The sequence below is a fragment of the Streptomyces sp. NPDC031265 genome (assembly GCF_055570295.1).
In genome coordinates this window covers 538,343-636,020 of record NZ_JBVIHM010000001.1, presented here as the reverse complement: position 1 = coordinate 636,020, position 97,678 = coordinate 538,343, and the positions used below count along the sequence as shown (strand labels likewise).

The window sequence follows — 97,678 nt, the reverse complement described above, 5'->3', positions numbered from 1 at the left end:
GGGTGTTCGTCCCCCCCCTCTTCCCCCTTCTCTCTCGCCCTCCCCTCCCCTTTGTCCCCCCCCCCCCCCCCCCCCCCCCCCCCCCCCCCACACGTGTATGTGCCCCCGCTCGGGGCCCCTTGATCCTTTCGTGGCCGGATTGGATAGGGTTTTCGAGAACCAGTCCCCCCACAACGGGCTCCTCGGGCCCGGGATTTGGAGTACCACCCATGCGTCGTACTGTGACCGCTGTTCTGTCCGCCGCGCTGCTCGCCGGCGGCCTGGCCGTGACCGTCGCGCCCGCCGCGCAGGCCGGTGTCATCATCTGCAAGCCGGCCGAGCTGCGCCAGCAGGCCGCCCAGCTCGACCGGAAGGCCGCCGAGCTCAAGGCGCTGGGCGAGCGCACCGCCGCCGCCAAGGCGCACCAGCAGGCCGAGGCGCTGCGCAAGAAGGCCAAGATGTGCGAGGACGCGGACAACAACGCGTAGTTGGCAGGACGGGTACGGGGGTCGGGCGCACGCGCCCGGCCCCCGTTCTCATGCCCGCCCCAGCGCCCCGTCCACCAGCTCCGCCCACTGCGCCACCACCCGGCGCCTGCGCGCCCCGTCGTCCGTCAGGAGGTTGGCGAGGCCGAGGCCACGGGCCATGTCGAGGAGGCCCTGGACCGTTTCGCGTACGCCGGGCACCGACTCGTCAGCGCCGAGCAGGGCCACCGCGATGCGGTGCGACTCCCGGCCCACCCTGGCTTCCAGCTCCCGTACCCGTGCGTGCAGTTGGGGCTCGTTGGCGGCGGCCACCCACAGGTGCAGGGCGGCCCGGAACAGCGGGCCCGTGTAGAGGTCGACGAGGCTGGCGACCACGGTGTGGCGGTCGGTGGGGCCCAGCGCCCTCAGGGCCGTGGAGCGTTCCTCGGCCACGTATTCGACGGCCGCCGTGAACAGGTCCTCCCGGGTGGGGAAGTGGTGCTGGGCCGCGCCCCGCGAGACGCCGGCCCGCTCGGCGACGACGGAGACGGTGGAGCCCGCCCAGCCGTGTTCCGCCAGACAGGCCACCGCGGCCTCCAGGAGGCGCTGCCGGGTGACCCGACTGCGGTCCTGTTTCGGAGAGTTGGGGCCCTTCGCGGAGGCAGTCGCCGGCGTCACCACACCCATGGGGGCTCCCGTCGTTCCAGGAACGCCGTCACGCCCTCCTTCGCCTCGGCGGAGGCGAACAGGGCCGCCGAACGCGCGCTCAGGTCTTGTGTCCAGCGGTCGAAGGTCTCCACCACGGTAGCCGTGACCAGTGCCTTCGATGCGGCCAGGCCCTGCGGGGAGGCCCGGCGCAGCCCGTCGAGGACCGGGGCGAGGGCCGCGTCCACGTCGTCGGCCGCCTCGGTGAGCAGTCCGGCCCGTACCGCCTCGGCCGCCCCGAACCGTTCCCCGGTGAGGTAGTAGCGCCCGGCGGCGCGCGGGTCCATGCGGGGCAGCAGGGGCATGGAGATCACGGCGGGGGCGAGCCCGAGCAGGGATTCGGTGAAGGCGTACGTGGAGTCCGGTCCGGCCACCGCGATGTCGCAGGCGCCGAGCAGCCCGAGCCCGCCGGCCCTGACGTGCCCGGTGACCCGTGCCACGACCGGCTTGGGCAGCTCGACAACGCCTCGCATCAGGGTCACGAAGGCGGCCGGGTCCGGGGGTGACCTGAGGTCGGCGCCCGCACAGAACGTGGACCCGGTGTGGGTGAGGAGGACGGCCCGTACGCCCGGGTCGTCGGCGCAGTCGGCAAGGGCCGCGCCGAGCTCGCCGACGAGGGCGGCCGACAGGGCGTTGCGGTTGGCGGGCGAGTCCAGTGCCAGTGTGGTGATGCCCCGGTCCTGCGACCGGTGTACGACGGTCATGCGGTGCCCTTCTCGCTCTCCCGGACGTCCCGGCGTTCCCTGAGTTCGCGGCGGAGGATCTTTCCGGTCGCCGCGCGCGGCACCGTGCCGATGAACTCCACACGGCGGATCTTCTTGTACGGGGCGACGCGCCCGGCGACGTACTCCATGACGTCCTCGGTGGTGAGCTCCTGGCTGCCCGGCGCCCGTACGACGTAGGCGCACGGCAGCTCGGTGCCGTCCTCGTCGTACACACCGACCACCGCCGCGTCCGCGATGGCGTCGTGGGTGAGCAGCAGCGCTTCCAGTTCGGCGGGGGCCACCTGGAAGCCCTTGTACTTGATGAGTTCCTTGACCCGGTCGACGACGAAGAGCCAGCCGTCGGCGTCGGCGTGGCCGATGTCGCCGGTGTGCACCCAGCCGTCGGCGTCGATCATCTCGGCGGTGGCCTCGGGGCGGCCGAGGTAGCCCTTCATGACCTGCGGGCCCCGGATGGCGATCTCGCCGGTCTCGCCGGGGGCGACGTCGCGGCCCGGCTCGTCGAGGGAGAGGAGGCGCATCTCGGTGCCGGGCAGGAGTTTGCCGACGGTGCCGGGCGGCGGGTTCGCGGCCGCCAGGGGGACGGCGTGGGTGCCGGGCGAGAGTTCGGTCATCCCGTACGCCTGGCGCACCGGCGGGAGTCCGAGCCGGGCCGAGCAGGCCGCCGCGAGCTGGGCGTCCAGTGGGGCGGCGGCGCTGACGATGTACTCCAGGGAGGAGAGGTCGTACCGGGCGACCGCCGGGTGCTTGGCGAGGGCGAGCACGATCGGCGGGGCCACGTACAGGCCGGTGATGCGGTGGCGCTCGATGGTGGCGAGGAACTGGTCGAGCTCGAAGCGCGGCAGCACCACGACGGTGGCGCCGTGCCGCAGCGGCGCGTTGAGCAGCGCGGTGAGGCCGTAGATGTGGAAGAAGGGCAGGACGGCGAGGATGCGGTCGCCGGGTTTCATGGGGACGAGCGGGTGGAGCTGGGCGAGGTTGGTGGCGATCGAGCGGTGGGTGAGCATCACGCCCTTGGGTACGCCGGTGGTGCCCGAGGAGTACGGGAGCGCGGCGATGTCCACGCCGGGGTCGATCTCCACGGTGGGTTCGGGGGCGTCGGAGGTGAACATGTCGAGGACCGAGCGGTGGCCGTCCGCGCGGTCGCAGACGAATATCTCCGCGATGCAGCCGCTGAGTTCGGCCGCGCGGCGGGCCGTCTCCAGAAGTGGCGCGATCGTGACGATCCAGCGCGCCGAGGAGTCGGCGATCTGTTTGGCGAACTCCTCGGCCGTGGCCAGCGGATGGACGGTGGTCACCGAGGCCCCGGCGCGCGTCGCCCCGTAGAACACGGCGGGGAAGAGGACCGAGTTGGGGCTGTGCAGGGCGAGGACGTCGCCCTTGCGCAGTCCGGCCTCGGCGAGCGCGGCGGCGACCCGGCGGTGCTGCACGTCGAGCAGGGCGTACGAGACGGAGGTGGCGCCCGTCGGGTCCGTGCCGTCCATGAGGGCGGTGGCGGCGCCGTACCGGGGCGCCGCGTGCCCGAGGACCGCCTGGTGGATGGGTTCGTCGACGACCGGGACGGCCGCGTACTCGCTGTGGAAGACCATGGGGGCACGTCCTAGTACGGCTAGTACGACTTGGGAAGCCCCAGCGTCTGATGCGAGACATAGTTGAGGATCATCTCGCGGCTGACCGGCGCTATCCGGGCCACGCGCGCCGCCGTGATCAGCGCCGCGAGCCCGTACTCGCGGGTGAGGCCGTTGCCGCCGAGGGTGTGCACGGCCTGGTCTACGGCCTTGACGCAGGCTTCGGCCGCCGCGTACTTGGCCATGTTGGCGGCCTCGCCCGCGCCCGTGTCGTCGCCCGCGTCGTAGAGCGCGGCCGCCTTCTGCATCATCAGCCGGGCCAGCTCCAGCTCGATGTGGGCCTGGGCGAGCGGGTGGGCGATGGCCTGGTGGGCGCCGATGGGCTGCTTCCACACCTGGCGTTCGCGCGCGTACGTGAGCGCCCGCGCCAGCGCGTAGCGGCCCATGCCGATCGCGAAGGCGGCTGTCATGATCCGTTCGGGGTTGAGTCCTGCGAAGAGCTGGAGCAGCCCGGCGTCCTCTCCCCCACTGCCGAAAGCGTGGGAGGGGCCCCCACCGACGAGCGACTCGGGGGGCAGCCGCACCTCGTCGAGGGTCAGCTCGAACTGCTTCTCCTGGGCCTGGAGTTCCATGTCGATCCGGGAGCGCTGGAAGCCGGGGGTGTCGCGGGGGACGATGAACAGGCAGGGCTTGAGGCTGCCTGTCCGGGCGTCTTCGGTGCGGCCGACGATGAGGGTGGCGTCCGCGATGTCGACGCCGGAGATGAAGGCCTTGCGGCCGCTGACGATCCAGCCGCCGGTCTCCTCGTCGCGGCGGGCGGTGGTGGTGATGCGGTGCGAGTTGGAGCCCGCGTCGGGCTCGGTGATGCCGAACGCCATGGTCCGCGAGCCGTCCGCGAGCCCCGGCAGCCAGGTGCGCTTCTGCTCCTCGGTGCCGAAGCGGGCGATGACCGTGCCGCAGATCGCGGGCGAGACCACCATCATGAGCAGCGGACAGCCGGCCGCCCCCAACTCCTCCAGGACGATGGACAGTTCGGCCATCCCGCCGCCCCCGCCGCCGTACTCCTCCGGCAGGTTCACGCCGAGGTAGCCGAGCTTGGCGGCGTCGGCCCACAGCACCTCGCGGTCGTGGCCCCGGCCGTGCCGCTGCCCCAGGGCCGCCACGGCGGCCCGCAGGTCCTTGAGTTCCTGGCTCTCGATGGCGCTGCTACGTGCTCCGGTCATGACGGCTGGTCCTCCTGTGCTTCGGGTGCGTCCTGGACGACGGCGAGCAGGGCGCCGACCTCGACCTGGCGGCCGGGGGCGGCGTGGAGCGCGGTGAGCGTGCCGGCGGCGGGGGCGGTGATGGGGTGGGTCATCTTCATCGCCTCCAGCCAGATCAGTGGCTGTCCCGCGACGACCCGGGCCCCTTCGGCGAGCCCGTCCGCGACCCGGACGACCACGCCCGGCATGGGGGCGAGCAGCGATCCGGGGGCGACGAGTTCGCTGGGGTCGGTGAAGCGCGGGTGTGCGGTGAGGGCGTACGAGCCGGAGGCGGTGTCGACGTACACCTGGTCGCCGTACCGCGCGACCAGGAAGTCCCGGGAGACTCCGTCCACTTCGAGGCGTATGCGGCCGGGTTCGGCGGTTTCCAGGCGTACGTCCGGGAAGCCGTCGGCGGTGAGGCCGTGGCGGGTGAGGTGGTAGCGGATCTCGTGGTCCCCGTACCGCTTGGTCTGCGGCTGGGACGGCAGGTTGCGCCAGCCTCCGCCGAAGCGGGAGGCGCGGCCCGCCGCGTCCGCCAGGGCGGCGGCGAGGGCCGCGTGCGCCTCCCCCGCGCGCGGCTCGGTCAGGGCGGCCAGGTGCCGGTCGTAGAAGCCGGTGTCGAGGCGGCCGGTGGTGAAGTCCGGGTGGCGCAGGGAGCGTACGAGCAGGTCGCGGTTGGTCTTCGGCCCGTGGATACGGGCGAGTTCGAGCGCGCGGGCGAGGGTGCGGACGGCGGCGGCACGGGTGGGGGCGTGGACAACGGCCTTGGCGAGCATGGCGTCGTAGTGGACGCCGATGGCGTCGCCTTCGGCGTAGCCCCGGTCGAGGCGGACGCCGGGGACTTCGAGCCGGTGCAGGACGCCGGTCTGCGGGGTCCAGCCGCCCGCCGGGTCCTCGGCGTACAGCCGCGCCTCGACGGCGTGCCCGTTCGGCTCGGGTGGCTCGGCGGGCAGGGTGGCGCCCTCGGCGACCTGGAGTTGCAGCGCGACCAGGTCGATGCCGAACACGGCCTCGGTGACGGGGTGTTCGACCTGGAGGCGGGTGTTCATCTCCAGGAAGTACGCCCGTCCGGAGGGGTCGACCAGGAACTCGACCGTTCCCGCGCCCCGGTAGGAGACGGCACGGGCGGCGGCCACGGCGGCGGTGCGGAGCTTGGTGCGCAGGGCGTCGGGCAGGCCGGGCGCCGGTGCCTCCTCGATGACCTTCTGGTGGCGGCGCTGGAGCGAGCAGTCACGGGTGCCGAGCGCCCACACCGTGCCGTGCGCGTCCGCCATGATCTGCACCTCGACGTGGCGCCCGCGCTCCACGTACGGCTCGGCGAACACCTCACCGTCCCCGAACGCGGACCGCGCCTCGGCGGACGCGGCCTGCAACTCGCCTTCCAGATCGCCGAGTTCCCGTACGACGCGCATTCCCCGGCCTCCCCCGCCCGCCGCCGCCTTCAGGAGCAGCGGCAGATCGGCCCCGGTGGCCTTCGCCGGGTCGACGGGGGCGAGCAGCGGCACCCCGGCCGCCGCCATCAGCTGTTTGGCCCGGGTCTTGGAGGCCATCGCCTCGATGGCGGCGGGCGGCGGGCCGATCCAGGTCAGCCCGGCGTCGACGACCGCCTGCGCGAAGCCGGCGCTCTCGGAGAGGAACCCGTACCCCGGGTGCACCGCGTCCGCGCCCGCCGCGAGCGCCGCCTTCACGACGAGGTCGCCGCGCAGATACGTCTCGGCGGGCGTGGCCCCCGGCAGCCGCACGGCCGCGTCGGCCTCGCGTACGTGCGGCAGCGACGCGTCCGGGTCGGAGTACACGGCGACCGTGGAAATGCCCAGGTCACGGCAGGTGCGGAAGACCCGGCAGGCTATCTCGCCCCGGTTGGCGACAAGAACGGACTGGATCATCAGCGCCTCACATCCTGAAGATGCCGAAGCCGCCGCGCGCGCCTTCGACCGGGGCCGTGTGGACGGCGGACAGACAGATGCCGAGGACCGTGCGGGTGTCGCGGGGGTCGATGACCCCGTCGTCGTACAGGCGCCCGGACAGGAACGTCGGCAGGGACTCGGCCTCGATCTGCTGCTCGACCATGGCGCGCAGCCCGGCGTCCGCCTCATCGTCGTACGGCTGCCCCTTGGCGAGCGCGGAGGCGCGGGCGACGATGGAGAGGACCCCGGCGAGCTGCTGCGGCCCCATCACGGCGGACTTGGCGCCGGGCCAGGCGAAGAGGAACCGGGGGTCGTAGGCGCGCCCGCACATCCCGTAGTGCCCGGCGCCGTACGAGGCGCCCATGAGGACCGACAGATGCGGCACCTTCGAATTGCTGACCGCGTTGATCATCATCGCGCCGTGCTTGATGATGCCGCCCTGCTCGTACTCCTTGCCGACCATGTAACCGGTGGTGTTGTGGAGGAAGAGGAGCGGGATGTCGCGCTGGTTGGCGAGCTGGATGAACTGGGCGGCCTTCTGCGACTCCGCACTGAACAGCACGCCCTGGGCGTTGGCGAGGATGCCGACCGGGTAGCCGTGCAGCCGCGCCCAGCCGGTGACCAGGCTCGGCCCGTAGAGCGGCTTGAACTCGTCGAAGTCGGAGCCGTCGACGATCCGGGCGATCACCTCGCGCGGGTCGAAGGGCGTCTTGAGGTCCCCCGGCACGATCCCGAGCAGCTCGTCCTCGTCGTACTCGGGCCCCTCGTACGGGACGGACGGATCCGGTTGCGCCTTGCGGTGGTTGAGGCGGGCGACGATGCGCCGGGCCTGTCGCAGGGCGTCCTGCTCGTCCACGGCGTAGTGGTCGGCGAGGCCGGAGGTGCGGGCGTGCATCTCGGCACCGCCGAGCGACTCGTCGTCGCTCTCCTCGCCGGTGGCCATCTTCACCAGCGGCGGCCCGCCGAGGAAGACCTTCGACCGCTCCTTGATCATGACGGTGTGGTCGGACATCCCCGGCACATACGCGCCGCCTGCGGTCGAGTTGCCGAACACCACCGCGATGGTGGGGATCCCGGCGGCGGAGAGCCGGGTGATGTCGCGGAACAGGGCCCCGCCCGGGATGAAGATCTCCTTCTGGGAGGGCAGATCGGCGCCGCCGGACTCGACGAGGCTGATGCAGGGCAGCCGGTTGGCGTACGCGATCTCGTTGGCCCGCAGCGCCTTCTTCAGCGTCCACGGATTGGAGGCTCCGCCGCGTACGGTCGGGTCGTTGGCGGTGATCAGGCACTCGACGCCCTCGACGACGCCGATCCCGGTGACCATCGAGGCGCCGACCGGATAGTCGCTCCCCCAGGCGGCGAGCGGCGACAGCTCCAGGAACGGGGTGTCCGGGTCGACGAGCAGCTCGATGCGCTCGCGGGCGAGCAACTTGCCGCGCTTGCGGTGGCGTTCGGTGTACTTGGGGCCGCCTCCCGCGAGCGCCTTGGCGTGCTCGGCGTCGAGCTCGGCCAGCTTGGCGAGCATGGCGTCGCGGTGGGCGGAGTACTCGGTCCCGCCGGTGTCGAGGGCGGTGGGCAACACGGTCACGACAGGGCCTCCGGGATCACGGCGCACACTGCGGGCACACACTCCGGCTTCACAGCAGAACCTCCGGGATGTCCAGGTGGCGCGAGCGCAGCCATTCGCCGAGCGCCTTGGCCTGGGGGTCGAAGCGGGCCTGCGAGGCGACGCCCTCGCCGAGGAGGCCGTGGACGGTGAAGTTGAGGGCGCGGAGGGTGGGGAGCTGATGCCGCACGACTCTCAGCTGCCGGCTTTCCGGTATCAGCTCCTGGAACCGGTCGACCGTCAGCGCGTGGACGATCCACCGCCAGGCGTCGTCGGACGTCACCCACACCCCGACGTTCGCGTCCCCGCCCTTGTCCCCGCTGCGGGCCCCCGCGACGAGCCCGAGGGGCGCGCGCCGGGTGGACCCGCCGGGCAGCGGCGAGGGCGGCGCCGGTTCCACGACGTCCTCAAGGACCCGGGTGCGTACGGGATGGGGCATCGTCTCCCGTGCGCCATCGGGCAGCACGGCGACATGCGCGACCTCGCCCGCATCGACGTATTCCGCCTCGAACACCCCATAGGGCACGCCCTTTCCGGGCGGGGCCGTCACATGGAACCCCGGGTAGCTGCCGAGGGCCAGCTCGATCGCGGCGCCGCTGACGGTACGGCCGACGGCGTCCGGGTCGGGGTCGCGGACGACGAGGCGGAGGAGGGCGCTGGAGGTCTCCTCGGTCGGGGCGTCGGGACGATCGGTACGGGAGAGCTCCCAACGCACCTCTGCGGGCCGGGACTCGGCCCTTTGAAAGGCGTCCTCGATCTGCTCTCCGACGATCTCGGCCTTGGCCTCGATATCGAGCCCGGTGAGGACGAAGACGACCTCGTTGCGCCAGCCGCCGATGCGGCACAGGCCGGCCTTGAGGGTGGGCGGCGGCTCCTCGCCGCGTACACCCGTGATCCGCACCCGGTCGGGCCCGTCCGCCGCCAGCCGTACGGTGTCGAGCCGGGCGGTGACGTCGGGCCCGGCGTACCGGGCGCCCCCGGTCTCGTACAGGAGCTGCGCGGTGACGGTGCCGGGGTCGACGGCGCCGCCGGTTCCGGGGTGCTTGGTGATGACGCTGGTGCCGTCGGAGTGGATCTCGGCGAGGGGGAAGCCGGGGCGGCGGATGTCGTGGTCCCGGAAGAAGGCGTAGTTGCCACCGGTGGCCTGCGTCCCGCACTCCAGGACGTGCCCGGCGACGACGGCTCCGGCGAGGGCGTCGTACTCCTCGGGCCCCCACCCGTGCCACCAGGCGGCCGGGCCGGTGACGAGGGCGGCGTCCGTCACCCGCCCGGTGACGACGACATCGGCCCCGGCGGCGAGGCAGGCGGTGATGCCGGTGCCGCCGAGGTAGGCATGAGCGGTGAGGCCGCCGGGGCGCGGGGGAAGGGAGTCGCCTTCGACGTGGGCGACGCGGGTGGGGAGGCCGAGCCGGGTGACCAACTCCCTTATTTGCTCGGCAAGTCCAGCCGGGTTCAACCCGCCCGCGTTGGCGACGATCCGCACCCCGCGTTCGTGGGCGAGCCCGAGGCACTCCTCCAGCTGCCGCAGGAACGTCTTGGCGTAGCCGAGGCGGGCGTCCTTGAGCCGGTCGCGGCCGAGGATGAGCATGGTGAGCTCGGCGAGGTAGTCCCCGGTGAGCACGTCGAGCGGCCCGCCGGTGAGCATCTCGCGCATGGCGTCGAAGCGGTCGCCGTAGAACCCGGAGGCGTTGCCGATGCGCAGGGGCCGGGGGCTGGGGTCGGGCATCAGGCCCCCTTGGGTGCGCGCCCGGGACCGGCGGGGCCCGCGAAGGCCTGGGCGATGTCGAGCCAGCGGTCGGCGTCGGGGCCCTCGGCGCGTACGGCCGTGTCGGAGCGGTGGATGCGCTGGGTGACGAGGAGGCAGAAGTCGAGGGCGGGCCCGGTGACGCGCTGGGCGGCGTCGGGCGGCCCGTACGTCCAGAGACCGCTCGGGCCGGTCAGCTCGACCCGGAACTCCTCGGCGGGCGCCGGCAGCCCCCGTACGGCGAAGGCGAAGTCCCGGGCCCGCACCCCGATCCGCGCGACGTGGCGCAGCCGGTCGGTGGGCTCGCGGGTGCGGCCGAGCGCGTCCCATACGTCCTGGCCGTGCGCCCAGGTCTCCATCAGGCGTCCGGTCGCCATGGAGGCGGTGGACATGGGCGGCCCGTACCAGGGGAAGCGGGCCCCGGCGGGCGCCGCCTCCAGGGCCTCGCGCAGCCGCTCCCGCCCGTGCCGCCAGCGGCCGAGGAGCTCGTCGGGGGCGAGCCGGGCGCCGGCCTCGGCGCCCTCGTCGACGAAGGTGCCGGGCGAGGCGACGGCTTTCTCGACCTCCACCGCGAACGCGTCCGCGTCGGTGACGGCGAGCAGCGCGGCCCCGTCGGTCCAGGCCAGATGCGCGATCTGATGGGCGACGGTCCACCCCGGGGCGGCGGTCGCTCGCCGCCAGTCGCTTGCACCCAACGCACCGACGAGCCGGTCGAGTTCCTCCCCCTCGGCGCGCAGATCGTCGAGCACGGCGGTCTGATCGGACACGGGGCGCTTCCCTTCGGCTGGGGATACGGCGGTGTGCCCCGGAGCATGGCAGCGGCCCGTAAAACAAGCAAGCGTGCTTGCATTATTTTTTTGCCAGGGGCGCGCGCTGTAAGTCGGGTGCTGGAGTGCGCCCTTGACGGTGCGGGGCGGGCGGCGGGGCGGTCGGAGGCCGCCGTGTACCGCGCGGCCGCCTGGGCCCGACAGGCCCCCGGGACGGCGGCCCGGCGTGACCCACATCGCCCCGCCCGTAGGAAACTGCGCCCCCTGGGCTACCGCCGCACCTGCGACCGCACCGCCCCCATGCTCGCCCCGATGACCAGCGCGATCGCCAGCGCGTCCGTGGCGGACAGGGCCTGGTGGAGGACCAGGAAGCCCGCCGTCGCCGCGATGGCCGGTTCCAGGCTCATCAGGATCGCGAACGTGGGGGCGGGGAGGCGGCGCAGGGCGATGAGTTCGAGGGTGTACGGGAGGACCGAGGACAGGATCGCGACCGCCGCGCCCAGGCCGATCGTCGACGGGACCAGTAGCTTCGAGCCCGATTGGAACGCGCCCAGCGGGAGCGAGAGGACCGCTGCTACCGCCATCGCCAGTGCCAGTCCGTCCGCCTGCGGGAAGCGGCGGCCCGTACGGGCGCTGAACAGGATGTACACCGCCCAGCACGCCCCCGCCCCCACCGCGTACGCCGCCCCGGCGATGTCCAGCGACCCGAACCCGTCGCCCCCGCCGCTGCCGAGCAGCGCCACGCCCGCGAGCGCCAGTCCGGCCCAGACGAAGTTGACCAGGCGGCGGGAGGCCAGGACCGAGAGGGCGAGCGGGCCGAGTACCTCCAGGGTGACCGCCGTACCCAGCGGGATGCGGTCGACCGCCTGGTAGAAGAGGCCGTTCATGCCCGCCATCGCGACGCCGAAGGCGAGCACCGTGCCCCAGTCGGCGCGCTTGTAGCCGCGCACCTTCGGGCGGCACAGGATCAGGAGCACCAGTGCGGCCGCCAGCAGGCGGAGCGTCACCACGCCCGCCGCCCCCGCCCTCGGCATCAGCATGACCGCGACGGCCGAGCCGAACTGGACCGATATGCCGCCCGCCACCACCAGCGCGACCGGCGCCAGCGCCACCCCGCGGCCCCCGCCGCCGAGCCCGCCCGCCGCCTCCGGGGTCGCGACGGTGGCCGCCGCGGTGGCGGTCGTCGGCTCTGCGGCGGCGTGCGGAGTGGTCACCGGGGGTCCCCTTGCTTGCTGATCTGGCTGAGCTGACTGCGCCGACTGAGCTGGCTGAGCTGGCTGAGCGCCACGCTGGTTAGTTCACTTCACTGGACTTAGTGTCTAAAATACTGCACTACGCGGCCCCACCCCGTCCAGGGATTTCTCTTAGGTAGCGGAATGGGGCGTTCCATTCATTCCCTCCAATGTAAGCGGCGCCCCGCCCTGCTGCCCGCTACCCCTCACCAGGGCGCCCGGGGAGCCCGTCCGCCAGCACCTGCGCCAGATGCCTCGCCCGTCGCCCCGCCAGCTGCTCCAGTTGCGTACGGCACGAGAAGCCGTCCGCCAGCACCTCCGTGCCGGGCTCCGCCGCCCGTACCGCCGGCAGCAGCTCGTCCTCCGCGCACGCCACCGACACCTCCCAGTGACCCCGCTCGAAGCCGAAGTTCCCGGCCAGACCGCAGCAGCCGCCGCTCAGCGCGCCCGTCAGCCCGGCCCGCTCCCGCAGCCGGCGCTCGGCCGCGTCCCCGAGCACCGCGTGCTGGTGGCAGTGCGTCTGCCCGACGACGGCCCGCCCCACGTACGGCGGGGTCCAGTGCGGCGCGCACTCCTCCAGCGCCTGCGCGAACGTACGCACCGAAGCCGCGAGCCGCGCCGCCCTCGGGTCGTCGGGCAGCAGCTCCGGCAGATCCGTTCGCAGCGCCGCCGCGCAGCTCGGCTCCAGGACGACGACCGGCAGACCACGGTCGAGCAGCGGCTCCATCTCGTCCAGCGTGCGGCGCAGGACCGCGCGGGCGCGGGTGAGCTGGCCGGTCGAGACGTAGGTGAGGCCGCAGCAGACCCTGCCCCGGGGCGCCACCACCCCGACCCCGGCCGCCTCCAGGACCCGCACCGCCGCGCGCCCGACCTCCGGCGAGAGGTGGTCGGTGAAGGTGTCCGGCCACAGCACGGCCGACACGGGAAGACCTTCCTCCCGGCGCCCCCGCAGCCACCTCCGCAACGTCTCCCCCGCCAGCACCGGCAGCTTCCGCTCCGGGGCGATCCCCGCCAGCCGCTTCGCGAGCGCCGCCAGCGGCCGTACCCGGGCCAGCGCGTTCAGCCCCCGCGCCCACGGCGCCGCCAGCCGCAGCCAGCGGGGCAGCCGGCCCATCGCGTAGTGGGACGCGGGCCGCAGCCGCCCCCGGTAGTGGTGGTGCAGGAACTCCGCCTTGTACGTGGCCATGTCCACGCCGACCGGGCAGTCGCTGCGGCAGCCTTTGCAGGACAGGCAGAGGTCGAGCGCGTCGCGCACCTCCGGCGAGCGCCAGCCGCCGGTGACGACCTCGCCCGCCAGCATCTCGTGCAGCAGCCGCGCCCGGCCCCGCGTCGAGTGCGCCTCCTCACCGGTGGCCCGGAAGGACGGGCACATCACGCCGCCGCCCGAACCCGCGTCCCTTGTACGGCACTTGGCCACCCCCACACATCGCCGCACCGCCGCCGAGAAGTCCCCGCCGTCCTGCGGATAGCCGAACTCCACCTCCACCGGCCGCCTCGGCAGCACCTCGAACCGCAGGTTCTCGTCCAGCCGGGCGGGGCGGGCCAAAATCCCCGGATTCAGCAGCCCCGCCGGGTCCCACACGTCCTTGAACTGCCCGAACAGCCCGACCAGTTCGTCCCCGTACATCTTCGGAAGCAGCTCGGCCCGCGCCTGCCCGTCGCCGTGCTCGCCGGAGAGCGAGCCCCCGTATGCGGCCACCAGATCCGCCAGCTCCTCGGAGAAGCGGCGAAAGCGCGCCACGCCCGCCGCGCTCAGCAGGTCGAAGTCGATCCGGACGTGGACACAGCCGTCGCCGAAGTGCCCGTACGGGGTGCCGCGCAGGCCGTGCTCCCTCAACAGGGCCCGGAACTCCCGCAGATACGGGCCGAGCCGCGCGGGCGGCACCGCGCAGTCCTCCCACCCGGGCCACGCCTCCGCGCCTCCCCCAAGGACTCCGTCCAGGGGGGACCCCCAGATCCGCGTCGCCGTCCCGGCCGCGTCCTCGCGTACGCGCCACAGCGCCCGCTGCCCGGCCGGGTCGGTGACCACGGCCGCGTCCAGCGGGGCGGCCACCCGCACCAGCTCGCGGGCCCGGGACAGCGCCTCGGCCGGGGTCGCGCCGCCCGTCTCGACGAAGAGCCAGGCGCCGCCGCGCGGCAGCCCGGCACGGCCGCGCACCAGGTCGGCGGCCATGCCCTCGACGGTGAGCGGCCCGTACGGCAGCAGGGCGGGCGCCGCCTCGGCCGCCGCGCTCTCGTCCGGGTACCCGAGCACGGCGAGCGCCCGTGCCCCGGGCGTCTCCACCAGCCGTACGACCGCCTCGGTGAGCACGCCGAGCGTGCCCTCGCTGCCACAGAACGCGCGCGCCAGATCCGTCCCGCGCTCGGGCAGCAGCGCGTCCATGGCGTACCCGGAGATCCGGCGCGGCAGGTCCTGCGGGTAGCCGGTGCGCAGCGCGGCGAGGTTGCGTTCGACGAAGCCGCGCAGGCCCGCCGGGGCGCCGGTCCAGCCCTGGCCGAGGCGGAGCAGTTCGCCGCTCCCGCTCACGGCGGTCAGCGCCCGTACGTTGTCGGCGGTCGTCCCCCAGGCCACCGAGTGCGCCCCGCACGCGTTGTTGCCGATCATCCCGCCGAGCGTGCACCGGCTGTGCGTCGACGGATCGGGTCCGAACGTCAGCCCGTACGGCCGGACCGCCTCCCGCAGCACATCGAGGACGAGGCCCGGCTGGACCACCGCCGTACGCGCCTCCACGTCCACCGAAAGCAGGGCCCGCAGGTGCCGGGTGAAGTCCAGGACGACCCCGGTCCCGGTGGCCTGGCCCGCGACCGAGGTCCCGCCGCCGCGCGGCACCACCGGCACCCCGTGCTCCCGGCAGACGGCGAGCGCCGCCGCCACGTCCTCGGCGTCCCGGGGCGCGACCACCCCGTACGGCACCCGCCGGTAGTTGGACGCGTCCATCGTCACCAGCGCCCGCGCGCCCGCCGAGAAGTCGACCTCCCCGCGCACCACCTCACGCAGTTCCCGCTCCAACGCGCCGGAAGCCGCCGCCGTACGCCCCACGCCGCCCGCATCACCCGTGTCGCCCATGGGAAACAGCCTGCCCGCCGCAGGCCGAACCACGGCAGGCCCCGCCTCCGGCGCGTCTCGCGGGGTGGACCCCGGCCGCGCGCGCCCCGGCGTGCCGATACCCTGCGCTCGTGGCTGAGATCCAGATTCCCGCTGACATGAAGCCCGCCGACGGCCGTTTCGGCGCGGGCCCCTCCAAGGTGCGTACGGAGGCGCTGGACGCCCTGGCCGCCACCGGCACCTCGCTCCTCGGCACCTCCCACCGCCAGGCCCCGGTCAAGAACCTGGTCGGCGAGGTCCGCCAGGGCGTACGGGACCTGTTCTCGCTGCCCGAGGGGTACGAGGTGATCCTGGGCAACGGCGGCTCGACCGCGTTCTGGGACGTCGCGACGCACGGGCTGATCGAGAACAAGTCGCAGCACCTGAACTTCGGCGAGTTCTCGTCCAAGTTCGCCAAGGCCGCGAAGCTCGCGCCGTGGCTGGCCGAGCCCAGCGTGATCGCCTCCGAGCCCGGCACGCACCCGGAGCCGGCCGCCGAGGCGGGCGTCGACGTCTACGCCTTCACCCACAACGAGACCTCCACCGGTGTCGCGGCCCCCGTCAAGCGGGTCGCGGGCGCCGACGAGGGCGCGCTCGTCCTGGTCGACGCGACCTCGGGCGCGGGCGGCCTGCCGGTCGACATCACCGAGAGCGACGTCTACTACTTCGCCCCGCAGAAGTCCTTCGCCTCCGACGGCGGGCTGTGGATCGCGGCGTTCTCCCCGGCCGCCCTGGAGCGCGCGGCGCGCATCCACGCGTCCGGCCGCCACATCCCGGAGTTCTTCAGCCTGCCGACCGCGATCGACAACTCGCTGAAGAACCAGACGTACAACACCCCGGCGCTCGCCACGCTCTTCCTCCTGAACGAGCAGCTGAAGTGGATCAACGGCCAGGGCGGCCTCGCCTGGTCGACGGCCCGTACGAAGGACTCGTCGACCCGGCTGTACGGCTGGGCCGAGGACTCCAAGCACGCGGCCCCGTTCGTCACCGACCCGGCGAAGCGCTCGCAGGTCATCGGCACGATCGACTTCGCGGACGACATCGACGCGGCCGCGGTCGCCAAGGTGCTGCGCGCCAACGGGATCGTCGACACCGAGCCGTACCGCAAGCTCGGCCGCAACCAGCTGCGCGTCGCGATGTTCCCGGCGATCGACCCGGCGGACGTCGAGGCCCTGACGGCCTGCATCGACTACGTGATCGAGCAGCTCTGATCAAGCAGCTCTGACGGAAAGGGGCGGCCCTCGCCGGGCCGCCCCTTCCTCCGCTCACCCCCGCCGGAACTTCCGCTTCAGCCCCACCCAGGCCGCGCCCGCGCCCACGATCACGATCACCCCGTACACGAGGTTCCGGTTGTCGCCGCCCGAGCCGGAGCCGCCGCTGCTCGCGCCGCCGCCCGACGGCGAACTCCCCTTGTCCGAAGGGGACTTCCCGGCGGACCCGACCGGCACCCGCACCACATCGCTCTGCGCCCCCTCGGTCCCGAAGAGCAGCGCCTTCCCGTCCGGCGTGTACGTGACGGACTCCGCCTGGCGCATCAGCGGCGCGTCCACCCCGTGCCGCGCGCCGAGCTTCCCGTTCTTCCAGTCGTACTCGGCCGCCCAGAAGTACCCGCGCAGCGCCAACTTCGTGCCGTCCGGGGAGAAGGCGCCGTCGGTGACCCAGGGCACGTCGCCGACCCGCCGGAACACGTTCGTCCCGCCCGTGGAGAGCCGCTCCGGGCCCTCGTACAGCCCGCCGCCGCCCTCCTTCTTCGACGCGATGTAGAGGCGGCCGGTCCTGGGGTGGACCATCATCGCCTCGGCGTTGCGCGGCCCGTCGGCGTACTTCACCACGTACTGCGTCGCCTTGACCGTCGCGTCCTTCAGCCGGGCGGGCTCGGGGAACTTGTAGATCCAGACGTTCTTCCAGGTGCCGCCGAGATTGTCGCCGATGTCCCCGACGTACACGTTCCCGTCCGCGCCGACCGAGATCGCCTCGACGTCGCGCGGCTTCCCGACGCCGGTCAGGGTGATGGTGGCGACGGTCTGGCCGGTCTTCGAGTCGACGGCGTAGACGTACGGCCCGTCGTCGCTGTCGTTGTGCGTCCAGTAGATCCCCGGGTGGGCCCGGCTGGCGGCGAGGCCGCTGGACTCCTTGATCCGGGGATCCTTGATCGTGAAGTCGCCGTCGCCGCCGTCGGCGGCGGCCGGTCCGGCGGCCCCCAGCAAGACGAGCCCGGCGGCCGTGGCGGCGGACAGAAGCGAACGCATCGGGAAACGCATGGGACCAAGTGTCCATCGTCACGTGGCAGCCCGTCGAAGCCGTCCAGGCGATCCGCCATCGTGACTCCTCCACCCCGTGCAGGGGGTGGCTTCTCGTTATGCCGGTTGGGCTTTGCGACGGACCAGCCCGGCCCGTGGAACGTTCAGGGCGCCCGCTGTCACGGGGCGCTGCAACTCCTCGTCGAGCCGACCGGCCGACGTATGGCCGGGAAGTGGGTCGGCTTCGGCAAGGACTTCGACGTGAACACCGGGCCTGGGAGCTGCGGTTGATGGACCGGTCCGTCGGCAAGACCACCATGGAGCAGTACAGCCGCCCACCCGAGTGACCATGACGACAAACAGGGACCAGATCATGTGATCCGGCCCCTGTGCTCTGCTGATACGGCTTCGACTACTCTCCCCAGTCAAGACCCAGCTCGTTGGCCAGGTCTCGGAGGGCTTCAGTGGAGAGCTTGGGTGCTCGGGCCGCCTGCTCGGATGCCCACTCCTCGATGACCTTGTCCATTGGTTCCCACCCTCGTGGTCCGACCTGCTGGGATGCAGATGTTCTTCATGTTTGTTGGCGACTCCATGACCATCGGACGCGCCGGCGACATCACCTGGCGCTACCGCATGTGGCAGCACCTCAGCACGTCCTTCGACGGCCCCTTCGAGATCGTGGGCCCGCGCACCGAGCTGTACGACACGGAGGCGGGGGCGCCGCGGTCGTACGAGTACGGGGCACCGGACTTCCCCGCCGAGGCCCGCCGCCACCTCTCGGGCTGGGGCGAGGGCTGGCTGCACATGGCCCCGCTGATCGGGGACGCGGCGGCGGAGGCGGCCGCAGATGTCCTCCTGGTCTCCCTGGGCCTGATAGACCTCGGCTTCTACACGGACAGCGACCAGACGGCGGCCAACGTCCGCGCCTTCGTGACACAGGCCCGCACGGCGAACCCGGCCGTCCGCATGGTCCTGCTCCCGGTCATCCCGAACATCCGGGCCGAGTCGGACGCCCCCTTCGCGGCCGAGGTGACCCGCTTCAACGAACTCCTGGCGAAGGCGGTGGCGGACCTGGACCAGCCGGCGTCCCCGCTGCTCCTGGCCTCGCACCCCCCGACGTACGACATCCACAAGGACACGTACGACGGCACCCACCCCTCGGCATCGGGCGAACACAAACTGGCGGCGGCGTTCGCTGACGCGATGCATCAGGGGTGGGGGCTGGGAGGGGCGTACGCGCGCTGACGCGGACCGTCAGTGCGACGCCCCCGTCAGGCGGTTGGCGAACGTCGACACCGTGTACGTGCCGATGCCCAGGACGACCTCCAGTGCGTTCTGGCGTGTGTGGCCGTGGGACAGGAACGCGTTCAGGGCGTCGTCGGGGACCGCGCCCGCCGTCGCGTACACCGCGAGGGTGAACTCGCGTACCGCGTCGAGGCGTTCGTCCGTCAGCGGCCTGCCCTCGCGCAGCTCTGCTATCAACTCCTCCGGCGCGCCGAGCCCGCGCAGCTTGGCCGTGTGCATGTTCACGCACAGGTCGCACGCGTTGCGGGTGGCGACCGTCATGATCACCACCTCGCGGGCGACCGGCTCCAGGGTCGTCCGCTCGAAGAGGGCGCTCATCTCGAGGAAGCCCTCCAGTGTGTGCGGCGAGGCGGCGAGGCGGGCCACGGCCGGGGTGAGGCGCCCCAGGCTCTTGATCGTTCCCTCCATCGCGCGGCGCGACTCGGCCGGTGCGGACTCCAGGGTGTGCTCGACGAATGTCACGGCGTTCCTGCTCCCCGTAAGATGGACAACGTGGTTGACGATAAGAAGGTAAACCAGGTTGTCGGTTCGCGCAATGGGGAAAGCGAGGAGGTGTCCACCCCCGGCTACGAGCTCCCCCTGCTCCTCCTCGGCGGCTTCCGTTCCCTCATCGACCGCCTCCACGCCGAGCTGGCCCGCCAGGGCCACCCGGACCTGCGGCCCGCCCACGGCTTCGCGCTCCAGGCCATCGGACCCGGCGGGGCGACCGCGAGCGAGATCGGGCGGCGGCTCGGCGTCTCCAAGCAGGCGGCCGGCAAGACCGTCGACCGCCTGGAGGCCCTGGGCTACGCCGAACGCGCCGACGACCCCGCCGACGCCCGCCGCAAGGTCGTCCGCATCACCCCGCGCGGCCTCGACGCGCTGACCCGGTCGGCGGCCGTGTTCGACGAACTGCGCGCCGACTGGGTCCGTACGCTGGGCGCCGCTCCCGTACGCGACATGGAGGCGGCCCTGCGCACGGTCGTCCCGCCGGAGGCGTTCCGCCTCGACGCGTCGAGCTGGTTCGCCGGGTCCTAGCCGCGTTCGCCGCCGCCGGCGTCCCGGCCTGCCTGATCGTCGACCCGTACACCGGCAAGTGGCACCTGCACACCCTGCCGAAGGACGACGAATACCACTGCACGCTTTCGCTCGGTTTCGGCGACGCCGTCGATCTCACCCAGACCCCTGTGGGACTCACCCTCACGACCGACGAGTTCCCCCGCGACTGAGCGCCGTTGAACGGCGCTTGCTTGGAGCGCACTTGAAGCGGTTCGCTGGTGCCTCATGGAGTACACGCAGCTCGGACGCACCGGTCTCAAGGTCAGCCGCCTCGTCCTCGGCACCATGAACTTCGGCCCCCAGACGGATGAGGCCGACAGCCACGCGCTCATGGACGCCGCGCACGACGCGGGCATCAACTTCTTCGACACCGCCAACATCTACGGCATAGCCGAACACAAGGGACTCACCGAGGAGATCGTCGGGTCCTGGTTCGCACAGGGCGGCGGGCGCCGCGACAAGACGGTCCTGGCGACCAAGGGCTACGGGAACATGACCCAGGACGGCACCCCCTGGAACGTCACCTCCTGGCCCAACCACGACCGGCTCTCCGCGCTCAACATCCGGCGGTCGGTCGAGGCCAGCCTGAAGCGGCTCGGCACTGACTACATCGACATCTACCAGTTCCACCACGTCGACCGTCAGACCCCCTTCGAGGAGATCTGGCAGGCCATGGACGTCCTGGTGCGGGAGGGGAAGGTGCTGTACGTCGGCACGTCGAACTTCCCCGGCTACAAGATCGCCCAGGGCAATGAAGTCGCCGCACGGACCGGCCGGTTGGGGCTTGTCAGCGAGCAGTGCCTCTACAACCTCGCCGAGCGCCGCGCCGAGATGGAGGTCATCCCCGCCGCGCAGGAGTACGGCGTCGGGATCATCCCCTGGTCCCCGCTCCACCAGGGCCTGCTCGGCGGTGCCCTGCGCAAGGAGCGCGAAGGCGACGGGGCGCGTACCAAGGGCGGCCGGTCCGCCGCCGGGCTCGCGGATCCGGCGGTGCGGGCGCAGGTGCAGGCGTACGAGGACCTGCTCGCCAAGCACGAACTGGAGCCCGGGGAAGCGGCGTTGGCGTGGCTGCTCACCCGGCCCGGCGTGACCGGTCCGATCGTCGGTCCGCGCACGGCCGAGCAGCTCGAATCGGTTCTGCGGGCGGTGGAGCTGGAGCTGAGCGAGGAGGTGCTGGCCGGGCTCGACGAGATCTTCCCGGGACCGGGCCCGTCGCCCGAGGCGTTCGCCTGGTAGGAGTGGCGTGGCGCGTGGTGCTTGCCTGGAGCGCACTTCAAGGCGTTCGCTGGTGCCTCATGGAGTACACGCAGCTCGGACGCACCGGTCTCAAGGTCAGCCGCCTCGTCCTCGGCACCATGAACTTCGGCCCCCAGGCGGACGAGGCCGACAGCCACGCGCTCATGGACGCCGCGCAGGACGCGGGCGTCAACTTCTTCGACACCGCCAATGTCTACGGCCAGAGTGCGGGGAAGGGCCGTACCGAGGAGATCATCGGCAACTGGTTCGCGCGGGGCGGCGGGCGCCGCGACAAGACGGTCCTGGCCACGAAGGTGTACGGGAACATGTCCGCCGACGGCGCCCCCGCCTGGCCGAACCACGACAAGCTGTCGGCGCTCAACATCCGACGGGCGGTCGAGGGCAGCCTCAAGCGGCTCGGCACTGACTACGTCGACATCTACCAGTTCCACCACGTCGACCGTCAGACCCCCTTCGAGGAGATCTGGCAGGCCATGGACGTCCTCGTACAGCAGGGCAAGGTGCTGTACGTCGGCACGTCGAACTTCCCCGGCTACAAGATCGCCCAGGGCAATGAAGTCGCCGCACGGACCGGCCGGTTGGGGCTTGTCAGCGAGCAGTGCCTCTACAACCTCGCCGAGCGCCGCGCCGAGATGGAGGTCATCCCCGCCGCGCGGGAGTACGGGGTGGGGATCATCCCCTGGTCCCCGCTCTACGGAGGCCTGCTGGGCGGTGCCCTGCGCAAGGAGCGCGAAGGCGGGGGCTCGCGCTCTACCGGCGGCCGGGCGGCGGATTCGCTGAGGGACCCGGCGGTACGGGCGCGGGTCCAGGCGTACGAGGACCTACTGGCCAAGCACGGCCTGGAGCCGGGCGAGGTGGGGCTGGCGTGGCTGCTCACCCGGCCGGGCGTGACGGGGCCGATCGTCGGCCCGCGCACGGCGGACCAGCTCGCCTCGGCCCTGCGGGCGGTCGAGCTGAAGCTGGACGAGGAGCTGCTGACGTCCCTGGACGAGATCTTCCCGGGGCCGGGGCCGTCACCGGAGGCGTTCGCCTGGTAGGCGGGACGTGGGCTGCCCGGGGCTTTCACCCCTGGCAGCCCCATGGGCGAGGGCGCCTCAGCCCCGCGCCGCCGCCACCACCACGACGACGAACATCAACACGAGCACGCCGGCCATGATCCGGTTCCTGGTCTTCGGGTTCACGCGTACGAGCGTAACGAACCCCCGTCCGGCCCCGTTCGGCCGCCCCGGCGCGCCAGCCGCACACGGGTGATGACTGAGTGTTACGGTCCGGAAGGTGGATCACACACGGCGCCGACGACACCGCCTCGTTCCGGCCACCCTCCTCGCGGTGGGCCTGCTGCTCGCGGGGTGCTCTTCGGGCGGCGGCGACGAACCGCCGGGCCGGGAGAGTGACACCACGCAGCCCGAGGACAGCACCGAGCAGCCGCCCGCGGAGCCGACGGAGGAACCCCCGGGAGACTCGACCGGCGGCAGGACGCACGACGGGGGTGGGGGCGGCGGGTTCGACACCGCCGGGCGGGTCTCCCCCAACTTCCAGGGGCAGTGGCCGGGCGGCGTGGTGACTCTGACGAACATCTCCGACGAGCCCTACACCGGCACCGCGACCTTCTCGGACTGCACTCCCGGCCCGGGCCGCTGGAGCACCGCATCGCCCGCCCAGTCCGTCTCGCTGCCTCCCGGCGAGGCCGTCCCGCTCGACTTCTCGTTCCCCACCCCGGACCCGGCCCCCGCTCCCATCGCCGAGCACATCCTGTGCGTCAGCCTGTCGGGCGGTGACAAACCGCTGAGTGGGGCCATTGCCGACCCTGCCTTCGTCTCGCCCGAGCAGTCCGAACCGTCCGAGCCCCCCTCCGAGACCCCCTCACCCTCCGAAAGTCCCACGGACGAGTCCTGACGCCGGGAGAGGCAGGCAACAGATGGAGGAGCAGGATTCCGCCCACCCCCAGTGGGGCGCCTGGCTCAAGACGATCGCCGGATTCGTCGCGCCCACCACCCTCCTCACCGGCCTTCTCCTCTTCTTCGGCTTCGCCTACACCGACTCGTTCTACGAGTACTTCGCCATCGACCCCGCCACCCTCGGCTTCTCCACGCAGGACTATCTGCTGCGCAGCGCGCGGCCCCTCTACATGCCGCTGGGCGCGACGCTCGCCGTCGGGCTCGTCGGCGCCCTCGGGTACTCCTGGATCTCCACCGTGGACACCTCGCGGACGGACGCCCTGCGCAACCTGGGCCGGGGCTCGCTCGTGCTCATCGTGTGCGGGACCATGCTGTTCGTCCTCGGGATGCTCGGCGGATTCCAGGTCTGGCCCGCCGGACCGCTCGACACCCCGCTGCTCCTCGGCGGGGGGCTGGTACTGGTGGTGTACGGGCGGGTGCTCCACCTCAAGTCCACCGGCCACCCGTTCCCCGGGGAGATGAAAGCGCTCTTCATCATCGCCGCGCTGATCTCGCTGTGCTGCTTCTGGGCTGTACAGGCCTATGCCCAGAGCAGCGGCCAGCACGACGCCCGGAACCTGGCCCGCCACCTGTGGCTCAGGCCCGCCGTCGTCGTCGACACCCCCGAGCGGCTCTACTTCGGGTCCGCACCCGTACGCGAGACCGCCCTGCCACCGGCCGGGTCCGCGCAGAAGTACAAGTACCGCTACCGCGACCTGCGGCTGCTCGCCCAGTCCGAGAACCGGATGTTCCTCATCCCCGACGGCTGGACCCCCACCCGCGGCGCCGTGATGCTCGTCCCCGCCGACGGCACCGTCCGCATCGCCTTCCGCCCCGGCTGAGCCGGGCGTCACACCCCCAACCCCCACCGCCCCACCACCTCGTACCGAGGCGTCTCCCCCGGCACCCCGGCGACGGGCAGCCGGCTGCGCACCAGCACCACTTCCCCCACCTCCCACACCGCCCCCTCGAACCCCGCCAGGGACTCCACGTGCGGGTGCAGGTCCACGCCCGCCCGGCTGCGGGCGAGCGTGAGGTGGGGGTGGTAGCGGCGGTGCTCGTCCATCGGCACGCCCGCGCGGCGGGCAGCCGCGTCCGAGCGCTCGGCCAGCAGCCGCAGCGCGTCGATCGCGCCCGCGACGCCCGCCCACAGCACCCTGTCGCCGAACCGGCCGCCCCCGTGCAGCCGCAGCTCGAAGGGCGGGGTGCGGTGGGCGGCGCGGGCCAGGCGCTCGTGGAGCTCCGGCAGCAGCCTCTCCTCCACCTCCCCGAGGAAGGCGAGCGTGAGGTGCCAGTCGTCGCGGCCCGCCCAGCGCAGCCGGTCCGCGCCGGGCAGGGCGTGCAACTCGTCCACCGCCGAACCGAGTTCGGCCAGCCGAGCAGGCGGGGGCAGCACAGCCACGAAGAGTCTCATGGGGTCAGTTTCGCCCCATGAGACTCTTCGTGGCCGGACCCGTCACGCCATCGTGGCCAGTTGCCGCCTCGGTACGAACTCCAGGTGCCGGCGGCCGCGCCGCAGGTCGACCTTGAGCTTCAGGTTGGCCGCCCGCGCCAGCATCAGGCCGACGCCGACCGCCGCGAACGCGCAGATCAGACCGCCCAGGGCGAGGCTGACCCGTACGCCGTACTCGTCCGTGAGCCAGCCGAAGAGCGGGCCGCCCAGCGGGGTGCCGCCGGTGAAGACCATCATGAACAGGCTCATCACCCGGCCGCGCATCTCCGGGTCGGTGGCCATCTGGACGGAGGCGTTGGCGGTGACGTTCACCGTGAGGCCGAGGACGCCGATGGGGATCAGGAGTCCGATGAAGAGCGCCATGCCGGGCGCCATCGCCGCCGCGACCTCCAGGACCGCGAACAGGCCCGCCGCCCCCGCGAGGAGGCGCAGCCGGGTGGTGCCACGGCGGGCCGCGAGCAGTGCGCCGACCAGGGAGCCGATCGCCATCAGGCTGTTGAACAGGCCGTACATCCCGGAGCCGCCGTGGAAGATGTCGCGGGAGAAGGCGCTCAGCCAGATCGGGAAGTTGAAGCCGAAGGTGCCGACGAATCCGACCAGGACGATCGGCCAGATCAGCTCCGGGCGCTTGGAGACGTAGTCCAGGCCCTCGCGGAGCTGGCCCTTGCCGCGCGGGGCGAGCTTCGTGGGCCGCAGGTCGGCCGTACGCATCAGAGCAAGGCCCGCCAGCGGCGCCAGGAAGGAGAGGCCGTTGGCGAGGAACGCCCAGCCGGGGCCGACCGCCGCCATCACGCCGCCCGCGACCGCCGGGCCGACGAGGCGCGCCGACTGGAAGTTGGCCGAGTTGAGGCTGACCGCGTTGCGGACCTGGCCGGGGCCGACCATCTCGGAGACGAAGGACTGCCGGGTCGGGTTGTCGACCACCGTGACCAGGCCGGTGAAGAACGCGGTCAGATAGACGTGCCAGACCTGGACCTGCCCGGTGAGGGTCATGGCCGCCAGGAACAGACCGCCGAGGCCCATCGCGCTCTGGGTGACGAAGAGGATGCTCCGCTTGGCGAAGCGGTCGGCGATGACGCCGCCGTACAGCCCGAAGAGCAGCATCGGCAGGAACTGCATGGCGGTGGTGATGCCCACCGCCACCGAGGAGCCGGTGATCTGGAGGACCAGCCAGTCCTGGGTGATCCGCGCCATCCACGTACCGATGTTGGAGACGATGGCACCGGAGAAGAACAGCCGGTAGTTGCGGATCGCGAGGGAGGAGAACGTCCCTCGTCCGCTGCCGGGGGCAGCGGGGTCGTGGGTGGATTTCGGTGCGGGGGCGGAGTCTGCTCCGGATCCCGTACTCAAAAGGTTCGCCTCCTATCGTGCGCGGTCAGTTCACAGGTGTGCGAGCTTCTCCAGTACGGGTGCGGCGGCGCGCAGCTTCGCCCACTCGTCCTCGTCCAGGCCTTCCGCGAGGGAAGCCAGCCAGACGTTGCGCCTGCGGCGGCTCTCTTCGAGCATCGCCTCGGCCTCTTCGGTCTGGCTGACCACCTTCTGGCGGCGGTCGTCGGGGTGCGGCTCCAGCCTGACCAGGCCCTTCGCCTCCAGCAGCGCGACGATGCGGGTCATCGACGGCGGCTGGACGTGCTCCTTGCGGGCCAGCTCACCGGGGGTGGCCGAGCCGCAGCGGAAGAGGGTGCCGAGCACCGACATCTCGGTGGGGCTCAGCGACTCGTCGACGCGCTGGTGCTTCAGGCGCCGGCTCAGGCGCATGACCGCCGAGCGGAGGGAGTTCACGGCGGCGACGTCCGCGTCGCTGTCGTGGGGCAGGTCAGACATGTTCGTTAGAATAACTCATTACTCTGGCTAAATACCAGCCCAGGTACCACCGGCGCACCGTAACGGCCGCCACACACCACTACACACATCACCCGAAAGAGTGAGAGCTATCGGAAAAGTGACGCACCGGGGCGGGGCCTGCGGCGACCCTCGTCCCATGGGGACCAGCGTGCTCAGCCTGCGGATAGACGGTGAGCTGCTCGAACGGCTCCGGCAGCATGCCGCCAAACGAGGAATGAGCGTCCAGGACTATGTGGTCCGGACGCTCATTCGCGACGACTTCGACGAGCGGCTTCAGGCCGCTGCCGCCGAGACGGAGAAGTTCTACGGGGCGGCCTAGGGCCTGTCCGGCTACGTGAGGCCCAGCGCCGGCATCAGGTAGTAGAAGCCGAACACCGCCGACACGATGTACATCGCCACCGGCACCTCACGGCCGCGCCCGGCCACCAGGCGCAGCACCGTGAAGGTGAGGAAGCCCATGCCGATGCCGTTGGTGATGGAGTACGTGAACGGCATCATCAGCATCGTCACGAACGCCGGGATCGCGATCGTCCAGTCGTCCCAGTCGATCTGCCGGATCGAGCCGGACAGGATCAGGAAGCCCACCGCGAGCAGCGCCGGGGTGGCCGCCTGGGACGGGACCATGGTGGCGATCGGGGTCAGGAACAGCGCGACCGTGAACAGGCCGCCGGTGACCACGTTCGCGAAGCCGGTGCGCGCGCCCTCGCCGACGCCCGCCGTGGACTCCACGAAGCAGGTGGTGGCCGAGGAGGACGACGCGCCGCCCGCCGCGACCGCGATGCCGTCCACGAACAGCACCCGGTTGATGCCGGGCATGTTGCCCTCGGCGTCGGTCAGCTCGGCCTCGTCGCTGATGCCCATGATCGTGCCCATGGCGTCGAAGAAGCACGACAGCAGCACGGTGAAGACGAACAGGACGCCGGTCAGGACGCCGACCTTGTCGAAGCCGCCGAACAGGCTGACCTTGCCGAGAAGCCCGAAGTCGGGGCTGGCGACCGGGTTGCCGGGCCACTTCGGGGTGGTCAGACCCCAGGACGGGACGGTCGCCACCGCGTTGATGATCATCGCGAGACCGGTCATCACGACGATCGAGATGAGGATCGCGCCGGACACCTTGCGTACGAGCAGCGCCAGCGTCAGCAGTACGCCGAGGACGAAGACCAGGACCGGCCAGCCGAGCAGATGGCCGTTGCCGCCGAGCTGGAGCGGGACGGTGGTGTGGGCGGCGTCCGGGATGCGGGAGACGAAGCCCGAGTCGACCAGGCCGATCAGCATGATGAACAGGCCGATGCCGATCGCGATGCCCTTGCGCAGACCCAGCGGCACCGCGTTCATCACGCGCTCGCGCAGCCCGGTGGCGACCAGGAGCATCACGACGAAGCCCGCGAGGACGACCATGCCCATCGCGTCCGGCCAGCTCATCCGGGGCGCCAGCTGGAGGGCGACCACGGTGTTCACACCGAGCCCGGCCGCCAGCGCGATCGGCACGTTGCCGATGACGCCCATCAGGAGCGTGGTGAAGGCGGCGGTCAGCACGGTGGCGGTGACCAGCTGGCCGCCGTCGAGCTGGTGCCCGTACATGTCCTTCGCGCTGCCCAGGATGATCGGGTTGAGCACGATGATGTAGGCCATCGCGAAGAAGGTGGCGAAGCCGCCGCGGATCTCCCGGCCGAGGGTGGAGTCCCGCTCGGAGATCTTGAAGTAGCGGTCCAGTGCGTTGACCGGCGGCTTCGGGGCTGACGGCGTGGCGTCGACCTTGGCGGTGGCCGAGGGGGACATGCGGAACCTCAGTCGTGAGACGGGGCGGGGGGCAAGGAGATGCGAAAAGCGGCCTCGACCCGAACTTCTTTGGACGTTTCAACGAACAAAACGAGTCAGCCGTAAGCCGTTTCAGTATGAATACATAAGCCAAAGATCGCTATCTCCGCGCGTAGACACAAGGGGCGCCTGGGCGCCGAGAGGGTCGACGGGCCGCCGGACCCCTCCCCCTACACTGATCGCATGGCGAAGTGGACACCCAAGCACGAGGCGCCGGAGCCCCTGGAAGGGCCCGTCGTCGCCACCATCACCGGCGGCACGATCCTCTGGTTCGTCCTCTTCCTCGTCCAGCTGCCGTTCTACGGCTGGTTCGACGACCACGGGCACCTGTGGTGGGTGTGGACCTGCCTGGCCGGCGGCGGTCTCGGCCTGATCGGCATCTGGTACGTACGAGGGCGCGAGGCGGCCCTCAAGCGGCACGCGGCGGAGCAGACGGAAGCCGGGAGCCGCCAGGAGAAGCGGTAGAGCCGGTAGGAGTCGCTCCCTCCCCGCATACCGCCACAGGACCATTCGTCTCCTCCCTTGGTCTGATGTTCGAGGTTCCCGGCAGGTGAACCGGGAATTCCCCCCGTACCGTCGAAAACATGACGCAGCGCGCCAATATCGACGCCGGGGCGGAACTCGACCCCGTCCACCCCGTGCCGCCGCCCGTGGCGTCCGGCCGGGCCACCGGTCTGACCACCGCCGAAGTCGCCGAACGCGTCGCCCGGGGCGAGGTCAACGACGTACCGGTCCGCAGCAGCCGCTCCACCGCCGAGATCGTCCGCGCCAACGTCTTCACCCGCTTCAACGCGATCATCGGCGTCCTCTGGCTGATCATGCTCTTCGTGGCGCCGCTCCAGGACAGCCTCTTCGGCTTCGTGATCATCGCCAACACGGGCATCGGCATCATCCAGGAGCTGCGCGCCAAGAAGACCCTGGACGGGCTCGCGGTCATCGGCGAGGCCAAGCCGACGGTCCGGCGCGACGGGGTCGCCGCCGAGATCTCCACCTCCGAGATCGTCCTCGGCGACCTGGTCGAACTCGGCCCCGGCGACAAGGTGGTGGTCGACGGCGAGGTGGTGGAGACCGACGGCCTCGAAGTCGACGAGTCGCTGCTCACCGGCGAGGCCGACCCCCTGCTGAAGAAGCCCGGCGACCGGATGATGTCCGGGTCGTTCGTGGTCGCGGGCGGCGGCGCGTTCACCGCGACCAAGGTCGGGCGAGAGGCGTACGCGGCGCAGCTCGCGGAGGAGGCCAGCCGCTTCACGCTGGTCCACTCCGAACTGCGCTCGGGCATCTCGATGATCCTCAAGTACGTGACGTGGCTGATGATCCCGACCTCCATAGGCCTCGTGATCAGCCAGCTCGTGGTCAAGGACGACCACTTCAAGCAGTCCGTGGCGTACACCGTGGGCGGCATCGTCCCGATGATCCCCGAGGGGCTTGTCCTGCTGACCTCGGTGGCCTTCGCGATCGGGGTGATCCGGCTCGGCCGCAAACAGTGCCTGGTGCAGGAGCTCCCGGCGATCGAGGGCCTCGCGCGCGTGGACGTGGTGTGCCTCGACAAGACGGGCACGCTCACCGAGGGCGGCATGGACGTCACGGAACTGCGGCCGCTGGGAGGCGCGGAGGAGGCGTACATACGCAAGGTCCTCGGCGCGCTGGGTGAGTCCGACCCGCGCCCGAACGCGTCCCTGCAGGCGATCATCGACGCGTATCCGGACAGCGAGGAGTGGCGGTGCAGGGAGTCGCTGCCGTTCTCCTCGGCGCGCAAGTACAGCGGCGCGGCGTTCAGCGAGGGCGACGGGGAGAACTCGACGTGGCTGCTGGGTGCGCCGGACGTACTGCTGCCGCCGGGCGACCCGTCGCTGGCGGAGATCGACGGGCTGAACGAGCAGGGTCTACGGGTCCTGCTGCTTGCCCGGGCCCGCCGCGAGCTGGACGACCCGCAGGTCGCGGCGGACGCGCGCGCGACGGCGCTGGTGGTCCTGGAACAGCGGCTGCGCCCCGACGCGGGGGAAACCCTGCGCTACTTCGAGGAGCAGAGCGTCCACGCGAAGGTCATCTCCGGTGACAACGCGGTGTCGGTGGGCGCGGTGGCGGGGAAGCTGGGCCTGCCGGGCGCGGAGAACACGGTGGACGCACGGCAGTTGCCGACGGACCGGGCGGAGATGGCGGGGGTCCTGGACTCACACGCGGTGTTCGGGCGCGTAACCCCCCAGCAGAAGCGGGACATGGTGGCGGCGCTCCAGTCGCGCGGGCACACGGTGGCGATGACGGGGGACGGCGTCAACGACGTACTGGCCCTGAAAGACGCGGACATCGGCGTCTCGATGGGGTCGGGCTCGGAGGCGACGCGGGCGGTGGCCCAGATCGTGCTGCTCAACAACAGCTTCGCCACGCTGCCGTCTGTGGTGGCGGAGGGGCGCCGGGTGATCGGCAACATCACGCGGGTGGCGACGCTGTTCCTGGTCAAGACGGTGTACTCGGTGCTGCTGGCTCTGCTCGTGGTGTGCACCCAGGTGGAATACCTGTTCCTGCCGCGCCACTTGACGCTGCTGTCCACGCTGACGATCGGTATCCCGGCGTTCTTCCTCGCCCTGGCGCCGAATACGGAACGGGCTCAGCCGCACTTCGTGCGGAGGGTGATGCGGTACGCCATCCCCGGCGGGGTGATCGCGGCGGTGACGACGTTCGCGACGTACTTGCTGGCGCGGCACTACTACGTCGGGGACGGCGCGCGGGAGGCGGAGACCAGCGCGGCGACCCTCACGTTGTTCCTGGTCTCGATGTGGGTCCTGGCGATCATCGCCCGCCCGTACACGTGGTGGCGGATCTGCCTGGTGCTGTCGATGGGCGCGGCGTTCCTCCTGGTCCTGGCGGTCCCGGGGCTCCAGTCGTTCTTCGCGCTGAAGCTGGTCGGGACGACGTTGCCGTGGGCTGCGGTGGGGATCGCGGGGTTGGGGGCGGTGGGTTTGGAGTTCGCGTGGAGGTGGGTGGACCGGAGGGTCGCGGCGTAGCCGTTTCGGGGGACGCTTTCGACTGCGGGCCGGCGCGTGGCCGGCCGCGCCCCTTTTTGGCCCGGGGTTCGTCTGCGGGTTCGGTGAGGGCTGAGCGCGCCCCTTCAGGCCCGGCGTTCGTCTGCGGGTTCGGTGGAGGCTGGGCGCGCAGTTCCCCGCGCCCCTTCAGGCAGAACGGGGATCGGGCACATTTCAGCCCCTCCGGCGTTTGCGGAGCGGGGGGCAGGGAGCGAAGCTCCCGCCCTTCAGGGGCGCGGGGAACTGCGCGACCAGCCACAGACGACCCGCAGACGAACGGGTCCGGGGCGGAGCCCAGTCGCAGGGTGCAGGGGCCGCAGGCCCCGCCCAGGGGTGCAGGGGCCGCAGGCCCCGCCAGGGGTGCACGGGGCGGAGCCCCCGCCCAGGGGTCCGGGGGCGCAGCCCCTGGGAAACCCACCTCAACCCCCACCCACCCCCGGAGGGTTTAGGTGAAGGGGCGGGGTGGGGCCCAGGACCTAGTCGAACCAGCGCGCCCGCGCCAGTTCCGGCGTCCGGGACGGGTCCTCCAACAGCGCGGCCACCTCGAAGCGGCGCGGCCACTGGCCCGCCGCCCAGGCGAGGGCCGCCGCGACACCCTCCAGCGTCGCCGCGTGCACCGCCCCGTCAGGGGCCTGGCGCCAGTCCAGTTCGACCCCGCCCGCCAACAGCTCCTCGTGCTCGACGTACGTCGACGGCGTAGCAGAGCCCAGCAGGGTCCTGACCGCCTCCGGGACCTCGTGTTCGGTCCCGACCGACGTCACCTCCGCCGTCACCCACTCACCGAGACGCCGCACCTGGAGCAGCTCCGCGAGGTCGGCCGCACGCGAGGGGGCGACCGGGAGCAGCGGCACCCCGGACGTCAGCGGCAACAGGTCCGGCGTGTCCGCCACCACCGCGTCGCCCGCGTCCACCACCCGTACCTCCCCGTCCACGACCGCCCGCAGCTCGTCGGGGAGCGTCACCTGATCGGGGTCGAGGTCGGCCAGCGCCGTGTAGAGGGCGTGGAGTTGGGCGTCCGAGACCGGGCGGTCGGGGTCCGCGAGGCGGGCGAGGAGCTCGGCCGCGCCGCCGGGCTCGTCGAGGAGCGCCGCCACCGACGTACGTACGCCGAGGGCCCGCAGCACCTGCTCGTCTTCGAAGCCGGTCGCGTCGGCCGGCTCGTACAGACCGGCCAGCAGCGGATCGGACCCGGCCGCGCGCAGACCCGCCGGGCGGCGGCCGCCGAGGACGGGGTGGCCGCGCAGCCACCACGCCGTGTACGGGCGGACCGTCTCCGTCGTGCCGTCCGGCAGCAGGATCCGTACGGGCTGGGTCAGCGCGTCCCGCAGCGGCGGCCGGGCGAGCATCGCCAGCGCCTGCGGCCAGGCTTCGTCGTCGACGAGGTCCAGGTCCCGTACCGCCACGATCTCCGTCGCCACCGGCGGCACCGGCGTGTGCGGCAGCCGGTCGAGGACGTCCTCGCACCACACGTCGACCGCGTCGAGCAGCCCGGCGTCGTCGGGCTCGGCGAAGTCGCCGTCGCGGGGTTCCAGTTCGTCCGGGTCGAGGACGATGTCGGTGGCCCGGACCAGGGCGAAGGTCGCCAGCACACCGCAGGCGGCCAGCGGCTGCTCGCCCCAGCGGCCCGCGAGCTCCGCGTCGACCTCGGCGAGCTCGCCGGGGCGGATGACGGAGGCGAAGGGGCTGCCGGGCAGGACGAGTTCACCGGCGGGGGCGAGTTCGCCGTCCTCGTCGGTCAGGGCGAGCGCGCCGAGCCACGGCTCGTCGCCGGGCTCCAGGGCGGCGTCGCGTACCAACGCCAGTACGGTCTCGGCGAGTTCCTCGGCGTCGAGCGCGTCCTCGTCCCAGATCTCCGCGCCGTCGAGGGAGGCGGCGACGGCGGCCCGTACCTGGGGGGTCGTCAGGACGGCCCGGGGCGTGGCGGGCAGGGCGCCGAGCTTCTCCAGGAGGGGGTGCGTGGCGTCCGCGTGCGCGACCTTGAGACCCAGCCGGCCGAGGTCGGTGGGGGTGTGGGCCAGGGGCAGCAGGATCTGCCGGGGCCCGATGGCCGTACGCCCGTCCGCGAGCGGCACCGGCAGACCGGAGAGCCGGTCGGGGTCGACGCCGGCGAGGGTGTCGTAGAGCCGGTACCACCACTCGGGCGCGCGCTCGGCGCCGCCGATGCGCTCGATGGCGTCGCCGAGCGGCAGCCGCCCGACGCCGAGCGCACGCAGCTCGGCGCGGCGCTCAAGACCGGCGGGCAGCAGCGTGGGCAGCACCTCCGCGAGCACCTTCACGGTGTCGGCGCCCGCCCCCTCCACGACCTCGGCCTCGAACGGCCGCAGCGCGGGCAGCTCTTCGGACGGCACGGCCGGGGCGAGGAACGCGACCCGGGGCAGCCGCTCCAGGATCGCGGCGCGCAGCGCCCCGTCCAGCTCGCCCCGCCCGAGCGGGCCGGGCACGAGGTCGACGGTGCCGGTCGACACGGGCTGCCAGTCACCGAGCAGCCGGGCGTACGCGTCGGCGGCGCGCTCCACCAGGAAGTCCGTCAGCGGCCCCGGGGCGGGGTGGCGCCGGGCGGTGTCCAGCGGCAGCGACGCGATGAGCAGTGCGGGCACGCCGAGGGGTTCGTCGGTGGGGGTGGGAGCGTGGACGACGGGGGCGGTACGGGGCCGCTGAGGAGCACCGTCCAGGTCCACCGGCACGGCCCAGGTGACCGACCAGTGCGGCCGCAACCGCTCCTCGACGGGCCGGTCGGCGAGGAGTTCGGCGCCGAGGGCCCCACTGTCGCTGACGACCCGCCAGCGGTTGAGCCCCTCCCGGGTGTCATCGATGTGGACGTACCCGTCCTGCTCGGAGCGGCGCAACACGCGCGAGCCGTCCGGGGTTTCGACGATGACCTCGACGAGGCCGGGGAGGGTGAGGAGCAGTGCGTCGTCGACGGCGGCGAGAAGCCGCAGTACGAGATCCTCGGCGGGCTCGTCCCGCAGGGGCAGGACAACGACGGTGTCGTACCCGTCGGGTGCCGACCCCTCGGCGGGCAGGGGGAGCCTCAGCAGGGGTACGTGGCCGTCGCGGCGGCGCAGTTCGTCCCCGAGGCCGGGGCTGAAGCGGGCGGCCTCGGCGGCCAGATCCCGCGCCTCGGCCAGCGACCAGCGGACGCCGCCGGTGCGGCCGACGACGGCGGGTTCGTCGCTGACGGCGAGGACGGCGGCGAACCCGACGCCGAACCGTCCGACGGCGGTGCCGGCGTCGCGCCGCTTGGCGGAGGCGCGGAGGGTGGAGAGCGACTCCACACCCGTGGCGTCGAGGGGCGTGCCCGTGTTGGCGGCAGCGAGGACGGGCTGTTCGCCGGGGGCGCCGGGGTGGAGGGTCAGCCTGAGCCGCCCGGGCACGCCTGCGCGTGCGGCGGCATCAGCGGCATTCTGGGCCAGCTCCACGACGAGCCGGTCCCGGTACCCGCCAAGGGCGAGGTCCTCCTCGGCGTTGGCGTCCTCGCGGAAGCGCGCTGGGGCGGCGGCCCAGGTGTCGATGACCCCGCGCCGGAGTCGCCCCGTCCCGAAGGGGTCGGCCCCTTCGACCGCCGTCGCCTTCACGATCACGCCGTACCCCGCTTCTGCGAAAGTTGAACCTTGGGGGCCGAAGGTACCGCGTCCCGCCCAACGGGGCTGCGCCCCTGTCTCGGCCCGGGCATTGTCTGCAGGCCGGTGGGGGCTGGTCGCGCAGTTCCCCGCGCCCCTTATGGCACCTCCAGCCCCTCCGGCGTGCAAGGAGCGGGGCCCGGGCAACTTCAGCCCCTGGGGGTCCCCCCTGGACGAAGTCCTTGGGGGAGTTTGAGGAGCGAGGTCCGGGGCGGAGCCCCGAAAGCGGGGTGCAGGGGCCGCAGGCCCCGCCCGGGGGTCCGGGGGCGCGGCCCCCGGGAGACCCGCCCTCACCCCCCACCCACCCCCGGAGGCCACGCGGCGGAGCCGCACATGTCACAGCGGGAACGGGCGGGGCGGGGGCCCAAGCCCCCGCATCACGAGTGGCCCAGGTCCTCCGCCCCCGCATCCCCCGCCACCTCGACCGACCCGCTGTCGGCAGAAGGGCGCAGGGAGAGGGCGTCGGAGCCCAGGGTGTCGAGGACCGGGGGGGACGGGCGGGGGGGCTTCGGCATGACCGCCGCCTCCGAGTGGCCCCCGCAGCCGTAAGCCAGCGACACGACATGCCCGTCCGCCGGACCGAATTCGTTCGCGCAGATACCGAAGGCCTGGCGGAGCGATCCCTCAAGCGGGACCAGGAAGGCGCAGGTGACGCAGGACGCCGGGGCCGCCTGCGCCATCGGGGTCTTCGCGCCGAACGACTCGTCCCAGCGGTCCGCCGCCGCGTACAGGCCGTAGCGGGACAGCACGCGGGCCCGGCGCATGCCGAGCTCCTCGGCCAGCGCCGCGACCGAGCCGCGCGAGGTGCCCGGCGGCCGGGCCACCAGCTCCGCGTCCTCCGCCTCGACCCGCTCGGCCATCTCCTCGGAGACGGCGGAGTTGGGCGGCGGGGCGTCCTCGCCGCTGTAGCCGGGCTCCAGGCGCAGGTCGTCAGCCTCGGTGGGGAGGAGGTCGCCCGGGCCCATGTCACCCGGGCGCAGGCGCTCGCTCCACGGCACCCATTCGGGCGCCATCAGCGCGTCCGGCCCGGGCAGCAGGACCGTCTCGTCGAGGGTGATCTGCTTCGCGCGGGAGGCCCGCGCGACGGTCACCGCCCAGCGCCAGCCCCGGTACCCCGGATCCTTGCACTCGAAGAAGTGCGTGACGACCCGGTCGCCCTCGGCTACCGCCGATACGTGCTCTCCGACCACGCCGGGGTGCGCGGCCTCCTCGGCAGCCTCCCGGGCGAGGTCGACCGCTTCGGCGCACAGGCGGTCGGGGGTACGGCTTCGCGTCGTCGCAGCACTCACAGGTCTCGCTTCTCTCCTACGCCGTCTCACGGGTGCGCCGAGGACCGCGTACGTACGAGTCGCGAACGGAGCGGACCAAAGGGCCGCGTCGACGTCCGCGCCCGGGCCGTGAACTGTCAGGGGCGCGCCTTCTGCTATCCATTCTGCGGGATCGCGGAGAGGCGCGCGGCCATGAGCAGCCGCGGGCGGCGCGCCTGTCACGCTACCCCCTTCGTGGCCCGTGGCCCACCTGCCGGTCCGAATCCCCGTCGGTACGTCATGGTCGGGCGGGGTTGGGGCACTATGACTGGGTGGCTACCGTAAGGTCCACCGACAAGGCCAGTCCCCTCCGCAGGGCGGGGCGGACGGTCGGCCGAGCGCTGCACAGGCCCATCACGGGCCCCGCCCGTTCCATCAGAAGGGCGACGCACGCGCACGGCGCCGGTGAGTCGGGCCTGGGCAAGCTCATCGAGCTGCACGCGGTGAACGGCGCGGGTGACGTGATGATCACCGTGGCCCTGGCGTCCACCGTCTTCTTCTCCGTCCCGACCGATCAGGCCCGCGGCCGGGTCGCGCTGTACCTGGCGATCACGATGGCCCCGTTCACCCTCCTGGCCCCCGTGATCGGCCCGCTGCTCGACCGGATGCCGCACGGCCGGCGCGCCGCGATGGCGGGCGCGATGCTCGCGCGGGCGCTGCTGGCGCTCACCATGTCGGGCGCGGTGGCCACCGGCGGCCTGGAGCTGTATCCGGCGGCGCTCGGCGTCCTGGTGGCGTCGAAGGCGTACGGAGTGGTGCGCAGCGCGGTCGTGCCCCGGCTGCTGCCACCACGGTTCTCGCTGGTCAAAGCCAATTCGCGAGTCACACTCGCGGGGCTGCTCGCGACGGCCGCGGCGGCCCCGATCGGCGCGGGGCTGCAGCACGTCGGGCCCCAGTGGCCGCTTTATGGGGCGTTCTGTGTCTTCGTGGCGGGCACCTTCCTGGCGTTCACGCTGGACCACAAGGTGGACTCCGCCAAGGGGGAGCGCAAGGCGCAGCTGGTCGACCACGGCGGGCGCAAACCGGGACTGCGCACGGTCGGCTCGTCCGTGCAGAACGGGCTGATCGCCAACGCGGCCCTGCGCTCCCTCTCCGGTTTCCTGATCTTCTTCCTTGCGTTCCTGCTGCGCGAGCACCCGCTGGCCGGGCAGAGCGCCGCCGTCTCGCTCGGCGTGGTCGGCGTCTCGGCGGGCGTCGGCAACGCGCTGGGCACGGCGGCGGGCTCGATGCTGCGCTCCCGGGGCCCGGAGATCATCATCGTGATGGCGCTGATGACCGCGCTCGGCGCGTCGGTGTGCGCGGCGGTGTTCTTCAGCGGGGTACTGATGGCGGTGCTCGGCGCGACCGCCGGGTTCACCCAGGCGCTGGCGAAGCTGTCCCTGGACGCGATGCTCCAGCGCGATGTGCCCGAGGAGGTGCGGACCTCCGCGTTCGCGCGCTCGGAGACCGTGCTCCAGATGTCGTGGGTGCTCGGCGGTGCCATAGGGATCGTCCTGCCGCTGAACGGAGTGGTCGGGATGTCGGTCGCGGCGGGGCTGCTCGGGGTCGGCGCGGCCACGTCCGTACGAGGGCTGCTGAGCTCCGCGCGGCGCGGCACGCCACACCCGCGCGTGGCGTGATCTCGGCGGACCGATAGCCTTCGGCTCATGACCGTTGCGTTCACCTCTGGTAAGGCCCGTCGGGCCGGCATCGCCCTGGGCGCTGTCTCCGCCGGACTCCTCGTCCTCTCCGCCTGCGACAAGCCGACGCCCCTCGCGACCGTGACCGTCGGGACGACTTCGGTGAACGCCGAGGCCTCCTGCCGCGACGACGGCAAGGTGCTGACCGACGAAGAGGTCACGACCTGCCTCAGCGCCGTGAAGACGTCGAAGACCATCGACTACTCGCCGGGCTCGACCCTGCGGCTCGGCGTGGACCCGGACGTCGTGGAGCACGGTGACAAGTGGGTCGCCGTCCTCGACGGCAACCCGATCACCGAGCCGTCCAACAAGACGTACCGCTCGTTCCCGAACGCGGACGTCTTCGCGACGGGCGGGCAGGGCGCCGTGCCCAAGACCAAGAAGATCAACATCATTCAGGTCAACGACAAGAACAAGCCCAAGTCGGTGTGGAGCTTCACGCTCAAGCGCGACGACAGCTGAGACGACGGCTGACATGCGCGTCCTCGTCGTGACCGCCGTCCCCGTCGAACGGGACGCGGTCACGAGGGCGTGCCCGGCCGGCTTCGACGTCCTCGTCGGCGGGGTCGGCCCCGCCGCGGTGGCGGCCGCCACCGCGGCCGCGCTCGCCCTCCCCCAAGCTCTCAAGGAGCAGGGGGGACCCCCGTCCCCTTACGACCTCGTCGTCTCCGCCGGGATCGGGGGCGGGTTCCAGCCCGTCGCGCCCGTCGGCGGGCTCGTGGTCGCCTCCCGGATCGTCGCCGCCGACCTCGGCGCCGACACGCCCGACGGCTATCTGGATGTCGAGGCGCTCGGGTTCGGGCGCTCAGCGCACCTGCCGCCGCAGCGGCTCGGCCGGGCGATCGCCGATGCCACCGGGGCCGCGTACGGTCCCGTCCTCACCGTCTCCACCGTCACCGGCACCGCCGCCCGCGCCGCCGAGCTCACCGCCCGCCACCCCGGCGCCGCCGCCGAGGCGATGGAGGGGTTCGGGGTCGCGGAGGCGGCGGCGCAGCAGGGTGTGCCCGTCGTGGAGATCCGGGCGGTCTCCAACGCCGTGGGGCCGCGCGACCGTTCCGCCTGGCGGATCGGGGACGCGCTCGGCGCACTCAGCGACGCTTTCGGGAAGCTCCCGCCCGTACTGGAGAGTTGGAACGGTCATGACTGAGCCGCTGCGCATCGCCTTCTCGCCCTGCCCCAACGACACGTTCGTCTTCGACGCCTGGGCGCACGGCCTCGTCCCCGGCGCGCCGGACATCGACGTCACCTTCGCGGACATCGACATCACCAACGGCATCGCCGAACGAGGTCCGGGCGAGAACGACTTCGACGTGCTGAAGGTGTCGTACGCCGTACTGCCATGGGTCCTTGAGGACTACGCCCTGCTGCCCTGCGGCGGCGCGCTGGGGCGCGGCTGCGGCCCGTTGGTCCTCACCCGCGAGCCGGGCGTGGACCTCACCGGCAAGACGGTCGCCGTGCCGAGCGAGCGCTCGACGGCGTATCTGCTCTTCCGGCTGTGGGCCGCCGATGTGGTGCCCGGCGGGGTCGGCAAGGTCGTCGTGATGCCGTTCCACGAGATCATGCCCGCCGTGCGCGACGGCAAGGTCGACGCCGGACTGGTCATCCACGAGGCCCGGTTCACCTATCAGGAGTACGGGCTGCACTCGCTGGCCGACATGGGCGAGCACTGGGAGTCCACGACCGGGCTGCCCATCCCGCTGGGCGCGATCATCGCCCGCCGGTCGCTGGGCGGCGCGAAGCTGCGCGAGCTGGCCGACGTCATCCGTACGTCCGTCCGCATGGCCTGGGACGATCCGGAGGCCTCCCGGCCGTACGTACGGGAGCATGCCCAGGAGATGGACCCGGCGGTGGCCGACCAGCACATCGGGCTCTACGTCAACGAGTTCACGCACGATCTGGGCGAGGACGGCTACGCGGCGGTGCGCGGGCTGCTGACGCGGGCCGCGGCCGAGGGTCTGGTGCCTCCGCTCGACCGCGACGCGCTCAGCTTCGTCTGACTGCTCAGACGTCGAGCTGGTCGGCCACCGCCCGCAGCAGTCCGGCGATCTTCTTGCCCGCCGCCTTGTCGGGGTAGCGGCCGCGCTCCAGCATCGGCGTGATGTTCTCAAGCAGCGTGGTCAGGTCCTGGACGATGGAGGCCAGTTCGTCGGGCTTGCGGCGCTGGGCCGCCGCGACCGAGGGCGCCGGGTCGAGGACCGTCACCGAGAGAGCCTGGTCACCGCGCTGGCCCGCCACGACGCCGAATTCCACGCGCTGGCCGGGCTTGAGTGTCTCCACTCCGGAGGGGAGCACTGACGAGTGCACGAAGACGTCGCCGCCGTCGTCGCGGGAGAGAAAGCCGAAGCCCTTCTCGCTGTTGAACCATTTGACCTTGCCGGTAGGCACGTCTGTCCTCGTCCTCGTACTCGTCGTCGGGTGCGCGGGTCGCCGCGGAAAACGGCTCTGGATAGCACTGCAGCGGGTCGCCTTCGGACCCGCCGACACAAGGCTAATGGTCCAGAGGCTGCTGACAAGACGTCCCGGCAGGTCCTTACGGGCAGGGAACTACCCTGACCGAGTGAGTAACGAAACCCAAGCGAATTCGGCCAGGAACGAGTCGAACACCGGGGACCGGCTGGTTCGCGCCGGTGTCATCGTCTTCTTCGTCGGCGCGCTCGCCACGCTGGTCACGGTGGCGCCGCTGTTCCTGCACACGACACCGTTCCCGCCCATCGCGTACGCGGTGTGCATGCTGATGGGCGTCGGCTTCCTGATGGCCGGGGCGGGCGTGGTGACGTCGGTGTCGGCACAGCGCCGCGCGGAGCGCCCGACGGGCTAGGGCCTGTCGTCACATTCCCGTCGTCCCCCGCAGGGCGGCCCCGCGGCGTCTTTTGACGACAGGCCCGAGAGGCCGCCCACGTACGTCTTCCACCACGGGCGGAACCGCGTGAGGTCGGCGAGGAGTACGTCCGCGCCGGCCTCGCGCAGCTCGTCCGCGCCGATGGGGCCGGTCGGCACGGCCACCGAGAGCGCGCCGGCGGTGTGCGCGCCGCGTACGTCGCCGGTGTGGTCGCCGACGTACACCGAGGCGCCGTGCGCGCGCAGCGCCTCCGCCTTGGCCTCGGCCCACAGCCCGCCGATCAGCTCGTCGGGCTCCAGCCCGAGGTGGGTGAGGTGCAGGGCCGCCTGCGGCCGGTTCTTGGCGGTCACGACGATGGCGCGCCCGCCGAGCTCCTGGACGGCGCGGATCGCGTCGGCGGCGCCGGGGAGGGCGGGGGAGGGCTCGATGGCGTACGTGGCGTACAGCTCGCGGTAGCGCCCGACCATCTCCGGTATGCGCTCCTCGGGGAACCAGTGGCTCAGCTCCCACTCCAGCGGCGGGCCCAGCCGGCTGACGGCGGCGTCGGCGTCGATGTGGGTGCGGGTGTCCGCGGACAGGCGGAGGTAGCAGGCGTGGATGCCGGGGCGGGAGTCGATGAGGGTCATGTCGAGGTCGAACCCGACGGTGGGGGTCTGCGAAGCCATGCCCCCCATTGTGGGGTCCGCCCCCGCCCCGCCCCTTCCCGCTGTGGCATCTACGGCTCCGCCGCGTGGCCTCCGGGGGTGGGCGGGGGCTGAGGCTCCTTTCCCGGGGGCTGCGCCCCCGGCCCCCCGTTCGTGTGCGGGTCCGGTGGGGGCTGGTCGCGCAGTTCCCCGCGCCCCTTCTTCGCCCGGTGCTTGTCTGCGGGTTGTCTGTGGCTGATCGCGCAGTTCCCCGCGCCCCTGAAGGCACCTCCAGCCCCTGGGGGTCCCCCCTGGACGAAGTCCTTGGGGGAGTTTGAGGAGCGGGGTCCGGGGCGGAGCCCCGAAGCGGGGGCGGGGGCGCAGCCCCGGCGGGGGTAACGGGGGGAAAGCCCCCGTGAGCGGGTGCAGGGGCAGCAGGACCCGCAAGGGGGTGCAGGGGCGCAGACCCGAAAGCGGGGTGCAGGGGCGCAGACCCGCTGGGGGTCTGGGGGCGCAGACCCCAGGGGAACCCACCCACCTCACCTCCCCCCACCGCGCAGGGGCGCAGACCCGAAAGCGGGGTGCAGGGGCGCAGCCCCGCTGGGGGTCTGGGGGCGCGGCCCCCAGGGGAACCCACCCACCTCACCTCCCCCCACCCCCGGAGGGTTACGGGAAGGGGCGGGGTGGGGAAAAATCAGCGGTGCCGCTGCGAGCGCCACGTCAGGAACGCCGCCGACGACAGCGCAGCCGCCCGCACCACCCACGGCCACACCCCCGCCACCGCATCCCCCATCGCCCCCTCGGCGATCGGCGTGCCCCAGCGCTCGTTCTGGCGGCCCCACAGCCACACCAGGCCGCCGACCACCGCCAGGGACGGGAGACCCAGTACCGCCCACTTCGTCTCCGCGGGGGTCAGGCGGCGCGACACGTACGCCAGGAGCCAGCCCCCGCCCAGGGCGAGCCAGTTGCCCAGGACCGCGCCCGTCACCAGGAGCCCGGCCGCCAGCAGCAGAAGAGGGTTCGTCAGGGAGCGGCGGGGGGACTTCGCGGTCCCGCCCGGGAGCAGGGCCCGCCAGTTCAGGCCCTGGGGGGCCGCGGCGGGCTCCTCCTCCAGGGTCTCCTCGGGCTCCGAGACCTCCGCCTCCGACGCCGACGCCGACTCCGGCGGCCGCAGTATCTCCGGGATCTCCACCCCACCCACGAACCCCGCCACCGGCTCCCCCTGCATCCCGCCCATCCCGCCCAGCGGGCCCGGTTCGATCCGCCACCAGTCCGGTTCGCCGTCCGACGGGCCGAGTTCGTCCATTCCCGCCAGGTGGGGCGGGGACGCGGCCGTCTGCGGCGAAGGCGAGGGTGAAGGCGGGGGCGGCGACGACGCGCGCGGGCGGGGGAACGGGGCGCGGCGGCCCCGGCCGCCGTCCCGTTGCCCCGGCACGCCCCGCCCCGCCGTCTCCACGTCCGGCGGCGCCGCGTACGCACCGCCCGTCGTGACCGACTCCACCACCTCGTCCGGCGTACCGAGCCGCCCCAGGATGCGGCGCACCGCGGCCGGGGAGTCGCCGGCGAACTTCCCCCGCCTGCGGTCGATCTCGTCACGCAGCGTGGACACCAGCCGCATCCGTGCTGCCGAGGGCAGCTGCCGCTGCTGGGCCAGGTCGCCGACCCGGCTCAGATAGTCGTAGACAAGCTGGTCGCTCTCGATCCCCACACCGTTCCCCTCCGTGCCCCGCCGGGGCCCGCCGCCGCCTCCCTGCCCTGACGGTAGCGCGCAGCGGCTACCGTGGGGCGGATGGGGACCGGCGAGCGCGACCAGGAGGCGCACGTGTCCGAAGCAACGGCCGGAGCGGGCGGAGAAGCAGGCGGAGAGGGCGACAGCGCCGACAGCGGCGCTCGCGCGCCCTCCCCCCGCACCCTCGCCGAAGCCCTCCGCTCCCGTCCCGACGCCTCCCTCGCCGCGCTGCTGCGCGCCCGGCCCGATCTGCTCACTCCCGTACCGAACGATCTGACCCAGCTGGCCACCCGGGCCGGGACGCGGGCTTCTGTCGTACGGGCGCTGGAGCGGCTGGACCGGTTCGCGCTGCAGACCGCGCAGGCCCTGGCCGTGGCGCCGGACCCGGCGCCGTATCCCGTGCTGCTCGCGCTGCTGGCGGGGGACGAAGGGGACTCCGCCGTCGAGAGCGCGCTGCCGGGGGCCCTCGCGGGGCTGCGGGAGCAGGCGCTCGTGTGGGGGTCCGACGAGCAGTTGCGGCTGGTGCGCACCGCCCGCGAGCTGCTCGCGCCCTCCCCCGCGCACCCCTCCCCCACCGGCCTCGGCCCGACCGTCGCCGAGGCCACGGCCGGGATGTCGCCGGGGCGGGTGCAGGAGATCCTGCGGACGGCGGGGCTGTCCGCCACCCACGATCCGGTCTCCGCCTTCGCCGCGCTGACCTCGCTCTTCACCGACCGGGTACGGATGTCGGCGCTCCTGGACACCGCCCCGCCGGAGGCGCTCGCGGTGCTCGACCGGCTGGTGTGGGGGCCGCCGTACGGGGAGGTGTCGGCGGATCCCGCGCCGCCGGTGCGCTGGCTGCGCGACCACGGGCTGCTGCTGCCCACGTCGGCGCGCACGGTCGTCCTGCCGCGCGAGGTCGCCCTGCATCTACGCGCCGGGCGCGCACACCGGGCGCCCGAGCCGGTGGCGCCCGCCGTCGCGCCGGCCCGGGAGTACCGGCCGCAGGTGGTGGACTCCGCGGCGGCGGGCCAGGCCCTGACCGCGCTGACCATGGTCGAGGACCTGCTGGCGGAGTGGAACGAGGGCGGGCCCGCCGTGCTGCGTGCGGGCGGTCTGAGCGTGCGCGACCTGAAGCGGACGGCGGCGGCCCTCGACACCACCGAGCAGGTGGCCGCCTTCTGGCTCGAACTCGCCTATGCGGCCGGACTGTTGGCGTCGGACGGGGAAGCAGACGAGCGGTACGCGCCGACGCCCGCGTACGACGGCTGGCTGGACCTGCCGCCCGCCGAGCGCTGGTCGCGGCTCGCCGTCGCCTGGCTCACGGCGACCCGTACACCGGGCCTGGTCGGCGGTCAGGACGCCCGGGCCCGCACCCTGGCGGCCCTCGGCCCCGATCTGGACCGCTCCCCGGCCCCCGAGGTCCGCCACCGCGTCCTCGCCCTGCTCGCGCGGCTGCCCGAAGGCACCGCGCCCGACCCGGAGACGTTGCTCGCCCGGCTGCGCTGGGAGCACCCGACCCGCACCGGCCCCGACGACCTGCGGCCCCGCCTCGCCCAATGGACGCTGACGGAAGCCGAGTTGCTGGGCGTGACCGGCCGGGGCGCGCTGGCCGCGCACGGGCGGGCGCTGCTCGCCCCAGGCGGCGAGACCACGGCGGGCCCCCGGCCGGGCGGCGCCACCACGACCCCGCTCCTCGGCCTCGCGGCGGCCGCCGCGCTCGCGCCGCACCTGCCCGAGCCCGTCGACCACGTGCTGCTCCAGGCCGACCTCACCGCCGTCGCACCCGGCCCGCTGCGGCGCCCGCTCGCCGCGACGCTGAACGTACTGGCGGACATCGAGTCGAAGGGCGGCGCGACGGTGTACCGGTTCACGCCCGCCTCGGTGCGCCGCGCGCTGGACGCCGGGCAGGCGGCCTCCGACCTGCACGCGTTCCTGGCCGCGCACAGCGCCACGCCCGTGCCGCAGCCGCTGAGCTACCTCATCGACGACGTGGCCCGCCGCCACGGGCACCTCAGGGTCGGCGCCGCCTCGGCGTATGTGCGCTGCGACGACGACGCGCTCCTGGACGAGATCGTCGCGGACAAGCGGTCGGCCGGGCTGCGGCTGCGCCGGCTCGCCCCGACCGTCCTGGCCGCACAGGCCGACCCCGCCGCCCTGCTCGAAGGCCTGCGCGCGATGGGCTACGCCCCGGCCGCCGAGTCCGCCGAGGGCGATGTGGTGATCCACCGCGCCGACACCCGCCGCACCCCGCCCCGTACCGCTCCCGCCCCCGTGCCGGAGGGCCCGCCGCTGCCCGACGAGACGCTGCTCGGCGCGGCGGTCCGGGCGATCCGCGCGGGCGACGAGGCCTCCACGGTCGTCCGCAAGGAGCAGCCGCACGCCGTCCCCGCCGAGCCGGGCGGGCTGCCGCGCACCACCGCGGCCGAGACCCTGGCCACCGTCCAGGCCGCCGTGCTGACCGGCTCGGCGCTGTGGATCGGCTACGTCAACGCGGACGGCGCGGCCAGCCAGCGGGTGATCGCGCCGGTGCGGGTGGAGGGCGGCTTCGTGACGGCGTACGACCACACGGCCGACGAGGTCCGCACCTACCCCCTGCACCGGATCACGGGCGTCGCGGAGCTGGCGGACGACCCGGCCTGAGTTCGGACCACCCCCCATTCCGCCCGGCTGAGGCACACTGGAGGTTTCGCCGCCTCCACGTACGTACGGAATGAGGGTGCACCGCGTGAACGGGCCACTGATCGTCCAGTCGGACAAGACCCTGCTCCTGGAAGTCGACCACGAGCAGGCCGGCGCCTGCCGCCGGGCCATCGCGCCGTTCGCGGAGCTGGAGCGGGCGCCGGAGCACATCCACACCTACCGGCTGACCCCGCTCGGGCTGTGGAACGCGCGCGCGGCCGGGCATGACGCCGAGCAGGTCGTGGACGCGCTCGTCGAGTTCTCCCGCTACCCCGTCCCGCACGCCCTGCTCGTCGACGTCGCGGAGACGATGGCGCGCTACGGACGGCTGACGCTGAGCAAGCACCCCGTCCACGGGCTGGTGCTGACCACCACCGACCGGCCGGTGCTCGAAGAGATCCTGCGGTCGAAGAAGGTCGCTCCGCTGGTGGGGGCCCGGATCGACGCGGACTCCGTCGCCGTGCACCCCTCCGAGCGCGGCCAGATCAAGCAGACCCTGCTGAAGCTCGGCTGGCCCGCCGAGGACCTCGCGGGGTACGTGGACGGCGAGGCGCACCCCATCGAGCTCGCGGAGGACGGCTGGGCGCTGCGGCCGTACCAGCAGCAGGCCGTCGAGGGGTTCTGGCACGGCGGCTCCGGCGTGGTCGTGCTGCCCTGCGGCGCGGGGAAGACGCTGGTCGGGGCGGGCGCGATGGCGCAGGCCAAGGCGACCACGCTCATCCTCGTCACCAACACCGTCTCGGCCCGGCAGTGGAAGCACGAGCTGGTGAAGCGCACCTCGCTGACCGAGGAGGAGATCGGCGAGTACAGCGGGACGAGGAAGGAGATCCGTCCCGTCACCATCGCCACGTATCAGGTGCTCACGACGCGGCGTAAGGGCGTCTATCCGCACCTGGAGCTCTTCGACTCCCGCGACTGGGGGCTGATCGTCTACGACGAGGTGCATCTGCTGCCCGCGCCCGTCTTCAAGTTCACCGCCGATCTCCAGGCGCGGCGCCGCCTCGGGCTCACCGCCACCCTCGTACGCGAGGACGGGCGCGAGTCGGACGTCTTCTCGCTCATCGGGCCGAAGCGGTTCGACGCGCCGTGGAAGGAGATCGAGGCGCAGGGCTACATCGCGCCCGCCGACTGCGTGGAGGTGCGGGTCAATCTGACCGACTCCGAGCGGCTCGCGTACGCGACGGCCGAGGCCGAGGAGAAGTACCGGTTCTGCGCGACCACCGCCACCAAGCGGAAGGTCACCGAGGCGCTGGTGCGGAAGTTCGCGGGCCAGCAGATCCTCGTCATCGGGCAGTACATCGACCAGCTCGACGAGCTGGGCGAGCATCTGAACGCCCCGGTGATCAAGGGCGAGACGCCCAACGCCCAGCGCGAGAAGCTCTTCGAGTCCTTCCGCCAGGGCGAGATCTCCGTGCTCGTCGTCTCCAAGGTCGCGAACTTCTCGATCGACCTGCCGGAGGCGACGGTCGCCATCCAGGTGTCCGGCACCTTCGGATCGCGGCAGGAGGAGGCGCAGAGGCTCGGGCGCGTGCTGCGCCCGAAGGCCGACGGCCACCAGGCGCACTTCTACTCGGTGGTCGCCCGCGACACCCTCGACCAGGACTTCGCGGCGCACCGCCAGCGCTTCCTGGCCGAGCAGGGTTACGCGTACCGCATCGTCGACGCGGATGACTTGCTCACGGGGGACCTGGGCTGAGTCCGCGCGCGGGCGGCCGCGCACCCCAGCACCGCGAGCCCGAGGAGCGCGTACGGCGACGCCAACGGCTGCTGCCACCAGGGGAGACGGAGGTCCAGGTCCCCCTGGTGCGGCACCAGCCACAGCGTGCGGGCGGTGAAGACGGCCGCGACGGCGACGGCGGTACGGACGCGGCCCTCGGCCGCAAGCACCGCGAGCAGGGGCACGCACCACACCCAGTGGTGCGACCAGCTGATGGGAGAGACGAGCAGCGCGGTGAGGGCGGTGACCAGGACGCCCCAGCGGTCGTCCGAGCGGCGGGCCGTCCACAGGCCCGCCGCCGCCACGGCGGCCGCCACCGCCACCCACCCCGCGCCCGGCGCGGACGTGTGAAGGAGCCGGGCCACCAGGCCCTGCAACGACTGGTTGTCGACGATCCACGCCTTGCCGACCCGGTCGGTCTCGAAGAGCCGCCGGGTCCAGAAGTCCGCGCTGGCGCGGGGCAGGACGAGCGCGCCGAGCAGTACGGTCCCGGCGAACGCGGCGGCGCCGGTCCCGGCCTCGCGCCGCCGCCCCTTGAGCAGCGCGTACAGCAGGAAGAGCGCGGGAGTGAGCTTGATGCCCGCCGCGACGCCGAGGGCGAAGCCCTTTCCGAGGGAACCGGGGGGCCTGGTGAGGTCCCACAGGATCAGGCAGGTCAGCGCGAGGTTGATCTGGCCGAACAGCAGCGTCTGGAGCACCGGTTCAAGCCAGAGCCCGGCGGCGGTGGCGGCGAGCAGGGCGGCGGGGCAGGGCGCGATCCGGGCGAAACGGCAGGACAGCCGCACCAGGAGGGCGAGCAGCAGCGCGTTGCCGACGGCGAAGGCGGCCTTGAGCACCGGCACAGGGAGCCAGGTGGTCGGCACGAAGAGGACCGCGGCGAACGGGGGGTACGTGGCGGGCAGGTGCCAGCGGGTGACGGTGAAGCCGTACAGATCGGTGCCGTGCGCAACGGCCGCGCCCTCCGCCCGGTAGACCAGGGCGTCCGCCATGGGGATGCGGAGTGCGGCGCAGAGCACTGTCAGCGCGGCGAGGGAGAGGGCGAGCAGGACGGCGCCTGTCGCGGGCATGGCTGCGAGTGAACGGTCGGTCACGGTCGGGTACTTCACGGCCGCGACCCTAGAGGATCACACGATCGGGCGGGGGCAGGCTCGGCGGGCCCGGAGGCTCGGACGCCTACAGGGGGTTCCCGGGCTCAGTGACGGCGGCGCACGCCGGCCTCTTCCGAGTACTCCCCGAGGACGACGACGCTCAGGGCGGCGCCCGCGAAGGCCTTGCAGGCGCGCAGGGCGTTGCCGACGCGGTGCGGGGAGTGCTGGGCGCCGGTGGCGGTGGCGCCCCGGGGGGCGGGGACGGTGGGCGCGGGGGTGAAGGTCACGGTGCTCATGTATCCATGGTGCTCCCGTGCCCCTGCCCTTTCATCGCTCTGCGGTCTGAACCCGCACCGCCCCCGTGTCCACCTCTGGTCCAACGCCATCCCCTACGGGTAGGACCCCGGTCCCTAAGGGTCGCCGAGGGTTTCCGGGGGGGCGCCGGAAAAATCGTTCGCCCGCCCGGGAACCCCTGACTACAATCGCCCCTTCCCCAAGCTCCTGATGAGCAGGGACCCCATCCCGCCTCCCTCCGAGGAGCGCCGCCGCCCGGACGGAAACCGGCCGGCCGCCGAAGCCGCAAGGCGATCCTCCCCCAAGCTCTTGAGGAGCAGGGGGACCCTCAGCCCTGATCTGCCCCCAAGCTCTTGAGGAGCAGGGGGGACCCGCTCCCGGAGGAAACCCGTGTCCACGCATGACCCCGAAGATCCCCTCAGCCGCGAGCGCGCCCACCTCTCCGAGTCGCGTGCGGCCCTGCGCGCGATGCGCGAGGACGTGGAGAACCTCGACATCAAGGACGTCACCGCGAACTGGGTGAACGCGGCCGTCCTGCAGCGCCAGATCGACGACCGCATCAAGGCCCTGGCGGACCTCTCGCACACCCCGCTCTTCTTCGGCCGCCTCGACTATCTGCACGCGCCGGGCGCCGAGTTGGCCGAGGGCGCGGAGGGCGAGCGGTTCTACATCGGGCGCCGCCATGTGCACGACGCCGAGGGCGACCCGATGGTGATCGACTGGCGTGCGCCCGTCTCCCAGCCGTTCTACCGCGCCTCCAAGAAGGACCCGCAGGACATCGGCCTGCGCCGCCGCTTCGGCTACACGGGCGGCGACCTCACCGCGTACGAGGACGAGCACCTCACCGACCCCGCCGAGGCCGCCACCACCAGCAAGCTGCTCCAGGCGGAGATCGAGCGGCCCCGCGTCGGCCCGATGCGCGACATCGTGGCGACGATCCAGCCGGAGCAGGACGAGATCGTACGGTCCGGGCTCACCGGATCCGTCTGCGTACAGGGCGGCCCCGGCACCGGCAAGACGGCCGTCGGCCTGCACCGGGTCGCGTACCTCCTCTACGCGCACCGCGAGCGCCTGGCCCGCACCGGCACCCTGGTCATCGGGCCGAACGCGTCCTTCCTCCACTACATCGAGCAAGTGCTGCCCGCGCTCGGCGAGTTGGAGGTCAAGCAGGCGACCGTCGACGACCTGGTGGCGCACGTCGAGGTGAAGGGCGCCGACGACGCACCCGCCGCGATCGTCAAGGGCGACGCCCGGATGGCCGAGGTGCTGCGCCGCGCGGTCCGCTCGCACGTCAGCATGCCCACCGAGCCGCTGATGGTGGTGCGCGGCTCGCGCCGGTGGCGGATTCCGGCGTACGAACTGGAGCAGATCGTCCGGGAGTTGCAGGAGCGGGACATCCGCTACGGCGCCGCCCACCACGCCCTGCCGCAGCGCATCGCGCACGCCGTGCTCGTACGGATGGAGCAGGCGGGCGAGGCGCCCGACGACCGGGTGCAGGACGCGGTGGCCCGCAACACGGCGGTGAAGGCGGCCGTGAAGGCGATGTGGCCCCCGGTCGACCCGGCGAAGCTGGTGCTGCGACTGCTGGCCGACCCGGACTTCCTGGCCGCGCACGCGGACGGCCTGCTCACCGCCGAAGAGCAGAAGACGATCCTCTGGGCCAAGCCCGCGCGGAGCGTGAAGAGCGCCAAGTGGTCGGCGGCGGACGCGGTGCTGATCGACGAGGCGAACGACCTGGTGGCGCGCACCCACTCGCTCGGCCATGTGGTGATCGACGAGGCGCAGGACCTCTCCCCCATGCAGTACCGGGCGGTCGGCCGCCGCTGCTCGACCGGCTCGGCGACGGTGCTCGGCGACCTGGCACAGGGCACCACGCCCTGGGCGACGGCGAGTTGGGACGAGGCGCTGCGCCATCTGGGCAAGGCGGACGCGGTGGTGGAGGAGCTGACGGCGGGCTTCCGCGTGCCGCGCGAGGTGATCGCGTACGCGTCGCGCCTGCTCCCCTCCATCTCCCCCGGCCTGGCGCCGGTGGAATCGGTGCGTGAGACCCCGGGCTCGCTGGACGTACGGCAGTGCGTCGACCTCGACGCCGAGGTCCTGGCCGCCTGCCGCGAGTCCCTGGAACACGAGGGCTCGATCGGCCTGATCGCGGCGGACGCGCGGATTCCCGCGCTGGCGGGAGCCCTGATGGCGGCGGGTCTGGTGTTCCTGGCCCCGGGCGAGGAGACGACGACGGAGTCCCGCCTGACCCTCGTCCCCGCGTCGCTCGCCAAGGGCCTGGAGTACGACTACGTGGTCCTGGACGAGCCCGCGGCCGTGGTCGACGGCGAGCCGGACGAACGCACGGGCCTGCGCCGCCTGTACGTGGCGCTGACGCGAGCGGTGTCGGGTTTGACGGTGTGCCATGCGACGGCGTTGCCGGAGCAACTGGGCTGAGCCACGTACCCCTGGGGGCGCGGGGAACTGCGCGAGCAACCAAGCACGGCCCGCAGACGACCGAGCGTTTCAGGGGCGCGGGGCCGTGACGTCTGCGGCTCCGCCGCGTGGGCGCGACCAGCCGCAGCGGACCCGCGGCCGAAACCACGCCTAGCCAGGCGGCAGGGCTGAGACCAGCGCGTCCAGGAGCCCGGGAAAACGCGCATCCAGATCGTCCCGGCGCAGCCGCACATACCGGCTGCGCCCGACGACCCGGGTGGACGTGACCCCGGCCTCGCGCATGATGCGCATATGGTGCGACACGGTCGACTTGTGAAGGTGGTCGAGCCCGAGCGCGCCTGGCGCGCAGCTGTACTGCTCGCCGTCCGCGTACACCTTGAGCAGCGTCAGCCGTACGGGGTCACCGAGCGCGTGCAGCACCTTGACCAGCTCGATGTCGGCGGCATCGGGCTGCGGCAGCCACTCCCCGACGTGTTCGTCACCCATTTCCCCACCCTCCCTCCCGCAAGAATCGTTTGACAAACATCAAACCATTCCGCGATCGTTTGACGCACATCAAACGATACGGGGGAACTGATGCGCCTACGCCTGCTCCTGCTCGCTCTCGGCACCTTCGCCGTCGGTACGGACGGGATGGTGATCGCCGGAATCCTGCCGCTCGTCTCGGACGACCTGGACGTGTCCGTCTCGGCGGCGGGCCAGATGATCACGGTCTTCGCGCTCGCGTACGCGGTGCTCGCACCGGTCCTGGCCACGGTGACGGCGAAGTGGCCGAGGCTGCGGACGCTGCTGACGGCCCTGGTGATCTTCACAGTGGCCAACGCGCTCTCGGCCGTGGCCCCGAACTTCGGCCTCCTGCTCGCCACCCGCGTCCTGGCGGCGGTCGGCGCGGCGCTCTACACGCCCACCGCCAACGCCGTCGCCACCGCGCTCGTACCGCCGGAGCGGCGCGGCCGGGCCATCGCCACGGTGATGGGCGGCCTCACGGTCGCCACGGCGCTCGGGGTGCCGCTGGGCACGTGGATCGGCCGGACGGACTGGCGCCTCACGATGTGGCTGGTCACGGCGCTGGGAGCGGCCGCGTTCGCCGGGGTCGGCCTGATGCTCCGGGGCCTCCCGGCCCCGCAGCCGTCCCCGGGCCTGCGGGCCCGCCTGGCCCCCCTGGGCAACCGGCGGGTGCTCGGCGCGGCGATGACAACCTTCCTGGTGTTCCTGGCCTTCCAGACGGTCTTCATCTACTACACGGTGGCGGCGGCCCCCGCGACGCACGGCGACCAGTCGAAGCTGACCCTGCTGCTCCTGATCTCGGGCGTGTTCTCGGTGGCGGGCAGCTCGCTCGGCGGCCGGGTGGTGGACCGCTGGGGCCCGAGGGTGGTGATCCTGACGGCGGGTACGGTCTCGGCGGCGGTGTCGCTGGCCCTGCCGTGGCTGATGCAGTCGATGACGACGGCCCTGATCGCGTCGGCCCTGAACCCCCTGGCGGGCTGGGCGGTCGCGGTCGCCCTGCCGGCCCGTCTGGTCGCGCTCGACCCGCCGTCGGCGCCGCTCCTCCTCTCCCTGAACAGCAGCGCGCTGTACCTGGGCGTGGCGGCGGCGGGCGTCACGGGAAGCGCGGCGATCGCGGTGCTCGGCGAGCGCTGGTTCCCGTTCACCTCAACGCTGCTGATGCTGCTCGCGGTTGCCCTGGCGGCGGTGACGACGCGGCGGGCGGCGGTGCCGTCATCGCCCGCCGCGCGTAGCACTTTCGTATTGACCAAGTCATGAATCGGCCACGGGCCAGGGCATATCGGTCAGCGAGGTGGCGAGGCGTCGTGGTTTGCATTAGGAACTCTGTTCGTAGGGATCAGAGATCGCAAAGCCGATCCACAGCATCACGCGCATCACGCGCATCACGCGCACCATTACGCACGGGGGAGTACGAACAGTGAGCAGTTCTGTCATGCGCCGAGGTGGCCGGGTCAAGCTGGCGTCGGTCGGTCTGGTGGTCGTCGGTTCGCTGGCGCTGAGCGCGTGCAACGGCGACGACGGCGCGGAGAAGCCGGTCGGCGGGGCGACGCCGAAGCCGTCCACGCCTGCGTCCGCGCCTTCGTCCTCGGCACCGTCCACCCAGCCGTCGGCCCCGGCCGGCGACGGTGGCGCCGCCGGTGGTCAGGCCAAGGGCGGCCAGACGTTCAAGTTCGGGCAGGCGGCCCAGTTCCCGTACAAGTACGGGACCACGAAGAAGGGCGAGATCGCCCTCACCGTCGACGCGATCGAGAAGGGCGCCCCCGCCGACCTCGCACCGCTCAAGCTCGGCGACAAGGTCAGCGGCAAGGTCCCGTACTACATCCGCTACACGGTCAAGAACGTCGGCCAGACGAACCTGGAGTTCGCGTCCGTCACCCACGTCAAGGGCCACCTCGGCGACGGCACCGACGCGCAGGACCTGATGATCATCGGCACCTTCGCCAAGTGCGACAGCGAGTCCCTGCCGAAGGGCTTCACCAACGGCAAGACCCAGAAGGGCTGCGCGATCGCCCTGGCCCCGTCGGCCACGACGAAGGTCGTGTCGGCGGAGTACTGGGGTGACCCGTTCACCATGGGTGAGGGCCTCTACTGGAAGTAGCCCAGAAAGCCTTCCCAGGCGGCGGGTGAGACGGCGAACCGGGGACCCGTGGGGTTCTTCGAGTCGCGGACGTGGATGGTGGCCGGGCAACTGGCCACCTCTACGCAGTCGCCGCTGGAGCCACTGCTGTACGTCGACTTGCGCCAGTCGAGGGCGACTTCAACGCATGAATCTCCGGCGCCGCTGCTGTGACTGCTCTTGAACCAGGCCAGTTCGGGGGTGCTCATAGTGCTCCTCGCAGTCGCTCCAGCAGGCCCGTTGAATCCTCTGGAGTGAGGGCCTGCGAGCGCAGTTTCGCATACCGCATGTGGAGCGTGCTGACCACTTTGGGGTCAGAGATGAACTGGCCGCTCTCCTGCCCCTCGCAGTAGCCGAACCACCGGTTGGTGGGAGTCTCCAGCAGCTGAACGGGACCGTCCATCCCCGCATGAACTCCCCTCTTCAACGGGAGGATTTGCAGTTCCACGTTTCGCGGTGCGGCGCACTCCAACACGTGGTCAATCAGCTCACGGGTCACTTCCGCGCCGCCAGTGCACCGCTGGAAGATGTGCTCTTCCATGATGAAGCTGAACGCCGTATTGGGCCGGTCACGAAGAAGCTGCTGCCGTTCCTGGCGGGCCGCCAGCTGAGCCTCCACCTGAGCGTCGGCCAAGGGAGGCAACCGCTCCCCGAACAACGTCCGCGCGTACGCCTCCGTCTGCAACAGCCCCGGCACGAGCCGCGACTCGTACGTGTACAGGCTGATCGCCTCCTGTTCGAGGCGGGCCCAGCGGCGGAACCAGGTGGCCAGGCCGGGCTGGCGGTTGATGTGCTTCGCGGCCTTGCGGATCGCGCCGGTGTTGCCGAGGGCGGCTTCCGCCCGCTCGATGAACACGTCGTCGGGCATCCGCCGCCCCAACTCGATGGAGGCGACGGTGTGTTTGGAGTAGCCGACGAGCGGGGCGAAGTCCTCGCGGCTCAGGCCGGCGAATTCACGCAGGGCTTGCACCACCGCCCCGAACGTCCGCAGGCTGTCCGATGCGTCGGGTTCGCCGTCGTGTCCCTCGTGGTCCCAGGCCATCCCGGCCACCTCCCGGTGAGTGGATCTCCCCGCGTACAACTCACCCAGGGTTACGGGGTGTTGGCCGTACTGTCTACAGCGGGTGCGCGTACGCTCGCGGAGCGTACGCGCTCGATGCCTGGTGGCCGGGGTGCGCGGCCCGTCACGGTGGCCCCATGCACCCCGAAACGGAAGCTTCGCTCGCTCAACTGCCCACTACTGTACGTATGTTCAGACGTCGCGTTGCCGCCACTCGGCGGGGCGCTCGGCTCGCCCGACTGCTGTCGGTCCAACAGCTCGCAGAGTGGGGCGTACCCCGTGGGTCCGACGCGTCGGACACCGCCGCGCTGCTCGTGGCGGAGCTGGCCGCCAACGCCGTGGTGCACGCGGGGGTGCCGGGGAGAGCCTTCGAGTTGGGCCTTCTCTTGCGGGCAGGCGTCCTGCGCATCGAGGTGACGGACACGTGCGCGGACAAGCGCCCGGTGATCGCTCCTGCGCCGCCTCCCGACGCCGAGTCGGGACGCGGCCTGCTCCTCGTGGAGGCGCTGGCGGACCGGTGGGGGACGGTGGAGGGGGGTGCGCCTCGGAAGACGGTGTGGGTGGAGGTGGGGGGACCCTTCGGGGGCGCGTGATTCTCCTGCGGGCCGGCGGGGGCTGATCGCGCGGTTCCCCGCGCCCCTGAATGACCGGCACCCCCAACCCCTCCGGGCGTTTCGCGGAGCGTGGTACCCCCAAGGGGCGCGGGGAACCGCGCGACCAGCCACAGCCAGCCTGCAGACGAAAGAGGTCCGGGGCGAAGCCCCCGCTCGGGGTGCGAGGGCCTTGGCGTAGCGAGCGCAACGCGCCCGAGGTGACTTCATCAACCGGCGTCCAGCAAGTTCGTTGAGGCCCGATCTTCGGTGTTCCTGGCTTGGTTGTCCTCAAGCCCGACTACGAAGGAGCACCCCATGGGTGGACAGCACGGCGGAGGCACCGGGTCCGGGCAGGGCGGCAGCCAACAGGACGACGGCAGCAGCGGACGCGGTCACGGTGGAGGCGGCCAGGAGACGAGCGGCGGGAACAGCTCCGACGGCTCCGGCCCCGCGAAGAAGTAGCCGATGAACGCGCGCACGGAGGAGGCGGGCCCTTCGGGGCTCGCCTCCTCGCTCGCCGCTGCGGACGCACTGACTTCTGATTGGCTGCCGACATTCGAGGCGGTCCCCCGCGAGCTGTTCGTCCCTGGCCGCATCTGGCCGGGCATCGCGGACGGTACGCGACAGAACCCGCTGGTCGACCGCGCCGAGAACCCCGACGCGTGGTTCACGGCGGTGCACTCCGACATCCCCCTGACCACGCAGTGGGACGACGGCAGGCATACCGGGGACGGCCTGGGCACCACGCCCACGATCGGCCTCGGCCGGAGGACCACCCCGTCCGGCCTCGGTCCTGGACGGGGCTCCCCCGCGTACGAGTACGGAGGGCTACGCGTCCAGCGCCCCCCGCCACTCCGCGACCGCCTCCGCCGCCACCGGGGCCTCCCACCCGTGGGGGCGGGACGCGCCGCCGATGTGGACCGCGTCGATCCCCGCGCTGCGCAGCGCGGGCAGGTGGTCGAGGCGGAGGCCGCCGCCGACCAGGATGCGGGGCTCGTAGCCGGGCTCGGCCCCGCGGGCCGCCTCCGCGACCAGCGTCGAGAGGCCGTCGTCGACGCCCCCCGCCGCCCCCGCCGTCAGATACGTGTCGAGGCCCGGCAGCCCCGCGAGCTCCTTGCGCAGGGCGTCGCGGTCGGCGGCGCGGTCCATGGCCCGGTGGAACGTCCACCGGCACCCGTCCAGCTCCGCGAGCAGCGCCCGTACCGCCGCCATGTCCGGCGCGCCGGTCTCGTCGAGGAACCCGAGCACGAACTCGTCCGCGCCCTCCGCCCGCAGCGCCCGCGCGTCCCGTACGAGCGCGTCCACGTCGCCCGCCGCGAAGCCGTCCGCCAAGCGGAGCATCACGCGCAGCGGGATGTCCACGGCGGCGCGGATCGCCGCGAAGGTCTCCCGGGACGGGGTCAGGCCGTCGGCCGCCATGTCGGTGGCCAGCTCAAGCCGGTCCGCCCCGCCGGCCTGCGCCGCGATCGCGTCCGCCGCATCGAGGGCGATCACCTCAAGCAGTGCACGGTTGCTCATCTGACCCCAATTCCTCGGCTGCCGTACAGGTCGACAGGTCTAGTCCAATAACAGCCTACGCGTCGACCCGCCCGGCCGCATGGACGTGTAGGCCGAGGCGGCTGGATCGCATACCACCGAGGGGTATGCGATCTCACTCCACGAACCGCACCTCCGGCCACCGCCCCGACGCCCCGTCCAGCAGCCCGGCCGGGTCCCCGCCCCGCAGCCATCGGTCGAAGAAAGCCGATACGTACGCCTTCTGTGCGGCGACCGACCGCACGGGGTCGACGGTCCCCACGTTCTTGGTGATGACGGATGCCGGAAGCCCCAACCCCCGGACGATCTGCGGCACTTGAGACTGAAGGTCCGTGAAGGAGGCGTGGGCCGCGCCGGTGAGGGTCAGGTCGCGGTGCCAGCCCGTGCTGTGCTCCCAGGCCGCGCCCCACGAGGCCACGGTGTGGTGGTCGTCGCCGTCCATGCCCATGAGGAGGAGCGGCCGGTCGACGCCGTCGGTGGCGACCGTGGACGGATTGGACGGGTCGTCGTCGCGCTGCGTGTAGCCCATCACACCGTCCATGTTGAGCGCGGCCTTGAGTCGGCGGTCGTCGTGCATCGTCTGCGCGGCGGCGAAGCCGCCCGCGGACTGCCCGAACATCCCGATGGCGTCGAGGTCCAGCCGGGCCCCGAGTCCGCCGGGCAGGTGGGCGAGCCGGTCCAGTACGAAACGGGTGTCCGCGACCCGTACGTCCGCGACCTTCTTCAGGAACGCGACCACCTGCTCCGGCCCCGCCCGGCGGGCCCGCTCGAACTCGTCGAGCAGCACGGTCCGCTCCACCCGGCGCCCCGGGAACTCGACCGCCCCGGCGTCGTACGTGTGGTCGATCATCACCACCGCACAGCCGCGCGAGGCGAGTTCGTCGCAGAGGGTGGTGCCGAGGGTGCGGGGGTCGCCCGCGCCGGGCGAGTACAGCACGACGGGGAGGCACGTGCCGGTCGCGGGGGCGCCGGTGTACGCGTGGCTGCGGGTCGCCGCCCAGTCGACCTTGCCCGGGGGCAGGTCCTCGCCGAGCCCGTTGAACCGGTCGTACGCGGCGGCCGCGCCGGGTGTCATCTGCGGCGCCCGCCGATACCCGCGCACTTCCCCGGCCGGATACCGCACGCTCACCATCAACTCCCGGTACGCCCGCGCTCCCACCCACGGATCCCGCCGCCCCCGGTCCACGAGCCGCAACGCGACAGTGCCGACGGGGTGGGGGCCGGTGGGAGCGGGGAGGGACAGCCGGAGGCGGGCGGGGGCGGCGGTGGCGGGTCCGCCGACGAGGGTGGCGGCGGCGGAGAGGGCGGCGGCGGACAGGACGGCTCGACGGGTGGGCGCGATCATGCCTTCGACTGTCCCAGTCCCCAGGCCCGCCCCCAATCGGGCAGGCCCCCGTATCGGCCTTCGGGTTAGCCCGAACGAACCTTCACCTGCGGGCCGGTGGGAGCCGTTTCAGGATGCGTGGTCGGCTGCGGGCCGGTGGGGGCTGGCCGCGCAGTTCCCCGCGTCGCCCGTCCAGGGGTGCGTGTCCATTCCCTGCGGGCCGGTGGGGGCTGGCCGCGCAGTTCCCCGCGCCCCTGAGGGGGATGGGGTGTAGCCACAATGCGAGCCCCGGCGGCGGAAATTCAGCCCCTGGAGGTCCCCCCTGGACGAAGTCCTTGGGGGAGTTTGAGAAGCGGGGTCCGGGGCGGAGCCCCGAAGCGGGGTGCCGGGGCGCAGCCCCAGCGCGGGGGTGCCGGGGGCGCAGCCCCAGCGCGGGGGTACCGGGGGCGCAGCCCCAGCGCGGGGGTACCGGGGGCGCAGCCCCAGCGCGGGGGTACCGGGGGCGAAGCCCCTCGGGAAACCCACCTCCCCCCACCACCCACCCCCGGAGGGTTCAGGGAAGGGGCGGGGTGGGGGATGACTACGCTCACCCCATGGCCGACCTCGACGACCTCCGTACCCGCTGGACCCGCACCCTCACCGCCGCCCGCCAAGGGCCCGGCCCCGACCCCGCCCCCTACGCCGACCGCCTCCTCGCCCAATGGGCCGAGCCGCAGCGCAAGTACCACACCGTCGACCACCTCACCGCCGTGCTGCGCCACATCGACACCCTCGCCGACCACGCCGGGGACCCCGAACTCGTACGTCTCGCCGCCTGGTTCCACGACGCCGTGTACCGCCCGGACCGCTCCGAGAACGAGGAGCGCAGCGCGGCACAGGCCGAGCGCGCCCTCCCCGAGGCCGGGTTGAGCCAGGACGGCACCGCCGAGGTCGCCCGGCTCGTACGCCTCACCGTCACCCACGACCCCCACGAGGGCGACACGAACGGCGAGGTCCTGTGCGACGCCGATCTGGCGGTGCTCGCCGGGGACCCGGAGGAGTACGCCGCGTACGCCGCCGCCGTCCACGAGGAGTACGCCTTCGTCCCCGACGACACCTTCCGCACCGGCCGCGCGGCCGTCCTGCGCCAGCTCCTGGACCTGCCGAGGCTGTTCCGTACGCCCTACGGCGCCAAGGAGTGGGAGGCACGGGCGCGCGAGAACCTCACGGCGGAGCTGGAGCTGCTCACGGCGTGAGTCATTGCTGCGCCCCTCACCCGCAAGCTCCCCGAGACGTTCGGCAAGCCGCTGGACACGTCCGTCTTCCCGCACTGACGAGGCCTACGCCGGCCGCCCCTTCGGCCGCCTCAGCCCCGCCCCCGTAAGCCTCCGCACCAGCTCCTTGGAGCCGATCTCCACCGCCCCGGCCCGTACCGCGTCCGCGTACCGGGACTCCGGTACGTCGTAGTGGTCGCGCTCAAAGGCGCGCGGCGGGCAGCCGACGGCGGCCGCGAAGGCGTGGAGTTCGTCGTACGAGACGTCGCTGATCAGGTGCGACCACAGGCGGCCGTGGCCCGGCCAGGTCGGGGGGTCGATGTAGACCGTCATGCGAGGGGGCCCGTGCCCAGGCCGCCGACCGGGGCCACCCTCACGCCCGCCTTGCCGCAGACCCAGTGCGGGTCGGGGCCGAGCTCGGGCTCGACGTCCAGCGCATGCGGGTCCCCGGCGTCGCACACCGGGCAGATGGGCCAGCGTCCGTACTTCTCCAGGAGCGCGTCCTGCACGTCCTGGGCGACAAGCCCGGCCACGTACTCCATACCGTCCGGCCACTGCTCCACCCACCAGCGGCGGTGCGTCACCGCGTCCTCGACCAGCGAGACCACATCGGCCTGGGCCACGTCGCGCGCGGCCAGATCCGCCAGCACGAGGGCGCGTGCGGCGTGCAGGGACTGCTCCAGGGGATCGACGTCGTCCATGCAGCCATTGTCACCCCTTCGGCCCCCTATGCCCGTCCCCCGGTCGGTCGAAGGGTTGACCACGGCCCACCTGCGAAAATATCTTTCAAGGGTGACTCGTGACGTGAAGGAAATTTTCCTCGGCGACGCCACCCCGCCGGCCCCCGCCGCCCTCGCCGCCAAGGTCCGCACCCTCGCGCCGTCCATGACCCGCTCGATGCAGCGCGTCGCCGAGGCCGTCGCCCAGGACCCGGCCGGGTGCGCCGCCCTCACCGTCACCGGACTCGCCGAGCTCACCGGCACCAGCGAGGCCACCGTGGTCCGCACCGCCCGCCTCCTCGGCTACCCGGGCTACCGCGATCTGCGCCTCGCGCTCGCCGGGCTGGCCGCCCAGCAGCAGTCGGGGCGCGCCCCGGCCGTCACCGCCGACATCGCCGTGGACGATCCGATCGCCGACGTCGTCGCCAAGCTCGCCTACGACGAGCAGCAGACCCTCGCCGACACCGCCGCCGCGCTCGACACCGTCCAGCTCGGCGCCGCCGTCACCGCCCTCGCACAGGCCCGCCGGGTCGACATCTACGGCGTCGGGGCCTCCTCGCTCGTCGGCCAGGACCTCGCCCAGAAGCTGCTGCGGATCGGGCTCATCGCGCACGCCCACACCGACCCGCACCTCGCCGTCACCAACGCCGTGCAGCTGCGGTCGGGGGACGCCGCCGTCGCCATCACCCACTCCGGCTCGACCGGCGACGTCATCGAGCCGCTGCGCGTCGCCTTCGACCGGGGCGCCACCACCATCGCCATCACCGGCCGTCCCGACGGCCCCGTCTCCCAGTACGCCGACCACATACTGACCACCTCGACCGCCCGCGAGAGTGAGCTGCGCCCGGCCGCGATGTCGTCCCGGACGAGTCAACTCCTCGTCGTGGACTGCCTGTTCATCGGCGTCGCCCAGCGCACGTACGAGACGGCCGCCCCCGCGCTCGCCGCCTCCTACGAGGCGCTCGCCCACCGCCACAGCCCGCGCACCCGCTGACCCCGGGCGCCCTCGCACACGTACGGAAAGAGCAGCGCTCCCATGACTTCGACGTACGGGGAACTCCGCGCCCAGCTGGCCGCGTTGACCACCGAGGCGTTCCGTCCCGAGCTCGCCGACATCGACCGGCTGCCGACCGCCGAGATCGCCCGCATCATGAACGGCGAGGACGCCACGGTCCCCGCCGCCGTCGCCGCGCAGCTGCCGCGGATCGCCGCCGCCATCGACGCCACCGCCGAGCGGATGGCCCGGGGCGGGCGGCTGGTCTACGCGGGTGCGGGCACCGCCGGGCGGCTCGGCGTCCTGGACGCCAGCGAGTGCCCGCCCACCTTCAACACCGACCCCTCCCAGGTCGTCGGGCTGATCGCGGGCGGGCCTGCGGCCATCGCCACGTCCGTCGAAGGGGCCGAGGACTCGAAGGAGCTGGCGGCGGGTGATCTGGACGGGCTCGGGCTCACCGCGCTCGACACCGTCGTCGGTGTCTCCGCCTCCGGCCGCACCCCGTACGCAGTCGGCGCCGTGGAACACGCCCGTGCGCGCGGGGCGTTGACGATCGGCCTGGCCTGCAACGCCGGGTCCGCCCTGGCCGCCGCCGCCGAGCACGGCATCGAGGTCGTGGTCGGGCCGGAGCTGCTGACCGGCTCCACCCGGCTCAAGTCCGGCACCGCCCAGAAGCTCGTCCTCAACATGATCTCGACGATCACGATGATCCGGCTCGGCAAGACGTACGGGAACCTCATGGTCGACGTACGGGCCTCCAACGAGAAGCTGCGGGCCCGCTCGCGGCGGATCGTCTCGCTCGCGACGGGCGCGGGCGAGAAGGACATCGAGGCGGCCCTCGTGGCCGCCGACGGCGAGGTGAAGACGGCGATCCTGATGCTCCTCGCGGACGTGGACGCGCCCACGGCGACACGCCGCCTGGAGCGGGCGGACGGCCATCTGCGCACGGCGCTGACGTAGCCGCGCGGCAGCTCCCGTACGCGGCCGGCGGCAGCTCCCGTAGGCAGCCTCTCGCCCCGAGCCGGGGCGGCAACTCCCGTACGTCGACACCGTCTTACGCTCTCGTCATGAGCCCGTCCGACCGCGAACCCGAACCCGTCTTCACCCGCATCAACGGCCGCTTCGCCTACAACCCCGCCAACCCCGTCGGCCTCACCCTCATCCTCCTCACCCTGGTCTTCGTCGGCGTCGCCATGTACGTCGTGAACGACCAGACCCACTGGAGCGAAGGCGAACTGCGGGACGTCGCCCACCAGGCGGCGCACGATCTGGACGACACGACCCAGCTCAACATCGATCCGTCGCAGAGGTTCTCCGGCTACGACTACGCGCGGACGATCGAGGACGCCATGAAGAACACCGGCGCGGGCCAGTGGTTCGCCGACCCGATCGTGCTGCGCAGCCACGGCACGGACCCGGCGGCGTACGACATCACCGGCTCCGGCACCCACGCGGCGTTCTGCATGCACCTCACCGTCAGCCCGTTCGGCGGCGGGAAGGCGGTGATCAGGGCCCGGGTCACGGACGGCACCTGCTGACCCCGCCCCGGCCGCCCCCGGACACGCCGGAGGGCGGCACCCCTGCGAACAGGAGTGCCGCCCTCGGCGTACAGCGTTATGGAGCCACCGATCCCTGAGGGGATCAGAAGTCCATGTCACCGCCCGGCATGCCGCCCGGAGCGGCCGCAGAGGCCTTCTCCGGCTTGTCGGCGATGACGGCCTCGGTGGTGAGGAACAGCGCGGCGATCGACGCGGCGTTCTGCAGCGCGGAACGCGTCACCTTCGCCGGGTCGATGATGCCCTCGGCGATCATGTCGACGTACTCGCCGGTCGCGGCGTTCAGGCCGTGACCGATCGGAAGGTTGCGCACCTTCTCGACGACGACGCCGCCCTCAAGACCACCGTTGACGGCGATCTGCTTCAGCGGGGCCTCCAGGGCGAGCTTCACGGCGTTGGCGCCGGTCGCCTCGTCACCCGACAGGTCCAGCTTCTCGAAGACCGAGGAGGCCTGCAGCAGGGCCACGCCACCACCGGCGACGATGCCCTCCTCGACGGCCGCCTTCGCGTTGCGAACGGCGTCCTCGATGCGGTGCTTGCGCTCCTTGAGCTCCACCTCGGTGGCGGCGCCGGCCTTGATGACGGCCACGCCGCCGGCCAGCTTCGCCAGACGCTCCTGGAGCTTCTCGCGGTCGTAGTCCGAGTCCGAGTTCTCGATCTCGGCACGGATCTGGTTGACCCGGCCCGCGACCTGCTCGCTGTCGCCGGAGCCGTCCACGATCGTGGTCTCGTCCTTGGTGATGACGACCTTGCGGGCGCGGCCCAGCAGGTCGAGACCCGCGTTCTCCAGCTTGAGGCCGACCTCCTCGGAGATGACCGTGCCGCCGGTGAGGATGGCGATGTCGTTCAGCATCGCCTTGCGGCGGTCGCCGAAGCCCGGGGCCTTGACGGCCACGGACTTGAAGGTGCCACGGATCTTGTTCACGACCAGGGTCGAGAGGGCCTCGCCCTCGACGTCCTCGGCGATGATCAGGAGCGGCTTGCCCGACTGCATGACCTTCTCAAGGAGCGGCAGCAGGTCCTTGACCGAGCCGATCTTCGAGTTGACGATCAGGATGTACGGGTCGTCGAGCGCGGCTTCCATGCGCTCCATGTCGGTCGCGAAGTACGCCGAGATGTAGCCCTTGTCGAAGCGCATGCCCTCGGTGAGCTCAAGCTCCAGACCGAAGGTCTGGGACTCCTCGACCGTGATGACGCCTTCCTTGCCGACCTTGTCCATCGCCTCGGCGATGAGCTCGCCGATCTGGGTGTCGGCGGCGGAGATGGAGGCCGTCGAAGCGATCTGCTCCTTGGTCTCGACATCCTTCGCCTGCTCCAGCAGCGCACCGGAGACGGCCTCGACGGCCTTCTCGATGCCGCGCTTCAGAGCCATCGGGTTGGCGCCGGCGGCCACGTTGCGCAGACCCTCGCGGACGAGAGCCTGGGCGAGGACGGTCGCGGTGGTCGTACCGTCACCGGCGACGTCGTCCGTCTTCTTGGCGACTTCCTTGACCAGCTCGGCGCCGATCTTCTCGTACGGGTCCTCGAGCTCGATCTCCTTGGCGATGGAAACACCATCGTTGGTGATCGTGGGGGCGCCCCACTTCTTCTCGAGGACGACGTTGCGGCCCTTGGGGCCAAGGGTGACCTTGACGGCGTCGGCGAGCTGGTTCATCCCGCGCTCGAGACCGCGCCGTGCCTCCTCGTCGAACGCGATGATCTTGGCCATGTGAAGTGGTCCTCCCGGACAGGGGTGGATTCTCCGGATCGAGCAAGCGCCCGCGACGGACGGCCTGCGCGCCTTGTGGTTCCTTACCCCACGCGGCTCGCGGACCTCACCGACCCGATCCTGGTTCTGTCACTCTCACTCGGAGAGTGCTAACGCCAATGATTAGCACTCGACCCAGGAGAGTGCAAGGCCGTCCCACCGTCCCGGCCGGGTCCCGGACACCTCCGCGCCGACCCCCGGGCCCGGACGCGCACGTGGGGCCCGCATCCATTTACAGAGGATGCGGGCCCCACGTGCGTGAGTGCGTCGGTGGCCGATCGCGCCGAGATCAGACGGCGAGCTTGACCATGTCCGCCTGCGGACCCTTCTGGCCCTGCGAGATCTCGAACTCGACTCGCTGACCTTCTTCAAGGGTGCGGTACCCGTCCATCTGGATCGCGCTGTAGTGGACGAAAACATCCGCACCACCGTCGACCGCGATGAAGCCGTACCCCTTCTCCGCGTTGAACCACTTGACGGTGCCCTGAGCCATGCCTAACTCCCCTATTACTGGCCCTTGCACGGGACCGCACTTCGCGGACCCGGGTCAGACCTCCACCCTCCGACAGGAGAGGGTGTGCGCCGGAACGCGTCGACCGCGGCTGAATGTATCTGCCCAACTGCCCTCTGCAACAGGTCAATCGGACGAGAATTCCGGGCAGGGGTGAAGAGCGGAATGCCGCGAAATTCAGCATTCCGGGGCAAGTCGGGCCGGGCAAAGCGCACTTAAGGAGCAATATGCTCGAACACTTTGACTGCTTCTCGACGCCGGTTCGTCGCGTTCTCATATGCACGTGGCACGCGCAACGAAGGGGACTTCCCCACTGTACCGCGCTCAACCACACTGAATTGCCCCCTCCGCTTAGCTTGCGGAGGGGGCAATTCAGGTAACTGTGCGTGTGACGCGCCTATGTCCAGCAGCCGTCGGCACTTTGCTCGACGGTCAGCCTCCGGCGACGGCCGGAATGATCGAGACGCCCGCGCCGTCCGGCGTCGCCGTCTCCAGGCCCTGCTCGAAGCGGACGTCGTCGTCGTTGACGTACACGTTGACGAAGCGGCGCAGCTTGCCCTGGTCGTCCAGCACCCGGGCGGCGATCCCGGCGTGGTTCTTCTCCAGGTCGGCGATGACCTCGGCGAGGGTGCCACCCTCGGCCGCGACCTCGGACTTGCCGCCGGTGTACGTACGGAGAATGGTGGGGATGCGGACGTTGACGCTCATGTCTTCTGCCTTCCGTGCTCTCGAGACGATGGGGGTCCCTCCCTGCTCCTTAAGAGCTTGGGGGAGGTCAGCCGGCCAGGCCGGCACCGCGGAACGCGTCCAGGCTCGGGCGGATGGTCGCGGACGGTCCAGTGGTCGGCGCCACCGCGTCCAGGGTCTTGAGACCGTCACCCGTGTTGAGGACGACAGTAGTCAGGGTCGGGTCCAGGAGCCCGTTCTCGATGAGCTTCCGTGTGACGCCGACCGTCACGCCGCCCGCCGTCTCGGCGAAGATGCCCTCGGTCCGGGCGAGCAGCTTGATCGCGTCCACGACCTGCTCGTCGTTCACGTCCTCCACCGCGCCGCCGGTGCGCCGGGCGATGTCCAGGACGTACGGGCCGTCCGCCGGGTTGCCGATGGCCAGCGACTTGGCGATGGTGTCCGGCTTCTGCGGCCGTACGACGTCGTGGCCCGCCTTGAAGGCGGTGGATACCGGAGAGCAGCCCTCCGCCTGAGCGCCGAAGATCTTGTACGGCTTGTCCTCGACCAGGCCCAGCTTGATCAGCTCCTGGAGACCCTTGTCGATCTTGGTGAGCTGGGAGCCGGAGGCGATCGGGATGACGATCTGGTCCGGGAGCCGCCAGCCGAGCTGTTCGCAGATCTCGTACGCCAGCGTCTTGGAGCCCTCGCCGTAGTACGGGCGCAGGTTCACGTTCACAAAGCCCCAGCCCTCGCCGAGCGGGTCCCCGATGAGTTCCGAGCAGAAGCGGTTGACGTCGTCGTAGTTGCCCTCGATGCCGACCAGCTCGCCGCCGTACACCGCGGCCATGACGACCTTGCCCTGCTCCAGGTCGTGCGGGATGAACACGCAGGAGCGGAAGCCCGCCCGGGCGGCGGCCGCGCCGACCGCGCCCGCGAGGTTGCCGGTGGAGGAGCAGGAGAGCGTGGTGAAGCCGAAGGCGCGGGCGGCCTCGACGGCGATGGCGACGACGCGGTCCTTGAAGGAGTGCGTCGGGTTGCCGGAGTCGTCCTTGACGTAGAGGCCGCCGGTGACGCCCAGCTCACGGGCGAGATTGTCGGCCTTGACGAGCTTGGTGAATCCCGGATTCAGGTTGGGCTTTTCAGCCACATTGGCCGGAACAGGCAGCAGCGGCGCATAGCGCCAGATGTTCTCCGGGCCCGCTTCGATACGCTTGCGCAGCGCCTCGGGGTCGCCCGTCGGAAGGTCGTACGCGACTTCGAGCGGCCCGAAACAAAGGGCGCAGGCGAAGATCGGGCCGAGGTCGAACCGCTCGCCGCATTCCCGGCAGGAAAGCGCGACGGCGGGACCGAGGTTCACAGTGGTGGCGGCATTGGCGGTGTTGGCGGTGTTGTCAACGGTGTGCACAGCCATGATGGCGAGGCCCTTTCTCCTCATCTTCCCCATGGCGCATTTCGCCATGAGACGGAATTGGCACCTTCCCCACCGTGACCTCGCGGTCGGCAGGAGGGTTGCCGGGACTTCAACGGGCCGTTCCCTCAGTCCCTCTGGATGAGCGCTGTGGCACTGGGTCCAGGACCCAGGCATTTGTTCGCGCGACGACCCCCGACATGCGACGGTCATCCGCGTTGTTCAAGACTGTAACCGAAGGCCCGGACGGTTGAGATAGTCGTCCGAACCGCGAGATGGATCACACGAGAACCGCACAAGGAGGCTTCCGATCGTGCTGGAAGAGGTGGAGCGCTGGCTGAGCAGGCGTTCCTGGTCGGCGGCCGACCGCCCGCTGGACGGGATCCTGGCCGCCAAGCGCCGCAGCGCCACCACGGTCAGCGTCGTCCTGCCGGCGCTCGACGAGGAGGCCACGGTCGGGCAGATCGTCGCCGCGATCCGGCGCGAGCTGATGACCGCCGCCGTGCCCCTGGTGGACGAGCTGGTGGTGATCGACTCCGGCTCCACCGACCGTACGGCCGAGGTCGCCGCCGCCGCGGGCGCCCGCGTGGTGCACCGGGACGCGATCCTGCCCCGGATACCCGCCCTGCCCGGCAAGGGCGAGGTCCTGTGGCGCTCCCTGCTGGTCACCACGGGTGACATCGTCTGCTTCATCGACGCGGACCTGAGGGACTTCGACCCGGCCTTCGTCTCCGGGATCGTCGGCCCGCTCCTGACCGACGCGGACGTGGACTTCGTCAAGGCGATGTACGACCGGCCGTTCGGCAACGCCCCAGGTCAGGGCGGCCGGGTCACCGAACTCGTGGCCCGGCCCCTGCTCAACCTCCACTGGCCGCAGCTGGCCGGGTTCGTCCAGCCGCTGGGCGGCGAGTACGCGGCCCGGCGCTCGCTCCTGGAGCGGCTGCCGTTCCCCGTCGGTTACGGAGTGGAGCTGGGACTGCTCGTCGACGCGCTGCACACGGTGGGCCTGGACGCGCTGGCCCAGGTCGACGTGGGCGTGCGCAAACACCGCCACCAGGACGGCCAGGCGCTCGGCCGGATGGCGGCGGCGATCTACCGCACCGCCCAACTCCGCCTCTCCCGGGCCCACTTGGTGCGCCCGTCGCTGACCCAGTTCGAGCGGGGCGAGGACGGATTCGTCCCGCGCACGTACGCGGTGGACACCGAGGAGCGGCCGCCGATGCGTGAGATCGGCGAGTACGCGGTGCATCGGGCGGCGTAAGCGGGCGCGACCATCGGAGGTCCGCGCCTCCATTCGTACGTTTGAGGCAATCCGCTACGGGCTAGGTTCGTCTCCATGGTCTCCGCGCGCGCTGCCCAGGTCACTGCCCAGGTCCTCGTCGCCTCCAACCGCGGCCCGGTCTCGTACACCCTCGACGCCGACGGGACGCTCACGCCCCGCCGCGGCGGCGGCGGCCTGGTCTCGGGCCTCTCCGCGATCGGCTCCGAGGCGGACACCCTGTGGGTGTGCTCGGCGCTCGGCGACGGCGACCGTGAGGCCGTGCGGCGCGGAGTGGGCGAGGCGGGCGTGCGGATGCTCGACATCGACGCGGGGGTGCACGCGGACGCGTACAACGGCATCGCGAACTCGGTGCTGTGGTTCGTCCACCACATGCTGTACCAGACGCCTCTGGAGCCGGTCTTCGACGCCGAGTTCCGGCGCCAGTGGGGTGCGTACGAGGCGTACAACCGCTCATTCGCGCAGGCGCTGGCGGAGGAGGCGGCCGAGGGGGCCTCGGTGGTGGTCCAGGACTACCACCTGGCGCTGGTGCCGGGCATGCTCCGGGAGCTCCGCCCCGACCTGCGGATCGGCCACTTCTCGCACACGCCGTGGGCGCCGCCGGAGTACTTCCGGATGCTGCCGGACGACGTGGCCCGGCAACTGCTGCGCGGGATGCTCGGCGCGGACCGACTTGGCTTCCTGACGCACCGCTGGGCGGACGCGTTCACACGCTGCTGCGGGGAGGTGCTGGGCGGGACGGGCACCACCCGGATCGGGGTGCACGGGCTCGGCGCGGACCCGGAGTTCCTGCGGCGGCGTGCGCACGAGCCGGACGTGGACGAGCGTCTGGCCACACTGCGTGAGCAGATCGGGCCGGACCGCAAGACGATCGTACGGGTGGACCGGACGGAGCTCTCGAAGAACATCGTGCGGGGCCTGCTGGCGTACCGGCAGCTGCTCGCCGACCACCCGGAGTGGCGGGAGCGGGTGGTGCACGTGGCGTTCGCGTACCCGTCGCGACAGGACCTGGCGGTGTACCGGGACTACACGGCGGAGGTGGCCCGGACGGCCGCCGCCATCAACCAGGCGTACGGTACGCCTGGTTGGACTCCGGTCCTCCTCCACGTCGAGGACGACTTCGCGCGCTCGCTGGCGGCGTACCGGCTGGCGGACGTGGCCCTGGTGAACCCCATCCGGGACGGCATGAACCTGGTGGCCAAGGAGGTCCCCGTGGTCTCGGACGAGGGCTGCGCGCTGGTCCTGTCCCGGGAGGCGGGGGCGTACGAGGAGCTGCGCGAGGATGCGGTGTCGGTGAACCCGTACGACGTGGTGGGCACGGCGGCTGCGCTGCACGAGGCGCTGTCCATGCCGCGGTCGGAGCGGGTGGAGCGCACGAAGCGGCTTGCCGCGGCGGCGACGGCGTTGCCGCCGCAGCAGTGGTTCCTGGCCCAGCTGAACGCGCTGCGCGAGCGGTAGTTTCCCCCACCCCGCCCGTTCCCTTGACCCTCCGGGGGTGGGTGGGTGGTCGAGGTGGTCTCCCGGGGGCTGCGCCCCCGGACCCCTTTGCGGGGCCTGCGGCCCCTGCACCCCGCTCACGGGGGCTCCGCCCCCGATACCCCCGCCGGGGCTGCGCCCCCGCCCCCGCTTCGGGGCTCCGCCCCGGACCCCGCTCCTCAAACTCCCCCAAGGACTTCGCCCAGAGAGGACCCCCAGGGGCTGAATTTCGCGCCGCCGGGGCTGGATTCGGCCGGGCCCCCTTCTGCCTTCAGGGGCGCGGGGAACTGCGCGACCAGCCACAGACGAACCGCAGACGAACCCCCGCCCCCCGGGAGGGCTCCGTGGGGAACTGCGCGACCAGCCACACCCAGCCCGCAGACGAACACGGGGCCGGGGGCGCAGCCCCCCGGGAAACTAGCCTCACCCCCTCACCCCCACCCACCCCCGGAGGCCACGCGGCGGAGCCGCACATGTCACAGCGGGAAGGGGCGGAGTGGGGCCACTAAAGGCGGTCCGCCAGGGCCGTCAGGAACTCCACCACACCCCCCGGCCCCGCCACCGACACATCCGCGCGTTCCGACACGTCCGGCACCTCCGACGACCCGCTGCACACCAGCAGCCCCGGCACCCCGTCCGAGCGGAGTTTCTCCACCGCGGCGAACGCGGGCAGATCACCCAGGTCGTCACCCGCGTACAGCACGGACCCCGCCCCCACCTCCCGCAGGTACTCCGCCAGCGCCACCCCCTTGTCCATGCCGGGGGGCCGCAGCTCCAGGACCATGCGGCCGGGCTCCAGGATGAGGCCGTGCCGGGTGGCGAGGGCCGCGAGGGGGTCCCGCAGCGCGGCGTACGCGGCCGAAGGGTCCGTGGCGCGCCGCGTGTGGACCGCGACCGCCTGCCCCTTCTCCTCGATCCACGTACCCCGCCAGGCCCCGTGCGCATCCAGCACCCCCGGCAGCTCGGCCCGCGCGGCGGTGACGCCGGGGTGCGGCGCGGGAGCGGACACCGTCCCGGTCACCGCGTCCCAGCGCTCGGCGCCGTAGTGACCGAGGACCACCAGGTGCTCCAGGCCGGGAACGCCCGCGAAGCCCCCGTACCGTACGGCCACGCCCGCCGACCGCCCCGTGATCACCGCGACCGAGGCGACCTTCGGGGCCAGGGAGGCGAGGGCGGGAACGGCGCCGGGGTGGGCGCGCGCCAGCTCGGGGTCGGGGACGATCTCGGCCAGCGTGCCGTCGAAGTCGAGGGCGATCACGGCCCGCTCGGGCGCGGCCAGGATCGCGGCCAGCGCCTCGCGCCCGGCGGAGGTGGCAGGGGTCGGCAGGGGGTGTGGTTGGCTGCCCATGGCACGACCCTAGCGGCGCGGGCCGGATCACAGCCATGGCCGGAGGGCAATCAACCTCGGCGTTCGCGCTGGGCTTCGCGTATCCGGCGCAGGCGGTTCACCGTGACGGGGTCGTGGGCCAGCGCCCGCTCGTCGTCGAGCAGGGCGTTGAGGAGCTGGTAGTAGTGCGTCGGCGAGATCCCCAGCTGCTCGCGCACGGCCCGCTCCTTGGCCCCGGGCCCGGCCCAGGACCGCCGCTCGATGGCCAGTACGGCCCGGGCCCGCTCGCTCAGCCCACCCTCGTCGTGGTCAGTCATACAAGCCAACGTATAGCCGACGCGTGACAACCCGCCCGGCTCCGTTCGTCTGCGGGCCGGTGGGGGCTGGTAGTGCCCACGGCGCGAGCAACCCACCACTCAGCCGCAGACGAACCCCGGGCCGACTACTCCGCGTTCTCCGCCTCCGTGGCGACCTTCGCGATCCCTTCGAGCACGGACCGCGGGTCCCCCTCCGGGGACACCGCCCCGCCGATCCGCTTCTTGACCGTCTCGCTCACCTTCGGCCACGACGTCTTGCCGACGGGCGGCAGCTCCGACGTCGGCAGCGCGGCCAGGAACTCCTTGAGCTCCGGGTGCTTGCCGTTGCTCTGCATGGTCTGCGACGCCGTACGGGTCGCGGGCAGCAGGTCGTACTTGTCAGCGAAGGCCAGCACGTTCTGGTCGTTGAACGCGAAGTCGAGGAACTTCCCGATCTGCTCGCGGTGGCCGTTCTGCTTGAAGCCCATGATCCAGTCGGCCACGCCCATCGTCGCCTTGGCCTTGCCCTCGGTGCCGGGCAGCGGGACCATCCCGTACTTCACGCCCTTCTTCTTGGCCTGCTCCATCAGCGAAGGGTGCCCGTTGAGCATGCCGACCTCGCCCTTGGCGAACGAGTCGAAGGCCGCCTGCCGGTTCAGCTTCCCCGGCGCGACGGGCCCGGTCAGGCCCTCCTCGACCAGGTTCTTCTTCAGCCAGTTGAGGGTCTTGATGTTCTCGGGCGAGTCGATGTCGTACCCGGAGACCTGGTTGACGTACGAGCCGCCGCCGCTCAGCAGCCACATCATCGTCTCGGCCTGCGCCTCCTCGCTGCCCAGCGGCAGCGCGAAGGGGGTCTTGACCCCCTTGGCCTTCAGCGCCTTCGCGTCGGCCTCCAGCTGCGCCCACGTCTGCGGCGGCTTGATGTGCGCCTTGTCGAAGAGCGACTGGTTGTAGAACAGCAGGCGCGTGGAGGCGACGAAGGGGATACCGTACTGGACGCGCTTCACCTCACCCGCGTCCGCCAGCGGCGCCAGGAAGTTCGCCTGGACGGGGATGGAGAGCAACTGGTCGACGGAGTAGAGCTTGCCGCCGGCGGCGTAGTCGGAGTACCCGCCGATCTGCGCGATGTCGGGGGCGTTGCCCGCCTTCACCAGCTCGGCGACCTTGGCGTCGACGACGTCCCACGAGTAGACGGAGACGTCGACCTTGATGCCGGGGTTCTTCTTCTCGAAGTCGTCGGCGACGTCGTGCCAGTACGCCTTCGTGCTGCTGCCGCCCGCGATGTCGTAGTCGGCGGCGACCAGCTTGAGGGTGACGCTGCCGGAGCCGCTGTCGCTGCCGCAGCCGGTGAGGCCCGCAGCCATCCCCAGTGCGGCGACCGCCGCCGTCAGACCGTTCCCCAAGCTCTTAAAGAGCAGGGGAGACCCCATCCGCCGCTGCTGCACGTGCTCTGTCCCACCCTCGTTGTTCGCCAGTCCGTCCCCCGTGAACGTTCTGTTCGCAACGTCCTGTCTACATGAGCTGCGATCTTCCCTTGCGGCCGGGGCTGAGGTCTACACCAGTTGGATATCACTTGCGCAACTTCTGCCGCCGCCGCCCCACCCGTACGGCCGTACTCCGGGCGGCACTTGGGAAAACGCTTACCCGCCGCCCGGTGAGTGGACTAGACCTTTCATGGGTGAACGCGCGAGACTGTCCCCCGTGAGACACGTCATCGCCCTGGATGTGGGCGGCACCGGGATGAAAGCCGCCCTCATCGGGGTGGACGGCGGGCTGCTGTACGAGGCGCGCAGGCCCACCGGCCGCGAGCGCGGCCCCGAGGCCGTCGTCGAGACCATCCTCGACTTCGCCGCCGAGCTGCGCGCGTACGGCGAGGAGCACCTCGGCGAGAGCGCCGTCGCTGCCGGAGTCGCCGTGCCCGGCATCGTGGACGCCGAGAGCGGCATCGCGGTCTACGCGGCCAACCTGGGCTGGCGCGACGTCCCCATGCGGCGGCTGCTGAGCGAGCGGCTCGACGGCGTGCCCGTCGCCCTCGGCCACGACGTACGCACCGGCGGCCTCGCCGAGGGCCGGATCGGCGCGGGCAAGGGCGCCGACCGCTTCCTGTTCATCCCGCTCGGCACCGGCATCGCCGGGGCCATCGGCATCGACGGCCGCATCGAGCCCGGCGCCCACGGCTACGCGGGCGAGATCGGGCACATCGTGGTGCGACCCGGCGGCATCCCCTGCGGCTGCGGCCAGCGCGGCTGCCTGGAGCGCCTCGCCTCCGCCTCCGCCGTCACCCAGGCGTGGGCCGAGGCCAGCGGCGACCCGGACGCGGACGCGGCCGACTGCGCCAAGGCCGTCGAGTCCGGCGACCCCGGGGCGGCCGCCGTGTGGCAGAACGCCGTCGACGCGCTCGCGGACGGCCTGGTCACCGCGCTCACCCTGCTCGACCCCCGCACCCTGATCATCGGTGGCGGACTCGCCGAAGCGGGGGAAACCCTGTTCGTACCGCTGCGGGCGGCCGTAGAGGAGCGCGTCACGTTCCAGAAGCTGCCCGCGATCGTCCCGGCGGCCCTCGGCGACACGGCGGGCTGCCTGGGCGCGGGCCTGCTCGCCTGGGACCTGCTCGACACCACCGGCACCGCATCCGCACCCGCTTCCGGCCCCCACTCCTCTCCCGGCACCGACGCCGGCACCACCCACTCCACGGAGGTAACCGCCTGATGGCCACCAGCAAGGTTCTCTCCGGCGCTCGCGTCGTCCTGCCGACCGGGGTCGTCGAGAACGGACGCGTGATCGTCGAGGGCGGGAAGATCGCCGGAAGCGCGCCCGAGGCCGCCGAGCGCGTCGACCTCACCGGCCACTGGGTCGTGCCCGGCTTCGTCGACATGCACGTGCACGGCGGCGGCGGCGCCTCCTTCACCAACGGCACGGTCGACGACGTCCTCAAGGGCGTCCACACCCACCGTCTGCACGGCACCACCACCATGGTCGCCTCCACCGTCACCGGCGAGATGGACTTCCTGGCCCAGCGGGCCGGGCTGCTCTCCGAGCTGGTCGAGCAGGGCGACCTGGCGGGCATCCACTTCGAGGGCCCGTTCATCTCGCCGTGCCGCAAGGGCGCCCACAGCGAGGACCTGCTGCGCCACCCGGACCCGGCCGAGGTCCGCAAGCTGATGGACGCGGCCCGGGGCACCGCCAAGATGTTCACGCTCGCCACCGAGCTCCCCGGCGGCCTCGACTCCGTACGCCTGCTCGCCGAGCACGGCGTGATCGCCGCCATCGGCCACACCGACGCCACGTACGAGCAGACCGTCGAGGCGATCGACGCGGGCGCCACCGTCGCCACCCACCTCTACAACGCGATGCCCGCCCTCGGCCACCGCGCGCCCGGCCCGATCGCCGCCCTTCTGGAGGACGAGCGGATCACCGTCGAGCTGATCAACGACGGCACGCATCTGCACCCCGCCTCGCTCGAACTCGCCTTCCACCACAAGGGCGCCGACCGGGTCGCGTTCATCACGGACGCCATGGACGCGGCCGGGTTCGGAGACGGGCTGTACCACCTCGGGCCGCTGGAGGTCGAGGTCAAGGAGGGCGTGGCCCGGCTCGTCGAGGGCGGCTCGATCGCGGGCTCGACCCTGACCCTGGACCGCGCCTTCCGGCGCTCGGTGACCGTCGACGGCCTCTCCGTCGAGGACACCGTCCGCGCGCTCAGCGCCAACCCGGCGCGGCTGCTCGGCGTGTACGACAAGGCCGGCTCGCTGGAGCCGGGCAAGGACGCGGACCTGGTGGTCCTGGACGAGCGGTTCGCGCTCAAGGGCGTGATGCGGCGCGGCGAATGGATCGTGGCGCCGGCGCTCGGCTAGGGCCTGTCCGGCAGACCCCCGCGTGCCGACCAGATCCGCGGGACAGGCCCTGGCCCCCTCTGCGGGACGGGTGGCCGGATTCCGGGGCTGTGGGGTCTGGGCCGGCCACCGTCCGTTTGGCATGATCACCTCGTGATCCTGACCGTCACGCTGAACACGGCACTCGACATCACCTACCGGGTCCCCGAGCTCGTCCCGCACGCCAGTCACCGCGTGGACGAGGTCACCGAGCGCCCCGGGGGCAAGGGCCTCAACGTCGCCCGGGTGCTGGCCGCGCTCGGCCACGAGAGCGTCGTCACGGGCTTCGCGGGCGGCCGCACCGGCGCGGTCCTGCGCGAACTGCTCGCCCCGCTCGCGCCCGTCGACGCGCTGGTCCCGGTCACCGGGACCACCCGCCGTACGATCGCGGTCGTCGACACGGCCACCGGCGACACCACCCAGCTCAACGAGCCGGGCCCGCAGATCACGGCCGCCGAGTGGGAGGCGTTCCTCACGGCGTACGAGCCGCTGCTGCGCCAGGCGGACGCGGTGGCACTCTGCGGCAGCCTGCCGCCCGGGGTCCCGGTCGGCGCGTACGCGGACCTCGTACGCCGGGCCCGCGCGGCGCACGTCCCGGTGCTCCTGGACACCAGCGGCGAGCCCCTGCGGCGCGGCCTGGCGGCCCGCCCCGACCTCATCAAGCCCAACATCGACGAACTGGCCCGCCTCACCGGCTCCCGAGAGCCCCTGCGCGCGGCCCGCGACGCCCGCCGCCGGGGCGCGCACGCGGTGGTCGCCTCACTTGGCCCCGAGGGCATGGTCGCGATCACCCCGGACGGCACCTGGCAGGCAACCCCACCGGCCCCGGTCCGGGGCAACCCCACGGGCGCGGGCGACTCGGCGGTGGCGGCCCTGCTGTCGTCCCTGGTGGAGGACCTGCCGTGGCCGGACCGCCTGACACGGGCGGTAGCACTGTCGGCGGCGACGGTGCTGGCGCCGGTGGCGGGGGAATTCGAGGCGGAGGCGTACGAGAGGCTGCTCACGCAGGTACGGGTCAGCAACATCCCGGGCTGACCCGCACCCCCTGCCTTTTGCCTTCAGGGGCGCGGGGAACTGCGCGCCCAGCCACGCACGGTCAGCAGACAGACGCCCCAGGGCCGCTCAGTACTGCTTCTTCGTCTTACTGATCTCGACCCAGTCGAAGACTGCGTCGCACTGGTTCCCCTGCTCGCAGGAGAACTTGATGGTGTTCTGCCCCTGCTTGAGCGTCACCTGGGTCCAGGTGGTCTGCCAGTTCTTCTCCAGGTTGGGGTCCGAGGACCCTATGAAGTTCCCCAGCCGGACCGGCTGCGCGTTCGGCTTGCCGTTGACCGTGACCGTGGCGTTCGCTTCCTTCGCCGGGGTGGCGTACCGCACATACAGGTAGTAGCCCCCGGACGACGGCAGGTCGGCCTGCCACGTCAGCGACGCGCCGATCTGGTTGAAGCCGCTGACGTACGCGCCGTCCGTCCCCTGCGCACCCTTGACGTCCTTGGCCAGCACCGCACTCCCGCCCAGCTTCAGCGTCGCCGCGTCCTGCTTGGGGAGCTCCGCCGCCGGGGCGGACGCCGAGTCGGAAGGCGGGTTCGACGGCTGCTGCGAGGTGCCCGTGGAGCCGCCGCCCGCGGGCTTGCCCGCGTCGTCGTCCTTCTTGCTGTCGCCGTTGCTGAGCAGCGCCACGCCGATGCCGATGACGACCGCAGCGACCACCGCGACCGCTCCGATCAGCAGGCCCTTGGTGTTGGGGCCACGGCTGCCGCGGCCGCCGCCGTCGGCCGGGGGGCCGGGCCGGCTGGGAGCGCCGCCGTAGGTCTCGGGCGCCGCGTACTGGGCGGTGGGCTGGCCGTACTGCTGCTGACCGTACTGCTGCGACTGCTGTCCGTAAGGGGCCTGCGGCGGCTGGCCGTACTGCTGCTGCGGGACCTGCCCGTACTGGCGCTCGCCGACCGTCCGCACCTGGTTGTACGAGGTTCTGGGCACGCCGGGCTGCTGCGGGGCGCTCGGGCCCGGGTAGCCGTAGCCGCCGGAGCGGGGCGGGGTGGCGCCGGAGGCCTGCCCGTCCTCGTACAGATAGCCGAACGGATCGTCGTCCTCGGGCGTGCTCGCGCCGTTGTTGCCGGGCGTCATCCGGGGTCACTCCTCACTGTTCGCCAGCCGTCGCCGACCGGCCGAGCCTACCCCGAACAGCCGACACCATGGCCGCGACCTCGTCCCGGAGCCCGGGAACCGGCCGGGGCGCACGGAATCGGGCGAGGTGTTATCCGGCCCGCCGGTGGACCTTCGCGCGCGACCGCTTCTCGATATACATCCGCTGGTCGGCGGAGCGCAGGACCTCTTCGACGGACATCCCGCAGCTGGCCCAGCTGATACCGAAACTCGCCCCCACCCGGACCGCCCGGCCGTCCACCCGGATCGGCGGGATGATCGCGTTGCGCAGCCGGACCGCGAGGTCGGCAGCGTCGGCCGCGCCCAGGCCGTCGGCGAGGACCACGAACTCGTCGCCGCCGAGCCGGGCGACCGTGTCCCCGTCCCGCACGCCGGTGGTGAGCCGGCGCGCGACCTCGATGAGGACGGCGTCGCCGGTGTTGTGGCCGAACCGGTCGTTGATCGACTTGAAGCCGTCGAGGTCGCAGAAGAGGACCGCGAGGCCCTTGGTGCCGTCGTCGACATCGCCCTCGGGGGCGACCATGTGCACGTGGTGGTCGAAGGGGCCGCCGCCCGGCACCGGGTCGAAGTCGAAGCCGCCGGGGGCGCAGACCGCGTGTCCCGGGGTCTCGCCGCGCCCGTCCTGCGCCCCGCCGTACGCCGCGTCCAGCGCCTCCACGGCGCTCGCGCCCACCGCGTACGGCCGCTGGCAGAGCCGGGCGGAGAGCCGGGCGCGCAGCTCGGCGCTGTTGGGCAGGCCGGTGAGCGAGTCGTGCGAGGCGCGGTGGGCGAGCTGGAGCTCGTGTCGCTTGCGCTCCTCTATGTCTTCGACATGGGTGAGCAGAAAACGGGGACCGTCGGCGGTATCGGCGACGACGGAGTTGCGCAGGGACACCCACAGATACGAGCCGTCGCGCCGCCCGAGCCGCAGCTCGGCGCGGCCGCCCTCGGCCGAGGTGCGCAGCAGGAGCCCGATGTCCTCGGGGTGGACGAGGTCCGCGAACGAGTAGCGCCGCATCACCGCGGCGGGCCGGCCGAGCAGCCGGCAGAGCGCGTCATTGGTGCGCAGCAGGCGTCCGTGCTGGTCACCGCCCATTTCGGCGATGGCCATGCCGGACGGCGCGTACTCGAAGGCCTGCCGAAAGCTCTCCTCGCTGGCCCGCAGCGCCTGCTGCTCCCGCTCCAGGCGGACGAGCGCGCGCTGCATGTTTGCGCGAAGCCGGGCGTTGCTGATCGCAATGGCCGACTGCGAGGCGTACATCTGAAGCGCTTCGCGCCCCCACGCGCCGGGGCGCCGCCCGTTGCGCGGCTTGTCGACGGAAATGACGCCGAGGAGCTCCCGCCCGCCGCCCGAGGCGTACATCGGCGCGTAGAGGCGGTCCTGGGGGTGCCACTCGTCCTCGAAGCGCGGCTCGGGCCCTTCGGTGTACCACTGCGGGACGTCGTCCTCCAGGAGCACCCAGCCCTCGGTGTGCGGGATGAACCTCAGGTCGCCCCAGCCCTCGCCCATGGTGAGGCGCCGCTCCCAGGAGGCACGGGAGCCGACGCGCCCGGTGATGAGAGCCTCGGCGGCGGCGTTCCCGGCGAAGGCGGCGACTACCAGATCGCCGTCAGGGCGTACGAGATTGACGCAGGCCAGTTCGTAGCCGAGCCCGGCGATGACGCCGTCGGCGACGGTCTGCAGCGTGTCCGCCAGACTGCGGGCCGTGTTCAGGTCGGTGACCACCTGATGCAGCTGCCGCAGGGTCGCAAGACGGACGTACGGCTCCGACTCGGTCTCCATTGCTCGCTCTCCCCGAGACCTCGACAGCAACTCCAGGATCCTGATTCGGCGCGCTTCTTCTCCGGCTTCCGGCCCGGCTTCTGGCTACCATGTGGGCGCTTTTTGTGCAGCGTCCCCGTCACTGAATCACAGCGAGCTGCTCACTCGGTACACAGGGTCAACAATTACTCCGCTCTGTGACTCAAGTCACACGGGGTGACGACAGGCACCGCGCGGGGGGTGGGAGCGCTCCGCGAAATTCCGGAATGCAAACAGGCGTTAATGCCGGTTTTTGGGCCGGGTGGGGGGTGGTCCGGCGAGGGAGTTTGCAGTGCATCCGGTGTGGCCGGATGGGCCGCATCGGCGCGGGAAACGGGGCGCGGACCCGGATGGCGGCCCCGCGCCCGCCACCTCCCCCGGTCCTAGGACCTTTCTGGTCCCAGGGCCCGATGTGCGGCGTCGACCCGGAGACTAGCGTTCTGTCCGTGTTGCAGACAGACGTTCTCCAAGCTCTCCCGTCCCAGCCGTCGCAGACCCCCCATGCTGAGGGGGTGAGCAATGACGAATTCCGCGCCGCGATGTCCCGGCTGGCCGGTGGGGTGGTGCTGGTGACCGCCCACGACGAGGACGCCGGCCCGCGCGGTGAGGACGTCGGCATGACGGCCACGGCATTCCTGTCCGTCTCCATCGACCCGCCCCTGGTCCTGGTGAGCGTGCGCAACGGCTCCCGCATGGACGACCTGCTCGCCGAACAGCCCATGTGGGCGGTCTCGGTCCTCTCGGAGAGCCAGCGCCACATCGCGGGCCGCTTCGCGATGAAGGGCCGCATCAGCGACCGCCTGCTCTTCGACGACATCCCCTACAAGAGGGGGCCCCTCAGCGGCGCCCCCTTGGTGGGCGGCGCCCTGTCGACCCTGGAATGCCGCACGGAACAACGGGTAGAGGCGGGCGACCACACGCTGGTGATCGCGCGCGTGCTGGGGGTGGACCTGCCGAGTGCGGAGGGGCGGCCGCTGGCGTATTTCCGGGGGCGGTACAGGCAGGTGGGGTGAGGGGGCTCCCCTTCGGGCACCCACCCCGCAGGGGGCCGGGGCGGGGGAGAGAGAGGCGGAGCCCCTGTCGACCCACCCACAGGGGGCCGGGGCGAAGCCCCGCCCCTAAGGGGCGCGGGGAACTGCGCGACCAGCCGAAGACAGCCCGCAGACGAACGGGGGCCCGGGGCGAAGCCCCGAGGGGTGCAGAGGGCGAAGCCCCCGCAAGGGGGCCCGGGGCGAAGCCCCCGCAAGGGGGCCCGGGGCGAAGCCCCCGCAAGGGGGCCCGGGGCGAAGCCCCCGGTGACCGACCCGCCCATGTCCGGGTACCGGTGGCGCAGCCACATGGCGGGGTGCAGGGGCCGCAGGCCCCGCAAGGAGGTCGGGGGCCCCGCAAGGAGGTCGGGGGCCCCGCAAGGAGGTCGGGGGCCCCGCAAGGAGGTCGGGCCGCAGGCCCCGCAGGAAGCCCACCACCTCACCCCACTACCAGTCGCGCCCCGTGCGACCCCGCTTCGTCTGCGCCCGCGCCTTCTTCTCCCGCAGCCGCCGCTCATTGATCCCGCGAGGGATCTTCGTCGCCCGCCGAGGCTTCGGCGGCGGCGCGGTGGCCTCCGCGAGCAGCGCCGTGAGCCGCACCGCCGCCGTCTCCCGGTTCCGCCACTGCGACCGGTGCTCCGACGCCCGTACGGTCACGACGCCGCCCACCAGCCGCGACGCGAGCCGTTCCAGCGCCCGCGCCTTCCAGACCTCCGGCAGCGCCTCCGTACGCCCCAGGTCGAACCGGAGCTCGACCTGCGAGTCGCTCGTGTTGACGTGCTGCCCGCCGGGTCCGGAGGACCGCGAGAAACGCCACATGAGCTCGGCCTCCGGAAGGGAGACGGAGCCGCGGATGAAGTAGGGCCCGGACATGCGCTCCATGGTCCCCTGTGCGAGGGACGACGTCACCCGCTTTTGCACGCACGTACTGACACAGGCCGGGCAAAGAAAGTAAAGCCAACTGGAACCCGGCATGCCCTGCCGACGTTAGGAGGGGTGACGGTAGCTTCGGGAACGACCGTAGCCCGCACATCACGATGAAAGGGACTTCCCATGGCTGTAAGCCTGTCCAAGGGCGGCAACGTCTCGCTCACCAAGGAGGCCCCGGGCCTGACCGCCGTCACGGTGGGCCTCGGCTGGGACGTCCGCACGACCACGGGCACCGACTTCGACCTCGACGCCTCCGCGATCGCCGTCAACCCGGCGGGCAAGGTCTACTCGGACGCCCACTTCGTCTTCTTCAACAACAAGGCGACCCCGGACCAGACCATCGTCCACACCGGTGACAACGTCACGGGCCAGGGCGAGGGCGACGACGAGCAGATCAACGTCAACCTGGCCGGCCTCCCCGCCGACGTCGACAAGATCGTCTTCCCGGTCTCGATCTACGACGCGGAGAACCGCTCGCAGAACTTCGGGCAGGTCCGCAACGCGTTCATCCGCATCATCAACCAGGCCGGCGGCACCGAGATCGCCCGCTACGACCTGAGCGAGGACGCCGCCACCGAGACCGCGATGGTCTTCGGCGAGCTGTACCGCAACGGCGCGGAGTGGAAGTTCCGCGCGGTAGGCCAGGGGTACGCCTCGGGCCTGGTCGGCATCGCCCAGGACTTCGGCGTCAACGTCTAAGTCCCCGGCACCCGCCACCAAGACCCCCCGAAGCCCCCGGCGCACAAGCGCCGGGGGCTTCGGCGCGCCATGAACCACCCCCCCCCGGCCGCCCTCCGGTACACGCCAACCCGACCACCCCGCAGGGCAATTCGCATCGCTTACCGGACACCCCGCACCCCCTGACGGACACATTCCAGTCAAATACTTGTCGGTACCCTGTCAAAAAGTAGTCATCTGCTGGCACGCTCACCCCACGCACCACACGCAGATGCACCCCACGCACCTGCATGGGCACCACCCACTCGCACCACCCCCCACCGCGCACCCCACCGCGCAACGGATCGAGTGAAGGAGACCCCTCAGTGAGAACTTCCCTGCGTGCCGCCGCTCTTGCCGCTACTGCCGCAATGGTCGTCGTCGGCGTTCAGTCCGGTACCAGTGCCGGCGCCGCCGACCGCGAGGCGGGCGCGAGCGCCCGCGTGCTCGGTGTGGCCGAGCGCGCCGGCGCCGTCCAAGAGGCCCAGGCCGCCGCCCCCGCCGCCGCCCGCCAGATCGGGCTCGGCGCCAAGGAGGCGCTGGTCGTACGCGATGTCGTCAAGGACGTGGACGGCACCGTGCACACGCGGTACGAGCGTACGTACGACGGTCTGCCCGTCCTCGGCGGCGACCTCGTCGTCCACACCAAGAAGGACGGCAGCCTGAAGGGCGTCAGCAAGGGCACCGAAGCCCGTATAGCCGTCGCCACTTCCGGCGTCTCGCTCAAGGGCGCCCCCGCGAACGCCCGCAAGGTCGTCTGGGCCGCCAACGGCACGCCCGTCCTGGCGTACGAGGCCGTCCTCAAGGGGACCCAGCGCGACGGCACCCCCAGCGAGCGCCATGTCATCACCGACGCCACGACCGGGGCCGAGCTCTACTCGTACGAGGCCATCGACACCGGGACCGGCACCAGCGAGTACTCGGGCAAGGTCACCCTCGGGACGTCCAAGTCCGGTACCACGTACAGCCTCACGGACGCCGGACGCGGCGGGCACAAGACGTACGACCTCAAGCACGGCTCCTCCGGCACCGGCACCCTCTTCACGAAGGCCACCGACACCTGGGGCGACGGCACCCCGCAGAACCGCGAGACCGCCGGTGTCGACGCGCACTACGGCGCCGCCGTGACCTGGGACTTCTACAAGGCCGAGCTCAACCGCAACGGCATCGCGGGCAACGGCAAGGCCGCGTACTCCCGCGTCCACTACGGCAACGCGTACGTCAACGCGTTCTGGGACGACAGCTGCTTCTGCATGACGTACGGCGACGGCGAGAACAACCTCAAGCCGCTCACCGCGCTCGACGTCGCGGGCCACGAGATGAGCCACGGCCTCACCGCCGCCACCGCCAAGCTCAACTACAGCAAGGAGTCCGGCGGCCTCAACGAGGGCACCAGCGACATCTTCGGCACGTCGGTGGAGTTCTTCGCGAACAACGCCAGCGACCCCGGTGACTATCTCATCGGCGAGAAGATCGACATCCGCGGCAACGGCACCCCGCTGCGCTACATGGACAAGCCGAGCAAGGACGGCCAGTCGGCCGACTACTGGTCGAGCACGGTCGGCAACAAGGACGTGCACTACTCGTCCGGCGTCGCCAACCACTTCTTCTACCTGCTGTCCGAGGGCAGCGGCGCGAAGGTCGTCAACGGCGTCAGCTACAACTCCCCGACGTCCGACGGCTCCAAGGTCACCGGCATCGGGCGGGCCAAGGCGTACAAGATCTGGTACAAGGCCCTGTCCACGTACATGACGTCGACGACCAACTACGCGAAGGCGCGCACCACGACCCTGCAGGCCGCGGCCGACCTGTACGGAGCGAGCAGCACCGAGTACAAGACGGTGGCGGCCGCCTGGACCGCCGTCAATGTGAAGTAACCGGCCACCGGGCAGTGCTCTACGGGGACTTGGGCTTGCCGTCCCCGTAGAGCCAGGTGTCCCACAGATCCGTCAGGTCCTTGCCGGACTCCTCCTCCACGAACCGGGTGAAGTCCCCGGTGGAGGCGTTCGCGTGCCGGTGCTCCTTCGTCCAGCCCTGCACGATGTCGTAGAACATGTCGTCGCCGACGGCCCGGCGGATCTTGTGGACCACCATCGCACCGCGCTCGTACACCGGCTCGTTCGAGACCTCGGCGGCCGACGGCGGTTCGGCGGGCGGGAACGCCCAGAGCTCGGCGCCGGCCGCCTTGGCGTACGCCTCGTCGAAGTGCGCCTGCGCCGACTTGCCGCCGTGGTCCTCGCTCCAGAGCCACTCCGCGTACGTCGCGAAGCCCTCGTTGAGCCACATGTCCTTCCACCGCTTCGGCGTGACCGAGTCCCCGAACCACTGGTGTGCGAGCTCATGGACGAGGGTCTCGTTGTCGAGCTGGTCAGCGGGGATCACCGGGCGGTTCTGGGTCTCCAGGGCGTACTCGGCCGAGCCTTCGGGGGCGACGATCACGCCGGTGGAGGAGAAGGGGTACGGCCCGAAGTTCTCCTTCTCCCACTCGACGATCTCCGGGAGCCTGCCGACCACGTCGGCGGTCTCCTTCCACGCGGCGGGGTCGACTGCCGTGTAGACGGGCAGTCCTGACGGTGTCTTGGATTCCTTGGCGACGTCGTACTTGCCGATCACCACCGTCGCCACATAGCTCGCCATCGGTTCGCCGGTGTGCCAGGTGAAGGTGGTGCGACCGCCCGCCGTGACCTTCGACTTCAGCTCGCCGTTGGAGACCGCCGTGAGCTCCTGGGGCACTGTGATCCTGATGTCGTACGTGGCCTTGTCGCTGGGGTGGTTGTTGGAGGGGAACCACGTCATCGACCCGGCGGGCTCGCCGAGCGCGAGCGCGCCGCCGTCGGCGGTCCGCAGCCAGCCCTCGTGCGCGTCGTCCTGGTCGGTGAGGGTCTTCGGGGTCCCGGAGTAGGCCACGCTCGTACGGAACCGCGCGCCCTTCTCGATCTCGTCCGCCGGGCGCAGGGTCAGCTCGTCGCCCGCCCGGCTGGTGTCCGCGCGCTCGCCCCCGACCGTCGCGGAGTTCACGTCCATCCCCGCGAAGTCGAGGTTGAAGGCGCTGAGGTCGCGGGTGGCGCGGGCGGTGAGGGTGGCGGTGCCGGTGAGGTGGTTGCGGGCCGGGTCGTAGTCGAGCACGAGGCTGTAGTGCTCGACGTCGTAGCCGCCGTTGCCCAGCTTGGGGAAGAGCCCGTCCCGCACCCCCGCCGCCCCGGGCTTGCCCTCCACACCGCCGGTGCAGCCGCCGAGGGCGAGCAGGACGGCCCCGGGGAGGGCGAGCCGGCGTATCGCGCTGCGGTGATCCACAGGGCGATCCTACGGGCGGGGCGCGCGGGGGGCTTGGGGATGCGGGGGCCGGGCTGGAAACAGCTACCGCGACAGCCCCGCCACCCTCGGGCGGACGTTACTTCGTCAGCGCCGCCGCGCCCGCCTGCGCGAACTTCTCGTCGAGGCCGCCGCTCGGGGCCCCGGCGACACCGATGCCCGCGATCGGGGCGCCCTGGGCCTGTACGGGCGCGCCGCCCGCGAGGAAGAGGGTGCCGGGGACGTCCTTGAGGTTGGGCGCCCGGGCGAGGCGGCCGGCCAGCACGGACGTGGGGCGTTCCGGGAGACGGCCGTGTACGCCTTGCGCTCCGCCGACTCGTACGACTGCGGGCCCGCGCCGTCGCCGCGCAGGGTGACCACGGCGTTGCCGTCGCGGTCGACGACGGCGACCGAGACGCGCTGGTTCTCCTTGCGGACGGCGTCGGGGGCGGCGGTGGCGGCCTTGGTCGCGGCGACGACGGTGAGGTGGGTGCAGTGGGTGAGGGTGCGGCCGGCGGCGTCCGCCTGCTGGGCGGTGGGCTTGGCGGCCGGGGAGGGTGCGGTGCTGACGGCGGCGATTCCGTTGGAGGGAGTCCGATGAAGCTCCTGTTGTGCGACGACCACGCGGTCGTACGGGCCGGGCTGCTCGCCCTGCTCGGAAGCGAGCCCGACATCGAGGTGGTCGGGGAGGCGGGCACCGGCGAGGAGGCGGTCGCGGCGGCGGCCAGGGTACGGCCCGACGTCGTCCTGATGGACCTCCGGCTCGGCCCCGTCCGGGGGCTACGCCCCGGACCCCCAAGCGGGGCTGCGCCCCTGCAGCCCCCTCGCGGGGCCTGCGGTCCCTGCACCCCGCTCACGGGGGCTCCGGCCCCGATACCCCCGCCGGGGCTGCGCCCCGGTCCCCGCCCCCGCCGTGGGACCATCGAGCGTGCTCGACATCGGCTACTCCCTCTCCAACCGCTTCCCCGACCCCCCACAAACCGACTACCGCCGCGCAGACGTACACGCCCTCCGCCACGACCTCTTCTGCGGAGACGTCTACCTCGCCGACACCAAGGCGGACCGCGAAGTGTCCACAGCCTGGGGATGGGTGCCGGTGCTCGACTTCGCGTGGGCGCTCTGCGACACCGTGGAGGCGCTCGACCGCGACCCACGCGGCAGCCGCGCCTCCCGGAGCCAGTACGCCGAGATCGACTTCACCGAGTCGACCGACCGCATGCTCTTCGAGCGCCGCTTCGGCTGGGTGGACGTCGAGGCCGACTGGATGCCCGGCGACGAGGCCCCGCTCACCTTCAGCCACCGACTGCTGCGCCGCGAGGCCCGCGACTTCCTGCACGACGTGATCGCCGACCTCAGCGACATGCACGACGACCTCGCCGAGAACCCGGTCATCTGGACCCTCCAGTCCCGCTTCCCGCGTCTGGTGGACTAGGGCCTGTCCGGCGGATCTGGTCACCCGCGAGGTGCCTGCGCCTTTCGGTCCTGGTGAGCGGGGTCCTGGTGAGCGGGGTCCTGGTGAGCGGGGTCCTGGTGAGCGGGGTCCTGGTGCTTCCCCAAGCTCTCAACTTCGTTCGAGCAGGGGAGACCCCAATGCTGCAAGGCGGAGGAGGGCGTCGACGCGATGGGGGTCCCCCTGCTCGAACGAATTCGAGAGCTTGGGGGAGTCGGCAGCCGACGACAACGCCGCTGGGGGTCCCAGGTCCCCCCTGGCCCTTGAGGCCTTGGGGGAGGGCGTGCCAGGACCCCGCGTCCCAGACAAGATCCGCCGGACAGGCCCTAGGGCAAAGCAGGGCGGATCGGGCCCCCTCATCCCACCACCCGCACCCCCACCTGCGCCGCGAACGCCGGCGCCAGGTCCACCAGCTGGGACGGCGTGATCACCGCCCCCGCCAGGCGGTCCACGCCCCGGGCGATGTCCAGGAGCGCCGCGCCCCGCAGGTCCACATCCTTCATACGGGTCCCCGTGAAGTCCGCCCCCCGCAGCTCGCAGCCCGCGAACGCCACCCGGTCCAGGCGCGCCGCCGCGAAGTCCGGCTCGGCCAGGACGACGTTCTCGAAGACCACGTCACGTAGATCCGTATCGCGCAGATTGAGGTAGTCGATCTTGCCGCCGCGGATCAGGACCCGCTCCAGGACCGCGCCGTGGAGCTGCACGCCGCCCATGCGTACGTCGTGGATCTCCACATCGCGCAGGGACGCGCGCGACAGGTCCGTGCCCACGCCCCGTACGCCCGAGAGCACCGTGTCGATGAAACGGGTGCCGGGCAGGCGGGTCTCGTCCAGCACGCACCCGTACACCCCGCAGTCCATGAAGCGGGCGCCGGTGCCCTGCTGGCCGGACAGGTCCAGGTTCCGGAACTCCAGGCCGTCGTAGTCGCCCTCCGGTTCCAGTTCCGCCGGTCCGTGTGGTGCCAGCGGGGGCAGCCGCACCTCCGGACGCCGCACTGTCGTCACTTCGCTCGCCCTCTTCGCCATGACTCCATGCTGGACCACGCCACTGACAACCGCCCCACCCCTTCCTGTCACATTCCACCCTCCTTACTCCGTCTCTAACGATGAGTGCCCGTACAGCGACAGGAGAGCGTCATGGACCGGATCACCGTCATCGGCGGCGGCCTCGCCGGGCTCACCGCGGCCATCACCGCCGCCGAGTCCGGCGCTCGGGTGAACCTGTACGAGTCGCACCACACGCTGGGCGGACGCGCGCGTACGGCCGAGGGCCCTTACCTCACCAACGACGGTCCGCACGTGCTCTACAACGGCGGCCCGCACTGGGCCTGGCTCAAACACCGCGGGCTGCTCGGGCAGGTCGTCTCCGTACCGCCGCTCGAAGCCGCCCGGTTCCGCTTCCACTGGGACGGCTCGCTGCGCCACACTCCGCCTCTGGCCCTGCTCAAGCTGGCCCGGCAAAGTCCGGAAACCGCCCCGGTGGACCGTGACTTCGCCTCCTGGGCCGCCAGTGTCGTCGGCCCCAAGGCCGCGCGCGCCGCCGCCAACTACGCCGCCGTCGCGCTCTTCCACCACGACCCGGGCTCGCTCTCCGCCGCGTTCGTCCAGGAGCGGCTGCACCGCGCCGCCGCGCTGCCACCCGAGGCCCGCTATCCGGTGGGCGGGTGGGGCGCGCTCGTCGACCGGATGGCCACGCGCGCGTGGGAGCTGGGGGTGCACGTGGAGACCACCGCGCGCGTGGACGCGCTCCCCGACGACCACGGGCCCGTCGTCGTCGCCACCTCCCTCGACGCCGCCCGGCGCCTGCTCGGCGACGACTCGCTGCGCTGGACCAGCGGCCGCACCGCCCTGCTCGACCTGGGGCTCAGCACGCGCCGGGGCGACCCGTTCGTCGTCTCCGACCTGGAGACACCGGGCTGGATCGAACGTTTCACCGCTGCCGGCCGCACCCTCGCCCCGGCCGGACACCAGCTGCTCCAGGCGCAGTTCCCGATCGCCCCGCACGAGTCGAAGGCCGACGGCGTCGCGCGCGGGGAGCGGCTGCTGGACGCCGCTTTCGCGGGCTGGCGCCGGCGGATCGCCTGGCGCCGCGACGCGCTCGCGGCCGGGCGTACGGGGGCGGTCGACCTGCCAGGCACCACCTGGCGCGACCGCCCTGCGGTCGACCGCGGCCACGGCGTGTTCCTCGCGGGCGACCAGGTGGCGGCGCCGGGCGTGCTGTCGGAGGTCGCGTTCACGAGCGGGATAGAGGCGGCGACACTGGCGGTACGGAGCCTGCGGCTGGCCCGGGCTTGACCTCAGGGGAACGGGAGCTCGCAGGCTGACGGCACACACCCGGGCGTACCCGCCCACCCCCGCAAGGAGCTGTGGAGGCCTTCGCCGTTCTACGGCTGGTACTCGTACCCCATGGTGAAGCGGGGCGGGAGGCACCACTCGCCGGCTGGCCATCTTTCCGCAGTCCTCTGGGTGCTGATCGCGGCAGCCCTGCTCGGCCGCCTCCGGACACCCGTCTTCGCGGACACGCCCTGCGTCGGCGGGGCAGTCCCGACCGGGGAGCCGGGCACAACGGCGCGGGGACCGATTCCCCGCCCCTATGGCGAAGGGATGGACCATGACCGCACAACCCGCGTACGAGTTCGTAGGCGCGGCAGCCTGCCGTGAGTTGAGTCGTTCCCGGCTTCCCCGCCCCGTGGCAGAGCAGCCGGGGGCTTCCGCTGTCCGGACGGAGGTTTACTCCGCCCCACCCAGCTCCCCCAACGCCCCATCCGTAAGCCGGTAAACCGTCCACTCGTCCTGCGGTCGCGCCCCCAGCGACTCGTAGAAGGCGATGGACGGGGCGTTCCAGTTCAGGACGGACCACTCCAGGCGGCCGTAGCCGCGGCTCACGCAGATGCGGGCCAGTTCGGTCAGGAGGGCCTTGCCGTGGCCGCCGCCGCGCTGCTCGGGGCGTACGTACAGATCCTCCAGGTAGATGCCGTGCACCCCGCGCCAGGTCGAGAAGTTGAGGAACCAGAGCGCGAAGCCCGCGGGCTCGCCGGTGTCGGTCTCGGCGATGTGCGCGTACGCCGCGGGGTGTTCGCCGAACAGCGCCTCGTGCAACTGCTCCTGCGTCGCCCGCGCCTCGTCCGGGCACTTCTCGTACTCGGCCAGCTCACGGACCATGGCGTGGATGACGGGGACGTCTTCGGGCGTTGCGGTACGAATCATGGCCGCAGGGTAGCCCGGGGGCAGGGGAGCGGTCGCGGGCGTTCCGCTCCCCGGGACGCCCCCCCCCCCGGGACGCCCCACCAGGAGGGCCTCACCAGCCCCGTAACCGCCTCGCCGTTGCTTCTCGTCTGCGTCGCGACCAGCCCGCCGGGATGTCGATCACCCGCCCGACCCTACCCACGTGCGTGAATCGGCCCATGAGCCGATTCCTCCGGACGGGCCCGCGCCCGCGCCGCGCGGTGCACGCCGTGCGGCGCTACGTCCGCAGCGCCCCCGGCACGTACCTCTGGCTGGCGGTCCTGTTCGTCACCACCATCGCCCTGCACCACATGTCCCCGGAGTTCGAGGAGGACTTCCTGCGGCAGCGCTCCACCAACATCCATGAGCTGTCCAGCAATCCCCTACGGGTGCTCATCACCAGCGCCCTGTGGATCGACGGCGGCCACTGGCTCCCGTACGCCGTCCTCTACTCCGTCTTCCACGCGCAGGCCGAACGCTGGCTCGGCACCCGCCGCTGGCTCGCGGTCGTCGTCCTCGCGCACGTGCTCGCGACCTACTTCAGCGAGGGCGCGCTGCTGTGGGCGGTGCACCACGGCATCGCCCCGCACTCGGCCGTCAACACCCTGGACGTGGGCGTCAGTTACGCCCTCGCGGGCGTCGTCGGTGTGCTGACCTACCGGATCGCGGCTCCCTGGCGATACGTGTACGCCGCCTGTGTCCTCGTCCTGTACGGGACCCCGCTCCTGACCGGCCGCACCTTCACGGACCTGGGTCACTTCACGTCCGTACTCGTCGGGCTCGCCTGCTACCCGCTCGTACGGGGGCGTGGCGCGCCCTGGAATCCGGCGGCGGCAGCACGGGGGACCGTCAGGAGATACCGGCGCCTTTGAGCACCTTCGCGAAGGCGTCCGCGTCGAGGACGGCCGAGCCGTCGCCCGGCGGGCGCTTGCCGTCGATCAGGACGGTGGGGCTGGACCCGCCGAAGGTCACCACCCATAGGGACGAAGGTCCCGCGCGACCCCCGTCCCCGGCTGCGGATTCCGTACCTGCGGATTCCGCATCTGGACAGGCCTCGTCCGGCGGTGTACCAACAAGCCCCATGAGCACGCGCACGATCAACGGCGGCATCTCCTTCTGGTACGCGCAGGACGGCATCCCCGCCCCCCGCGAGCCCCTGACCGGCGACGCGACGGCGGACGTCGTCATCGTGGGCGGCGGCTACACGGGGCTGTGGACGGCGTACTACCTCAAGAAGGCCGTCCCCTTCCTCACCATCACCGTCCTGGAGGCCCGCTTCTGCGGCTACGGCGCCTCCGGCCGCAACGGCGGCTGGCTCTACAACGGCATCGCGGGCCGCGACCGGTACGCGAAGCTGCACGGCCACGAGGCCGCCGTACGCCTCCAACGGGCCATGAACGACACGGTCGACGAGGTCGTGCGGGCCGCCGCCGAGGAGTCGATCGACGCGGACGTCCACCAGGGCGGGGTACTTGAAGTCGCCTATACCCCCGCCCAGTCGGAGCGCCTCAAGGCCTTCCACACCACCGAGCTCGAATTCGGCGAGAAGGACCGGCTGCTGCTCGGGGCCCGTGAGACGGCCGCGCGCATCCGGGTCGCCGGGGCCGTCGGCTCCGCCTGGACCCCGCACGGCGCCCGCATCCACCCCGTCAAGCTGGTCAAGGGCCTGGCGGCGGCCGTGGAGGCGCTGGGCGTGACCGTCCACGAGTCGACCCCGGTGACGGAGATCCGCCCCAAGCACGCGGTCACTCCGTACGGCACCGTCCGCGCCCCGTACGTCCTGCGCTGCACCGAGGGGTTCACCGCGTCCCTGAAGGGCCAGCGCCGCGCCTGGCTGCCGATGAACTCGTCCATGATCGCCACCGAGCCGCTGCCTGACGGGCTGTGGGAGACGATCGGCTGGGAGGGCCGCGAGACGCTGGGCGACATGGCGCACGCGTACATGTACGCGCAGCGCACCGCCGACGGCCGGATCGCGCTCGGCGGGCGCGGCGTGCCGTACCGCTTCGGCTCCCGCACCGACAACGACGGCCGTACGCAGCCGGAGACGATCGAGGCCCTGCGCGAAATCCTGCTCCGCTTCTTCCCCCAGCTCGCCGGGGTCGAGGTCACGCACGCCTGGTCGGGGGTGCTCGGGGTGCCGCGCGACTGGTGCGCCACCGTCACCCTGGACCGCTCTACGGGGCTCGGCTGGGCGGGCGGCTATGTCGGCTCGGGCGTGGCCACCGCCAACCTCGCCGCCCGCACCCTGCGCGACCTGGTCCAACAGGACTCCGGCCAGTCCGGCCCCACCGATCTGACCACGCTCCCCTGGGTCAACCACAAGGTCCGCCGCTGGGAGCCGGAACCTTTCCGCTGGCTGGGCGTACAGGGGATGTACGCGGCGTACCGGGAGGCGGACCGCCGCGAACTGACCAGGCACGCGGCGCGCACCGACCGCATCGCAGTCCTGGCCGACCGGCTTTCCGGGCGGCATTGAGGGGCCGCCGGGCCGGCCGCGAGGGGGCGCAGGGGCGGAGCCCCCGCCCGGGGTCCGGGGCGGGGCCCCGGGTGTCCCACGCTCACCCCCGCCGTCCCCGGAGGGTTCAGGAAAGGGGGCGGGGTGGGGCCTACTCCACCTCGATCCCGAAGTCCCCGATCAGCTCCTCCAAGCCGCCCCGGTACCCCCGTCCGCCCACCACGAAGTCCCAGTCGTCGCCCGACCGGCGTCGGAACGAGCCCAGGACCAGGGCCGTTTCGCCGGTGCGGCCGTCCGAGACCTCCAGGCGGTCCAGTTCCGTGCCCGCCGCGTCGCGCAGGCGGATGCCCGCGTCCGTGAAGCCGGTCAGATCCGCGTCCGGGTTCGCCTCGGGGTCGACCGAGGCGACCAGGACCAGGCGGTCCGCCCGGGGCGGCAGGGCGTCGAACGCCACCCGGACCGCCGCCCGGTCGCCGAGCGCCCCGGGCACCATCCGTACCGAACCCCCGGGTATCTCACGGTTGTTGAAGAAGACGAAGTGGTCGTCGTCGAGCACCCGGCTCCCGGCGCACACCAGCGCGCACACGTCCAGGACGACGGACCCGGTCCACGTCATGCCCAGGACGTTGAAGTCGGAGTCGGCGGAGTCGGCGGAGTCGGCGGACTCGTCGGCCGCCGGCAGGTCCACCGGCACTCCCGCCGAGACGTCCACCAGCGTGTCCGATGGGCCCCGCTGGGCCGGCACCGGGCGCTCCCCCAGCCGGCCCCGCAGCCCGCACTCGTGCAGCAGGTCCACCAGCTCCGCCCCGGACACCAGCGTCAGCGGCTTGCCCTGGGCGAAGGCGTACGAGCCGGGACCGAAGCCCGATGTCGTCACCAGGACGCCCTTGTTGGCCCCGGCGCCCTGGACCGTGCCGTACAGGTCCCGGACGGCCGTCGGCGGGACCGTGTTGCGGTAGCGCTTGACCTGGACGATGATCCGGCCGCCGCTGATCGGGTCGGGGTCCACCGCCTCCACGTCCACCCCGCCGTCGTTGGAGCGCTGCGTGGTCACCGCCCCCATCCCGCGCGCCCGGAACAACTCCGCCACCAGGGACTCGAATTCGATCGGGTCCATCACGAACAGGTCCGGTTCGGTGGAGTGCGAGGAGTCGGCGCCGTGCGAGAGGACGCCCGAGCCCACGCCCTCCGGGCGGCGCACCGGGCGTACCGCCGTCCGCTGGTCGGGGCGGGCCGACAGCTGGCCGCGCACCGCATCCACCAGGCAGTCCACCGCGCTCACCTGCGTCAGGTTCAGGCCCTGGAACGCCGGCCGGTCCACCATCACCGTCGCCAGGAAGATCTCCGCCCGGCGGCCCGTCGCCGGGTCGACGTCGTCCACGAAGCCGTTGAGCGCCACGGACTCCAGTACGCCGAACTCGTCGGCCGCGAACAGATCCCGCACCACCAGCAGCACACTCTGCGCCAGCACGTCCCGGTACAGCGCGCGCCGCTGGGAGACCGGGCGGGCGGACTCGCGCTCCTCGTCCGTACTGGCCACGTACCGCACGGACTTGGCCGCCGGGACCACGTCGAGGGCGGGCAGCTCCCAGTCGACCACCAGCTGCCGGGCGCCCCGGTCGTACGCGCACGACACCTGGCGGGGGAAGCCCTCCGGCCACGCCGACGCCGCGTACAGGGCCGCCGAGAAGTACTCGACGACCGCGTCGGACTCGCCCGCCCGCAATCCGCTCACCAGGTCGGCCACACCCGCGTTGTGGCCCCGTACCTCGGCGAGCTGCCCCTGGGCCCACGACTCGTACCGCGCCCGGTAGTCGGCGAGTTGGCGGCGCCGCTCGGTCTCGGCCAGCTGCGCGGCGTCCCAGTCCCGCTGGTAGGCGGCCTGCGCCTCCTGCTGGGCGTGGGCGCGGCGCCAGCCGCCCTGGGCCTGGTAGCGCGCCGGGTCCGGCATCGCCACCGGCTGCGCCAGCGCCCCGGGCGCGAACGGCTCGACGACCTCCTCGCGCAGCAGACCCGCCGTACGGAACGGCGGCTCGGCGCACCCCGCCGCCAGCAGCCCCGTCAGCGCCTCCACGCGCGCGTCCAGCTCCTGCGAGCGCTGCCGGGCGTCCGCCTCCCGGCTCTGCCGGTAGGCCGCCCGCTGCTCGCGGTGGACCCGCGCGGCATCCCGTTCGTACTCCCGCTGCTGGCGCTCCCGCTGCCGCTGCTGCTGGACCGACGCCCGGTGCTGGGCCTCCTGCTGGCGCTGCTGCTGCCGCTGCGCCTCCGCCCACACCCCGGCCAGCCCGCTGGAACGACGACTCATTCGGCTCCCCGACCCCTTTTTCCCTCACACCCCTTGAAACACAATTGTCCCGGACCAGGAAGGTCCGGGACACGGTGTTACGCGGTGTTTCGGTGGAGCCGCCTGTCGGAATCGAACCGACGACCTCAAGATTACAAGTCAAGCGCTCTAGCCAACTGAGCTAAGGCGGCAGCGTGTGCGACGCACCCCCACGCGAGGGCTCCCTCACTCTACACAGAGCACGATCGGGAGCTCCAGGAAGTTCCCCTCTCCCCCCTGCTGACAGATCGGACATCGGCGGGTAGCGTCTCCGGCAGCCCACTCAGGTGGACTACACCACTTCTCCCTCTACTCGGATCGTCCGGCACGTTCCTGCCGGTGAAGGGACAGGTCTCCCATGGCCACTGTCACGTTCGACAAGGCGACCCGGATCTACCCGGGCTCCACCAAGCCCGCGGTCGACGGGCTTGAGATCGAGATCGAGGACGGCGAGTTCCTCGTCCTCGTCGGCCCCTCGGGCTGCGGAAAGTCCACCTCCCTGCGGATGCTCGCGGGCCTGGAGGACGTCAACGGCGGAGCCATCCGCATCGGTGACCGCGACGTCACCCACCTCCCGCCGAAGGACCGGGACATCGCGATGGTGTTCCAGAACTACGCGCTGTACCCGCACATGTCCGTCGCCGACAACATGGGCTTCGCCCTGAAGATCGCCGGGGTCAACAAGGCGGAGATCCGCAAGAAGGTCGAGGAGGCGGCGAAGATCCTCGACCTCACCGAGTACCTGGACCGCAAGCCCAAGGCACTCTCCGGCGGTCAGCGCCAGCGCGTGGCGATGGGCCGCGCGATCGTCCGCGAGCCGCAGGTCTTCCTGATGGACGAGCCGCTGTCGAACCTCGACGCCAAGCTCCGCGTCTCGACCCGTACGCAGATCGCCTCGCTCCAGCGCCGCCTCGGCATCACCACGGTGTACGTCACCCACGACCAGGTCGAGGCCATGACCATGGGCGACCGCGTGGCGGTCCTCAAGGACGGGCTGCTCCAGCAGGTCGACTCGCCGCGCAACATGTACGACCGCCCGGCCAACCTCTTCGTCGCGGGCTTCATCGGCTCCCCCGCCATGAACCTCGTCGAGGTCCCGATCACCGACGGCGGCGTGAAGTTCGGCAACAGCGTGGTCCCGGTGAGCCGTGAGGCCCTGTCCGCGGCCGCCGACAGGGGCGACCGCACGGTGACGGTCGGCGTGCGCCCCGAGCACTTCGACATCGTCGAGCACAACGGCGGTGTGGCCAAGTCCCTCTCGAAGGACTCCGACGCGGAGCCGGCGGGCCTCGCGGTCACCGTGAACGTGGTGGAGGAGCTCGGCGCCGACGGTTACGTCTACGGCACGGCCGAGGTCGGCGGCGAGCAGAAGGACCTCGTGGTCCGCGTGAACGGCCGCTCGGTCCCCGAGAAGGGCACCCAGCTCCACGTGGTCCCGCGCCCCGGCGAGACGCATGTCTTCTCGACCTCGACGGGCGAGCGCCTCAGCGACTGACGTACGGCGGCACGTCAGCCGGCCCCGCACCCACCTACCGGGGTGCGGGGCTCTTCATTTGCCGAGCTCTTCTCTTGCGGGGCCCGGCGGGCGGCTGTCGACAAATACCCTGGCAGACCGCCCATTTCGAACTGCGTTCGTCAACACGGGATTCGAAAGCCGCCTCGAACCATCCCCCGACCGGGTGACTGAATGTCGCCAAATCATCACCCCCCGCTACGCTCGCCTCCGTGACGCACACAGCCCGCCGAATCGGCCGCACCCTAGCTTTCGTCCTGCCCGTCGTCCTCGTCCTCTCCGGGACTCTCGCGGTCACCCGGGTCAACTGGGCCGGGACCAGCGACTCGCAGCTGCTGACCGCCTCCTCCGAGGACGTCTCCGTACGCGCGAAGCCGCGCACCCCGCAGGACCTCCTGCGCGACGCGCTCCTCGTCGAACTCCAGGAGAAGGACCCCGGCACCGCCCTCACCCACCTCCAGCGCGAGGTGGAGCGGCGCCCCTCGCTCGCCCAGCACTGCATGTCGATCGCGCGGGCGCTCGGACGGGCCGCCGTGGAGCAGTACGGGCCCGTGAAGGCCCAGTCGTACTCGCGCCCCGTCTGCGACACGTCGTTCGCGTCGGGCGTGGCCCAGGAGTCCTGAGCGACCCCGGCTCCGCCGTACCGCTTATCGTTCACCGCATGACTGCGAGCACGACTTCGACCTTCCCGACGCAGGCCGTGGTCCTGGCGGGCGGCCAGGGCTCACGACTGCGTCCGTACACCGACGACCGCCCCAAGCCGATGGTCGAGATCCCGGGCACCGGGACCCCGATCATCGGCCATCAGCTCGCCTGGCTGGCCGCGGAGGGCGTCACCGACGCCGTGATCTCCTGCGGCCATCTCGCCGGTGTGCTCCAGGAGTGGCTGGACTCGGCTGATCTGCCGCTGCGCGTCACGACGGTCGTCGAGAACGAGCCGCTGGGGCGGGGCGGCGGCCTCAAGTACGCGGCCGCGCACCTGCCGCACCCCGATCAGCCGTGGTACGCCACGAACGGCGACATCTGGACGCGCTTCTCCCTGCGCGAGATGGCATCCTTCCACGGCGAGCGCGACGCGACGGCCACGCTGGCGCTGGCGCGTCCGCGGATCCCGTGGGGCGCCGTCGAGACGGACGCCTTCGGCCACATCACGGACTTCATCGAGTCCCCGCCGTCGCCGTACCTGATCAACGCGGGCGTGTACGTGTTCTCGTCAGCCTTCACCGCTCTCCTCCCCGACCGGGGCGACCACGAGCGCACCACGTTCCCGCGCCTGGCCCGCGAGCGCCGCCTGGCCGGCTATCCGCTGCCGCACGGGGCGTACTGGCGCGCGATCGACACGGCGAAGGACCTGACGGAGGCGGCGAAGGAACTGGCGGCGGGCGGCCACTGAGGGGTTTGACCCCAGGTGGTCCTCCCGGGGGCGACGCCCCTGCACCCCTGCCGGGGCGTCGCCCCGGGACCCCGCTCGTCCGCGGGTGGGTGGGGGGGGGGGGGGGGGGGGGGGGGGGGGGCGGGGGGGGGGGGGGGGAGGGGGGGGGGGGGGGAAGGGGAGAGGGGGGGGGGGGGGGAGGGGGGGGGGGGGGTGGCTGTCGTCCAAAGCGTCGTACCTCGTCTCCGCTTCTT

The 97,678-nt window shown here is 72.2% G+C and carries 87 protein-coding genes, 1 tRNA gene, 4 pseudogenes and 1 riboswitch; of the genes and pseudogenes, 45 read left to right on the top strand and 47 right to left on the bottom strand.

The window, feature by feature from the left end; all coding sequences use genetic code 11:
- Positions 1-209 precede the first annotated feature (209 nt).
- Positions 210-467: a hypothetical protein gene (locus ACZ499_RS03075; protein ID WP_468671604.1), complete on the top strand. Its 258-nt coding sequence runs from the start codon at positions 210-212 to the stop codon at positions 465-467.
- Positions 468-515: 48 nt separating this feature from the next.
- Here the strand turns inward: ACZ499_RS03075 and ACZ499_RS03070 are convergent, their stop codons facing one another.
- The 10 genes from ACZ499_RS03070 to ACZ499_RS03025 all read right to left on the bottom strand — a co-directional run bounded on the left by ACZ499_RS03070 (position 516) and on the right by ACZ499_RS03025 (position 15,005).
- Positions 516-1,130, bottom strand: a complete 615-nt coding sequence (locus tag ACZ499_RS03070) for a TetR/AcrR family transcriptional regulator (RefSeq protein WP_468671602.1) — start codon at positions 1,128-1,130, stop codon at positions 516-518.
- Positions 1,118-1,852 carry an enoyl-CoA hydratase family protein gene (locus ACZ499_RS03065; RefSeq protein ID WP_468671599.1) on the bottom strand — a complete coding sequence of 245 codons (735 nt, stop codon included), beginning with the start codon at positions 1,850-1,852 and terminating at the stop codon, positions 1,118-1,120. The genes ACZ499_RS03070 and ACZ499_RS03065 overlap by 13 nt, the downstream gene beginning before the upstream one ends.
- Entirely contained in the window at positions 1,849-3,459 is a 1,611-nt protein-coding gene (locus ACZ499_RS03060) for a 4-coumarate--CoA ligase family protein (protein ID WP_468671596.1), read from the bottom strand. Before ACZ499_RS03060 ends, ACZ499_RS03065 begins: the two co-directional genes overlap by 4 nt.
- Before the next feature lie 20 nt (positions 3,460-3,479).
- Entirely contained in the window at positions 3,480-4,661 is a 1,182-nt protein-coding gene (locus ACZ499_RS03055; RefSeq protein ID WP_468671594.1) for an acyl-CoA dehydrogenase family protein, read from the bottom strand.
- Complete coding sequence (locus ACZ499_RS03050; RefSeq protein ID WP_468671591.1) at positions 4,658-6,568, bottom strand: acetyl/propionyl/methylcrotonyl-CoA carboxylase subunit alpha; 1,911 nt, start codon at positions 6,566-6,568, stop codon at positions 4,658-4,660. Before ACZ499_RS03050 ends, ACZ499_RS03055 begins: the two co-directional genes overlap by 4 nt.
- A gap of 7 nt (positions 6,569-6,575) precedes the next feature.
- The gene (locus ACZ499_RS03045; RefSeq protein WP_468671587.1) at positions 6,576-8,177 is read right to left on the bottom strand and encodes an acyl-CoA carboxylase subunit beta; all 1,602 of its coding nucleotides are present in this window, start codon (positions 8,175-8,177) and stop codon (positions 6,576-6,578) included.
- Positions 8,178-8,226: 49 nt separating this feature from the next.
- Positions 8,227-9,921 (bottom strand): acyclic terpene utilization AtuA family protein, encoded by a 1,695-nt coding sequence (locus tag ACZ499_RS03040; protein ID WP_468671583.1) that lies wholly within the window; start codon positions 9,919-9,921, stop codon positions 8,227-8,229.
- Positions 9,921-10,706 (bottom strand): TIGR03084 family metal-binding protein, encoded by a 786-nt coding sequence (locus tag ACZ499_RS03035; protein WP_468671579.1) that lies wholly within the window; start codon positions 10,704-10,706, stop codon positions 9,921-9,923. Before ACZ499_RS03035 ends, ACZ499_RS03040 begins: the two co-directional genes overlap by 1 nt.
- 269 nt (positions 10,707-10,975) lie before the next feature.
- Positions 10,976-11,920, bottom strand: coding sequence for an EamA family transporter (locus ACZ499_RS03030; protein ID WP_468671577.1), 945 nt, complete (start codon positions 11,918-11,920; stop codon positions 10,976-10,978).
- A gap of 217 nt (positions 11,921-12,137) precedes the next feature.
- Positions 12,138-15,005 (bottom strand): FAD-binding and (Fe-S)-binding domain-containing protein, encoded by a 2,868-nt coding sequence (locus tag ACZ499_RS03025; RefSeq protein ID WP_468671574.1) that lies wholly within the window; start codon positions 15,003-15,005, stop codon positions 12,138-12,140.
- 110 nt (positions 15,006-15,115) lie between these two features.
- On the opposite strand from ACZ499_RS03025, the gene serC reads away from it, so the two are divergent.
- A complete protein-coding gene (serC, locus tag ACZ499_RS03020; protein WP_468411649.1) occupies positions 15,116-16,234 on the top strand; it encodes a phosphoserine transaminase in 1,119 nt (372 codons plus the stop codon).
- A gap of 54 nt (positions 16,235-16,288) precedes the next feature.
- On the opposite strand, the gene ACZ499_RS03015 is transcribed toward serC, so the two are convergent.
- Positions 16,289-17,272, bottom strand: a complete 984-nt coding sequence (locus ACZ499_RS03015; RefSeq protein ID WP_468671571.1) for a WD40 repeat domain-containing protein — start codon at positions 17,270-17,272, stop codon at positions 16,289-16,291.
- A 159-nt stretch (positions 17,273-17,431) separates the two neighbouring features.
- On the opposite strand from ACZ499_RS03015, the pseudogene ACZ499_RS03010 reads away from it, so the two are divergent.
- Positions 17,432-17,610, top strand: a pseudogene (locus tag ACZ499_RS03010) (XRE family transcriptional regulator); the annotation flags it as partial.
- 217 nt (positions 17,611-17,827) lie between these two features.
- Complete coding sequence (locus ACZ499_RS03005; protein ID WP_468671569.1) at positions 17,828-18,508, top strand: GDSL-type esterase/lipase family protein; 681 nt, start codon at positions 17,828-17,830, stop codon at positions 18,506-18,508.
- Positions 18,509-18,517: 9 nt separating this feature from the next.
- On the opposite strand, the gene ACZ499_RS03000 is transcribed toward ACZ499_RS03005, so the two are convergent.
- Positions 18,518-18,976 carry a carboxymuconolactone decarboxylase family protein gene (locus ACZ499_RS03000; RefSeq protein WP_468672078.1) on the bottom strand — a complete coding sequence of 153 codons (459 nt, stop codon included), beginning with the start codon at positions 18,974-18,976 and terminating at the stop codon, positions 18,518-18,520.
- Positions 18,977-19,051: 75 nt separating this feature from the next.
- Here ACZ499_RS03000 and ACZ499_RS02995 point away from each other — a divergent pair, with 75 nt between their 5' ends.
- From ACZ499_RS02995 to ACZ499_RS02970, 6 genes and pseudogenes are all read left to right on the top strand, one after another.
- The gene (locus ACZ499_RS02995; protein WP_468671567.1) at positions 19,052-19,585 is read left to right on the top strand and encodes a MarR family winged helix-turn-helix transcriptional regulator; all 534 of its coding nucleotides are present in this window, start codon (positions 19,052-19,054) and stop codon (positions 19,583-19,585) included.
- 2 nt (positions 19,586-19,587) lie between these two features.
- Positions 19,588-19,776 (top strand): annotated as a pseudogene (locus ACZ499_RS02990) (Uma2 family endonuclease); the annotation flags it as partial.
- Between the two features lie 55 nt (positions 19,777-19,831).
- Positions 19,832-20,842: an aldo/keto reductase gene (locus ACZ499_RS02985; protein ID WP_468671565.1), complete on the top strand. Its 1,011-nt coding sequence runs from the start codon at positions 19,832-19,834 to the stop codon at positions 20,840-20,842.
- 59 nt (positions 20,843-20,901) lie between these two features.
- Positions 20,902-21,900 carry an aldo/keto reductase gene (locus ACZ499_RS02980; protein WP_468671561.1) on the top strand — a complete coding sequence of 333 codons (999 nt, stop codon included), beginning with the start codon at positions 20,902-20,904 and terminating at the stop codon, positions 21,898-21,900.
- Between the two features lie 238 nt (positions 21,901-22,138).
- Positions 22,139-22,759 carry a hypothetical protein gene (locus ACZ499_RS02975; protein ID WP_468671558.1) on the top strand — a complete coding sequence of 207 codons (621 nt, stop codon included), beginning with the start codon at positions 22,139-22,141 and terminating at the stop codon, positions 22,757-22,759.
- 22 nt (positions 22,760-22,781) lie between these two features.
- Entirely contained in the window at positions 22,782-23,642 is an 861-nt protein-coding gene (locus tag ACZ499_RS02970) for a hypothetical protein (RefSeq protein WP_468671555.1), read from the top strand.
- A gap of 8 nt (positions 23,643-23,650) precedes the next feature.
- Here the strand turns inward: ACZ499_RS02970 and thpR are convergent, their stop codons facing one another.
- From thpR to ACZ499_RS02955, 3 genes are read right to left on the bottom strand one after another with little or no spacing between them, the layout of a single operon-like run.
- On the bottom strand, positions 23,651-24,214 hold the full coding sequence (gene thpR, locus ACZ499_RS02965) for an RNA 2',3'-cyclic phosphodiesterase (RefSeq protein WP_468671552.1): 564 nt from the start codon (positions 24,212-24,214) through the stop codon (positions 23,651-23,653).
- 42 nt (positions 24,215-24,256) lie between these two features.
- Entirely contained in the window at positions 24,257-25,603 is a 1,347-nt protein-coding gene (locus ACZ499_RS02960) for an MFS transporter (RefSeq protein WP_468671550.1), read from the bottom strand.
- Positions 25,604-25,633: 30 nt separating this feature from the next.
- On the bottom strand, positions 25,634-26,077 hold the full coding sequence (locus tag ACZ499_RS02955; protein WP_468671547.1) for a MarR family winged helix-turn-helix transcriptional regulator: 444 nt from the start codon (positions 26,075-26,077) through the stop codon (positions 25,634-25,636).
- A gap of 157 nt (positions 26,078-26,234) precedes the next feature.
- Here ACZ499_RS02955 and ACZ499_RS02950 point away from each other — a divergent pair, with 157 nt between their 5' ends.
- A complete protein-coding gene (locus ACZ499_RS02950; RefSeq protein WP_101388865.1) occupies positions 26,235-26,417 on the top strand; it encodes a ribbon-helix-helix protein, CopG family in 183 nt (60 codons plus the stop codon).
- A gap of 11 nt (positions 26,418-26,428) precedes the next feature.
- Here ACZ499_RS02950 and ACZ499_RS02945 read toward each other — a convergent pair whose 3' ends face one another.
- Positions 26,429-27,877 (bottom strand): NCS2 family permease, encoded by a 1,449-nt coding sequence (locus ACZ499_RS02945; protein ID WP_468671543.1) that lies wholly within the window; start codon positions 27,875-27,877, stop codon positions 26,429-26,431.
- 222 nt (positions 27,878-28,099) lie between these two features.
- Between ACZ499_RS02945 and ACZ499_RS02940 the strand changes: the two genes are divergently transcribed.
- On the top strand, positions 28,100-28,381 hold the full coding sequence (locus ACZ499_RS02940; protein ID WP_468671541.1) for a DUF2530 domain-containing protein: 282 nt from the start codon (positions 28,100-28,102) through the stop codon (positions 28,379-28,381).
- Positions 28,382-28,500: 119 nt separating this feature from the next.
- Positions 28,501-30,918 carry an HAD-IC family P-type ATPase gene (locus ACZ499_RS02935; protein WP_468671539.1) on the top strand — a complete coding sequence of 806 codons (2,418 nt, stop codon included), beginning with the start codon at positions 28,501-28,503 and terminating at the stop codon, positions 30,916-30,918.
- Between the two features lie 494 nt (positions 30,919-31,412).
- On the opposite strand, the gene ACZ499_RS02930 is transcribed toward ACZ499_RS02935, so the two are convergent.
- Together ACZ499_RS02930 and ACZ499_RS02925 are read right to left on the bottom strand one after the other, a co-directional pair.
- A complete protein-coding gene (locus ACZ499_RS02930; protein ID WP_468672076.1) occupies positions 31,413-34,511 on the bottom strand; it encodes a sacsin N-terminal ATP-binding-like domain-containing protein in 3,099 nt (1,032 codons plus the stop codon).
- Positions 34,512-34,933: 422 nt separating this feature from the next.
- Positions 34,934-35,845, bottom strand: coding sequence for a DUF3027 domain-containing protein (locus ACZ499_RS02925; RefSeq protein WP_468671537.1), 912 nt, complete (start codon positions 35,843-35,845; stop codon positions 34,934-34,936).
- A gap of 290 nt (positions 35,846-36,135) precedes the next feature.
- Between ACZ499_RS02925 and ACZ499_RS02920 the strand changes: the two genes are divergently transcribed.
- Genes ACZ499_RS02920 through ACZ499_RS02905 form a run of 4 tightly spaced genes read left to right on the top strand, consistent with a single transcriptional unit; the run spans position 36,136 to position 39,539 of the window.
- A complete protein-coding gene (locus tag ACZ499_RS02920; RefSeq protein ID WP_468671535.1) occupies positions 36,136-37,482 on the top strand; it encodes an MFS transporter in 1,347 nt (448 codons plus the stop codon).
- 27 nt (positions 37,483-37,509) lie between these two features.
- A complete protein-coding gene (locus ACZ499_RS02915; RefSeq protein ID WP_468671533.1) occupies positions 37,510-38,004 on the top strand; it encodes a DUF2771 domain-containing protein in 495 nt (164 codons plus the stop codon).
- Between the two features lie 13 nt (positions 38,005-38,017).
- Positions 38,018-38,689, top strand: coding sequence for a futalosine hydrolase (locus ACZ499_RS02910; protein ID WP_468671531.1), 672 nt, complete (start codon positions 38,018-38,020; stop codon positions 38,687-38,689).
- Positions 38,682-39,539: a 1,4-dihydroxy-6-naphthoate synthase gene (locus tag ACZ499_RS02905; protein ID WP_468671528.1), complete on the top strand. Its 858-nt coding sequence runs from the start codon at positions 38,682-38,684 to the stop codon at positions 39,537-39,539. Before ACZ499_RS02910 ends, ACZ499_RS02905 begins: the two co-directional genes overlap by 8 nt.
- Positions 39,540-39,543: 4 nt before the next feature.
- Here ACZ499_RS02905 and ACZ499_RS02900 read toward each other — a convergent pair whose 3' ends face one another.
- Positions 39,544-39,927, bottom strand: coding sequence for a cold-shock protein (locus tag ACZ499_RS02900; protein WP_067162767.1), 384 nt, complete (start codon positions 39,925-39,927; stop codon positions 39,544-39,546).
- Between the two features lie 172 nt (positions 39,928-40,099).
- Here ACZ499_RS02900 and ACZ499_RS02895 point away from each other — a divergent pair, with 172 nt between their 5' ends.
- Positions 40,100-40,360, top strand: coding sequence for a hypothetical protein (locus tag ACZ499_RS02895; RefSeq protein WP_385826723.1), 261 nt, complete (start codon positions 40,100-40,102; stop codon positions 40,358-40,360).
- Here the strand turns inward: ACZ499_RS02895 and ACZ499_RS02890 are convergent.
- Both ACZ499_RS02890 and ACZ499_RS02885 read right to left on the bottom strand, forming a co-directional pair.
- Positions 40,357-41,055 (bottom strand): HAD family hydrolase, encoded by a 699-nt coding sequence (locus ACZ499_RS02890; protein ID WP_468671522.1) that lies wholly within the window; start codon positions 41,053-41,055, stop codon positions 40,357-40,359. The genes ACZ499_RS02895 and ACZ499_RS02890 overlap by 4 nt on opposite strands.
- Positions 41,056-41,698: 643 nt before the next feature.
- Entirely contained in the window at positions 41,699-42,712 is a 1,014-nt protein-coding gene (locus tag ACZ499_RS02885) for a hypothetical protein (protein ID WP_468671520.1), read from the bottom strand.
- Positions 42,713-42,793: 81 nt separating this feature from the next.
- On the opposite strand from ACZ499_RS02885, the gene ACZ499_RS02880 reads away from it, so the two are divergent.
- A complete protein-coding gene (locus ACZ499_RS02880; RefSeq protein ID WP_468671518.1) occupies positions 42,794-45,355 on the top strand; it encodes a helicase-associated domain-containing protein in 2,562 nt (853 codons plus the stop codon).
- A gap of 85 nt (positions 45,356-45,440) precedes the next feature.
- A complete protein-coding gene (locus ACZ499_RS02875) occupies positions 45,441-47,090 on the top strand; it encodes a DNA repair helicase XPB (protein WP_468411691.1) in 1,650 nt (549 codons plus the stop codon).
- Here ACZ499_RS02875 and ACZ499_RS02870 read toward each other — a convergent pair.
- Both ACZ499_RS02870 and ACZ499_RS02865 read right to left on the bottom strand, forming a co-directional pair.
- Positions 47,036-48,178, bottom strand: a complete 1,143-nt coding sequence (locus ACZ499_RS02870; protein WP_468671516.1) for a glycosyltransferase 87 family protein — start codon at positions 48,176-48,178, stop codon at positions 47,036-47,038. The two genes, ACZ499_RS02875 and ACZ499_RS02870, sit on opposite strands and share 55 nt — an antisense overlap.
- A 125-nt stretch (positions 48,179-48,303) precedes the next feature.
- The gene (locus tag ACZ499_RS02865) at positions 48,304-48,495 is read right to left on the bottom strand and encodes a hypothetical protein (protein WP_385548485.1); all 192 of its coding nucleotides are present in this window, start codon (positions 48,493-48,495) and stop codon (positions 48,304-48,306) included.
- Positions 48,496-48,883: 388 nt separating this feature from the next.
- Between ACZ499_RS02865 and ACZ499_RS02860 the strand changes: the two genes are divergently transcribed.
- Positions 48,884-50,929, top strand: a complete 2,046-nt coding sequence (locus tag ACZ499_RS02860; RefSeq protein WP_468671513.1) for a HelD family protein — start codon at positions 48,884-48,886, stop codon at positions 50,927-50,929.
- 150 nt (positions 50,930-51,079) lie between these two features.
- Here ACZ499_RS02860 and ACZ499_RS02855 read toward each other — a convergent pair whose 3' ends face one another.
- On the bottom strand, positions 51,080-51,415 hold the full coding sequence (locus ACZ499_RS02855; RefSeq protein ID WP_468671511.1) for an ArsR/SmtB family transcription factor: 336 nt from the start codon (positions 51,413-51,415) through the stop codon (positions 51,080-51,082).
- 90 nt (positions 51,416-51,505) lie between these two features.
- On the opposite strand from ACZ499_RS02855, the gene ACZ499_RS02850 reads away from it, so the two are divergent.
- Together ACZ499_RS02850 and ACZ499_RS02845 are read left to right on the top strand one after the other, a co-directional pair.
- Positions 51,506-52,693, top strand: a complete 1,188-nt coding sequence (locus ACZ499_RS02850; protein ID WP_468671509.1) for an MFS transporter — start codon at positions 51,506-51,508, stop codon at positions 52,691-52,693.
- Positions 52,694-52,853: 160 nt separating this feature from the next.
- A complete protein-coding gene (locus tag ACZ499_RS02845) occupies positions 52,854-53,534 on the top strand; it encodes a hypothetical protein (protein WP_468671507.1) in 681 nt (226 codons plus the stop codon).
- On the opposite strand, the gene ACZ499_RS02840 is transcribed toward ACZ499_RS02845, so the two are convergent.
- On the bottom strand, positions 53,522-53,761 hold the full coding sequence (locus ACZ499_RS02840) for a DUF397 domain-containing protein (RefSeq protein WP_468671506.1): 240 nt from the start codon (positions 53,759-53,761) through the stop codon (positions 53,522-53,524). The two genes, ACZ499_RS02845 and ACZ499_RS02840, sit on opposite strands and share 13 nt — an antisense overlap.
- Complete coding sequence (locus ACZ499_RS02835; RefSeq protein WP_468671502.1) at positions 53,758-54,594, bottom strand: helix-turn-helix domain-containing protein; 837 nt, start codon at positions 54,592-54,594, stop codon at positions 53,758-53,760. Before ACZ499_RS02835 ends, ACZ499_RS02840 begins: the two co-directional genes overlap by 4 nt.
- Before the next feature lie 206 nt (positions 54,595-54,800).
- Here ACZ499_RS02835 and ACZ499_RS02830 point away from each other — a divergent pair, with 206 nt between their 5' ends.
- Both ACZ499_RS02830 and ACZ499_RS02825 read left to right on the top strand, forming a co-directional pair.
- A complete protein-coding gene (locus ACZ499_RS02830) occupies positions 54,801-55,205 on the top strand; it encodes an ATP-binding protein (RefSeq protein WP_468671501.1) in 405 nt (134 codons plus the stop codon).
- A gap of 315 nt (positions 55,206-55,520) precedes the next feature.
- Positions 55,521-55,667 (top strand): hypothetical protein, encoded by a 147-nt coding sequence (locus tag ACZ499_RS02825; RefSeq protein ID WP_329399976.1) that lies wholly within the window; start codon positions 55,521-55,523, stop codon positions 55,665-55,667.
- A 366-nt stretch (positions 55,668-56,033) separates the two neighbouring features.
- On the opposite strand, the gene ACZ499_RS02820 is transcribed toward ACZ499_RS02825, so the two are convergent.
- Complete coding sequence (locus ACZ499_RS02820; protein ID WP_468671498.1) at positions 56,034-56,723, bottom strand: copper homeostasis protein CutC; 690 nt, start codon at positions 56,721-56,723, stop codon at positions 56,034-56,036.
- A gap of 133 nt (positions 56,724-56,856) precedes the next feature.
- The gene (locus ACZ499_RS02815; protein ID WP_468671496.1) at positions 56,857-58,086 is read right to left on the bottom strand and encodes an alpha/beta hydrolase family protein; all 1,230 of its coding nucleotides are present in this window, start codon (positions 58,084-58,086) and stop codon (positions 56,857-56,859) included.
- A 572-nt stretch (positions 58,087-58,658) separates the two neighbouring features.
- Here ACZ499_RS02815 and ACZ499_RS02810 point away from each other — a divergent pair.
- The gene (locus ACZ499_RS02810) at positions 58,659-59,300 is read left to right on the top strand and encodes an HD domain-containing protein (protein WP_468671494.1); all 642 of its coding nucleotides are present in this window, start codon (positions 58,659-58,661) and stop codon (positions 59,298-59,300) included.
- Positions 59,301-59,384: 84 nt separating this feature from the next.
- On the opposite strand, the gene ACZ499_RS02805 is transcribed toward ACZ499_RS02810, so the two are convergent.
- Both ACZ499_RS02805 and ACZ499_RS02800 read right to left on the bottom strand, forming a co-directional pair.
- Positions 59,385-59,651: a DUF4031 domain-containing protein gene (locus tag ACZ499_RS02805; RefSeq protein ID WP_468671491.1), complete on the bottom strand. Its 267-nt coding sequence runs from the start codon at positions 59,649-59,651 to the stop codon at positions 59,385-59,387.
- Positions 59,648-60,019, bottom strand: a complete 372-nt coding sequence (locus ACZ499_RS02800; protein WP_385545719.1) for a hypothetical protein — start codon at positions 60,017-60,019, stop codon at positions 59,648-59,650. The genes ACZ499_RS02805 and ACZ499_RS02800 overlap by 4 nt, the downstream gene beginning before the upstream one ends.
- Positions 60,020-60,110: 91 nt before the next feature.
- On the opposite strand from ACZ499_RS02800, the gene ACZ499_RS02795 reads away from it, so the two are divergent.
- From ACZ499_RS02795 to ACZ499_RS02785, 3 genes are all read left to right on the top strand, one after another.
- Positions 60,111-61,031 (top strand): MurR/RpiR family transcriptional regulator, encoded by a 921-nt coding sequence (locus ACZ499_RS02795; protein WP_468671489.1) that lies wholly within the window; start codon positions 60,111-60,113, stop codon positions 61,029-61,031.
- 42 nt (positions 61,032-61,073) lie between these two features.
- Complete coding sequence (gene murQ / locus ACZ499_RS02790) at positions 61,074-61,991, top strand: N-acetylmuramic acid 6-phosphate etherase (protein ID WP_468671487.1); 918 nt, start codon at positions 61,074-61,076, stop codon at positions 61,989-61,991.
- Positions 61,992-62,098: 107 nt separating this feature from the next.
- Positions 62,099-62,569, top strand: coding sequence for a hypothetical protein (locus tag ACZ499_RS02785; protein WP_468671485.1), 471 nt, complete (start codon positions 62,099-62,101; stop codon positions 62,567-62,569).
- 103 nt (positions 62,570-62,672) lie between these two features.
- Here the strand turns inward: ACZ499_RS02785 and groL are convergent, their stop codons facing one another.
- From groL to thrC, 4 genes are all read right to left on the bottom strand, one after another.
- Entirely contained in the window at positions 62,673-64,295 is a 1,623-nt protein-coding gene (gene groL, locus ACZ499_RS02780; RefSeq protein WP_385545731.1) for a chaperonin GroEL, read from the bottom strand.
- 328 nt (positions 64,296-64,623) lie between these two features.
- Entirely contained in the window at positions 64,624-64,827 is a 204-nt protein-coding gene (locus ACZ499_RS02775) for a cold-shock protein (protein ID WP_005315736.1), read from the bottom strand.
- Between the two features lie 450 nt (positions 64,828-65,277).
- A complete protein-coding gene (locus ACZ499_RS02770; RefSeq protein ID WP_468411737.1) occupies positions 65,278-65,553 on the bottom strand; it encodes a MoaD/ThiS family protein in 276 nt (91 codons plus the stop codon).
- 67 nt (positions 65,554-65,620) lie between these two features.
- Positions 65,621-66,925 carry a threonine synthase gene (gene thrC, locus ACZ499_RS02765; protein WP_468671481.1) on the bottom strand — a complete coding sequence of 435 codons (1,305 nt, stop codon included), beginning with the start codon at positions 66,923-66,925 and terminating at the stop codon, positions 65,621-65,623.
- 17 nt (positions 66,926-66,942) lie between these two features.
- A riboswitch (SAM riboswitch) is annotated at positions 66,943-67,070 on the bottom strand.
- A 165-nt stretch (positions 67,071-67,235) separates the two neighbouring features.
- Between thrC and ACZ499_RS02760 the strand changes: the two genes are divergently transcribed.
- Entirely contained in the window at positions 67,236-68,183 is a 948-nt protein-coding gene (locus ACZ499_RS02760; protein WP_468671479.1) for a glucosyl-3-phosphoglycerate synthase, read from the top strand.
- 75 nt (positions 68,184-68,258) lie between these two features.
- Positions 68,259-69,659, top strand: a complete 1,401-nt coding sequence (locus ACZ499_RS02755; protein WP_468671476.1) for an alpha,alpha-trehalose-phosphate synthase (UDP-forming) — start codon at positions 68,259-68,261, stop codon at positions 69,657-69,659.
- Between the two features lie 523 nt (positions 69,660-70,182).
- Here the strand turns inward: ACZ499_RS02755 and otsB are convergent.
- From otsB to ACZ499_RS02740, 3 genes are all read right to left on the bottom strand, one after another.
- The gene (gene otsB, locus ACZ499_RS02750; RefSeq protein ID WP_468671474.1) at positions 70,183-71,025 is read right to left on the bottom strand and encodes a trehalose-phosphatase; all 843 of its coding nucleotides are present in this window, start codon (positions 71,023-71,025) and stop codon (positions 70,183-70,185) included.
- Between the two features lie 50 nt (positions 71,026-71,075).
- On the bottom strand, positions 71,076-71,321 hold the full coding sequence (locus ACZ499_RS02745) for a DUF3263 domain-containing protein (RefSeq protein ID WP_385545749.1): 246 nt from the start codon (positions 71,319-71,321) through the stop codon (positions 71,076-71,078).
- Positions 71,322-71,446: 125 nt separating this feature from the next.
- Positions 71,447-72,730: an extracellular solute-binding protein gene (locus tag ACZ499_RS02740; RefSeq protein ID WP_468671470.1), complete on the bottom strand. Its 1,284-nt coding sequence runs from the start codon at positions 72,728-72,730 to the stop codon at positions 71,447-71,449.
- Positions 72,731-73,001: 271 nt separating this feature from the next.
- On the opposite strand from ACZ499_RS02740, the gene ACZ499_RS02735 reads away from it, so the two are divergent.
- From ACZ499_RS02735 to ACZ499_RS02725, 3 genes are all read left to right on the top strand, one after another.
- A complete protein-coding gene (locus ACZ499_RS02735; RefSeq protein WP_468671468.1) occupies positions 73,002-74,009 on the top strand; it encodes an ROK family protein in 1,008 nt (335 codons plus the stop codon).
- Positions 74,009-75,154, top strand: a complete 1,146-nt coding sequence (nagA, locus tag ACZ499_RS02730) for an N-acetylglucosamine-6-phosphate deacetylase (RefSeq protein ID WP_468671466.1) — start codon at positions 74,009-74,011, stop codon at positions 75,152-75,154. The genes ACZ499_RS02735 and nagA overlap by 1 nt, the downstream gene beginning before the upstream one ends.
- A 132-nt stretch (positions 75,155-75,286) precedes the next feature.
- Positions 75,287-76,207, top strand: a complete 921-nt coding sequence (locus tag ACZ499_RS02725) for a 1-phosphofructokinase family hexose kinase (RefSeq protein ID WP_468671464.1) — start codon at positions 75,287-75,289, stop codon at positions 76,205-76,207.
- A gap of 87 nt (positions 76,208-76,294) precedes the next feature.
- Here the strand turns inward: ACZ499_RS02725 and ACZ499_RS02720 are convergent, their stop codons facing one another.
- Both ACZ499_RS02720 and cdgB read right to left on the bottom strand, forming a co-directional pair.
- Positions 76,295-77,299 (bottom strand): CBM35 domain-containing protein, encoded by a 1,005-nt coding sequence (locus ACZ499_RS02720; RefSeq protein WP_468671462.1) that lies wholly within the window; start codon positions 77,297-77,299, stop codon positions 76,295-76,297.
- A 130-nt stretch (positions 77,300-77,429) separates the two neighbouring features.
- Positions 77,430-79,100, bottom strand: coding sequence for a diguanylate cyclase CdgB (gene cdgB, locus ACZ499_RS02715; protein ID WP_468671459.1), 1,671 nt, complete (start codon positions 79,098-79,100; stop codon positions 77,430-77,432).
- 428 nt (positions 79,101-79,528) lie between these two features.
- On the opposite strand from cdgB, the gene ACZ499_RS02710 reads away from it, so the two are divergent.
- Positions 79,529-80,131, top strand: a complete 603-nt coding sequence (locus tag ACZ499_RS02710) for a flavin reductase family protein (RefSeq protein WP_468671457.1) — start codon at positions 79,529-79,531, stop codon at positions 80,129-80,131.
- Between the two features lie 462 nt (positions 80,132-80,593).
- On the opposite strand, the gene arfB is transcribed toward ACZ499_RS02710, so the two are convergent.
- Positions 80,594-81,028 carry an alternative ribosome rescue aminoacyl-tRNA hydrolase ArfB gene (arfB, locus tag ACZ499_RS02705; protein ID WP_468671454.1) on the bottom strand — a complete coding sequence of 145 codons (435 nt, stop codon included), beginning with the start codon at positions 81,026-81,028 and terminating at the stop codon, positions 80,594-80,596.
- A 171-nt stretch (positions 81,029-81,199) separates the two neighbouring features.
- Here arfB and ACZ499_RS02700 point away from each other — a divergent pair, with 171 nt between their 5' ends.
- A complete protein-coding gene (locus ACZ499_RS02700; RefSeq protein WP_468671451.1) occupies positions 81,200-81,775 on the top strand; it encodes a TerD family protein in 576 nt (191 codons plus the stop codon).
- A gap of 389 nt (positions 81,776-82,164) precedes the next feature.
- On the top strand, positions 82,165-83,670 hold the full coding sequence (locus ACZ499_RS02695) for a M4 family metallopeptidase (protein WP_468672074.1): 1,506 nt from the start codon (positions 82,165-82,167) through the stop codon (positions 83,668-83,670).
- 19 nt (positions 83,671-83,689) lie between these two features.
- Here ACZ499_RS02695 and ACZ499_RS02690 read toward each other — a convergent pair whose 3' ends face one another.
- Positions 83,690-85,087: a M1 family metallopeptidase gene (locus tag ACZ499_RS02690; protein ID WP_468671447.1), complete on the bottom strand. Its 1,398-nt coding sequence runs from the start codon at positions 85,085-85,087 to the stop codon at positions 83,690-83,692.
- A gap of 97 nt (positions 85,088-85,184) precedes the next feature.
- Positions 85,185-85,663, bottom strand: a pseudogene (locus ACZ499_RS02685) (GlcG/HbpS family heme-binding protein).
- Between the two features lie 18 nt (positions 85,664-85,681).
- Between ACZ499_RS02685 and ACZ499_RS02680 the strand changes: the two are divergent.
- A pseudogene (locus tag ACZ499_RS02680) lies at positions 85,682-85,852 on the top strand (response regulator transcription factor); the annotation flags it as partial.
- 160 nt (positions 85,853-86,012) lie between these two features.
- Positions 86,013-86,516, top strand: coding sequence for a hypothetical protein (locus tag ACZ499_RS02675; protein ID WP_385547565.1), 504 nt, complete (start codon positions 86,013-86,015; stop codon positions 86,514-86,516).
- Positions 86,517-86,890: 374 nt separating this feature from the next.
- Here ACZ499_RS02675 and ACZ499_RS02670 read toward each other — a convergent pair whose 3' ends face one another.
- Complete coding sequence (locus tag ACZ499_RS02670) at positions 86,891-87,559, bottom strand: pentapeptide repeat-containing protein (protein WP_468671444.1); 669 nt, start codon at positions 87,557-87,559, stop codon at positions 86,891-86,893.
- Between the two features lie 111 nt (positions 87,560-87,670).
- Here ACZ499_RS02670 and ACZ499_RS02665 point away from each other — a divergent pair, with 111 nt between their 5' ends.
- Positions 87,671-88,828 (top strand): NAD(P)-binding protein, encoded by a 1,158-nt coding sequence (locus ACZ499_RS02665; RefSeq protein WP_468671442.1) that lies wholly within the window; start codon positions 87,671-87,673, stop codon positions 88,826-88,828.
- Between the two features lie 435 nt (positions 88,829-89,263).
- Here ACZ499_RS02665 and ACZ499_RS02660 read toward each other — a convergent pair whose 3' ends face one another.
- Positions 89,264-89,740 carry a GNAT family N-acetyltransferase gene (locus ACZ499_RS02660; RefSeq protein ID WP_468671440.1) on the bottom strand — a complete coding sequence of 159 codons (477 nt, stop codon included), beginning with the start codon at positions 89,738-89,740 and terminating at the stop codon, positions 89,264-89,266.
- 197 nt (positions 89,741-89,937) lie between these two features.
- Between ACZ499_RS02660 and ACZ499_RS02655 the strand changes: the two genes are divergently transcribed.
- Positions 89,938-90,630 (top strand): rhomboid-like protein, encoded by a 693-nt coding sequence (locus ACZ499_RS02655; protein WP_468671437.1) that lies wholly within the window; start codon positions 89,938-89,940, stop codon positions 90,628-90,630.
- Here the strand turns inward: ACZ499_RS02655 and ACZ499_RS02650 are convergent.
- Entirely contained in the window at positions 90,608-90,730 is a 123-nt protein-coding gene (locus ACZ499_RS02650) for a hypothetical protein (RefSeq protein ID WP_468671435.1), read from the bottom strand. The two genes, ACZ499_RS02655 and ACZ499_RS02650, sit on opposite strands and share 23 nt — an antisense overlap.
- 109 nt (positions 90,731-90,839) lie before the next feature.
- Between ACZ499_RS02650 and ACZ499_RS02645 the strand changes: the two genes are divergently transcribed.
- A complete protein-coding gene (locus ACZ499_RS02645) occupies positions 90,840-92,237 on the top strand; it encodes an NAD(P)/FAD-dependent oxidoreductase (RefSeq protein WP_468671433.1) in 1,398 nt (465 codons plus the stop codon).
- A 130-nt stretch (positions 92,238-92,367) separates the two neighbouring features.
- On the opposite strand, the gene ACZ499_RS02640 is transcribed toward ACZ499_RS02645, so the two are convergent.
- Both ACZ499_RS02640 and ACZ499_RS02635 read right to left on the bottom strand, forming a co-directional pair.
- Entirely contained in the window at positions 92,368-94,521 is a 2,154-nt protein-coding gene (locus tag ACZ499_RS02640) for a restriction endonuclease (protein WP_468671431.1), read from the bottom strand.
- 93 nt (positions 94,522-94,614) lie between these two features.
- A tRNA-Thr gene (locus ACZ499_RS02635) sits at positions 94,615-94,691 on the bottom strand.
- A 206-nt stretch (positions 94,692-94,897) separates the two neighbouring features.
- On the opposite strand from ACZ499_RS02635, the gene ACZ499_RS02630 reads away from it, so the two are divergent.
- The 3 genes from ACZ499_RS02630 to ACZ499_RS02620 all read left to right on the top strand — a co-directional run bounded on the left by ACZ499_RS02630 (position 94,898) and on the right by ACZ499_RS02620 (position 97,445).
- Positions 94,898-96,034 (top strand): ABC transporter ATP-binding protein, encoded by a 1,137-nt coding sequence (locus ACZ499_RS02630; protein WP_468671429.1) that lies wholly within the window; start codon positions 94,898-94,900, stop codon positions 96,032-96,034.
- A 230-nt stretch (positions 96,035-96,264) separates the two neighbouring features.
- Positions 96,265-96,675 carry a hypothetical protein gene (locus ACZ499_RS02625; RefSeq protein ID WP_468671427.1) on the top strand — a complete coding sequence of 137 codons (411 nt, stop codon included), beginning with the start codon at positions 96,265-96,267 and terminating at the stop codon, positions 96,673-96,675.
- Between the two features lie 38 nt (positions 96,676-96,713).
- The gene (locus ACZ499_RS02620; RefSeq protein WP_385547547.1) at positions 96,714-97,445 is read left to right on the top strand and encodes a nucleotidyltransferase family protein; all 732 of its coding nucleotides are present in this window, start codon (positions 96,714-96,716) and stop codon (positions 97,443-97,445) included.
- Positions 97,446-97,678 lie beyond the last annotated feature (233 nt).

Coding starts and splice junctions, on each gene's coding strand:
- ACZ499_RS03000 (WP_468672078.1), bottom strand. CDS start 18,976: ATGGAGGGAACGATCAAGAGCCTGGGGCGCCTCACCCCGGCCGTGGCC.
- ACZ499_RS02745 (WP_385545749.1), bottom strand. CDS start 71,321: ATGACTGACCACGACGAGGGTGGGCTGAGCGAGCGGGCCCGGGCCGTA.
- ACZ499_RS02905 (WP_468671528.1), top strand. CDS start 38,682: ATGACTGAGCCGCTGCGCATCGCCTTCTCGCCCTGCCCCAACGACACG.
- ACZ499_RS03040 (WP_468671583.1), bottom strand. CDS start 9,921: ATGCCCGACCCCAGCCCCCGGCCCCTGCGCATCGGCAACGCCTCCGGG.
- ACZ499_RS02740 (WP_468671470.1), bottom strand. CDS start 72,730: ATGGGGTCTCCCCTGCTCTTTAAGAGCTTGGGGAACGGTCTGACGGCG.
- ACZ499_RS03015 (WP_468671571.1), bottom strand. CDS start 17,272: ATGCGTTCGCTTCTGTCCGCCGCCACGGCCGCCGGGCTCGTCTTGCTG.
- ACZ499_RS03060 (WP_468671596.1), bottom strand. CDS start 3,459: ATGGTCTTCCACAGCGAGTACGCGGCCGTCCCGGTCGTCGACGAACCC.
- ACZ499_RS02805 (WP_468671491.1), bottom strand. CDS start 59,651: ATGACGGTCTACATCGACCCCCCGACCTGGCCGGGCCACGGCCGCCTG.
- ACZ499_RS02755 (WP_468671476.1), top strand. CDS start 68,259: ATGGTCTCCGCGCGCGCTGCCCAGGTCACTGCCCAGGTCCTCGTCGCC.
- ACZ499_RS02645 (WP_468671433.1), top strand. CDS start 90,840: ATGAGCACGCGCACGATCAACGGCGGCATCTCCTTCTGGTACGCGCAG.
- cdgB (WP_468671459.1), bottom strand. CDS start 79,100: ATGGAGACCGAGTCGGAGCCGTACGTCCGTCTTGCGACCCTGCGGCAG.
- ACZ499_RS02870 (WP_468671516.1), bottom strand. CDS start 48,178: ATGCCCGCGACAGGCGCCGTCCTGCTCGCCCTCTCCCTCGCCGCGCTG.
- ACZ499_RS02910 (WP_468671531.1), top strand. CDS start 38,018: ATGCGCGTCCTCGTCGTGACCGCCGTCCCCGTCGAACGGGACGCGGTC.
- ACZ499_RS02770 (WP_468411737.1), bottom strand. CDS start 65,553: ATGAGCGTCAACGTCCGCATCCCCACCATTCTCCGTACGTACACCGGC.
- ACZ499_RS02835 (WP_468671502.1), bottom strand. CDS start 54,594: ATGGCCTGGGACCACGAGGGACACGACGGCGAACCCGACGCATCGGAC.
- ACZ499_RS02935 (WP_468671539.1), top strand. CDS start 28,501: ATGACGCAGCGCGCCAATATCGACGCCGGGGCGGAACTCGACCCCGTC.
- arfB (WP_468671454.1), bottom strand. CDS start 81,028: ATGGAGCGCATGTCCGGGCCCTACTTCATCCGCGGCTCCGTCTCCCTT.
- otsB (WP_468671474.1), bottom strand. CDS start 71,025: ATGGGCAGCCAACCACACCCCCTGCCGACCCCTGCCACCTCCGCCGGG.
- ACZ499_RS02890 (WP_468671522.1), bottom strand. CDS start 41,055: ATGGGGGGCATGGCTTCGCAGACCCCCACCGTCGGGTTCGACCTCGAC.
- ACZ499_RS02700 (WP_468671451.1), top strand. CDS start 81,200: ATGGCTGTAAGCCTGTCCAAGGGCGGCAACGTCTCGCTCACCAAGGAG.
- ACZ499_RS02995 (WP_468671567.1), top strand. CDS start 19,052: ATGGACAACGTGGTTGACGATAAGAAGGTAAACCAGGTTGTCGGTTCG.
- ACZ499_RS02815 (WP_468671496.1), bottom strand. CDS start 58,086: ATGATCGCGCCCACCCGTCGAGCCGTCCTGTCCGCCGCCGCCCTCTCC.
- ACZ499_RS02880 (WP_468671518.1), top strand. CDS start 42,794: ATGGGGACCGGCGAGCGCGACCAGGAGGCGCACGTGTCCGAAGCAACG.
- ACZ499_RS02945 (WP_468671543.1), bottom strand. CDS start 27,877: ATGTCCCCCTCGGCCACCGCCAAGGTCGACGCCACGCCGTCAGCCCCG.
- ACZ499_RS02800 (WP_385545719.1), bottom strand. CDS start 60,019: ATGGACGACGTCGATCCCCTGGAGCAGTCCCTGCACGCCGCACGCGCC.
- ACZ499_RS02850 (WP_468671509.1), top strand. CDS start 51,506: ATGCGCCTACGCCTGCTCCTGCTCGCTCTCGGCACCTTCGCCGTCGGT.
- ACZ499_RS02980 (WP_468671561.1), top strand. CDS start 20,902: ATGGAGTACACGCAGCTCGGACGCACCGGTCTCAAGGTCAGCCGCCTC.
- ACZ499_RS02620 (WP_385547547.1), top strand. CDS start 96,714: ATGACTGCGAGCACGACTTCGACCTTCCCGACGCAGGCCGTGGTCCTG.
- ACZ499_RS02670 (WP_468671444.1), bottom strand. CDS start 87,559: ATGGCGAAGAGGGCGAGCGAAGTGACGACAGTGCGGCGTCCGGAGGTG.
- ACZ499_RS03065 (WP_468671599.1), bottom strand. CDS start 1,852: ATGACCGTCGTACACCGGTCGCAGGACCGGGGCATCACCACACTGGCA.
- thpR (WP_468671552.1), bottom strand. CDS start 24,214: ATGAGACTCTTCGTGGCTGTGCTGCCCCCGCCTGCTCGGCTGGCCGAA.
- murQ (WP_468671487.1), top strand. CDS start 61,074: ATGACTTCGACGTACGGGGAACTCCGCGCCCAGCTGGCCGCGTTGACC.
- ACZ499_RS03070 (WP_468671602.1), bottom strand. CDS start 1,130: ATGGGTGTGGTGACGCCGGCGACTGCCTCCGCGAAGGGCCCCAACTCT.
- ACZ499_RS02855 (WP_468671511.1), bottom strand. CDS start 51,415: ATGGGTGACGAACACGTCGGGGAGTGGCTGCCGCAGCCCGATGCCGCC.
- ACZ499_RS02785 (WP_468671485.1), top strand. CDS start 62,099: ATGAGCCCGTCCGACCGCGAACCCGAACCCGTCTTCACCCGCATCAAC.
- ACZ499_RS02810 (WP_468671494.1), top strand. CDS start 58,659: ATGGCCGACCTCGACGACCTCCGTACCCGCTGGACCCGCACCCTCACC.
- ACZ499_RS02950 (WP_101388865.1), top strand. CDS start 26,235: ATGGGGACCAGCGTGCTCAGCCTGCGGATAGACGGTGAGCTGCTCGAA.
- ACZ499_RS02970 (WP_468671555.1), top strand. CDS start 22,782: ATGGAGGAGCAGGATTCCGCCCACCCCCAGTGGGGCGCCTGGCTCAAG.
- ACZ499_RS03055 (WP_468671594.1), bottom strand. CDS start 4,661: ATGACCGGAGCACGTAGCAGCGCCATCGAGAGCCAGGAACTCAAGGAC.
- ACZ499_RS02955 (WP_468671547.1), bottom strand. CDS start 26,077: ATGTCTGACCTGCCCCACGACAGCGACGCGGACGTCGCCGCCGTGAAC.
- groL (WP_385545731.1), bottom strand. CDS start 64,295: ATGGCCAAGATCATCGCGTTCGACGAGGAGGCACGGCGCGGTCTCGAG.
- ACZ499_RS02820 (WP_468671498.1), bottom strand. CDS start 56,723: ATGAGCAACCGTGCACTGCTTGAGGTGATCGCCCTCGATGCGGCGGAC.
- nagA (WP_468671466.1), top strand. CDS start 74,009: ATGGCCACCAGCAAGGTTCTCTCCGGCGCTCGCGTCGTCCTGCCGACC.
- ACZ499_RS02830 (WP_468671501.1), top strand. CDS start 54,801: ATGTTCAGACGTCGCGTTGCCGCCACTCGGCGGGGCGCTCGGCTCGCC.
- ACZ499_RS03005 (WP_468671569.1), top strand. CDS start 17,828: ATGTTCTTCATGTTTGTTGGCGACTCCATGACCATCGGACGCGCCGGC.
- ACZ499_RS02865 (WP_385548485.1), bottom strand. CDS start 48,495: ATGAGCACCGTGACCTTCACCCCCGCGCCCACCGTCCCCGCCCCCCGG.
- ACZ499_RS02915 (WP_468671533.1), top strand. CDS start 37,510: ATGACCGTTGCGTTCACCTCTGGTAAGGCCCGTCGGGCCGGCATCGCC.
- ACZ499_RS03050 (WP_468671591.1), bottom strand. CDS start 6,568: ATGATCCAGTCCGTTCTTGTCGCCAACCGGGGCGAGATAGCCTGCCGG.
- ACZ499_RS03075 (WP_468671604.1), top strand. CDS start 210: ATGCGTCGTACTGTGACCGCTGTTCTGTCCGCCGCGCTGCTCGCCGGC.
- ACZ499_RS02775 (WP_005315736.1), bottom strand. CDS start 64,827: ATGGCTCAGGGCACCGTCAAGTGGTTCAACGCGGAGAAGGGGTACGGC.
- ACZ499_RS02825 (WP_329399976.1), top strand. CDS start 55,521: ATGGGTGGACAGCACGGCGGAGGCACCGGGTCCGGGCAGGGCGGCAGC.
- ACZ499_RS02660 (WP_468671440.1), bottom strand. CDS start 89,740: ATGATTCGTACCGCAACGCCCGAAGACGTCCCCGTCATCCACGCCATG.
- ACZ499_RS02710 (WP_468671457.1), top strand. CDS start 79,529: ATGTGCGGCGTCGACCCGGAGACTAGCGTTCTGTCCGTGTTGCAGACA.
- ACZ499_RS02655 (WP_468671437.1), top strand. CDS start 89,938: ATGAGCCGATTCCTCCGGACGGGCCCGCGCCCGCGCCGCGCGGTGCAC.
- ACZ499_RS02720 (WP_468671462.1), bottom strand. CDS start 77,299: ATGACGCCCGGCAACAACGGCGCGAGCACGCCCGAGGACGACGATCCG.
- ACZ499_RS03025 (WP_468671574.1), bottom strand. CDS start 15,005: ATGGGCGACACGGGTGATGCGGGCGGCGTGGGGCGTACGGCGGCGGCT.
- thrC (WP_468671481.1), bottom strand. CDS start 66,925: ATGGCTGTGCACACCGTTGACAACACCGCCAACACCGCCAATGCCGCC.
- ACZ499_RS02695 (WP_468672074.1), top strand. CDS start 82,165: ATGGTCGTCGTCGGCGTTCAGTCCGGTACCAGTGCCGGCGCCGCCGAC.
- ACZ499_RS02940 (WP_468671541.1), top strand. CDS start 28,100: ATGGCGAAGTGGACACCCAAGCACGAGGCGCCGGAGCCCCTGGAAGGG.
- ACZ499_RS02985 (WP_468671565.1), top strand. CDS start 19,832: ATGGAGTACACGCAGCTCGGACGCACCGGTCTCAAGGTCAGCCGCCTC.
- ACZ499_RS02840 (WP_468671506.1), bottom strand. CDS start 53,761: ATGAGCACCCCCGAACTGGCCTGGTTCAAGAGCAGTCACAGCAGCGGC.
- ACZ499_RS02630 (WP_468671429.1), top strand. CDS start 94,898: ATGGCCACTGTCACGTTCGACAAGGCGACCCGGATCTACCCGGGCTCC.
- ACZ499_RS02665 (WP_468671442.1), top strand. CDS start 87,671: ATGGACCGGATCACCGTCATCGGCGGCGGCCTCGCCGGGCTCACCGCG.
- ACZ499_RS02640 (WP_468671431.1), bottom strand. CDS start 94,521: ATGAGTCGTCGTTCCAGCGGGCTGGCCGGGGTGTGGGCGGAGGCGCAG.